Here is a 115343-nt window from a genome sequence, read left to right as displayed (position 1 = left end):
CATACTGCCGGTCGCAAGTTTTTTTATCCGCGCGCCCTATCGCGCAACTGACTTGTTGCGTTTGCATGGCCGTGTCTTTTTCTAATTGACCCCGTTACGTCACTGCCTCGCTTGCGAGGCCTGTCGCCGGGGTCTTCCATGTCCGTCATTTCGCCTCGTTCCGAAGCGGCTGCCCGTGGAGCGCGCATGCTGCGTACCGCATTGGGGGTCGCAATTGCCTGTCATCTCGACGATCCCTCCATTGCCGAGGTGATGCTCAATCCCGACGGACGGCTCTGGATCGACCGGATGGCAGGCGGCATGGAGGATACGGGCACCCGGATCAATGCCGCCGATGCTGAACGCATCATGCGTCTGGTTGCTCATCATGTCGGGGCAGAAGTCCATCCTGCCTGTCCCCGCGTTTCCGCCGAGCTACCGGGAACAGGGGAGCGGTTCGAAGGGCTGCTGCCACCTGTGGTCGCAGCACCCTGTTTTGCGATCCGACGTCCCGCCGTAGCGGTGTTTTCACTGGCTGACTATGTCGCGTCCGCAATCATGACCGCCACGCAGGCTGACATCCTGCGTGAGGCTGTCCGCCAGCGCCGGAACATCCTTGTCGTCGGGGGCACCTCATCCCGGTGGCGTCGGAACCCTGCATGCCGGATCGGCCATCGCCGCGCTGAGGCGGCTGGAACAGTTGATCCAGGAAGCCGTCGTCACGGTGCACCGCGCACGGTCGCCATCGTCAATGGCACGCTGGCGGCAGCCCTAGGGCTTGGCCTGCGGCTGTGGGTCGGCGGCGCTGTGCTCTGGCTGCTCGGTCAGCCCGCGCCCAATGGGCCGTCTACGACGGGGCAAATCATGTCGAGAACGTCCTGATTGCCGCCCGTGAACTGCAGCAGGTCAATCAGGAGGCCCAGAGCCTCCTCAACGAGGCCACGATGCTTGCCAACCAGGCGCGCAACCTTGCCAGCCTGCCGTATTCCACCCTTGCGCCGCTGGAGCAGTCCATCGCCCAGACCCAGCAGCTGCTCGGGCAACCGCCGCCTATCGCCCGACCGATCCGCAGATCGCCTGGTATCTGGCCCGTTTCATTACCGAAGTGCGGGGCATTCCCGCCGATCCGGTGGTACTGCGCCAGAACTGGCTGGATGCCTATGATTACGTCACCGATCGCGGCGCGCTGGCGCTCAACGATTACGCGCGCAGCAACGATCCTTTTGCCCTGGTCGGACGGCAGCAGGTCTCGGTCGAGATCGCCAGCGTCATCCGCGCCTCGGATGACAGCTTCCGGGTCGAATGGGTCGAACGTCGCTATGTCGACAGCGCCCTGTCCGCCACCGAACGCTGGAGCGCGATCCTGACGGTCGTGGTCCGATCGCCCGATAATGCCGAGCGGCTGAGGAAAAACCCGCTGGGCATCTACATCCATGCCCTCAACTGGTCACGGGAGCTGAACTGATGCGTGTCCTCTCGCTTGTCCCATTGCTGCTTGCCACCGGCCCGCTCTGCGCCTGCGCCACCTGGAAGCCGCCAGCGGTGCCCTATGACAACACACCCCGGCAGGCCGTGAAGCTACCTGATCCACCCAAACCGGTGCAGGTGGTGGCACTGCCCCAGCCGCTTCCCCTGCCGGGTCAGCTCAAACCGGTCCCGCGGGGCCGCCAACAATGCTGCGCGTGTGCAGCCGACCCGCTCGGGCTACCTGAACGCCATTCAGGTCTATCCGTTCTCCGATGGAGCGCTCTACCAGCTTTATGCCGCGCCCGGCGAGATCACGGATATCGCCCTCCAGCCCGACGAGAAGCTGGTGGGCACGGGGCCGGTAGCGGCAGGTGATACGGTGCGCTGGATTATTGGCGACACCACCAGCGGGACCGGGGCCGAACACCGCGTACATATCCTGCTCAAACCCACACGGCCGGATCTGATGACCAATCTGGTGATCAATACCGACCGGCGGACCTATCATCTGGAACTGCGTTCCGACGAGCGGACTTACATGGCATCGGTGTCGTGGGATTATCCGCAGGACCAGCTTCTGGCCCTGCGCCGGCAGGACGCGGATGCCGATGAACAGGCGGCTGTAGCCACAGGCGTCGATCTCGATGCCCTGAATTTCCGCTATCGGATTGAAGGAGCCAACGTGCCCTGGCGACCGCTCCGGGCCTATGATGACGGGCGACAGGTATTCATCGACTTCCCGAACGGGATCGCGCAGGGTGAAATGCCGCCGCTCTGGGTGATCGGACCGCAAGGGGACGGGCAACTGGTCAATTACCGCGTGCGCGGCACCCATATGGTCGTGGATCGCCTGTTTGCCGCAGCCCAGCTCAAACTCGGGGCCGGGAAACAACAGATGGTGCGGATCGTCCGCACGGATGGCGCGCGGCGGTCATGAGCGGGAACGACGACACGGCCAGCGAGGAACGGCCACCCGACACGGTCCGTCCGCCGTCCGAAATGCGGCTGCGATCGACACGGCCACCTGTCACAAGGCTGTCGCGACGGGTCCTGCTGTCTCTCGCCGCACTCGGCGCGACAGGCGTGGAGGGCGCGCTCTATTACGCGCTCCGGCCGTCAGGCCCTGTGAAACCGCCTGAACTCTACAATACCGGCAACCGGAACACGCCCGATGGCCTGGCAGGGCTACCCCGCGATTATTCGCAACTGCCCCATGCCACACCGCGTCTCGGGGCGCCGCTGCCGGGTGATCTGGGTGGTCCCATGCTCAGGGCCGGGGTTGCCGGACCAGTTATGGCGACACCAACCCGTGAGCATGATCCGCAGGCCCAGAAAATGGCGCAGGAACGCGATGCCGCGCGGCTCAGTCGGCTGTTTGCCCAGACCCAGACGGCGCATGAAGGACCGGCGACGACCGGCACGACGTCCACGTCGCAGGATGAGGCAGATAAGCCGGTGCCAGCAGAAACTGATGGCAAAGAGCAGTTTCTGAACGGTCCCGCAGACCGCCAGACGGTCAGTACCGATCGGATCGGGGCACCGGCAAGCCCCTTCACGTTGATGGCAGGGTCGATCATCCCGGCCGCCCTTGTCACCGGGATCCGTTCGGAACTGCCGGGCGACATAACCGCCCGTGTTACGGAGAACGTCTATGACAGCCGTACCGGTCATATCCTGCTTATCCCGCAGGGAAGCATCCTGTTCGGGGTCTATAATTCACAGGTCGGGTTCGGCCAGACCCGGATGCAGATGGTTTGGACCCGCCTTATCTTCCCCGATACCCGCGCCCTTACCCTGCAGCGCCTGCCCGGCATGGATGCCAGCGGCTATACCGGCCTGCACGACAGGGTGGATAATCACTGGGGACAGGTCTTCGAGGCAGCCATCCTCTCGACCATCCTCAGCATCGGCTCGGAAGCTGATATCAGCAGCGGGCAGGGGGGGATCGCCCAGGCACTGCGGATGGGGGCATCGCAAAGTTTCAATCAGGCCGGAGAGCAGATCGTGGCGCGCTCGCTCTCGATCAAGCCGACGGCGATCAACCGCCCCGGCCTGCCCATGCGTGTCATGGTCAAGAGTGACCTTGTGCTCAGACCCTATGGGGAGACAGGAGAATGACGAAGCTCAGGCTTGCGACGATCGAGGATGAAAAACCCGTAAGGCTGACGGTGGACCTGCCCGCGGCCCTTTACCGGGATCTGGTGGCTTATGCCGAAATCATGGCCCGTCAGGACAATCTGGCCGAGCCTTATCCGCCTGCACGACTGGTTGTGCCCATGCTGGCCCGGTTCATGCAGGCGGATCGGGGTTTCCGGCGTCTGCGGAACGGGCAGACGAGGGAAGGAGGCCGGTCCGGGACACCGTCTGCATGAACCGGACAAACCGACCCAGCAGGGCATTCTCGGCTTCGGCGCGCCAAGCTAGGTGCATGTCGAATTCAGCCTGAATGTCGGCAATATTGCGGAACGCGAGGCCCGGTGGCTGCAGGTCGCGAATGGCGGTACTGGACAGGGTAAGCCCGGCGCCAGCGCGGACCTGTGACAGCAGGGTAAGCATGCCGCCCCGATGCATCACGATGCGCGCCTGTGGTCCGAGCAGCCCGAGTTGGAAACGGGCACAGCGGTCATCCTGTGTCATGACCGGCACCAACAGGTGTTCCGCCCTCAGATCCGCCAAAAGCACCGTCTGGCGCTTCGTAAGACGATGGCGCTGGGGCATTACGGCGATGATATTTTCACGGTACAGCGCGAAGGACGCAAGGCTGGCAGTCAGTGCATCCGGGTGGAGAATCGCAACGTCGACGCCCCGGTTCAGCAACAGGGCCGTCACGCTTTCTTCCAGCGGCGCATATAACCCGATCCGTGTCCGGGGATGGGCTTCATTCCATAGCTGCAGCCATGTTTCGACCATCGGATGCAGCGGCGGGCAGGCGAGGCCAAGGCGGATTTCGCCTTCGAGGCTGTCCATGGAACCGCTCCCGAGCGCAAGGAGATGATGGGCTTCGACGATCATGCGGCGCGCATGTTGCAGGACGCGGCGTCCCGGGGCGGTAATCACCGTGCCGTTCACGCCGCGTTCGAACAGAGTCATCCCGAGCACGTCTTCGATCCGGGTGAGACGGCGGCTCAGCGCTGCAACGGAGGTGCCCAGTTCGGTCGCCGCGCGGCCAAGGCTGCGCGTCATGTCGAGTACCTGCAGGATATGCAGGTCGCGTATACTCAACGAATGGAGGCGTTTCATCGCGAAATCGTCCTGTCCATTAACCCCTATGAGAGCCTGAATCAGAAAGCGGTTTGATTGATTTTTCGCAGAACTCTGCGGATATGGGCAATCATCAACCACGCGTGGGATGAAGAGATTGTTGCCTCGACATCCTTCGTGAGGCGACGGCAGCGTCCGAGCCATGCAAAGCTGCGCTCCACGATCCAGCGCATTGGCCAGATACTTCTTCACTGTCTTGCGATCGAGCCCTGTCTGGCGCGCGATGGCGCTGATGCTGAGCCCCTGTCTTTTGAGTTCCTGGATCAAAACGACCTCCCTGAGTCCTATCACCTGCTCGCCCTTCCTTTGGCATCAGCAGGGATAAATGTGCCGCGTGATCGTCATGGGGGCATGCCCCCATGACGATCACGCACAGTCCTCAAACTGGGGAATTTTCAACCAGCACATTTGGGGAGATTACAACCAGCACTCACACTAATGCCCCCATGACCCCTGTAGAGACCAGAACGGCAAATGTTTTAAAAATTATTTCCAAAACCATAAAAGCCCTCAGATTTTTTAGCCGTAAGATAGAAAGTATTGTTATACAGTCAGGAAGGTTTTTTCCCTGTGCAGTTTCCTCCATCCGGCCAACCGGTGCTGGATGCCTGCGCTGTTGTGCCAGAAAACACGTCAAACCCTTTAATTCGCGCTTTAGAGGCAAGCATGGCAATGTAGTTCTGCACGCCCTGCTTCCAACTACTATCTTCAAGGAAAATCCGAATACGCTGTTTTTCTTCTTTATTTAACGCTTCGACCTTTAGCTCAGCGGAAAACTTTTTTAAAAGTTGCACAATATGCACGCCATATCGTGTTTCTATCAGACCATCATAGAATTCACCTTCTTGGACAGTTTGAAGGGCTTTCCTGAACTCTGGCAAAAGATCTTGCTCTTGCATTATGCCTAAATCCCCCCCTCTACTGGAGGAAGGACATTCTGAATAACGTGCTGCTACTTGTTCAAAATCTATGGCGTTATTTTTCAGGTGGTCCAGAAACTCTTGCGCTCTTTTTTGCGCTGTTTCCACTGAACCCGGCATAGATTTGTCTGCATATACCAAAATATGCCGCACATGCATGGCGGGACCAGCCTGCATATGGGCAATATTGGACGCACTCCAGCGCTCAAGCTCATCATCCGTTGGTGTTGGCACCTCGACCTCCCGCTCTAGCAAAGCCTGAATGAGCGCTTCATCGGTCAAACTGTCTCCGCTCTTAGTGTCGAGCTTTTTCCGGGCTTCATCAAGCAGGAGTGTTTTTACCACCAGCGCTCTTGCGGCATCATTCCGTTGCGCCTGAAGAGACGCTGTTTTGTGGTGCGGCATTTCTGCCTGAACATCCTCCAATGAAATGGCGGTGTCATTTACAAAAATTGTGTGACCGGTTTGATTGGGAGAACTCATCATGTTCAGGGCTCACGTCTCATCATTAGCGACATGGTGGTTTTGGCGGACAATCTGCCACCCCGGCCGAAAAACGTACCAGATAGGAGCAGAGATAACATGCACCAACCGGGTAAACGGCGTTAGCAGAAACAACGTCATGCCGGTTACCAGATGTAGCTTGTAAACCCACGGGATAGTGGTGAGCAGATTTGGCAGGCCTGACCGGAATGTCAGAACACCCCGGCACCATTCCCCTAATATTTCCATTGTGTGTCCGTCTGAATGCATCATGGAGTGTGGCAACCCAAGAATTCCGAGCCAGAGTTGCGCATAGACAAACAGAAGAATGAATAGGTCAGTTGGGCGGCTGGTGACCTTGACGCGCTTGTTAAAGACACGGCGGTAAATAAGCCCTGCGCCACCAACAGCAGCGAACACTGCAAACACACTTCCGGCACCGACAGCCAGCAACTGGTGGGCGTGAGCACTCAGGCCCAGCATCTCAGTCAGTTGGGGCGGGGTCAGAAGCCCCGCAGCATGGCCCATCATCAACCCCAGCACACCAACGTGGAAGCTATTACTGGCCCACTTCAGGGTTTTTCTTTCAAGGAACTCACTCGACTCAGCGCGCCATGAAAACTGGCTTCTATCGAACCGCGCCCAACACCCGATGACAAAGACCGACAAACATAGATACGGATAGATTTGGAACAGAAAGTACTCGACCCAGTTCATGCTCTTGCCTCCACATGATCCTTGCCTGAATAGCCAGTACACGCTGCGCTACATGCCGCAGGTGAGGAGGCATGATCGAACGTGACAGGTTTTTCTTCATACCGCATATCAAGGGTTGCGGGATCATCCATCACGGCTGTGTCTCTTAAATGCGCGTGCACAACTTCTTTGTCAGGAAGACGTGTGGATTCTTCCTGTAAAATTTGGAAAATACCAGAATATATAGACCGCCTTTCTTGAAGTCTTCTGTTCAGAACTGCAAGAATATCCACTATTTCTGTCAGAAGCTCCTGTGTTTTCTGAGGGTCACACACAGACGCATACTCTAGATAGGCGGGAAGAAAGTCTGGTAACTCGTTCCCCTGCAAATCCAGACCGGCAGAACGATATTCCTCTAACAGATCCACCATTGCCTGCCCGCGCATACGGGAATCCCCATGCACATGCTGGAAAAGGTAGAGCGATAAGGAGGGGGACATATCGAAAAGCTGCACATACTGGCTTTGCGCATCCAGAAGTGGTGTTTTTTCAAGAAAAATCCTGATTTCTTCGAAAGCTTTTTTCTGTTCTATAGAGAGATTGGAAAGCGAAATCAGCGTGCCTAATTCTACACTTTCCTGCTTTATAAGTTCATCAGGGTACCGAAGAAAAATAGCGCTTAACTGACAGAGGAATGACAGAGACTGAGACATTGTTATCCCCCTTTCACCGTATGACGACGAATTTCCGGTCTTACACCCTGCTGCCCCCATAGGCTGAAGCGGCTTTTCCCGGAGGTTGTGCTCTGGTTAAAATGAAAACCCGCGATGCCGCGCTGATGGTAAGGGTCTTCTGCATCTTCTTTATGCGCGGTTGGCACAACGAAGCGATCTTCATAATTCGCAATAGCCAGAAGACGGTACATGTCCTGAATTTGCTGCTCTGACAGCCCTGCCCCCTGCAAGAGAGAGGCGTCACGTACATTCTCAATCTGGAAACGGCGCATATAGGCCCGGAGCGCCAGCAGCCGGTTAAGAGCCGCTTTGACGGGCGCTTCATCCCCCGCAGTGAGCATATTAGCCAGATATTGGACCGGTATACGTAGGCTGTTGATATCTGGAATACCATTCAGGGTTTCCAGACTACCAGCAGAAGCTGCTTCCTGAATGGGCGACAAGGGCGGGATGTACCAAACCATAGGCAGGGTGCGGTATTCAGGATGGAGCGGAAAGGCGATTTTCCATTCCTTGATCATACGGTACACTGGCGAGCGTTGGGCCGCGTCAATCCATGCGTCAGGTATGCCGTCCCGACGTGCCTGCTCAACCACTGCCGGGTCGTGTGGGTCCAGAAAAAGGTCGAGCTGCTGCTCATACGCATCTTCAGGGTTTGTTGTAGCCGCAGCGGTTTCAATTTTGTCGGCATCATACAGCATGACGCCAAGATAGCGGATACGCCCCACACAGGTTTCAGAGCAGACGGTAGGCTGGCCACTTTCTATACGGGGGTAGCAGAACACACATTTTTCTGATTTTCCTGTGTGCCAATTGTAATAAATTTTCTTGTAAGGGCAACCGCTGACACACATGCGCCACCCACGACATTTTTCCTGATCAACCAGAACAATGCCGTCTTCTTCCCTTTTATAAATAGCACCTGATGGGCATGATGCAACACAAGTCGGGTTAAGGCAGTGTTCACACAGTCGCGGGAGAAACATCAGAAAGCTATTTTCGAACTTTCCATATATTTCTTTTTCTACATCACGGAAATTATAGTCTTTGGAACGATGTTTAAATTCTGTGCCCAGAGACTCTTCCCAGTTCGGGCCTCGTTCAATTTTATCCATGACCTGCCCGGTAATACGGGAATACGGCCGGACAGACGTAACAACCTGCTCGCTTTTTTCGTTCTGCAATGCAGCGTAATCAAAATCAAATGGTTCATAATAATCGTCAAGTTGGGGCAGGTTTGGGTTTGCAAAAATTTTCGAAAGAATACGCCATTTTCCACCAATTTTAGGGCGGAGTGACTCTCCCTTTCCCAACTGCCAGCCGCCATGCCACAGTTCCTGATTTTCCCACTGCTGCGGAAAACCGACACCGGGTTTACTTTCGACATTGTTAAACCATGCGTATTCAACACCGTCACGGTTGGTCCAGACCTGTTTGCACGTCACACTGCATGTATGACACCCGATGCATTTATCGAGATTAAGAACCTTACCTATCTGCGCACGTATCTTCACGGTTACTTACCTATAATGGAGGGAGAAGCAGGAAAATTACTCAAAATCATCTTCATCCCTTCCCTTTTTCGGTGGTGTCAAACCAGTTCACATCGTTCATTTTACGTAAGAAAATAAATTCATCACGATTAGACCCAACCGGCCCGTAATAATTGAATGACCATGAAAGATGTGCATACCCACCCACCATATGGGTGGGTTTCATGACAACACGCGTCACTGAATTATGAATACCGGCACGCTTGCCAGTAATTTCACTACCCGGCACATTGGCGGTGCGCTCGGCCGCATGGTACATAAACGCTGCACCAGACGGAATACGCTGGCTGACAACAGCACGCGCCACCAATGTCCCGTTACAGTTAAAAGCTTCTACCCAGTCATTATCGACAATCTTGAGCCGTGTTGCGTCATCCTCACTAATCCAGACAACCGGGCCACCACGACCAAGTGTCAACATAATCAGGTTTTCAGCATAGGTGCTGTGGATGCCCCACTTTTGGTGGGGGGTCAGGAAATTCAGCGGGATAACCGGGTTTCCGTTATCATGCGCAGCCCCTAAGGCCTCTGGCGTTGAGTGTGTTTCAATAGGTGGCTTGTATGTGGCAAAGGTTTCCCCAAAGTCACGGAGCCAAGGGTGATCCTGATAAAACTGAAGCCGACCCGTTAATGTACGCCATGGCACATATTCGTGCACATTCAGCCAGTTGGCGGTGTAGGCTTCCTGCGTTGACGACACACCGCTCCATATCGGCGAGTTTATAACCTGCCGAGGCTGTGTAATGATATCTGCAAATGTAATCCGGTCACCCTCTCTTCCGCCCAGACGGTGAGAAAGGTCTCGCCCGGTTTTGTCTGAAAGAGACTTCCAGCTTCTGGCTGAAACTGCACCATTTGTTTCAGGTGCCAGCATAAGTACCGTCTCAACGGCATCGGTATCCTGAAAAAGAGAAGACCTCTCCGGATATTTCACTGAGACTGAGGGATGTGTCTGCTTAAGTTCCTGTATCTCTGCTGTTGTATCCCACTGTAACCCGTGGTCTGCGTTCCCCTTCTTTTCCAAACCCGGACCTAACGTAATGTAGCGATCATAGACCTCATCATAACGTCTTGGCACAATAGCAATCTGGGGCATTGTCTTGCCCGGTACACCAGCTATCGGGTGCTCTGACCGCCAGATCTCGTCACCATAAGGCTGCGCCAGCTCGGCTGGTGTGTCTTTTTGCAAGGGTGACAGAACAACATCTGTTTCACTCTCCAACTGGCCTTTTGCCAACCGTTGGAACGTCTCAGCCAAACCACGGAAAATGCTCCAGTCCGTGCGGGCTTCCCATGCCGGGTCAACAGCAGCCTGCAGCGGATGAATAAACGTGTGCATGTCAGACGTATTCAGGTCTGATTTTTCATACCATGTTGCGGTTGGCAAAACGACATCGCTGAACATTGCTGTTGTGCTCATGCGGAAATCAATAGTTGTCAGAAGGTCCAGTTTTCCTTCTGGAGCCTTATCATGCCATTTTGCAAAATCCGGCCTCTGGTCACTATCCTCGTTCATGACATTGTTAGGCGCGCCCAACAGGTGCTTCATGAAATATTCATGTCCTTTGCCGCTGGCACCTAGCAAGTTTGACCGCCAGACAAACATGTTACGCGGCCAGTTCTCCGGTGCATCGGGGTCTTCACAAGCCAGCTTGATGGAACCGGATACAAGAGCGTCCTTCACATATGTTGCAGGATCCTGCCCACTTTGAGCGGCTTTTTGACCAAGCTGTAACGGATTGACCGCAAGTTGTGGCGCACTTGGCAGCCAGCCGCGTCGTTCAGCCTGAATGTTACAATCAAGCACGGTTTGAGGCCATTTTTCAGGCGAGGCCAGAGGTGAAAGCTGCTCCCTTGGTGTTAACTGCTCATAACGCCACTGGTCTGTATGTGCATAGAAGAAGCTTGTGCCGTTCATTCGGCGTGGCGGGCCGCCCCAGTCCCCCGCAAACGCGACTGGCCCCCACCCTGCGGATGGGCGTAGCTTTTCCTGCCCCACATAGTGAGAAGTGGTCCCCATTTTTCGGACAGGGCGATAAGCTATCATCTGGCCTGAACGTGCCGGTTCTGGCGAAAGGCCGGACAGTCACCGGACGATTGTGGAATTACGTGCGGGACGATCACCCCTTTGGAGGTACAGCGCCCCCAGCCGTCTGGTTCCGTTATTCCCGGGACCGCAAGGGCGAACATCCCACGGACCATCTCACCGGCTGGACCGGCATTCTGCAGTCAGATGCCTATGCGGGTTATAACACTCTGGCGAAACCGGGACGCCAACCCGCGCCGGTTGTCTCCGCCGGATGCTGGGCCCACGGACGCAGAGGGCTGTTCAAAATCGCCGAGAGGGACAAGGCGCCCCTCGCCATAGAGGCAGTAGGCAGGATCGACGCCATATTCCAAGCCGAGCGCACCATCAACGGTACGCCCCCAGAACATCGGCTGGCAGTCCGTCAAACAGACATAGCCCCTCTGGTCGACGATCTGTTCGACTGGATGCGGGAGTGTTGCCGGCGCATGTCGACCAAAAATCCCGTTGCCCACGCCATGAACTATTTTCTCAGACGTGCCGATACATTCACACGATTCCTCACTGACGGCCGGATCTGCCTCTCAAACAATGCAGCAGAACGCGCCCTGCGCGGCATTGCCCTGGGCAGAAAAGCCTGGCTGTTCGCCGGTTCCGATCGTGGCGGAGAACGCGCCGCCGCCATGTATTCCCTATCGTCTCGGCGCGCCTGAACGATGTGGAGGGATCGAAGAACCCTTGATTGATGTGCTTGGCCGGTAATTTCTGGGTTTTGGCGATTTGATTGACGGTTTTTGCGATGGCGTCCAGTCTGCGTTTTGAGCAGATTGGGAGTTGTCTCTCGCTGGATGGCTATGGGCTCGCGTTCAATCTTTCGAGGAAGAGAAGGCGGCGCATATTGTAGACGATATTGGCGAGCCCGATCCTCATGGTGGCTCGACTGATACCGACAGTCCGGACAAACAGCCCCGTCTGTGACTTCTGATCGGCAAAGACATGCTCGACACGCGAACGGATGACCGACTTTCCAGCATTTGATTTCTGGATATGCCGGGGCATAGGCTTGAGATGCGGCTTTTTGCGATGAACCTTGGAGACAAAGCCCTGCTTTTCCATGAAGTCTTCGTTGGCTTTTGAGCGATAGGCCGTGTCGGCCCAGACACTTGAGGCCGTATTGGTTTTATCCAGAAGCCCCTCTCTCAATCGCGCGCCATCACTGGCAGCGGCATGCGTTGTTTTCCATTTGCGGATGAACCGGTATTTCCGATCGATGGAAACATGCGATTTATAGCCAAAGAACGGGATGGCGAGATCGCTGGATGGCATGGTTCCATCATCCTGCCGCTTCGCCTTCGTGAACTTCAGTGTCCAGCGCGCATGACGATCCTTGTGCGACAGCTTTGCGGGTTTGTCCTGCCAGTCTTCAGGAATACGGCCTGCTCGCAGATCCGCTTTCTCTGCATTGGTGTTCCGCTGCTTCGGAGCCGCTACCAGCGTGGCATCCAGGATCTGGCCTGACATCGGCAAATACCCGGCGTTGCGCAGGGTCGCATCAAAGCGGTTGAACAGCCCATCGATCGCACCCGCCTGGGTCAGACGCTTTTGAAACAGCCAGACCGTTTTGGCATCCGGCACCCGATCTGAAAGTCCCAGCCCAAGGAAACGCATAAAGGAGAGGCGATCGTTGATCAGATATTCCGTCCGCTCATCAGACAAATTGTTGAGCGTCTGGATCACCAGGATCTTGAACATCAGCACAGGATCAAATGGCGGTCGTCCGCCCTTGCTTCCATCGGAATACGCCAGGGCCTTGTCCAGATCAGGACGGAACGCTTCAAAATCCACAGTCCGGGAAAACGCTTCGAGCTGATCGCCAAGCCCGCTCAACCGGGAAAGCCGCTCTTCAACATCAAAAAAACCAGGCTGCTTCATATCGCCATTCCCTCAATCAACGCAGAAGAAATAGAATCATACAGAAGACCTCAAAACCAGGGGGTTTTTAGAACCCTCCACGTCTTGATCGTGGTCGTTTTATGTGTGGCGTAGTTATCCAGCACGAGATGAACATCCAGGTCATCAGGCATCTCGGCATCGATACGTTTCAGGAAGTCGAGAAATCCCATGGTACGATGACGTTAGTAGCATTTGCCGATTACCGCATCTGTTGCGGTGTCGAGGGCTGCAAACAGCGACGTCGTGCCGTTCCGGAGATAGGTATGGGTACGTCGTTCCGGCACGCCCGGTACCATGGGCAGGACGGGCTGTTCGCGGTCCAGCGCCTGGATCTAGGATTTCTCGTCGACGCACAGCACGATCGCGCGGTTCGGTGGCGACATGTAAAGACCGACAATATCCCGAACCTTGTCGACGGATAGCGGGTCCGTCGACAGTTTGAAGGTTTCAGCCCGATGCGGCTATCTTCGACTGTTCGTCCGCAATTAGTCTACTGATTTGCCTCTATGCGACGCAGACGTTTTCATCGTCTACGTTGAGTGAGGACTTTAGCGGGACCTAGGAAACGCGACTACCGTGCGTTTTGGCTCAACAGGTGGAGGTGAGGGAACTAACGTTAGGCCCACAGCACTCAGTTTGACTGCCGCCTCTGGATATACTGCTAGTGCCAGGTTGAGTTGAGCGCAGAAGGTATCACGGAAATGGTCTAGGCGTTTTACTCCAGCGCCGAACTGGGCGTGAAGACCCTTCCAAGTGATTGGCGTGTCCTTCTGGAGGACATGCAGCCGATATGCAAGCCAGCAATATATATCTAAAGCCATCGAGTGTTTACTGATCGCTCGAATTGCGGATTCCTGGATAGGAACAGGATGTCGACGAAGCTGATCGTAGAATGTTTCACTTAGCTTCGTCCGCGCTAAAAGTTGTCCCCCGCTAGAGTCCTCGCCATCTTCCGTAAACAGTGCTTTGTCGACTATAAGTTGTTGTACTAATGCTGACTTTCCTGCTTGTTGGACCTCGAAAGTGAGACGACAGCGCGTGATGCGGAGTGCCTGCTCTCTTACGTCGGCTATCGTTTTGCCGCCAGGAGAGATGTTCATCTTCTTAAGCCAGTCGCGAAGCGACTTTCCGAGCTCAATTTCGCGACTCTGGGTTCTTAGAGCCTCGGTTTGTAGATATAGCAGTATAAGTCTGGCTCGACTTCCGTATGGGACACCAATCCATTGAAGTTCCCCATTCGGAAGTGTTCGTCGACCTGGTTCTACGAGAAGGGTAACTCTGTCGGTGCGAACCTGCCAAGGTGCAGAGTCGGGCTGTTTTTTATGTGGGAGCGGTGCTTGTGCCCAGCCGCTATACATGAAACCTAGTCCGGCATCTTCGTCCGTCAGATATGCGGCGGCCGCATCAACGACACGGCGGTCCATGTCCAGCTGGAGTACATGCTGTCGACCATGCTCCTGAAGCAAGTCATGCACTTCCGCCATCATGGCTCCCCTAGGCATATGTATGTTGGCTCGATTCTGCGTCCATGATGCACGGATTTGTTCAGAATGTCTCTGAGGACTGTAGCGGGATCTAATACTAGTTAAAGATAATTGTATTCTAATATTAGTTTGTCCCGTTAGTGTCCTCGGGATAACTTATGCGAATCGTGCTTGCTCCGTAAGCACGTGTCGCTAGAGTCCTCAGTTTTTCCGCTACAGTCCTCAGTCCCCTGTTGGTCACCTCGCAAAAGGGAGGTGTAGCGAATCGGTATCTCTGAAGGCATCAAGTTTCCCGTCAGAGTCCTCGATTTGCAGATAGCGCTAATTTGGCCCCCGTCAAAGTCCTCAAAACTGAGAAATTTTCAGGTTAGGAGGCTTCTAACAGCCCGATTTTCCTTGATGTTCGGCGGATGAACCTGTTTTTGGCGCACAAAACCCCGCTAGAGTCCTCACTTCGAGGACCGTTTTGCGATCTATTTCGGCTCCAGATTTCCGGCATATCTCAGAAATTAACCTTGCGCGTCGCATGTTCCCGCCAGAGTCCTCAGTTTTTGCCTCTGAAAGAAACTCCATGAGGACTCTGGCGGGAATGTAGCCTGGAACAGGTGTTCAGAACTTTCACTTGGTCGGGTGGCGCGCTGAGACGCTGGCTCCGTCGATGTACGTTTTACGGTCTGTCGGGATAATGTCGTGGCGTGGGCTATGCCCGCCAAAGTCCTCATCTGGATGTTGTGGTTACACTGGGGGCTGACGTCCGTGATCACGCGTGACATGGCCCTGTCTATTTCCGCAGACTCTGCGAATCGACCCTCTCGGATATCCCAACTGATCTACCCAGTGACGCCGTTGTGAGTCGCGGCAGGGAGATAATCAACAGGTCTTCATCAGGGGAAATACTAGTTTCCTGATAATCTGCTTTTCTGCTGTGTGTCCACTGGACGAATGCAGGTGAAAGCATGATCGCAATCAGGAAATTCCCCGATTTATTGCCGGGCTTTAGCTGGCGGGATATCGAGGTGAATGGCGTGCGGATCCGCACGGCTACCGGCGGAAACGGACCGCCGCTGCTCATGCTGCATGGTCATCCGCAGATGCATCTGACCTGGCACAAGGTGGCACCCGCACTGGCGAAACGTTTTACCATCGTGGCCCCAGATCTGCGGGGTTATGGCGATAGCGCCAAGCCTGAAGGTGGGGCGGATCACGCCAACTATTCCAAGCGGGTCATGGCGGCTGATCTGGTTGGCGTCATGCACCAGCTTGGATTTGAACGGTTCATGGTTGTCGGGCATGACCGGGGCGGACGGGTGGCGCACCGCATGGCGCTGGATGCACCGCAAGCGGTGGAAAAACTGGTGCTGATCGATATCGCACCGACAGCAACGATGTATGCCCGAACCAATATGGAATTCGCCCGACGCTATTTCAGGTGGTTTTTTCTGATCCAGCCTGCCCCCTTGCCTGAAAGGCTGATCAGTGGGGATCCAGACTTTTTTCTCGAAAGCCACATTGCAGGACAGATCAAGATACCAGGATCGGTCGATCCGCGTGTCATGGCCGAATATCGTCGATGCTACGCCGACCCGGCAATGCGTCATGCAGCAGGCATCGACCTCGTCCATGATGCAGCTGATGCAGACAAGCGGATTGAGGCCCCATTACAGGCTCTGTGGGGTGCACGCGGCACCGTGGGCCCGCTATATGATGTTGTCGAGACATGGCGCGAAAAAGCCGTGGACGTGCGGGGATACGTGATCGACTGTGGTCATAGTCCGCAGGAGGAAGCACCGGCAGAACTGCTGCATCGGCTTGATGCGTTTCTCTGACCTTCGCGAAACAGTTGGAGTAAAAGCTCGATTTTACCTCATTACAGTCAGTTATGCTTTGAAAAGCAGACCCGTTCAATCCAGATGACGCGTTTGGTGAAGATATCGATCGGCTGTGTGCGGATTCAGAGGTTACGGAGCGACCTCTGACCCGGATCAGCGGGAGGCGACCGCATGTTCCAGATAGAGACGCAGCACCGTAACGGCTTCCTTGTCCTGTGCCGGGCGGGGGACCGAATGATCCTGTGGCAGGGCAAAGATCGCCTTGACCAGATGCAGCAGCATCACGGCCCGTTCGTCATGTGGACCCGGAGAACCACCCAGCCGTGACAATAACTGGCTCATGCGCCCGATCAGCGCCTTGCGGAGCGTTCCTGTCCCATCTGGTAGGGTAATCCCGCTGTCGAGCAGGGAAAGGACGACTGAGCGTTCCGTTCGCAGACGCTGGATGATGTCCAGCAGTCCTTCTGCTGCATCACGTGGCGACAGCGGCGGATCGCGATCGACCAACTCATCCAAGGCATGTAGTAACCGCGCGCCGTAGCGTTCGAGCACTGCGGCGGCCAGCACGTCCTTGGTCGGAAAAAAACGGTAGAGCGAACCGATTGCCGTGCTGGCGCGGGCAGCGATCTCGGTCATTGTCGCCGCCTCGTATGACTTCTCGCCAAAGACCGTTGTTGCGGCCGTAAGGATCGCTTCAACGCGGTCGCGTCCGCGCTGCCGCTTGGGCGCGAGTGGTGATGAACGGGGCGGGCTTGACATAATGCGAGGGCACCCTCAACTTTCTTTTATGCGAGACAGTCCTCGCATAACCGATTTTCCAATGCCGGTCGATGTTTGACCCGACCATGTATCCAGATCCCAGAAGGCGCCGATCCGTGAACAGATTTGACCCGCGAACCACCGCCCTTGTCCTCATTGACCTGCAGAATGGCATTCTTGCCCTGCCAACCGCCCCGCGGCCATCGTCGCAGGTGCTGGAGAGCGGTAAATCGCTTGCTGCCCGCTTCCGGGATGAGAGTGCTACGGTCGTACTGGTTCGGGTCGCGTTTGCACTCGACTTTGCCGACGCGCCACCCGGTCTGGCCGACCAGCCCTTAAGCCCGCCGGAAGGCGGCCTGCCAGCGGACTGGGCGCACCTGGCTGACGGGCTGGTGGCACCCGGCGATATCGTCATCACCAAACATCAGTGGGGGGCATTTACAGGCACGGAACTGGACCTTCAGCTTCGCAGGCGGGGCATCCGGACGATCGTGCTGGGCGGTATTGCGACGAATTTCGGGGTTGAATCCACAGCACGGCATGGCTGGGAACTTGGCTATCACATCGTCATTGCCGAGGATCTCTGCACCAGCCTGTCAGCAGACCTTCATGATGTCTCCATCCGCTCGATCCTCCTGCGGATCGCACGCGTGCTGCCTTCCGATACAATCGTGTTTGGCGGTTAAGCGGTGAGGGTGGGGCCATCAGCGTGGCTGCTGACCGGGCGATGGGGCTTACTGGCGCTGCTTTCGCTGGTTTTCGGTATGCTTCTGGCCGTCTTACGCCTGCCGGCCGCGCCGCTGCTGGGACCACTGGGGGCGGCGGTCGTACTGGCCACACGGGGTAGTGCGGTCCGTATTCCCCGCTGGGCCTTTCTCGGCGCACAGGGCGTGGTCGGGGTCATGATCGCCAGCTATCTTTCAGCCTCGATCTTTCACGAAATGGCAGCCAGCTGGCCGGTCTTTGTTGCCGGTACGTTTTCTACCCTGTCTGCGGCAGCCCTTCTCGGCTGGCTGCTGACACGCTCGCGCCTGCTACCCGGCAATACCGCGATCTGGGGTTCATCACCCGGTGCGGCCACGGTCATGACCCTGATGGCGGAATCATACGGGGCGGATATGCGGCTCGTCGCCTTCATGCAATATCTGCGCGTGGCCTGCTGCGCCGTCATTGCGGCTGTTGTTGCGCGCGTAGCCGGAACGCCGTCCGCCCCGCTGGTCGTGGCACAGACCCTCTCATGGCAGGGGGCTTTACTGGCGCTGGTGATCGCACTGGCAGGGAGCGCCGTGGGAACCCGTCTGCGCGTGCCGGCCGGGGGACTGCTTGTGCCCATGGGGATCGGGATGGCCGCGAGGCTTGGTGCTCATCTGCCGATCGAACAGCCGCATTTTCTGCTGGTCGCGGCCTATGTCCTGGTCGGGTGGGGCATCGGCATGCGGTTTACGCCAGACGTGCTGGCTTATGCCGGACGTGTCTTTCCACGCGTGCTGGGTTCCATCCTCGCGCTGATTGCAGTGTGTGGCGGCTTTGCATTGATACTTGCCCGGCTGGCGCATGTGGATCTGCTGACGGCTTATCTTGCAACCAGCCCTGGTGGAGCTGATTCCGTCTCCATTATCGCCTCGACCACAAAAGTGGACATGCCTTTCGTCATTGCCATGCAGGTCGCCCGGTTTTTCTGTGTTCTGGTCACCGGGCCAGCTTTGGCGCGTTTTCTGTCCCGCAGATCGTCGGGAAAAGGACAGCGCGATGTGTCGCAAGAAATACACGGGAAATGGGCGAAAAGGAGGAGGGGCTTGCTGAAGACCAATGCGACAGATCCCGCTCTTGCAAACCCGCTCGCGCTGAGGCGTGACGACAATTTTGGTTGATGGCGGGAGCAGCGATTTGGCCATCAGGGTGTAGTCATTTACCCCGCTTGTCTGGCGCGCGGCATCTTCTTTCGCTGCATCCCCGTTTGACAGTCATATCCATTCCGATGATGTCATAGCTTCCTGTAGTCGCGTGGGCTGATGCCGGTTTCCCTGTGAAACATCTGTGCAAAATGGCTCGCACTCTCATAGCCGCTGGTCAGGGCAATCTCGATGATGGACCTGTTGGTCTGCGATAGAAGGTTTTTCGCATGTTCCACACGCCGTCGGATAAACCAGCGTGACGGGCTTTGCCCCATGGTGTTGTGAAATGACCGGCTGAAATGAAACCGGCTCATCCCGCACAACCCGGCCAGAAAATCGAGATCGAACGGTTCGGCGAGATGGGCGTCCATATGATCCAGCGCCTTGCGCAGCTTCCACGCTGGCAGTTGTGCGGGTCTGGGTGTGGGCGAAGGCTGTGTCTGGGCATAATGACGCAGAAGATGGACGGTCAGACTTTCCAGAAGTCCATTCACAAATAGCGAACTGGCCGAATGAGGTGTCTGGATCTCGGCTGTCAGACCTGTCATGACGCCAGAGATGAATGCATCCTGAACACCGGAAATGTCGCGCATGGAGAGCCGGGACGAATTAAGCCCCAACGATTGGGCAGCCCGGTTGACCAGAGTAAGGCCCAGATAAAGATGCAGGACTTCAAACGGACGGTCCGGATCGGCCTGCCAGCGCATGAGGTAAGGCGCATTGGTCTGTGTCAGGAAGAATGATCCGGATCCGACCTCACTTTTCGTCCATTCACCGGTCAGTTCTCGTTCCTCGATCTGCGCTTCTCCCGAGATGATCCAGACCAGCAAGGGCTCGGCCACGGCCGGGACCAGCACTTCATCCTCGTGTTGCGGCCGGCGGAATATCTGTGCCTCGGCCTCTTTCCATGCCCCTCCTTGGCTTTGCCCGATCTTCCGGCCCGGAATACGGTCCTCGAGGGCATAACAGGCGGCATGCAGCGAAGAACGATGCGGGTAAGGCATCCGGTTTCCCTTTCAGGCGTGCCGTGAATTGTCCAGCCCAACTCACAAAAACGCAAAATCACAATGGTTTTAGCAAGAGGACGACAGAAACCATCTGCCTTGGTCTTTACCTGTTTTCTCGTTCTTTTTTAAACGGAATAGGTGAAGATTATCATGAGTATCAGAGGTAAGGTCGCCCTTGTTACCGGAGCCTCCAGCGGGATAGGCGCTGCAACAGCACGCAAACTTGCAACAGAGGGGGCGATTGTCGGTCTGGCAGCACGGCGCAAGGACCGTCTGGACGCGCTGGCGACGGAAATCACCGGGGCAGGCGGCAAAGCCGTTGCCCTTCCAACCGACGTTACGGATCTGACGTCATGCAAGGCTGCAGCAGATGCGCTTATCACCCAGTTCGGCAGGATTGACGTGTTGGTCAACAATGCGGGCCTGATGCCCCTGTCCAACGTTGACAGCCTGAAAGTGGACGAATGGCAGCGTATGGTGGACGTAAACGTGTCCGGTGTCCTCAATGCAACGGCGGCGGTTCTTCCACAGATGATCGCACAGCATTCGGGCCATATCTTCAACATGTCCTCGATTGCGGGCCGGAAAGTCTTTACCGGCCTAGCCGTCTATTGCGCCACCAAGGCCGCCGTCGCGGCATTTTCCGATGGACTCAGGATGGAGATCGGGCCAAAGCACAATATCCGCGTCACCTGCATCCAACCGGGTGCCTTGAAGTCGGAACTGTACGAGCAGATTACGGATGCCACTTACCGCAGGCAGATGGATGACCTGGCGGCGTCCATGACCTATCTGGATGGCGAGGACATCGCTGATACAATCCTGTTTGCCCTGAACGCACCATCCCGCATGGATGTCGCAGAACTGTTCGTTCTGCCCACCGAACAGGGATGGTAAGGATCAGAATCATGAAAGAACTTCGGCGGGAGCAATTTCTTCAGGACATTAAAGTTCAAGGTCGGACAGCCCCGGATGATCGTCGGGGCGTCTTCCCGCAGGCCAATGGAACAGTCGGTCTCCGGCCTCTATCGGCAGGTCATTGATCGATGCGACCCGGCGGCGCATAAGCCCGGCGGTATCGAATTCCCACAGTTCATTGCCGTAAGACCGGAACCATCGACCCGCATCATCATGCCATTCATAGGCAAAACGGACAGCCATGCGGTTATTGCGGAAACCCCAGAGTTTCTTGATCAGGCGGTATTCGTGCTCTACGTTCCATTTGCGTGTCAGGAAGGCCACGATCTCATCGCGTCAGGCCATCGGACGATCCTGGGGCGGATTGACTACAAAGATCCATGCCATTTGCGATGCCCTGAGTAACCCGGTGGAGATTGACATCACATCGGGAAAGAATGCGGATACCAACCGGGCGGAACCGATGCTGGAAAACATGGACCCAGATGCCTTCCTTGTCGACAGGGCGCATGATGCAGACAGGTTGATCGACCGATCGACAGAGCGCGGGATTACCCCGGTCATACCGCCAAAACGCAATAGAACGATGCAGCGGGCAACCGCTTCGCTTCAATCATTATCCTTCTTGACTGACGACACGCCGTAGAAGGTATTTCGTCAACCTTCATCTGAATTCCGCGTCAAAAGCATGCTTGGTAGGCTCAGGACCCATTGATATGATTGCGGAAATCTGATTCAGCCTCTGTGAGGAGACTGAAGATGAGTGACCTGTATTGGTTGACGGAGGAGCAGATGGATCGTCTGCGGCCCTTTTTCCCGAAGAGCCATGGCAAACCTCGCGTTGATGATCGTCGTGTGTTGAGCGGGATCATTTTCGTGAACAGAAATGGTCTGCGCTGGCGTGATGCGCCCCGGGAATACGGTCCACACAAGACGCTCTACAACCGCTGGAAGCGCTGGAGCGCTATGGGGGTATTCATCCGCATGATGGAGGGACTGGCTACTGGCAAGGCAGAGTCTCAGACAATCATGATTGATGCGACCTATCTCAAGGCACATCGCACGGCTTCGAGCCTGCGGTTAAAAAAGGGGGCTCAGGCCGTTTGATCGGGCGGACCAAAGGCGGGATGAATACGAAGCTGCATGCTGTCACCGACCGGAACGGACGTCCGCTCGGTGACAGCAGGTCAGATCAGTGATTATACTGGTGCCGCTGCCCTTCTGGACAGTCTGCCACCAGCCGAATGGATGCTGGCAGACCGGGGCTATGACGCTGACTGGTTCAGAGAGGCCCTGGAGGAGAAAGGGATCAAACCCTGTATTCCTGGTCGAAAATCTCGTGCAAAACCGGTCAAATACGACAAACGGAAATACAAAAGACGCCACCGTATCGAGATCATGTTCGGCAGGCTCAAGGACTGGAGACGGGTCGCAACACGCTATGACAGATGCCCGACCGTCTTCTTCTCGGCAGTCTGCCTCGCCGCAACCGTCTTGTTCTGGCTATGAGTCCTGAGCCTAGTCACCTGGAACTGAAGTTCGGTTCATTGTTTTGTGACAAAAGCGTTTCACCGAGGCGAGGATCTGGTCGGCTGATTTGACCCACCGATACGGCCTTGGATTTTCGTTATGTGCGTCGATAAAAGTTATGATGTCGGCTTCGAGTGCAGTTGTTGACCGATGCACGCCGCGTTGGAGTTGCTTGCGCGTCAGTTCGGCGAACGTGCAGGAGCATTTTGCACAGGAGCAGCCCCATCTGCATCCATTGCCTGCCCTGTGCGCGCTCACTGTGCAGGATCATCGCGGCTGGTGGCGGGCAAGTCAGGTTCCAGACCGTCAAGAGATGGCTGTGAGGGCGGCGGCATACCGGGGCCAACCGGCATTTGCATTTCATCCGCTCGTGGGAGGCGTCTAATTGGCTCCTGATGGCCAAGTTCGTTCTGGTCTGGTTGCTCTGCGCTGGATGCGATCACGGTTGCGCTGAATAGGCTGTATCGCAGGCCGTCACGAGGGCCAGACCACACCACACGATCATTCAAAACATAAGCATTTGTTGAGCCAGAGCCACTAACACGACGGATTTCCAGCCATCGTTCGGTTGCCAGAAGTTTAGCGGCTTTTGCGATGGTATTCTGATGGACGCCGAGGAGAGTAGCCAACGTTGGTTGGCTAACCACTACAGCGTTATTTTCTCCTACTCGTGACGCCAAGAGCATTAAGAGGCGAGCTGCTGCCGGACTGCGAACGATTAAAGACCCCCATTCTTCAAGGGTCACACGAGGCACTTGAACCCATAAATTTGGAGAAGGTTTTCGATTGGTAGGTAGGTCTTTTTGCATGGCAATTTCAGTGTGGTTTTTTCACACTGTATTGTTTAAAATAAACATCAACAAGTGAAAAAACTACACTGCGTTGTAGAAAAACCATCCGAAAATGTGGCACCCCCCACACTCTAGGGATGTGGCACCCCCCACACTCTAGGGATGTGGCACCCCCCCCAATAAGTATTTGAAAAATAAAGAAAAAAAATTCGTCCCTTCTTATGATCTAAGGGAGGTCCGTTTTGCTGGGACGATCGGCATTGGGGCGATGCCCGAACGGACCTCTTTTTCCCTAAAAATTTAAGAATCCTGATGTCTGTTGAACGGGTGGGTATGTGGGTCGAGCGTGGAGCCTGTGGGCAGGCGGTGGGCAGGCCGAAGGGCTGTCCACGGGCTGTCCATGGGCGGAGCGCGGCCCGAAGGGCGATCCACATATCCACGCGCAGAACCTTCACGGTGGGAGTGTACGCGCGAGCAGGCGCGAACACGTCCGGACGCCTACGGCGGGCTACGCCGCTCCCGCTCTGCGCTCGCTCCGGACCTGAAAGGCCAGCAGAACCGGGCAAGAGAAAATTTGCTCAAGAAGCATGAAAAGCGAGGAGATGTGACGGACTGAGTTTCACCTAGAACGCCAGATAGGCCGGAGAGACGCTAGGAACGAGCCACACGCCGTTGTCGGCCTGATGGAATGGAATCCTATCTCGAAACATCAGACCGGCCTCTACGACCAAAATAACGGCCTTTCCGTGCCGCTCTCCGACACGCTGCGCCGTCTCCCGGTCAGCGTGTGAGTGCTGGTTGTAATCTCCCCAAATGTGCTGGTTGAAAATTCCCCAGTGGCTGGGTCAATTCCTGATGAAAAACCCGGGTCAGTTCTCAGTGAAAATCAACACTCCAGAGCTATGTTGTTTGTGCCATCATGATTTCGGTCATCAGCATGGGATGAAGATGTAGATTCCTCCATGCTATCAGAGATCGGCAGGCCGACCGTCTCGATTACGCGCGCTTCCTTCTCCTCCCTGGCGCGGTTTTCCCTTGATATGGTTAGAAGTTCGTTCAGTTTCTGGTGTATTCGGTCACATTCACGCGGTGCGTTGGTCCACCAATCTGTCGACCAAATTCTCAGGATTACCCAGCCTAGATGTTCCAGAACAGATTGTCTCAGGCGATCGCGGTCTCTTGCAGTGGCACTGCGATGATAGGTTGCGCCGTCGCATTCTATTCCTGCCAGAAAAATTGAAGGCTGATCCGGATCAACAACGCCAAGATCTATACGGAAGCTGGAAACTCCAACCTGCGGCACGATCTGCCACCCCTTATCGCGTAGTAATGACGCGACCTGATATTCAAACAGGCTATCAAAATCACCAACGGAGCCACGGTCTATTCCCGCCAGAGCAGTGGCGCCATGTTCTGCAAATGTCAAAAACTTGCGCAGATCGATTACACCTTGTGCACTTGTACGTTTGATATCGATACTGTCGGCCTTGAAAGACCCGAAAACGACCAGTGCATCACGTGCACGCGTTACAGCCACGTTCAGGCGCCTCTCCCCACCGTCACGATTGAGAGGACCAAAATTCATTGTCATATGGCCGACCTGATCGAGACCGTAGGTCAGCGAAAATAGCATGACATCACGTTCTTCGCCCTGCACATTTTCCAGATTTCGGATCAGAACGGGTTCAACGGTCTCATCACCAAAGAAATGCTCGATATCAGGGTTGCTTTCACGGGCATGATCCAAAAGATCCGTGATGAGCATCTGCTGTTCGCTGTTGAATGTGACTATACCAAGTGAACGGTTTGTTCCATCGCGCAGATAGGCCAACGCCGCGTTAACAACCGCCTGGGCTTCCACTGGATTAGTACGGGCAGCACCTCGCTGATAAACCCCGTCACGTACATAGCGGAATGAAACTGCGCGATCATGTGTGATCGGAGAGGGAAAGGTAACCAGTTGCCCACCATAATAGGCGTGGTTTGAAAAGGTAATCAGGCTTTCGTGCCGACTACGATAATGCCAGTTAAGCCAGACCGAAGGGATCCCCGCCCCCCGACATTCATCAAGAATGGATTCCAAATCACACGTTTCTGCATCCTGTGCATCATCGCTTTCACCTGAGCCGCGTGCAAAGAAATCCGTAGGAGGAAGTTGCTTGGGATCTCCCACCACAATGACCTGGCTACCGCGGCCGATAACGCCAATGGCATCCCATGTAGGGATCTGCGAGGCTTCGTCGAAAATGACCAGATCAAATGGCTGTGCGTCATGCGGAAGATATTGCGCGACGGAGAGCGGACTCATCATGAGGCATGGGGTCAGTTGACGTAAGGCATGAGGCATTCGTTCCGCAAGCTGACGAATAGGAAGGTGGCGCGCTTTTTTGGCGACTTCCCGTGTAACGACCTTATATTCGGCATCCTGTTCACGTGCGCTGGCGTCCGGAATATTTCCAGCCAGGCGTGCACGGGTCAGGTAGGAAGCCATTGTCATGAGTTGGCGATCAAGAGTGCGAAAACGCTCAATGCTTTTTTCGTGCGTTGCGGCAACGAACCCACGTAGAAGCGGGGATTGCTGTACTACACCTGCCAGCCACCAGCGGGCATAATTCGTTTCGAATATCGCAACGGTTTCGTTCGCTGGCACCATTCCCTGCTCAACGGCTTCAACCAGCGGCCGCAGTCCGAGTTCTTCGGCCCGCTGGCATGTCAGCTTCCAATTACACCAGTCCCGCAAATTACGTGATTTATCAATCCAGCCTTTCAGGCGCGTGCATAGGGTAGATAGCCAAGCAGGGTTATCGGTCTGGGCAATGGCATCAAGACCTGTCCCGCTCAATCGGGCCAGTTTCTGAATGTCACTTTCCAGCGTGACGAGAGCTGTCTGGAACTGGATGAGCACAAGCTGGACAGCGCCTCCGTCAACAAGCAGGTCGCGTCCTTCTCCAAACAGGGCCTTAAGGTGGGTTCGCGCTGCCAAAAGTACCGTGACATCAGATATACAAGAAGCAAGCGCGGCACGCGTTGCCTGTCCCCATGCATGACAACGGTCAATAGCTTCAAAATCTGTTTCCAGACCTTTCCATAAGACTGTTCCCACCGTTGCACCATGGGGAGCCGCATCAAGGCCGGTCCGGATCTGTTGAATTTCAATCAGACGTTTGAGTTCATCTTCACAGTCTTCTGGCAGTGAACTGCCAGTATGGGCTTCGAGTGCCTTACGAACGGCTTTCTGAGCCTTGTTTTTGGCTAGGAACTGGAAAACAGATTTCTCTTTAGCGTCATTCCATTTTTTTGACAGGTCATCAAGCTGCAGAGAAAAAACTGTTGATTGCCATTCACAGGCCAGTTCACCTTCAAGTGCCCCGTGCCTGTCAATATGAAGCCGCTCGGCATGAAGGGCATCACGCGTTTCATCCGCATTTTCAGAAAAGGCCCATGCTGCCGCCTCAGGCCTGGTGACCTGCTCGCACAATTTACGAAGATGCTGGAGAGTAGGCAGGGACAGGTCTGACGAAGAAAGACCTAGAGCCTTACGTGCTGCTTCCGCTGCTGCCATGAGATGTTCAGCTGCGGAAAGGACACTTCGTGTGGCGTCAAGGAAATCCTTTTCCCATTGCGGGCCCCATTCCGTTTGCCCTAATCCTGCCAGTTCAGGAATGCTGATGACGTCGCCAATACGTTCATGCACACTGGAAATGTCTTCCGCAGCCTTTTTCAAAGCGGCATATGCCGCTTCGTCATGTGCATCAGGCGTTGGCCATGACAAAGGAATCTCAATAATTTTTATGGCGTCGGCGCGCAGAACTGCACCTATGGCACGATAGGCGGTCCAGCCATTGCGCCACTGACGATGAAGATCATAAACATAAGCATTCAGTTCCGAACGAATATGATCGATCTGATCACGCGTTCTTTGCCAATCACCCTCATTGAACTGCTCAAGAATATTCTGGGCCGTCTGAAACTGTTCCAGAACTGCCATTTTATTGGCTTTAGGGGAAAACAGATCCAGACAGAATTCTGCAAGATGGATCTGCTTAAGCCGGTTACGGACAACTTCCAGTGCGGCACGTTTTTCTGCCACAAACAGCACGGTACGGCCCTGGGCCAGCGTGTTGGCAATAATGTTGGTGATGGTCTGGCTCTTGCCGGTACCCGGTGGCCCGATCAGAACAAAATTTTCCCCTCGGGCAGCACGGGCTACAGCACGTAGCTGGGATGAATCTGCCTCCATCGGGCAGATCAGGTTCGCTCGGGCAAGTGTATCATCAAGCTGTCCATCTGTATCTGCGAAGCCTGAATGAACTGGCGTATCGGGTAACGGTTCTGTTGTTCCGTCAAGAAGACGGCGTGCAACTTCATTGCTGCGCAGGCTGTCTCTTCGATCCTGCAGGTCCTTCCACATCAGGAATTTGGCAAATGAAAGAGTCGTCAGGGTCACAACATCCTGCACTTCCCAACCAGGGACTTTTCTTAAGCCGGCCCGAAAGATATCAATAATGCGACCGACATCCAGCCCGGCCTCATCTTCTGGCAGACTGTCTCCTTCCAGTTCCCGAAAATGCAGGTTGTAGTCATTACGCAGCATTTCCAGAAGGGTAAGGTTAACCCTGCCTTCATCGGCATGGGCACGCAGTTCAAACCCGGACCGAATGCTTCGTCGTTCAAGGACAACCGGCACGAGGATCAGCGGCGCCAGCCACTTTGTGTCTGCTGCCGTCCCGGATGTGTCCCGGGTCCAGGCCAGTGCGCCAATGGTCAGATACAGGATATTGGTGCCACCTTCCTGCTCGGCGGCTTTGGCGCGACGATATAACTCGGTTAATGTTGACTGAAGACCCTTTTCCGTACGTGATACGAGTAGTTCGTGACGTTTCAGGGCTTCCCTGGCATACGCAATAGCCGCATCTTCATGCTGACGATCATGATGCAGAATACCATCACGAGGATCATGTCCGTCCTGCATGACATTGGGCCAGGAACACAGGCGCAAAGCCTTACTTTTCCTGCCATTACGCATTCCAGCCAGGATATTTTCAAGCTCTGCTGGGTCAGGGCAATCAATATGAACGATCTGCTTTTCAGTTTTGGGTAGATTTAGCAATCTATTACGACCGGACATATCGAGAAGCCGCGTGCACCAACGACTGATACGGTCAGCCGGGGTTGCGGGAATCTGTTCTTCAATCTGCTCTGCTGTTTCTTCCCGCAGGGTAGGAGCCGCTTCAAAAACAGGTTGTGGGGCCTCTTGCTGATCAGAGTTTTCCTGTGTTGATGACGGTTGAGCCGCTTCAAAGGAAAGTGGAAGAATACGCCTCAGCCGAGCACGTCGGATGTCGATCACTTCTCGGAAAGTATCCTCCTGATCCTCGTCAGCATGACGAAGCTGCGCTTCCCCTTTCTCACATGCGGCTGCAAAGCCTGGTTTATGAGCATGCGTAACCAGCGTGGTTTCGAATACCTTGATATCGTCGAGTTTCAGACGGTTGCGCAGTGCCGGCAGGTCATTCATGATTGAAGTGACAGCATCTGTTTTTGAAAGCCACACGCCAGAAAAAGCATGTCCTTTTGTCAGAACAATAATAGGATCAAGCCCTGCTGCCTCTAGGCAGGCAGCAAACAGGACTGCAGTGTCGAGGCATGTACCAAGCCGTTCCTCCACAATCTGGGAAGGCAGGCGAACACGCTGACCTGTTTCCATAAAGGAAGCAGGAGGGCTGACATAGGCGATATCAAGCGCGCAAACGACACACCAGATAGCCTGGGCCTGTTCCCACACCCTGCCACGATTGCTCTGGTAACCTTCCAGTCCATGATCTTTTCCGGCCTGCCGCAGGATTTCAGACGCGCTACGCAGGATACGTGAAATCGCCGGATCATTCGGCAGGACAAAAGCAGCAAGAATATCAGGAATGCCCGATAGTCCGCCCCATTCATTTTTGGCTAGCACCCGAATTGTACGCGTTTCTTTTAGCAGTTTATTACCAGCATGCGTGACGGTAAAGCTGACATCCGCATTTGATGCCTCGTTCTGCTGTTGCAACCACGGACCATTAAGACGAACATCCTGCACCTTCAGGGCCCGATATTCGCCTGCGGTAATATGCTGAAGCCGCCATGTATACGGCTGGATAGCCTGTGGTTCCGCGGTCAGGCTGACTTCCAGTTCCGGCCAGCTTTCTGCGGTCTGATTATCAATTGCCAGTTCTAGTAAAAAGGGAACGCTATTCTCCCACAAAGCGGAATTTATGGAATCCTGTAGGGTAATGTTCAGCTGTAATTTAGGATCTTCAGCAATCGTTTCATCTGCGCCGTTCTGATTTATGGTATCAGGATTATCGATAAAATTTTCGGCCATGATTGACTGCTTTTCCTGCTAGAGAGCTGATTCCTGCCTTATTTTTACCTTTAATTTCGGCAACAGGAATATGGCAGATGGATAAAAAAACAGATAATTCTGGGAAATATATAAAATAAATATAAAAATTTCGTATTTATTTTATTCTATATAGTTATATATTATTATAGGAATAGAATTTTTAATATTTTATATAATATATATTATATAAAATACAAATTAATGGTTTCCTGTTTTATTCATGTCGTCGGTGCTGATTCAATCCCGGACGAGCAGGTGGTAGCCCTTCTTTGGGTTAGGATTTAGGTCGCTGTGCCTGGATAAGGTATCGCTGTTACACAGCACCCAATACGCCGATCGTGTTCTTCTACAAATCGGGGTCGGTCAATCGCATGCCCAGTTAAACTACGGGTAGTCCTGCCATAACCATCGCGTAGCGTTGTGGTCAGCGCGTTGATCCCCTATTGCCTCGATCCTTACCTGAATTAGCTTGGGAGAAGTAATGGAACCCACCCTTTCTGTTCTCTGGTGCAGCAGTGCTGGGGCGGAACCAGTAGCTGTCATTTTCTGTTTCGAGGAGGTGTGTCAGACATCCAAAGTGAAATCTAAGCTCCTGCGGTGGGGTCGGCCCGGCGGGCAACATCGTTCATGAACGCGCGTGCTCAATGTCCTTTTCCGTTATCAGGGTTCTGCCAAGAAAGTGGATCGTTCAGAACTTGCAAGTAAACGGGAAGAATATATTTGCTAGTCAACGAACGAGCCTGATTGGAATGGGTTTATTTGTGCAGTTACACGCGACACGATATAACACGTACAGCGCTCGACGACAGAGTTGGCTCACGTGCATTCAAATTTAACCGAGACTAGACATCCGTCATATGGCGTGTGGGGTCCATACGCCCGTGCAGGATGCGGATTACGTCGATAAAGCCATTCTCGTTTACCCGAAAAAAAAGCAGATGAGAGCCGACGAGCATCTTGAGATACCCTTCCCGAATATCGTCGGCAGTCCGTCCATGCCGTGTTCCGTCCGCAAGATCCTGACAGGCTCGCCCAATAGCTCGAACATAGTCATCGGCCTGAGTGGTTCCCCATCGTTGTGCTGAATAATCCCAGATTGCTGAAAGATCGGCTTGAGCTGCTGGCCTTAAAAGGAAACGCATCACCGGAACTGTTTAGCCTTCGCGGCGAGGAAATCTTCTATATCGAACGGCTCGGCTGCACCGGATTGCTCGCCGTCGATCAGGGCAGAGCGGAGAGTTTCAAGTCGTGTCTCCCGCTCTTCAAGAATCCGCAGACCAGCGCGTACGACGTCGCTCGCTGAGCCGTAGCGTCCACCTTTTACCTGCTGGTCTACGAAGTCTGCAAAATGGTCACCGAGTGAGATTGATGTGTTGCGTGCCATGGAGTCCTCCCCCTTGCGTCTAAACGATATACCAATCATTGGTACAATGCCAGCGTACGAACGAGGTAATGTATCGATGCATCCGTTTGTGATGGAGCGACAAAAAAGATGGAGAGGCGAGAGAGGCCATAGGTAAAAATAAGGATGTGTATAGGATGCAATTGGGAAGTGTATTTCCGCGTAAGCAAGGGGAAAGCAGCGTAGACGCAACACGTGCGAACGAAAGTAATCTCTAAAAAGTGATGGTGGTGGCGTAAAATTGGTGGCTCAGGCGCAGCGCAGACAATCGGGTCGTAGATTGGGACTAAAGGCTCATAACCTGAAGGCCGCAGGTTCAAATCCTGCCCCCGCAACCATGAATAAGTCCTTGATTAGACACGATAAACCCGCCCTAACACGGCGGTTTTTTGCGTCCTGAATTCCACTGCAGGAAACAAATGAAAAGGTGGCCTTGTCCCGAACGTGCCCTCAGTTTTAAGTTACGGAAACAGCTTTTGAATGCTCAAGGCGTCTAACAATTCAGGGCTATACGGACCCAGGGGAATCGCCTGAAATTGTCAGGTTGCCCGAGGCCAAACGTACGTGGCTTTGTCCTGCTGCCATGCCGATGGGTCGTTGAACGATCTTTCGCATGAACTACACGATGCCGCAGACTGGGCAAGGATTATGAGCATTATGCTCCAACACGCATAGGTCTTCATGTCATCTGACGTGCCCCCCCTTTTTGTATCCACTCAAAAGGAGAGTTCCCGTTTTTCATGGCTTGGAGTTGATGGAATAGCAAGGGTCTTGGGGGCATGCCCCCGAGACCCTTGTCTGGCGACCTGATCCGGTGTCCTGCCATTCAGTTGGGAATGTGGGCGTACCGTATTGTAGTCTTCCCGCCAGTCAGCCAGAATCTGGCGGGCGTGCGTCAGGGACGTGAACAGCGTTTCGTTGAGACATTCATCCCTGAGCCGGCCATTGAAGCTTTCGACAAACCCGTTCTGCTGCGGCTTCCCCGGGGCGATATAATGCCATTCGACCTGCATCCCGTCGGCCCATTTCAGAATGGCTTGGGATGTGAATTCCGTCCCGTTGTCGCTGACAATCATGAGGGGTTTGCCATATCGCTCCACCAGAGTTGTCAGTTCCCGCGCCACACGTCCGCCTGACAGCGATGTGTCGGCAACCAATGCCAGGTTCTCCCGGCTGAAATCGTCGATAACAGCCAGAATGCGGAACCGGCGGCCACAGATCAGGGCGTCGGACACAAAATCCAGGCTCCAACGCTGCCCAGGTTCCTGGGGGACGGTCATGGGAGAACGCGTTCCCAATGCTCGCTTTCGGCCTCCCCGATGACGGACTTTCAGCCCCTCCTCCTGATAGAGGCGGAACAGCTTCTTATGATTGGGTGTGAGGCCTTCCCGCGCCAGAAGATAGCTCAGGCGACGGTATCCAAAGCGGCGCCGCTGGCCCGCTAGTTCCCGCAGACGCTGGCGCAGGACGACATCGTCCGCCCTGGTCGAAATATAGCGCGCAACACGGCGGGCAAGACCGACAAGCGCACAGGCACGGCGTTCACTCAGGGCCAGAACACCGCGAATATGGTCGACCGCCTGCCGCTTGGCGACAGGCGTCACCACTTTTTTCCAACGATTTCCTTCAGCGCTGCATTATCCAGCATGGCATCCGCCAGAAGACGTTTCAGGCGGCTGTTTTCATCTTCCAGCGCCTTCAGCCGTTTGGCCTCGGACACTTCAAGACCACCATAGCGGGTCTTCCATTTGTAGAAAGTTGCGTCACTGATCCCGTGTTTCCGGCAAAGATCAGGGACCTTCAGCCCAGCCTCCTGTTTCTTCAGGATCCCTATGATCTGCTCTTCCGTAAAGCGACTGCGTTTCATCCGTCCGTATCCTTCTCGATCGGACTCTACTTTAAAATGGGCACATTTTCGGGGGGCGCGTCATTCAGGCTCAACTGTTGGAATGATACCAAGCAAAGCTTTACTGATGCGGTCGATTTCCGCATCGGTGCAGGCCAGTAAGGTGCGCAGTTCCCGTATCGTTTCTTTTTTGAATGAGAGTCCTCGGGTTTGCGGTTCCTCCTGAATGACTTCATCCAAAGTATATCCGAAAGTATCTGCATCCTATCCTAAAGAAATGGTTCCAAGTTCGCTTAGACGAGGAAACATATCATGAAGATCATATTTAGTTAAGTTGGACGGTATAGACATAATATGTCATCCCATTGTGTTCTTTTTTGTAATTGAAATTTTGATGCGCTATGCATTACTGCGCTTCCGACCTACATACTGAACGACGATAGTCCCTCTTACATAAGTATATATTTCAATCTGCGTTCTTCTTACTTTTAAGTTGAAAATAAAATGACGGGACGGTGCGCCTTCATAAACCGGTTCCGGAGATACACCTTGGTCGAATCAACATGCGTTTCTACATAAGTATTGGCGGATAACCTGCTTATCCGGCTCAGGTGTCTCCTTGTTCCTGCACCTCGGGATCATGTTCAAAGGCATGTAGGACGGCAGACCAGAATGCGCGTAGGCTGGGAAAACGACCCCAGTTGGGTGGTTCTTCAACATCAGCAGTGGGATCTATGCGGATCAAGGCCCAGGTAACATGGTCGATTTCCGCATCGGTGCAGGCCAGTAAAGTTTTTAATTCGGCGATCGTTTGCAGTTTGAACGGAAGGTCATGCGTTCGCGGTCCGCACTGGATTGCTTCCTCCAGCGTATCTCCAAACATATCGGCATCTTCGCCTAAAGAACTGGCGCCCAGGTCATCCAGACGCTTAAATATTTTACAAATACGAAAGTTATTTAAGTCTAACAGTCTGCACATAGTAAATCATCCCATTATGTTCTTTTTTAGTAATTGTAACCGTTATATATCGCGCAGCTTTGCGTACCCGATCGGTGTTCTCGACAACAATAGCCCCGCTGCCTGAAAGATGTCCTTCAACGTGAACTGAACTTCCATCTCTGGCGTCCATGAGCCATGCATCAATCTTATGGGAATGATCCCGCAGCACTGCGTGAATAGCACGTTCAGCCTCTTCCTTCGAGATGAAGAATGAAATGACCGGATGTCTCTCCTTTGTAAACCGGCGCTCGATATATGCCTCGGTCGGGTCAACGTGTTTCAGCAGCACATGCCCGCCTGCCTTGCGGTTATGGGCCGGCGCCTCATGATGGTTGAGGTCAAGCCGGTTCTGCCGATGCGGTGAGAGGAGGTTCTGGTTGGCGGGTGTCCGTGTGGGCTGGGCCATGCGTTGCACAGGCCGGTGGAAGTGCTCCGTCGTGATGTCGTCCTGCCTGAAGGCAAGGCGGTTTGCATCTGCCGTGGCAACACGCATGGCCCGCGTTGCCGCGAAATGCGCTGCCGCATGGAGTATGCCAGCGGGAATCATGGCATCCGCAGCCTGACCGGCCAGATCGGCAACAGCAGGGGGCGCATGGGCCTTCAGCATCATGGCATGCACCGCGCGTTCGGTCAGGGTGTGCGGTTCGGTGCCATTTTTCCATGCCTGCTGTCCGGCGGCCATCATGTCGGCGCCATGGGCCGCAAGCGCAATGCCGCCAACTTTGCTGAGCAACGGTTCAGGGGTAGCCATCAGGCCTGCGGCACCGGCCATTTCCGCAGCGCCCAAGCCCATCGTGGCCAGAGCTTCGGCCCTGTTGATACTTTCGTGGCCTGGCAGGTATCGCCTGACGACGCTGACGAGTTGATGTTCGCTCATGACGAATGTCAGGGCGGGATGCTGGTTGGTATTCGACATGATATGTCCTGAAATACAAGCACAAAAAAGCCCGCCGGTCAGGGCGGGCTTTACGTGTGTATGGATGATCTTACGGCTGCGTATATTGCAGTTTTTTTGGGGGGATCATAAATTTATGGGAGAGTTCGGATCAGTGAGTGTCACAATTCGAACTGTATTTAGTATAGCAGTAAAAACCTGCATACAGGGAGCAAAAAATACAAGTTGATCTGCTCCTTTAGCGTAGTCCGTTTTGGCAGAACCTTTAATAGTACACAGAAGTCCGCAATGAAAGCGACAGCGGACCAATTATATGGAACCGGTATGGTGTGGGTCCGTAGGGCGCCTTGCCGCCACCGGTTCTTTTCCGAGCCTGAGAGCATTGGTGACGACCGTGACGGATGACAGGGCCATGGCGGCGCCCGCGATCATGGGCGAGAGCAGCATGCCGAAAACCGGGTAGAGGGCGCCTGCCGCGACCGGGATGCCGATCCCGTTGAACAGGAACGAGAAGGCGAGGTTTTGCCGAATATTGCGCATGGTGGCATGCGCCAGCATCCGGGCGCGGACCAGGGCACCAAGGCTTCCGTGCGCCAGCGTGATCCCCGCACTCTCGATGGCGACGTCCGTTCCGGTGCCCATGGCGATGCCGACGGAGGCCGCCGCCAGGGCGGGTGCGTCGTTCACGCCGTCGCCTGTCATGGCCACACGCGCGCCGGATGCCTCCAGACGTCGGATGATGTCCGCCTTGTCCTGCGGCTTCAGCCCGGCATGGATTTCCGCGATATGGCCTGCGGCCTTCGCCACCGCTTTCGCGGTCGTCTCGTTATCGCCGGTCAGCATAACAATGCGCAGACCGTCGGCATGCAATGCCGCAAGGGCGGCCTGCGTATCCGCCCGTAGGGGATCGGCCACGGCTATCAGCCCCGCTAGTTTTCCGTCGATCGCCACGAACATCACGCCCGCGCCACCCTGCCGCCGTGCCGTGGCGGCAGCCTCCAGCGGTGTTGTGTCAGCACCGGCCTGTTTCAGCCGCTCGGCATTGCCAATCACCACCTGATGGCCGTCTACCGTGCCGCTGATACCAAGGCCGGGCTGCGAGGCGAAATCACTGACCGGCGCGGGATCGCCGTGACGATCCTTCAGCGCGCGCACCACGGCCTGGGCCAGAGGGTGCTGCGATTGTGCTTCGACCGAGGCAGCCAGGCGCAGTACGTCGGTCTCCTGCCAGCCTTCTGTCACGTCAAGGCCGATCAGCCGCGGGTGCCCTTCCGTCAGCGTGCCTGTCTTGTCCACCACCAGCGTGTCCACCTTGTCCAGCGCCTGCAATGCTTCGGCATTGCGGACCAGAACACCCTCGCGCGCTCCGCGTCCGGTGCCGACCATGATGGACATCGGCGTGGCCAGACCCAGCGCGCAGGGGCAGGCGATGATTAGGACCGATATGGCATTGAGCAGCGCATGGCCGAAGCGTGGCGCGGGGCCTGTGACATACCAGACAATGAAGGTCAGCACGGAAATAGCCAGCATCAGCGGCACAAACCAGCCCGATATCCGGTCAGCAACGGTCTGGATCGGCGCGCGGGAGCGCTGCGCGGCCGCGACCATCTTTACAATGCGGGCCAGCATGGTGTCGCTGCCTACGGCCTGTGCCTCGATTTCCAGGCTGCCAGTGCCGTTGATGGTGCCCCCCGTAACCGGGTCGCCGGGCTTTTTCGCCACGGGTGCAGGCTCACCGCTGATCATCGATTCATCAATGCTGGACGTGCCGGAGATCACCAACCCATCAACCGGAACGGACTCGCCTGGCCTGATGCGCAGCCGGTCGCCCTTCACGACGTCCTCGACCGCCACGTCGTTCTCGTGGCCGTCTGGACCGACGCGGTGCGCCTGCTTCGGCGTGAGATCGAGCAGGGCACGGATGGCGTTGCCGGTTGCGGCGCGGGCGCGCAGTTCCAGGATCTGGCCCAGCAGCACGAGCGCCACCACAACGCCCGCTGCTTCGTAATAGACCGGCAGCGTGCCGTCCATCTGCCGGAAGGTTGCAGGAAAGGCCGCTGGCGCGAGCGTGGCTGCGAGGCTGTAGCCGAACGCCGCGCCGGTACCGAACATGATCAGGGTGAACATATTGAAATGGCCGGTGCGCAGTGAGGCGAGGCCACGCTGGAAGAACGGCAGCCCGGCCCAGCCGACGATAGGCAGCGTGAGCGCCAACTGGATCCACGGTGAAAGGGCAGGTGGCACGAGATGCAGGCCGATATCGCCGCCCATGGCAATGGCCATGAGCGGGATGGCAAGGGCGGCGGCTACGATCAGGCGGTGCGTGAAGTCCTTCAGCTCCGGATTGTCATCATGCTGTCCGGTCGGTTCCTCCGGCTCCAGCGCCATGCCGCAAAGCGGGCAGCTTCCCGGATGGTCCTGCCGGATCTGCGGATGCATGGGGCAGGTCCAGATCGTGTGGCCTGCTGCTGGCGGCAAGGCGGCGGTCCGGGGCGTATGGCGGTCCTGATCATGGCAGGCCATATCGTGAACTGCCCGGTCGTGGCCCATTCCCTTCATTGGCACCATGGTATCGGGGCTGCTCATCGGCTGAAGTGTCATGCCGCATATCGGGCATTTCCCAGGATGCGCTTCCCTGATATCCGGATGCATTGGACAGGTCCAAACGGCGCCAGATGTGGACATATGCTGACCGTCCATCTGCTGTTTACCTGACATGCGATCTCTCCTGACGGACGCAACATAGCTGAGGAAGAAGGAAACGTCTGTGCCGGAGATTCGGCAACCGATGGTACAACGGCAATCGGGTCGGTGAATGAAGACGGGCTGAAGCTGTTATCCGACCGGTCGCGCACGGCATCCATCGCGTGACGCGCACTCGCTCTGTGCGATGCTTTTGAGGCCGCCCCGCATATTGTCCTGATCGAACTGGTGCACTCGTTGGCTCGCCATTTATTAAGTGCCCGATAGCCTACCTGACAGGGTTGCCGACGGATAACGCTGGCAATTCTGCCCCGTTTTGCCGCCGGAGGTCGGCTTACGGCCACGACATATCGGTCCTGGGCAGACGTCCTTCATCGTCAATGACGATCACGCGGGAAGGCAGGTCGCCTGACCACTTCCAGAAGATGAGATTTTGGTCGTTTTTCGTCGCTCCGGGGGCAAAGCTCGGAACGATGATGCCAGCTATTTTATTGGCGATGAGTGTCTTTGCCAGTTCCCATGATGGTGGCGTCTTGCCCTGGTCGGCAAGATCTTCCCAGGGACAGGCGAGGGCAGAGGAGGAGAATCCGAGATTATCAAGATTGGGCGGGTCGGTCAGATCGAGGACGGGTTCGCTATCGACGTCATAGGCACAGATGGTCAGGGGCTGGGGCTTGAACGGGAAGCCTTGCTGGGCCTCGAGCCAGGCAGTCTCCATCCGCAGTGATGTGTAAAGGGCAGGTGTGCCGACCGGGTTGAACCGTCCTCCATGCAATGCCGCACCGTCGCCGGATAAGGGTGTAAAGGACCAGCGGGGATTATGAGCCCGGAATACCCGTCCGGTAAACCTCACGCGTAACCGCCGGTTGCAATCCGATCGAGATAGCGCCGGACGGCGTCGGCGCGTCCTTCCCGGACGAGCGCCTCGGCAGTCTGATCACCGAAGGAAGGCAAGGGCTGTGACCGGTACCATGCGAAAGCCTGCTGGGCTGAGCCCGCCCATGGCCGGACGCGATTGAGGATCTCGACCATGTCGCGCAGCCTCGCCTGGGTGGCGGGGCGGCCGAGGCGGGCGCTTTTGGAGACGGCATCGCGGGACAGGCCCAAGGTGGCAGCCAGTTCGCCACGAGTGATATGCAGCATGCTACTCAGCCGTTCGGCCGCGATCAGTCCGGACGGATCGTAGGCATCGGAGAGAAACGTGGTCTCAGACATGACAGATTGCCTCACATATTGACCATAGAATGGGATTATATATGAGGCGGTCTGTCTATGACAAGGATTCCAATTGGACATGCCCATGCGCTTTGGCATGATTACTTTGTCACGCGGCGAGACGGGGTATCTCGCGGTCCACCAATCGCAAGTATCGTTGGTTGCCTTCCCCCGCAACCATACCGAACATACTCATATCTAACAAAAAATGCCGCCCTCAGAGGCGGCTTTTTTTGTGCCCGGAACACGCCGCAGGATGCACATAGGATGCAAATGGGAGTGAAACTCCAGCGTAGGTTGGGCTTGTAACGAGGATTTTCACGATGGCGTGAGGTTTATCGGCGGCCTTATTGATCAGTGGAAATTGCGCGATCTGACGACGATTGTAAATGCTGTTTCAAAATTCCCCACATGTGCTGTCGGAAAATTCCCCAGCACGGATATGGTGATCAGCCATTGAGGTGATCGATAGCTCCATGCTTTGGGGGCCTACCGCGGCGCTTTGGCGCTGCCGGTGGCATCAGATTGGCGTGGGCCCGTGTATGCTCGGGGATCAGATCGGCATGCTGGCGCAGGCGATAGCTGGCACCTTCGATGTGGACGACGACAGCATTGAAGATCAGGACTTCATGTGTATGGTGCTGGATCTCGACCACGCGACGGCGGGCAGTGTCAGGCACACTGTAATAATTGCCGGCCACCGCCACCATCCCCTCGCGGCTGATCCGCCGCTCGACGCTCAGAACAGCATCGTAGCGCAGGGCAGGCAATGGATGCAGATGGGGCTGCTCCTGTGCAAAATGCTCCTGCACGATCCGCCCGGTGGTGGCATGTGCCCGCGCGTTGGCGATATCCGCGCGCCAGACGTCGAACTGGGCGTTGAGGTCATCGAGATCATGGAAGCTGCGGCCAAGGAAGAAGTCCTGACGGATGTAGCGGAAGGGTCGCTCGACCTTGCCCTTGGTCTTGGCGCGATAGGGCTGGCAGGCTCTGGGGGCGCTGCCATAATGGGCCAGAAGCGCCACCAGCGAGGCATTGTAGGTCACCACGCCCGCATCATCCTCACCGATGACAGCGGTCTTCATGCGATCGTAGAGAATTTCCGTGCAGCAGCCCGCCATCGCCTCGAAGGCGGCGATGTGGCAACGCATCACTGTTTCCAGACCCTGGTTCGGGCAGAAACGTCCCCACAGCCAGCGACTGTGCCCCAGCACCATGCTGAACAACCAGACCTTGCGCACGATGCCTGGCTCGCCGGTGAAGACTGTCTGGAATTCCGCAAAATCGACCTGCGCCTGAACGCCGGCTCCGGTCTCGAAGCGCCGCTCATAAGGCCTGGGCAGCGGGGGGCGGATTTGCCGGAGATATTCCGTCAGCGATGAATAGGCACCGTCATATCCCATGTCGCGAATTTCACGATGCAGCCTGCGCGATGAAAGTCCGGGATAACTTGCCATCCGCTCCAACAGATAGGTTCGATAAGGTTCTGCTGCGCTGGCCACCGGTTTACGCGGTGCATAGGCTGGAGTCTCCAGCCCATTGGCCAGATACTTCTTCACTGTCTTGCGATCGAGCCCTGTCTGGCGCGCGATGGCGCTGATGCTGAGCCCCTGTCTTTTGAGTTCCTGGATCAAAACGACCTCCCTGAGTCCTATCACCTGCTCGCCCTTCCTTTGGCATCAGCAGGGATAAATGTGCCGCGTGATCGTCATGGGGGCATGCCCCCATGACGATCACGCACAGTCCTCAAACTGGGGAATTTTCAACCAGCACATTTGGGGAGATTACAACCAGCACTCACATGGAGGGCGTTCTTGACGAGATCATGGCCCTGCGACCGGAAAACCGGTCGTTCTGGAACTGACTGAACGAGAGCCGATGAGCGATCCCGTGTGCAAGGCTGGATGGGATGAAAACGGGGGTTCCTGCACACGGAGATGAATGATGGCGCGATCGTGCTGTTTACGCTGGACCTGAAGTGGCTGCAGTTGCGTCTACAGGTGAACTCGAAAGGGCGTGCCGAACGCGGCCGTGCCATGCTGTAGGCTGGCCTGGGAGATCTCGTGCGCGCGCCGCTCACGCAGATCATGACGCCGACGCAGGCGATGAAAGACCGGGGCCTACCCTTGCGACCGGGCCTTAGCGACCCGCCCGTGTGCGATACCTAGTTCGTCGCAACAAAGATAGCTGAACAGGACTGGACTCCCGAATTGGCACAAGTAATCGGCGTGGTCTGGAGGTGGCTATCTGACCACGGCTGCTTCGTCGCGACCTGCGCGGAATACGTGCGGAGCTTCCTCCTGGGCGCCGCACAGCAGCTTACAAACGGAGTTTAAACCGGATATTCGGCAGCAAAAAGCCGTAATGTTTTAGCCGCAACGATATTTTTTTGATTTGACTTTTTGTGGACTAGGCCACTAAATGACGGTGATCCTCCACCGGATCATGTTTTTATGCAACTTTGACCTTCATCGGTCACTCTTTTGGGAGGCTAATTTGGCCGCGCTACCGAATCAACACCGGTTGACTGCAGAGCAGTCAGCTATCGTTATACTTTATGTGATCGACCATTACCGTCGCGAAAAAGGAAAAGACATTACGCGCCTTCGTTTTTCAAAAGCGACAATGCGTAAACTGTGCATCCGGAGAAATTTACACGAAAGTTTCGCTGCAGAGGTGATCGTGGAACTCGCGGAATGGGGTTGGACAATGTTTCCTGCCGGTGATGATTTTGCCTTGATACAGACGTCAGTTCTCTCGAGTTGGCTGCGACTTGGAAGCAAGCGAGTTGCTGCGGAGCGAAAGCGCCTCCGATCTGGTGACTTCAAGGTTTTGCAGGAGATGCTGAAGAAAATTGACTTGCCTCCGCTGGAGGACGAAGACGACGATTAGTATGTGTAGGCAGGGGCGCTTTGTAGCGCTCCTGTTTTTCTACATCTAGATTTGCAGAGTGGCTGCTTTCGCTAAATAAGAAGGTAACCAGCAGTGACGAAGATGGGCGCAAAGTGGCTGTCACAACGCAGTTGAATGAACAGCAGGAAATATCGTCAGGGACATCCAAAGCGGTGGGACGGTTTACCCCGCTTACCTGTCTCTCTCGCGAATGGAGTGGCTCGCTGTAAGCGAAGAAGTTTGCCCACAGCGCGTCATATCGTTTTGCCACGGCGCGGCTTGACCACCGTATAGACCGAGGGTAGCACGAACAGCGTCATGCTGGTACCAACGATCATGCCAACGACGATCACCGTTCCCAATCCAAAGCGACTATTCGCGCCCGCACCGGTAGCGATGACCAGGGGCGCAAGACCTACGACCATTGCTGCTGTGGTCATGATGATCGGTCGGAAACGGATGGCGGCGGCCGTCTCGATTGCTGTCCTGCGGTCTACATTGTCACGATGAAGGATCTCGTTTGCGAACTCGACCATCAGGATGCCATGCTTACTGAGCAGTCCGATCAACGTAATGAGTCCGATTTCGGTATAGATATTTAAGGTCGTCACACCGAGGGCGAGTGGAATAAGGGCACCGAACACGGATAACGGCACACTGACTAGGATGAGGACTGGATCGGTGAAGCTGTTGTACTGAACCGACAGGACGAGATAGATGGCAATCAGTGCGAAAAGGAACGCAAAAATCAGTGCGTTTCCTTCCTGTACATGTAGCCGGGCGGGAACTCCGCTGCCTTTGCCTTCAGGAAGCTCACGGCGTCATTCATCGTCACACTGAGTAGCCCCTAATTTTCTAGACGCCTTGAGCATTCAAAATCTGCTGTTGTTCGAACTGCACGGGTGACAGCATCCCGTTCCTGACGTGCTTGCGCACCGGGTTATAGAACATTTCGATATAGTCAAACACGTCCTGCCGGGCTTCCTGGCGCGTTTTGTAAGTTCGACGCCGGATGCGCTCGCGCTTGAGCGATGAGAAAAAACTTTCCGCTACAGCATTGTCGTGGCAATTGCCGCGGCGGCTCATCGAGTGTTCCAGATTGTGAGCCCGTATGAAGGCAGTCCAGTCCATGCTGGTGAACTGACTGCCCTGATCGGAGTGGATCAGCACCCGGCTTTTGGGCTTTCGTCGCCAGATGGCCATATGGAGCGCCTGCAGTACCACATCCGAGGTCTGGCGGCTCTGCATCGACCAGCCCACCACACGACGCGAATAGAGGTCGAGCACGACAGCAAGGTAGGCAAATCCTTCCAGGGTGCGGATGTAGGTGATGTCTGTGACCCATACCCTGTCGGGCGCCTCGACATCAAACTGCCGGGCCAGCGTGTTGTCGATGACGAGGGATGGCCTGCCACTATGGCTACCTGGCCGTCGCCTGTAGCCAATCTGTGCCTTGATATCCGCCAGTTTTGTCAGCCGTGCCACGCGGTTCGGACAGCAGGTCTCGCCCTGATCGAGCAGATCATCGTGCAGCTTACGGTAGCCATAAACCCTGCCGCTGTCGTGCCAGGCCTGACGGATCAACGTGGTCTGTCGGGCGTCCTCGCGAGCCCGTTGGCTCAGCGGCTCCTTCCGCCAGGCATAATACCCACTGGGCTGCACGGCCAGACAGCGGCACCTTGCCCGAATTCCAAAATGATCGCGATGCTCGGCAATGAAGGCGTATCTCACTTTGCATCCCTGGCGAAATACGCGGCGACTTTTTTAGGATGTCGCGCTCCTCGGTTACCCGGGCCAGTTCGCGCTTCAGTTGCCGGATCTCGGCATCTTTGCCGGTATCGCCTGATGCCATCTTCGCGAATTGCCGCTTCCACGCATATAGCGAATGTGTACTGACCCCGAGCCGCTGCGAAACTTCCGCTACCGGATATCCCCGCTCGGTAATCTGCGCCACCGCATCACGCTCGAACTCATCACTGAAATTGGGCTTCCCCATCAACGCCTCCTGTCTTCATTTTTAGGAGCCTGGGCGTCCAGAAATCTAGGGGCTACTCAGTTCCGCTGGCACTTGCTGACACAGCGCGCCGTCATCTGGCTGGCTGGGGATATGATATAATCTGGCGGACCTATCCCATGGATCATACAATCATCGAGGCCGAAATCCGGGATCTGAACATCTGGCTGTCTGACGTGTTGAAGCCTACGACCCTCTGAGAAAGGACGCGTTCCATGATCGATCTTTTCTACTGGCCCACACCGAATGGCCACAAGATCACGCTGTTTCTGGAAGAAGCCGGGCTGGATTACACCATTCATCCTGTCGACATCAGCGCGGGAGATCAGTTCCGGCCGGAATTTCTGGCCATTTCTCCCAATAACCGCATGCCCGCGATCATTGACCGGGCCCCGAAAGATGGTGGTGAAGCCATCAGCGTTTTTGAATCGGGTGCGATCCTGCTCTATCTCGCGGAGAAGACGGGCCTGTTTCTGCCTGCGGATGTCCGGGGTCGCACGGCGGTCACCGAATGGCTGTTCTGGCAGGTCGGCGGACTGGGGCCGATGGCGGGACAGAACCATCATTTCGGACAGTATGCACCGGAGAAAATTCCTTATGCCATAACGCGCTATGTCAACGAGACCAACCGTCTGTATGGCGTGATGGACCGGCGTCTGGCGCGGGTGCCATTCCTCGGCGGTGCCAATTACAGCATTGCGGATATGGCCAGCTATCCATGGGTCGTGCCGTGGCAGCGCCAGCAGCAGAATCTTGAGGAGTTTCCGAACCTGAAGCGCTGGTTTGATACCATCGCCGCGCGCCCGGCAACGATACGGGCCTATGAGAAAGGGAAAGACCTGTCGGCGCGACCCAGCGTGACAGAGGAGGGAAAGAAAATCCTCTTCGGTCAGACAGCGCGCTCGGTCAAAGCTTAGCGGGGGCAGCGCTGTCGTTCAGGTGTCCTGTGACAGTCTCAATGCAGAACAGGCCTTTGATGCAGACGCCTGTTACGACAGGCCTGGAACTGCCACGAAACCGGGCAACGCACGAACCCGTTCGAACCAGCGTTGCAGGGCAGGGTAGGGTGTGAGGTCAATGCCGCCTTCAGGGGCAAGAGCGAGATAGGGAAACACGGCGCAATCCGCGATGGTCGGGTGTCCCAGTGCCAGCCAGTCATGAGTGGCAAGATGGGCGTCAATTCGAGGCAGAAGCCGATCTGTCCAGCGGAGCGCCGCTTCCATATCCAGCGGATATCCAAATTTGCGGATCAGTCGTGCCGTATTCGGCCCATTGCGAATTTCAGATGCTGCCACTGACAGCCATTCCATGATCAGAGCCTGCGAACGACCATCTTCCGGCCACCAGCTTCGTGTTTCCAGCTTTGCCGCCAGATAGACAAGAATGGCCTGGGAATCCCGGATGACAGTTGGTCCATCGATCAGCACCGGTACTTCCTGCCAGGGATTGAGGGCTGTGAAGGCAGCACTCTTCTGTTCGCCAGCGCTCAGGTCAATGGGGAGAAGCTCCAGCTCAATTCTGGTAAGAGCTGCGAACAGGCGCACCTTGTAGCAGTTTCCGGATAGTTCGAGATTATAGAGTTGCATCGTCTCGTAACCTTTTCCCATCTTCCTTGCCTCTGCACTCAGGCGAGTTTATAAAAGCTACCGACCGGTCGGGTGTAAAGACTAAAATGAAGACGACGCTGCGTAATATCGTGATGGAGGCCCGTGAGCTGTTTCGGGAGTACGGTTATGATGGTGCCTCCATGCAGGATCTCGCGTCTCGCGTCGGACTGAAAAAAGCCAGTCTTTACACGCGTTTTCCGAATAAGGCGGCGCTTGTCCCGGAAGTCCTCGCGCTCACTCTGGAAGAGACTGTCCAGGGTTTGCCGGACCCGAACGATGACTGGCAGCTCACCTGGCAAACTTTGATAGGTCGTATCGAAAAGACATTTGAAGAGCGCCAACGCTGTGTGGGGCTGCATCTGGCCTATGGCGTCACATCGGCCACGCCTGAAGCGCGGGCAGCGGTCTGCCAGTTTTTTACGGCCCTACGGGAGAAAATGACCCAGATATTGCGGGTCGGCGATATTTCCGACCCGGACACCGTTGCCGCAGACACACTGGCGCAGCTTGAGGGGGCCACGCTGTGGATCACTACGTCTGGAGATGTGATGCCGCTTCACCGGGCTGCGGAAAAGGCCCGCGAGATCGGTAACCCGCATCTGCCGCTTGGAAAGAGCATGTGACTTTGAAGTCTGGGTTTCCGCGGATGGCGAAACGTGGGACGGAAAGTCCGGATACGACTTCATGAGTGCTGCTCAACAATCCTGCGAATATTCCACAGCATGCGGCGGCGTAGTAACCCGCTGACGGGGTGGATCAGAAACCAGTACGGGGTAAAGCGTTGTCTGGCCTTGTCACTGAGGCAGAGGACACGTGTTTCGGTTATGAGGCGACACCTGCTTTTGCTAATGGGCGCGACAGTAAAGCCAAGAACCAGTTTGCAGAGATCTCCCTGCCGTACGGCCATGAAAGCGTCAGGAGAAGGAATGGAGCGAAGTCCATAATCGGCATGCCAGAAGGCTCCGACCAGAACCAATGGCCAAGTGGAACGCATGAACTGGACAATCAAGGACGCGACCTGTTGATTTTCACTGAGAACTGATGGGGTGGATGCCCGCTCCCGACGGCATCGCGCTGGGGAATTTTCCGACAGCACATGTGGGGAATTTTGAAACAGCATTTACAAGCGTCTATCCTCTGATTTATATCGATTTTTTTGCGTCACGTGATCGTGGGTAAACTACAAGGTCGTCTGTGATCTGGCCCCAATCGAGAATTTCGCCTGCCCAGACGTGGAAAGTCGGAGGGGCCGCGTTCGGGTTGTCCAGGCTCACTGTCATGACGTCGAGTTCGGCGGGAGAGTCATCCCGGCGATATGTCAGGGGCGACCCGCACCGACCGCAGAAACTACGGGTGACGCCAACGGAGGACGTGTAATCAATCGGTTCACCATGGGTATAGCGAAAGTCGGCGGAGCGGACGCCAATGAAGGGAAGGCAAGGTGCCGATGCCGTGCGCCGGCAGGTCTTGCAATGACAAATACCACTACTGAGCGGAGCCCCGTTAATGATGTAACGGATCATGCCGCAAAGACACCCACCCTCCATCTATCCCTCCTAGCGAAATAATTCCATGATCTCATTTTGTAACGTTTACAAAACAAACATTAATTAAATAAGAGTTATATAAAATATTTATAAATTGTCCTTTATATATTCATCCCGTGTGAGAATGAAAATTTGATCGTTTGTCGTTTTAGTGTGCGGCACATTTTCTGGACGCATTCCGATCTTCGTCGCAACATTGATAGATCCTTCATTTTCTATACGAATGTCGGCGATAATTTTATCCAAACCAGAAACTAAAAATGCGTATCGGAGAACTGCTGTTGCGGCTTCCGTCGCGTAACCTTTGCCCCATGCCTTTCTGACCAAGCGCCAACCAATTTCAATGTCTGGGCCGACACTGTTATGAGGGGCCAGCAGAATCCAGCCGAGAAACACATCGGGTTGTCCATGTTCAAATATCGACCAGTATCCGAGACCATTTCCGTAGTTTCTTTCGATCCGTTTGCGTACGAATGATATATGTTGATCGGGGTCGTCCCATGGACCCACCACGAATTTTGTGACTTCAGGATCACGATCCATTGCGACGCTCGCATTCAAATCGGATAGAGTTCTCGGCTTTATAACGAGACGTGCCGTCTGGAATATCGGAAGTTCTGCCATTCGGCTCCCACCTGCACGATGTTCGTATTTATCGTATTATGCATATGTCCCATAATTTTGTGAGCGTTAGATCGCAATTTGAAGTGAATGTTGGTATCGGCCACACCGTGCCCCCGCAACCACTTCCATCATAAATCTCTCATCATCGACGTCTGATCGCCATGGGGAATTTTCAACCAGCACATTTGGGGAGATTACAACCAGCACTCACACCTGATCGCGAACTGGAATGCATCGCCGATGTATGCCCAGCTGATTACCCGCGGCAAGGCCGATGCGCTGAAGCTCATGCCGATCGACGACCCGCATTACCACCCCGGCGCAGGCGCTGCCGAGGGCAATGGCCCGATGGAAGGCACGCCCTACGCCATCACCATCGCCCCGTTCTGGGACCCGTTCACGCGCATGCTGTGCCACAAGCCCCCTTATGGCATGATTACCGCGATTGACATGAAGCACGGCCAGAAAGTGCTGTGGCAGCACCCGCTGGGCACGGCGCGCGCCAACGGGCCGTGGGGCCTGCCGACCGGCCTGCCGTGGGAGATCGGCACGCCCAACAATGGCGGCGCGGTGGTTACGGCGGGCGGGCTGGTGTTCATCGGGGCCGCGACGGACAACCTGATCCGCGCGATTGACGAGCGCACCGGCAGGGTCCTGTGGTCCCATGTGCTGCCCGGCGGCGGGCAGGCCAACCCGATGACATATGAGGTCAACGGACGGCAGTATGTGGCGATCATGGCGGGCGGCCATCACTTCATGATGACGCCGGTCACGGACCAGCTGGTGGTCTTCGCCCTGCCACAGGCGGCACGATAGAGCCGTGCGTACTGTAAGAGACTGTTTAAAAACAAGTCATTGATAAAAAAATAATAAAATTTTTTGGATGCTGCCTTTTTTCAAAAAGGCGGCGTTCTTTGAAGCTTTTTGAAAAAAGCTTCACCAAAAACTTCTTTATGATTGCTGGATGTCTTCCGGCCTAACTTTTCAAACAGTCTCTGGCAGGCCGGGTTCAGGCTCCCTGCGGGCCGGACCCGGTCGCCCCGCTCTGCGCGGGCGGGATACAGCTGCATATCATCCGACGTCAGCGTTAATGATGCGCGGGATTACGCCGTTCTGCTGCTGGCGTTCGATCGCGCCGATCAGGACCGCGAGCGGATCGGCATCCTGCGCGTATCCGGCCAGCCGGATCTTGGTCATGTCGGAGATGACATCGGCCTGTGTCCCGAACACGAAATCGCCAAACCCCCAGCCAACGGCTTTGGCGTAATCGGGCTGGACCAGATCCCTTGCAATCGCGTCCCAGACCGGGGCGAGCGCGGGCATGTGCCCGGCCAGCGAGAACGGGATCGGCTCACCTGTGGTCAGGCCGAAATGCCGCGCCACACCTTCCCATATCCGGCGCCAGCGGAAGGGCGCGTGCACGTAATTGAAGGCCTGACCGGCAGCCGCACCGGATGTTGCCGCCCACAGGCTGGCGCGGGCCAGAGCGTGGGCATCCGTGACCTGTGCCAGGCACCTGTCATATGTTTTATAGGAACCGGGAAACCGGAACGCGGCCCCGTCAGCCGCACAGATGGCGGCATAGGCGCCGATGACGGTTGCGATGTTCATCGCATTGCCCGCGGCATCGCCCACGACCACATCAGGCCGCAGGATGGTCCATTCGGGGCCACTGGCTTCATGGCGGGCCTGCAATTCACGCTGCTGCGTAAAATAGAAATTCGGGCCGATCGGACGGGGGTTTTCATCTTCGTAAAACGGCGTCGAGACCGGGCCAAGATGCACGCCATACACCTTGGCGCCCTGATACAGGACAACCCGCCGCAGCGGTGCGCCAGCGTGCTGCAATCCATCAAGCAGGTTGCGCAGCATGGCCGCATTGCGCGTATCCTCCCCGGCCAGCCCGCCACCGGGACCATAGGCGGCATAGAACAGATGCGTGCAGTCCGCCGCTGCTTCCAGCGCCCCGCGCGTCTGCGCGGCATCGGTCAGGTCCGCGCGGATATCGCCATGGCTGCGCGACAGGCCACGGGCTTCCCAGCCGGGTGCGCGGGCCAGTTCCTCCAGCAGGGCCTTGCCAATGATGCCGTTCGCGCCCGCGACAAGTGCCTTGTAAACCAATTCCGTTCTCCTTGCTGCAAGACCGCCCTGCGCGGTACTGTCCCATGCCGGCGCAGCCCGTCATTGCCTTTAGAATGTCTGTGCCGTTGGCCGGATAATAATCTCGTTAACATCGACATCCGGCGTCTGGGAGATCGCATACAGGATAGCCTTGGCGACTGCGTCGGCACTGATCTCCGCCGTGGCATACATGGCCTCCACCGCGTCTTTCGCCGGGCCTGCGCTGATATGGGTGGGCAGTTCGGTCGCGACCGCACCCGGGGAGATGACCGTGCTGCGGATGTGCGGCCCGGCTTCCTGACGGAACCCTTCGGCAATCGCGCGCACGGCGAACTTGGTGCCGCAATAGACGGCAAAACCCGGCCCGACCTTGTGCCCGGCCACCGACGAGACCGTGATGACATGGCCCGAACCCTGCGCCTGCATGACCGGCAGGGCCGCGGCAATGCCGTACAGCACGCCCCTGATGTTGACGTCGATCATCTGGTCCCACTGATCGACCTTCAGGTCAGCCAGGGGGGCGACCAGCATGACGCCCGCATTGTTGACGAGAACATCCAGACGGCCGAATTCCCTGACAGCCCCGTCAACAAACGCCTGAACCTGTCCCCGTTGCTGAACATCCAGCTCAAGCGCAATGGCCCTGCCGCCCGCGCGTTCGATATCCGCCACGATGCTGGAAAGCCGGTCCATCCGGCGCGCCCCAAGCACGACGAAAGCGCCGGAGCGCGCCAGCCGCCGGGCCGTGGCCTCGCCAATCCCGCTGCTGGCCCCGGTAATGGCCACGACCCTGCCCTGAAGGGAATTGCTCATGAAACCTGTCCTTTATGGTATCTGGATGAAGGATTGAAATGTGCCGGTCCCGGCCCGCCCTTCACGGGCTGGCATCCGTCGAGAGGGCAATGTCTTTCTGTGCCTCGAGCTGTGCAAGCCGTCCTGCCAGTGCCGCATGCATCAGCCGGTAGGCGTCACTGCCAAGGGCCAGACGCCGGGGCGCGGGTGTGACATCCACACAGGCGATCATCTCGTGGACCATCTTTTCCGGATCGCCGATGGGCGTGTAGGAATCCCGGGCCAGAACCGCGCGGCGTGCGCTGAACGGGACCGCCTGATAGGCCGCGAGTGGCGCGGCCATGACCATGCTGCCCCGGCCGAACTGCGTTCTGGCTGCCCCCGGTTCGATCAGCGTCGCCTCGATCCCGAATGAGGCGACTTCCTGCACAAGGCTTTCGAAAAACCCCTCGATCGCCCATTTGCTGGCGTGATAAAGGCTGAGCCCCGGAAACGCGACCTGTCCGCCCATTGATGAAAGCTGGAGGATACGCCCGCCCCCCTGTGCGCGCAGATGCGGCAGGACCGCCCGGACCAGTTCGATCGATCCGATGACGTTCGTATCAAGCTGCTGCCGGATCTGGGCGCTCGAGACCTCCTCCACCGTGCCAAACAGCCCGTAGCCGGCATTGCTGACGATCACGTCAATCCGGCCAAGCTGCGCGAAGGCCCGGTCCACGACCTGACGGACCTGCTGCGTGTCGGTGACATCCAGCGCCGCCAGATGCAGGCGCCCCGGATACCGGGACTGAAGACCGTGGAGCCTGTCGGGCTGGCGCAAGGTGGCGACAACGGTATCGCCGCGTTCGAGAAGGCGCTCGGTCATAATACGGCCGAACCCCGAGGACGTTCCGGTAATAAGCCAGTTTCTGGACATCAAAATCCCTTCCCGATCCACGAAGCCCGGTGCGTTGCGGCCACTGGCAGGAAATCTGCCGCATCCCGATAGCTGGGTCTATGCACGGAAATGCGCATGAACTATTGAAAAAACACCATGAATAAAACGCCCAGCCTGCCGGAACTGACGGCCTTCCTTGCTGTTGCGCGGCACCAGAGCTTCCGCATTGCGGCAGACGAACTCGCCCTTTCGCCCTCAACGCTCAGCCACATGATCCGTGCCCTTGAGGAACGGCTGGAACTGCGGCTCTTTCACAGGACAACGCGCAGCGTCGCCCCGACAGAGGCAGGCGCGCAGCTTGTCGCGCAACTGGCCCCCATTCTTTCCAGCCTTGAGCAGACGCTTGCCACTGTCGGCATGCTGAAGGCACGCCCTTCGGGCACATTGCGGATCAATGCCTCCAGGCATGCCGCCCGCGCCCTGCTGCGCGACATCATGCCCTTCTTTGTGCACCGCTACCCTGATGTGCATGTTGACCTTGTGACCAATGGCCGGTTCATCGACATTGTGGCGGAAGGTTTTGACGCGGGCATCCGTCTGGCTCAAGCTGTGCCACAGGATATGATCGCCGTGCGATTTGGCGCTGATGGGCGCTTTGTCGCCGTTGCCTCGCCTGATTATCTTGCCACGCATGGCATCCCGCGCACGCCCGATGACCTGCTCCATCACGCCTGTATCCGCTTTCGCCTGCCCGGCGGGCGGCTCTACCGCTGGGAGTTCGCGCGTTACGGGCAGGATCATGTCATGGATGTCGCCGGTGCCCTGACGCTGGACGACATGGATCTGATGGTCGATGCAGCCAGCGCGGGGCAGGGCATCGCCTTTGTCTCCGAAGAGACGGCCCGGGAAGCCCTTGAAAAGGGACGGCTTGCGATCATTCTGGATGACTGGTCGCCGGCCTTTCCCGGTTATGCCCTCTATTATCCCGGACACCGGCTGGTCCCGCCCGCGTTACGGGCCTTTATAGACGTTGTGAAGGAATTGCAGGCGCGCCAGATCGGCACGCCATGACTGGTTTGTGGCCGTATCCTGTCGCCACCATCGCCATCTCATGCGTGCGCCGTATTATGCTCCGCGTTCCGCCCAGAACTGCAACAGTTCGCTCGCAACCCGGCGCGGTGCTTCCTCGGGCATGTAGTGACCGCAATTTTCGAACACGCCGCCCCGCACGTCCGTCGCAACGGATTTCATGGTTTCATACAGGACGGTGCCCGCCCCGTTATCCGCACCCAATGCCAGCACCGGAATGGACAGCGGGCGCGCGGCGCGCCGCCGGTTCGCGTTCAGGCCATCGGGGCTGAAGACATGCCGGTAATAGGAAAGCGCCGCCCGTGTTGCCCCCGGCGCCGCGTTGACCCGGACATATTCCTCAAGATCCGTCGGCGTGATGGTCCATGGGCGGGTTGCCTTGACCCTGAACAGCCATGTCAGGAATTCACGTTCACGCCCCTGCAGCAGGATTTCCGGCAGGTCATCAAGGCGGTTGAAGGCGAAATGCCATGTTTTCAGGTTGACCGCATCCGGCAGGACATCAACGGCCGGCACCTGCGTGATACCGGGCAGGGCCGCATCAAGGACCGCCAGCCGTCCGACATCCTGCGGCCAGTCCGCCGCATGGGCGTAGCTGATCCAGCTTCCGACGTCATGCCCCACCACATCAAGGGGACCATCCGCCGCAAGGCCCAGCGCCTGCACCAGCCCATGAATATCGGCGGCAACCGTCTGGAGGTCATACCCGCTGGCGGGACGGCCTGAATCGCCCATGCCTCGCGGATCGAGGGCGATGACCCGCCGCCCGGCCTGACGGAGCAGGTCCATGACATGCCGCCACGCGTACCAGCTCTGTGGCCAGCCCGGCACCAGCAGGACGGGTGGCCCGTCCCCGCCTGCCACATAGTGAAGATCCACCCCGCCCGTCCGGGCCGTTTCATGCCCGAACACGCTCCAGAACGCCCCCGGATCGAATGGCGGACAGGTATCGTCCGCCACTGTTGCGATGATCTGACCTGTCATGCCTGCATTTCCTTCACCGGGACATCGTGGAAAGGATAGTCGGTATAGCCATGCGCATCACCGCCATAAAATGTCGTGCGATCATAGGCATTGAGTGACCAGCCATGCCGCAGACGCGCCACGAGGTCCGGATTGGCGATGAATGCGCGCCCGAAGGCAACCAGGTCCGCAGTCCCCGACGCCAGCAGCCGGTCCGCACTGTCATGCGCAAACCCGCCAGCGGCAATGATCGTGCGCGAAAACAGGGGACGGAGTGCGGCGGCATCCACGGGGTTGTCCTCGGCATCCAGACCGAGACGGGGCTGGACGATATGCATATACCCTGCCCCCATCTCCTCCAGCATGCTTGCCACATAGCCAAAGGTCGCGTGACGGTCGCTGTCGGACATCGACCCGTACGAACCGCTGGGAGACAGCCTGACGCCCACGCGCGCCGGCCCCCAGACATCCATGGCCGCCTGTGTCACCTCACGCAGGAAACGGGCGCGGTTCACGATCGGGCCGCCATAATCGTCCGTCCGCCGGTTTGCGCCATCCTGCAGGAACTGGTCGGGCAGGTAACCGTTCGCGCCGTGGATTTCCACACCGTCGAACCCGGCCTTCAGGGCACGTTCAGCCGCCGCGCGATAGGCGGCCACCAGCACCGGAATCTCGTCACGCTCAAGGGCGCGGGGCGTATCGAAGGGCACGGTGCCCCGCAGGGTCCATGCCACGCCATCCGCCCGGATGGCCGAGGGCGCAAGCGGCGCACCACCGCCGGGCTGGAGAATGCGGGCCGACTGACGCCCCACATGCCACAACTGCTGGATCATGCGACCGCCTTTGGCATGCACGCCATCGGTAATACGCTTCCAGCCCGCGATCTGCGCATCGTCGTAAATACCGGCGGCCCGCTCGAAGCCGTAACCGGACAGGGCAACGGGAGAGGCTTCGGAGATCAGAAGCCCGCCGGGGGTCGCGCGCTGGGTATAGTATGTCAGCATCAGGTCATTGGGCAGGTTGCCGGGGCTTGCGCGCATGCGGGTCAGCGGGGCCATGACAACGCGGTGCTTCAGCAGCATGGAGCCGACGAATTTCGGGGTAAAAAGCAGATCGGTCATGAATCGGTCTTTCGTTTTGCGGATTGTATGGGCACTTCCCTGCCCTGAAATGAACGATAGACATGCCGATCCTGTGCTGGCAGACCCTGTATTGACCTAATGTTCATTCCATAAGGGAATAACCATGGACCGCCTTCAGGCCATGACCGTGTTCGTACGCGTTGTCGAAACCGGCTCCTTCACCGCCGCTGCCCGCCAGATGGGGATGGGCCAGCCTGCGGTGTCCAAGATCGTGGCCGGGCTTGAGCAGCAGTTGGGCACCCAGCTTCTCCTGCGCTCGACCCACGGCCTGACACCGACCGATACCGGCCAGCGCTATTTCGAACGGGTCGCCCGCGTTATCGCGGATGCGAACGAGGCCGATACGCTGGCGCGGAACAGTCTTGCCGATCTGAGCGGCCGGTTGCGCGTGGCGGCCCCCACGACATTTGGCCGCCTGCAGATCATTCCCCGGCTCGGGCGGTTCCTGTCGGCCCATCCGCGCCTTGAGGTGGATATCGAACTCGATGACCGGCGCGTCGATCTCGTGGCGGAAGGAATCGACGTGGCCCTGCGCGTGGGGCCACTGCATGAGAGTGCCGTGGTCGCGCGGCGTCTGGCGCGCGGGCGACGGTCCGTCATCGCCACGCCAGCCTACCTTGCCCGGGGGCCGACCCTGATATCCCCGAAAGACCTTACGCATCACCAGGCCATTCTGTACACACGCGGCGGCACACTCAGGCAGACCTTTCGCCGGGGAGAAGAAAGCGTTGATGTCACACTCGGCTCACGCCTGCGCCTGAGTGCGGCGGAAGGCGTGCGGGCGGCCGTGCTCGCGGATCTGGGGCTGACGGTATCCGCTGACTGGATGTTCCTGAGCGAACTGCGCACGCAGGCGGTCGTGCGCTGCCTGCGGGACTGGACGCTCCCGGCGGTCGATCTGTGGGCGCTCCTGCCCGCCGGGCGCCTGACCAGTGCGCGGGCGCGCGCGTTCATGGATTTCGTGACGGAGATCATCCAGCAGGTGGAGGCGGAACAGGGCGCGTTCGATTAATGCCGCTGACCTGTCTGGCTATACCGGCTGCATGGTCCACGGGGCCGTGCCATCGAACGCGCGCACCAGAAAGTCGATCATGGCACGTACCTTGGCAGGCGGCGTCCGGTCCGGGGCATATAACAGGTGAATATCGCCCAGTGCGGCGGGGGGCGCATCAAGCGTGAGAACCTCCAGCCGACCCGCGCGAACGGCATCGGCCACGATGAAGTCCGGCTCGTAAATGATCCCCAGTCCAGCGCTGGCGCAGGCGACCAGCGCATCACCATTATTCGCGCACAGGGGGCCACGCACGGGAACGCGCCGCTCCCGTGACCGCCCGTAAAACCACTCTCCCGGCTTGGCGATGCCGGAGAGCGAAAACCCCAGACAGTCATGTTCCGACAGGTCAGCCCAGGATCGGGGCCGACCGCGTCCTGTCAGGTAATCGGGGGCCGCGCAGACCAGCAGTTCGCACGCGGCCAGCCTGCGGGTGACAAGGCGGCTGTCCCTGAGGCGGCCGATGCGGATGGTCAGGTCCCATCCCTCCCCCGTCAGGTCCACAATCCTGTCATTCAGCCCCAGATCGACCGTGACTGCGGGATGCTGCGCGTGAAACGCCGGGATCAGCGGCGCGATATACCGCACCCCGAAAGACAGCGGGACATTGAAGCGCAGGACGCCGGACGCCTCGATACGCTGTGAGGCAATACGCGCCTCGACCTCCTCCAGTTCGGGAAGGAGGCGCTGGCACAGTTCCAGATAATGCTGGCCCGCCTCGGTCAGGCTGAGCCTGCGGGTGCTGCGATGGCACAGGCGCACGCCCAGGCGCCTTTCCAGCGCATCCAGATGCCTGCTGGCCATGCCGGGTGACAGGCCCAGCGCCCGGCCGGCGGCCGAAATGCTGCCCATCTGCATGGCACGGGAAAAAAGCTGCATGCCGGTAATGCGGTCGAGCATGTGATTGATGACTGTCCGTATAAACTGAATTGATTTCCTGCCTGATTATGTCCCGAAACGGCAGGAACTACGATAGCGCCCTGACAATGACACAAAACAGCAGGGGCGAAGGCATGCGACAGCGAACACAGGCACGGCATCACGCCGTTACGGGGCGGCGCAGCATTCTTGGTGCGGCCCTGCCGGCCGCCATGTGGGCATCATCGCTCTCCCCCGCATCGGCTGCGGGGGGATCAGCCGCCAGTGCGCGCGCAGGCGCGATCGACAATGTTCTGGATCAGGCTGTCCGTTCGGGCATGATTGTCGGGGCGGGCGTGATGGTCGCGGAACGCGGCAGGACCGTTTATCAGCGCGCGGTCGGCCTGGCCGATCGTGAGGCTGGCGTTGCGATGCGGACGGACACGCTCTTTCGCCTGGCCTCAATGACCAAGCCGGTCATCTGCGTTGCAGCACTTGCCCTGATGGAACGGGGCAGACTGTCACTGGACGCGCCTGTAACACGCTGGCTGCCCGATTTCCGCCCCGCCCTGCCGGACGGAAGGCGACCCGTCATCACCATCCGGCACCTGCTGACGCACACGGCGGGGCTTGGCTATGGCTTTCTGGAACCTGAAACCGGCCCCTACCATCGGGCAGGCGTGTCGGACGGGCTGGACCATTCCGCTCTCACGCTGGCAGAAAACATCGCCCGGATCGCATCGGTTCCCCTGCTCTTTGCCCCCGGAACGACATGGCATTATTCGCTCGCCATTGATGTTCTGGGCGGGGTCATCGAACGTGTGACTGGCAATGATCTGCCTGCGGCGGTCAGGAATCTCGTGACCGGCCCGCTTGGCCTGGACACCATGGCCTTCACGGTGCCTGAAGGCACGCCGGTCGCCATCCCGTATGGCGATGGCGGAGCGGCGGGGGCCGTGCGCATGACAGACCCGTTCAGCCTGAAATTCGGGCCGGGTCATGTGGTGTATTCGCCTTCCCGCGCCTTCGATCCGGTCGCGTGGCCATCCGGGGGCGTCGGCATGCTGGGCACGGCCGCCGATTATCTGCGCTTTGCCGAGGCCATCCGGACGGGAGGTGCCGGGATACTGAAGCCAGAAAGCGTCGCCGCCATGACGGGCAATGCCATAGGCGACCTCCCGGTCGGGGCGGCGGGTCCGGGTTTTGGCTGGGGGCTGGGCGTTGCGGTCCTGACAGACCCGGCAAAGGCGGGACTGCCGCTCTCACCCGGTTCATGGAACTGGTCGGGCCTTTATGGCACCGGCTTCTGGGTCGACCCGGCGCGTGAACTGAGTGTCGTGGCGCTGACCAATACGGCGGTTGCGGGAATGACCGGGCCGTTTCCGCTGGCGCTGCGCCGTGCGGTCCATGCGGCCTGAGCCTGCGACCATTCCTCATCCGACCGGAAACCATCATAAAACACATGGAAACAGAACCAGAGATGACACAAACTCAGACGCGCCGCTTTTTCATTACCGGCGTCAGCAGCGGTCTGGGCCGCGCACTGGCCGAGCAGGCCCTGGCTGACGGTCATGATGTCACAGGCACCGTCCGGACGGACAGGGCGCGGGAGACATTCGAGGCGCTTGGAGCACGTGCAACCGGCATTGTGCTCGACGTCACGGATTACGCCGCCATCAAACCCGCCATCGACCGGATTGAAGCCGATCAGGGACCGATCGACGTGCTTATCAACAACGCGGGTTACGGGCTGGAAGGCACGATTGAGGAGGCATCGCTGGACGAGATCCGACGGCAGTTCGAGGTCAATGTCTTTGGCGCCATCGCAATGATCCAGGCGGTCCTGCCGCATATGCGCGCGCGCAAGGCCGGTCATATCCTCAATGTGACCTCGATGGGCGGGATGATCACCATGCCGGGGCTGGGTCTTTACCATGGCAGCAAGTTCGCCCTCGAAGGCATTACCGAGGCCTTGGGCAAGGAGGTGGCCGGTTTGGGAATTCATGTCACAGCCGTGGAACCCGGTGCGTTCCGGACCGACTGGGCCGGGCGGTCCATGGTCAGGGCAGAACGTCATATTCCCGATTATCGCGCAGTCTTTGAGCAGCTACACGAACGCCGTGCCGAAAATGACGGGCCTCATCTGGGTGATCCGCAACGGGCCGCGCGGGCAATGCTGGAAATCCTGAAGGTCGCGGCGCCGCCTGCCCACCTGCTGCTGGGCAGTGACGCGGTGCGGCTTGTCGGCGATCAACTGGCACGCCTGCAGGCGGAATTCCAATGCTGGCGGACGCTGTCCTGTTCAACGGATGCGTGACCCCGATAAACGGACATAAAATTTTCCGGGTGTCGCCCTTCCGCAAAGGGCGACACCCGGATGCAAAGGCAGGCGGCTCCAGACACCGCCTGATGCAAGATCAGGGGGAAGCCGGTCGTGTGGGTGCCGCGATATGCAGCAGGTCCTCAAGACCGATGCGCCGTAGCAGTTCTGCCCGCATCCTGTCGGCTACACCGTTGACGATTTCCGCCCCGTCCTGTGCCGGATCGACATGCACCCGGAACGGGCGGCTACCGCGCGGTGCCTCCACAACCGCTTCGATCGCCCGGGCCACGCTCTGCGGGTCTGCATCGGCCGGCTCGAGGGCTGCCAGCCCTGCAAGCGCCTTTTGCTCCACGTCCTTGTATGGCCCATCCATATAGGCCCGCGCCACGGCCTGATCGGCCGGGGCACCGGCATCACGGAAATGGTTGGTGCCCTTGGTAAAGGCGCCCGGCACGATGATGGTCGTCTCGATCCCCCAGCGGGTCAGTTCACCGGCATAGGAAATGGCCAGCGCATCCATTGCCGCCTTTGCCGCGAAATAGGGGCCGAGGAAAGGCGGCGTGCCGCCCCGCGTGCTGGATGACGAGACCCACACGACCAGTCCCTGCCCCCTTTTGCGCATATGCGGCAGGGCCGCGCGATTGAGGCGCTGGGTGGACAGGACATTGACGTCATACAGCGCCGCCAGCTGCTCTGGCGTGAACGCTTCCGCCGGGCCAAAACACATATGGCCCGCATTATGGATCACGACGTCGATCTGGCCCTGTTCCGCGATGATCCGGTTGACCGCCGCCCCGACCTGTGTGTCCTGAAGCACATCGAGTTCGACGGTCCGCAGGTCAACTTTCCAGTCCGTTGCAAAGCGGGTCGCGTCCTCCACCGCCGTTTTTCCCCGGCCCGTGGGGTCCAGAATACCGGCATAGACACAGTGCCCGGCAGTGGCGAGCGCCCGTGCGGTCATGGCGCCAAACCCGCTCGACGCCCCGGTAATCAGGACAACCTGCCTGCCCATGCTGCTTTTTCCTTCCACGACCGCTGCCCTCAGACCATGCCACCATTGGCGCGCAGGGTCTGGCCATTGATCCACGCGCCATCCGGCCCCACAAGGAAGGCCACGGCCGCCGCGATGTCATCCGGCGTGCCCAGCCGTTCCAGCGGGTTCATCTTCGAGAGTTTTTCGATCAGTTCCGGGCTTTTGCCATCCAGGAACAGCGCGGTTCCGGTCGGCCCCGGTGCGACCGCGTTGACCGTGGTGTTCCGGCCACGCAGTTCCTTGGCCATGATGGCCGTCAGGGTCTCGACCGCCGCCTTTGTAGCGGCATAGACGCCGTAATTCTCGAATTTCAGCCCCACGACACTGGTCGAGAGATTGACGATGCGCCCGCCCTGCCGAAGCCGCTTCCCCGCCTCGCGCAGCGTGTTGAACGTGCCGCGGAAGTTGATGTCCACCTGTCGCGTAAAGGCGGCATCATCCACATCGGCAATCCGGCCCAGCGTCATGATCCCGGCATTGTTGACCAGCACATCGACCCCGCCGAAGGCCTTCTCCGCCGCATCGAACAGCGCGGTCACGGCCGCCGGGTCGGACACATCGGCCCTGACCGGCAGGGCCTCGCCGCCAATCTTACGGATCTGCCCTGCAAGTTCGTCCGCCTGCGCAGCGTTGCCCGCGTAATTGATGACAACCGCCAGACCGTCCTTCGCCAGTCGTGTGGCGATGGCGGCGCCAATCCCGCGTGATGCGCCCGTGACGATCGCGACTTTCCTGTCCTGTGTCATATCCATTTTCCTTCTGCCTGTGGTCATCTGGACCATGAAGGGAACCCTGCCCCTTTTCGGCCGCCGGATAATCCCGCATAATCCGGACAGGCCATTCGGAAAAAGGGAACAGTCCATGGACCGGCTGGACGTCATGCGCCTGTTCATGCGCATCGTGGACCGCGAGAGCTTTACCCAGGCGGCAGAGGACATGAACCTGCCGCGTTCGACCGCGACCGATGTCATCAAGGCGCTGGAAGCCCGGCTTGGCGTGCGCCTGCTGCACCGCACGACGCGCCAGGTCAGCCCTACACCGGAAGGCGAAACCTATTACCGCCGCTGCCGGCATATCGTGGCCGAGATCGAGGATGCCGAGGCGGCATTCGGCACTGTCCGGCCCAAAGGCACGTTGCGGATTGATGTGCATGGCACGCTCGCGCGCCATTTCCTGCTGCCGGCCCTGCCGGCATTCTTTGCCGCCTATCCGGATATCGAACTGCATATGAGCGAGGGCGACCGGCTGGTCGATCCCGTCCGTGAAGGCATGGACTGCGTGCTGCGGGTGGGCGAACTGAAAGACAGCGGGATGGTGGCCCGGCAACTGGGCATGCTGGAGGAAGTGACCCTTGCCGCCCCGGCCTATCTGGAAGCCCATGGCGTCCCGACCCACCCGGACGCGCTGGCGGAGGGCCACTTCATGGTCGGCTTCCAGTCCAGCCTGCGGGGGCGCATCCTGCCGCTGGAATTCGTCATTGACGGAAAGCAGCGTGATATGGTCCTGCCCCTCCACATGGCCGTCAACGCGGCGGAAAGCTATGTTTCAGCCGCGCGGGCGGGGCTGGGCATCATCCAGATCCCGCGCTATCACGCGACGCACGACCTCATGGCCGGAACACTGGTAGACATCCTGGCGGCGTTTCCGCCCACCTCATCCCCCGTCGCACTTCTGTACCCGCATAACCGGCAGATGTCGCCGCGTGTACGCCTTTTCATTGACTGGGTTGCGGAGATTTTCCATCGCACCCGTCCCTGATGCCGATCCGGACCGCCGGGAAATCCGTTTCCATCATGGGCACAGAACCCGGCGGAAAAGGAACCCGGCCTGCGCATCGCGCATGTCGCTCAGGCCAACCAGGGACCATGCGCGGGCGCGGACGGCAACCCGTGCCGTCAGCCCAGCGCCCCCCTGACGGGACGTGCGGGCGGGGGAGCAGGACGCCTTGCCTCCCCCTGATGGTTGATACGCCATGCGTTCATGGCCGGGACATGCCGGTTCAGAGCATGGCGCGCGCGACCGCAAGCACGGCATCGTCCGTAAAGCCGAATTTCCGCATCAGGTCCTGATAGGGCGCGGAAGCCCCGAAGGACTGCATGGCAATGATCCTGCCCTGCGCCCCCGCATAGCGCTCCCAGCCAATCCCGCTGCCGGCTTCGATCGTAATGCGCCGCGTCATTTCCGGTGGCAGGACGGACTCCCGGTAGGATTGGGGCTGTTCTTCAAACAGTTCCCAGCATGGCAGTGAGACGACACGCGTGGCCACGCCTTCGGCCCGGAGCTTTTCATGGGCATTGATGGCAAGGTGCAGTTCACCCCCCGTCGCGATCAGGATAAGCTGCGGGTCGGGCATGTCGGCAACCACATAGCCGCCCCTGCGCAGCCCGTCCGCCGCGCCGTAGCGCGAACGGTCAATCGTGGGCAGCGCCTGTCGGCTCAACGCGAATGCAACCGGGCGGGTGGAGGATTCCATGGCCACCTGCCATGCGACGGCCACTTCATTGGCATCCGCCGGCCGGATGGTCAGCAGGTTCGGGATGCCGCGTAGCTGGAGCAGATGCTCGACGGGCTGGTGGGTTGGACCGTCCTCGCCCATGCCGATGGAATCATGTGTCAGGATATAGATGACCGGCAGGCCCATCATGGCGGCCAGGCGGATGGGTGTTTTCATGTAATCCATGAAAACAAGGAAGGTGGCGGCGTACGGACGCAGGCGATAGGACGCCATGCCGTTGCAGATCGCGCCCATTGCATGCTCGCGGATGCCGAAATGGAAGTTCCGGCCGCTGTAATCACCCTGCCACGCGGGGGATTCAAACCAGCCTGTTCCCCCGAATGTCAGCGCGGATTTGTTCGACGGGGCAAGATCGCCCGAACCACCAAGCAGGAACGGCATGACCTGTGCAACGGCGTTCAGCACCTCGCCCGACGTCTCGCGCGTTGCCTTGCCAGCCGGATCGGGCGCGTAATCCGGGCACGCCGCCTTCATGATCCGCGCCATGTCCGCGCCACCGTGTTCCATGCGGTCAAGTTCGGCGGCAAGATCCGGCCAGGCCGCGCGATAGGAATCCATCATGGTGCGCCATGCCCCATGCGCCCGCGCGCCCTGCATGCCCGAGCGCATGTGCTCCAGCACGCCGTCCGGCACGAGGAACTGCGCATCCTCCGGCCAGCCATAGGCGCGTTTCGTCTCGCGCACCTCTTCCACGCCCAGCGGGGCACCATGCGCGGATGCCTTGCCCGCCTTGTGCGGCGCGCCATAGCCGATAACGCTGTGCGTGATGACAAAAGTGGGTCTTGTCAGGTCATCGCGCGCGGCGCGCAGGGTGGCGCGCAATGTCTCCAGATCATTTATATCGGCAACTTCCAGCACATCCCACCCGGCCGCGCGGAAACGCGCCGCCAGGTTTTCGGTGAAGGTGATGTCGACATTGCCCTCGATGGATATCCTGTTGCAGTCATACAGCCAGACAAGATGCCCCAGCTGCAGGTGCCCCGCCAGGGAGGCGGCCTCGGCGCTGATGCCTTCCATAAGGCAGCCTTCGCCGCAAAAGGCATAGATGTGATGGTCGAACACGTCATGGCCGGGCCGGTTGAAATACCTGCCCAGCCAGGCCCGTGCGATTGCCATGCCGACCGAAACCGCCAGCCCCTGCCCCAGCGGCCCGGTTGTCGTTTCCACCCCCGTCGTGACACCGTATTCGGGATGGCCCGGCGTGCGTGAGCCAAGCTGGCGGAACTGCCGCAGGTCATCAAGCGTTACGGCCGGGCGGTCGGTCACATGGCCACTGGCCGCCATCTCGCGCACGCCCGCCAGGAAAAGTGTTGCATAGAGCATGGACGAGGCATGGCCGACCGACAGTACAAAACGGTCACGATTGATCCACCCCGGCGCCGCCGGGTCGTATTTCAGGATATCGCGCCACAGCACGTAGGACGCGGGCGCCAGGCCCATCGGCGTACCCGGATGGCCGGAATTGGCTTTCTGGATGGCATCGATCGCCAGCGTACGGATGGTATTGATGGCCAGGAGGTCCATGCCGCCTGACGATGTATCCAGATGAGGCATGTGACTGACGGTATCCATTGGGCCGCGCTCCAGCTCTGTCTGATCCTGCGGCTCACAATGTCATGAAATACGGGGTAACTACTTGACCCACATCAACCTTCCTGTTCCCCGGTCATAAGGGCCGAACACGCTTTCTTGAGGTGGAAACCGGCGCCATGGGGGGCAGGCATGAAAACGGGCCGGCCGACCGTCATCGGAAGCGGACAGGGGCGCCTGCGGCTGGCGCCACGTATATTTATTAATGTGTCAGCCCAAACCCGACATAAGGTGTCCCGTTAAAAGGGACAGGAGGCAGGTTGGTCAGGAGATTCAAATCTTGATATCGCGCGCTTCAGCCATTTGGTACGCAGGTCCTGCGACGCGGACAGGCCTGCGCTTTTGTGCCGGGCGGACATCAGGCTTTGCCTGTCCTTGCCCGTTACATGTTCACACACACCCGCATGGGCTTCGTACAGTTCTGATATGATGCCGACCAGCGCGCTTCGGCTGTCCGCGCCAATTTTCTGGTTTATTTTCCTGAACTCGACCAGCATGACGGCATGGTCTTCAAGAAACAGCCCACTGAACGACGGTGACATCCGTGACATATGGGGGCGCACGATGGAAACATAATCGGCGGGCAGCATATCCCCCGCAAGTTCCATGGCAGAGCGCGATGCGATCAGGACATCCCGCAGGCCCTGTATGAGGGTATCCACTTTTCCGGGGTCCGATACGGTGGAAATCATGCGCGAACAGAGAAGGATCCCCTGGATGAGGATAAAAAAAATCTGATGCCCGACTTTCCATCGGTTGAGAATACGGGCGGGCGCGGCATCATTCCCCTGTGAATCCGGGGCCAGCGGGGATGCGGCACGCGCGTGGTGGAATGTATCGTGACCATGTAGGCCCGGATCGGGCCCATGGTGTAGCAGGACCCATTCCAGAACGGTACGGATACCGTGGATGATGGAGCGTGACTGTTCTGGATTATATGACCATTCAGCCTGTTTGACGGCCATGAAGGCCGACATGACAACAATGCATGAAGCGCCAAGCATATCAACGGAACTGACATCCATGTTAACGCGCGCAATGCCAAAATACCGGTCAAACATTGCATGGTCGGCTTTACGCTGGGTATCGGGAATCCTGTAGTCGTGCAGATCCAGTGCATATGGCCCGCAGGTCATGACGGGATCATGGGCCGGGAAGGCGTCTGTTCCACCGTCCCCGGCATGGCCCGACATCATGCCCGCGTACCTGAAAAGGCAGGGGCCGAATTCATGGTCAACCGATATGTCCGCCTGCAGAAGGTGCCTGGGCATGGGAAGGAAGATATGCTCGTACTTCATGGTTCCGGTCCTTTGTTTTATTGTTTTCATGCGCCATTGCATTTTCATGAAATAAAACGGCGCGACCTGACCTGTTCCGGCCTTATGCAATATGTAACCTGACCATCCGGATCAGGTTCTGGATGAACGGATCACGCATGATGTCGTAATGACCGACATCGAATATTTCTGTTACGGTTTTCCCTTTCAGCACCCGGTTCCAGCCATACGGGGCACGCCTCAGGATGGTGGTGCGGAAGTACAGGAGCGCACCGGTCAGGCGTGAGCGGGGCCGGCAGAACGCAATGACCGTACGGCCACCGAACGCGCGGGGTATCCAGTCGGTCTCTGCCCGGGCAAGGGCTACGGCCAGTTCACGATAGGCTTCAGGTATCCAGTCCGGCAGTTCCCGCTGCCGGTATCCGTTCCGGGCCTGCCGGTATCCTGACCGGATACATGTACAGGCCGCCTGCCTGTAACGACGCAGCCAGTCCCGGATATCCACGGCAATGTGCCGTGCGCGGGGATCAACCAGGATCAATGTAACCGCGCAGCCGCTGTTTTCCAGCGCGCAGGCCAGGTCGACCGCCGGAATCGCCCCTGCGGAATATCCCATCAGGACATAGGGACCGGCTGGCTGTATTTTCCGTATTTCGGTTACATAGGCGGATGTCAGTTCCCCAAGCACGGGCCGCCTGATCAGGTCGGCTTCCAGCGGGCCGGCCGCCAGTCCGTAAACCGGGCGTTCATCCCGAAAATATCGGGCGAAGGTCAGGAAACTGAGGGGCCTGCCAAAAATGTCGGGAAGGCAGAATATGGGAACGCCCCCCCCGCCCGCCTGAAGCGCCATGACATGGGCCGGGCGCCTGTCCTGGCGCTGCACGATCGGCGCGAGTGCTCCGGCATTGCGCCCGTGATACAGCAGCGCGGCCGGAACGGCATGGCCCAGCAGTTCCTCCAGCTGCGTGGCGGCCTGTTCCGCCAGCAGGGAGTCCCCGCCATGATCAAAAAAATCATCATGCTGGTTCAGCAGGGGTTGGCGAAGGATATCGCGGAACACGCCGACAATGACTTCTTCCACCGGGCGCAGGGCGGTATCGGAGCGTGCCATGTCCTGCGTTCCCACCACGTCCATCGCACCCAGTGCGATGCGATCGATCTTGCCCACCGGGGTCAGGGGCAGGCTGTCCAGCACCGTCAGGCGGGTCGGCAGCATGTAGGCGGGCAGCATCGTGCGCAGTGCCCGTCTTGCATCCGCCAGCGTCATGGGCCGGTCCGATACCACAAAGGCCGCGAGATGTTCGGTCTTGTGTTCATGCTCGATTGCAATGACCGCTGCCGAACGGATACCGGGAAGACGGGCCAGCGTGGATTCCACTTCGTCAAGCTCGATCCGGAACCCGCGGAATTTTACCAGCCGTCCACACCGGCCCACGAAAAGCAGGTTGCCATCATCCATTTGCCGCACGATATCGCCGGTACGGTACATCCTTTCGCCCGGCACGAATGGGTCCGGCACAAAACGTTCAGCCGTCAGGGCGGGCTGGTTCAGGTATTCAACGGCAAGTAACGGGCCACCTATGAACAGCTCCCCTGTTTCACCGGATGTGACCGCACGCCCGTTTTCATCCAGTATGTATAGCCTTGCCCCTGCTATGGACCGCCCGATGGGGGGATCAAGGTGAATATCGCGCGGCACATGGGCGATGGTGGCGCAGATGGTCGTTTCGGTCGGACCATAATGATTCCTGACCGCCCGCACGGATGAGCTGGCGTAAATTTCCCGCGCCAGTGCCGCTGTCAGCTTTTCACCCCCCACGCTGATGACGCGGACGGAATCCGGGATGCGGCGCGCCCGGGCCAGCAGGGCAAGGGCGGAGGGAACGCCATTCAGCCAGGTCGGGTTTTCAGCCGGGGAAAAAGGTTCAAGCAGGTCACGCTTCAGCAGGACGGTTCCGCCGGTACTCAGGGGCAGGAAGATTTCCAGCAGTGAGGGATCAAAGCAGACCGAGGTCGTTGCCGCGCCACATGCCAGGTCCCCTGGCAGGAACGTTTCCGCCAGGCTTTCGATCACCGCGCCCGCGGTATGACGCAGTACGACACCCTTCGGGCGGCCGGTTGAGCCGGATGTATAGAAAATACAGGCCAGATCAACGGTGTTGGCCCCTTCATCAAGGGGCGCCGTGCTCCATGCGCCAATCATCCCCGCCTCGATATCCAGGGCTAGGCGCGAGCCGGAAAATCCGGGCACATGCGGCAGGGCGGACTGCGTCACCACAAGGGCGGGCAGGCAGTCCGCAAGCATCATTTCGATGCGCCCGGCGGGATAGGCGGGGTCCAGCGGAACATAGGCCCCGCCCGCCTTCATGATGGCCAGGATGGTCACGACCAGTTCAGGCGAGCGCTCCAGGCATATGGCCACCAGTGTTCCCGCACATACGCCGCGACCGCGTAAATGCCGGGCCAGCTGATTGGAGCGTTCTTCCAGATCGCGGTAACACCACCTGTCCCCCTTATGGATGAGCGCCACGCCCTCGGGCCGGAGGCGGGCCTGACGAACAAACAGGTGATGGATGCGCCGTGTGGCCTGATGCCGGATGTCTTCATCAATGACCGCAAGGCTGGATGCTTTCTGGGACAGCATAGCGTACAAAACCCCATGGACGGATTCATGGCGGGATGCTTCGTTCCCGGCCTGATCTATGAAATATACATCAAGTCATTATTCATGATTTCATCATGTTTTACGGGGCCATTGGTAAATATGAACTGTATTCAGGGAAGCACCTGACTGCCGCCGGCATGGCGAGATGTCCATTGCCATTGGGGATGGGTGTGCCTGAATGATTTTCCTGTATTTTATAATAAAAGATAAAAACCGCTTCGCTTTGCGCGTAATCCATAAATAAAAAAATGCCGCTTTCACGGTAAAGGTCCGGTTTGCACGCATGTGGCGCATGGGCGCCCTCATGCGTGGCATCCCATCTTGTGAAAAAGAATGGCATGGTACGACTTCCTGTTCGAAAGCGGGCATGAATTTTCAAGAATGTGGCCACGTTACATGACGGGCGTCTGTAAAAACGTAGGCATGTCCGTTAAGTTTCAGGACAGGGTGCAATCATCGGGAAAATTTTCAATCGGTATCTTTGTACTCTATTTATGATATTAAGAATTATTATACATAATGTACAGGCAATAAAATATACGCGCGATAAAGTATCTTCCTGCTGGTATTCAGGTTGTTGCATCCATGGTGCAAGACCGGGCCATCCGCCAGGTCACGGGTGCGATACCCGCCGGTGCGCGCAGGCCCGCGCGGTGGCATGGATGCGGTGCCGCCCGGCCACCGACTGATCCGGATGTGCGTTGCGGTTCACATTCCGCATTCACCGTGATGGCGCAACCGGCATGATGGTCCGGTGCCCCCGCCTCAGCCCTTTGCGGATCGGGCGCGCAGCCGTTCCAGCCGCAGCCGCCCCCGGCTGTCCGTCAGGCGCCAGGCTGTCAGGCAGGCTGCGGATGTCGCGCCGATCAGGTTGCCACTGACGATCAGCGACATCAGCAGGATCTGGTATCTGGATGCCGCCAGCGGGTTCATGCCCGCCAGGATCTGCCCTGTCATGATGCCGGGCATGGTGATGATCCCGGCAGCCGCCATCTGGTTCAGCGTGGGCAGCAGGGCCGTCCGGATTGCCTGACGGATCATGCCATTCATGGCCTGCGCCCGGGTTGCCCCCAGAATGATCCGCGCCTCGATCGCCAGGCGTTCACGCATGATGGTGGACAGGAGCGTGTTCATCGACAGGCTGGTTGCATTCATGACATTGCCCAGCAGCAGGCCGGTCAGCGGAACCGCCGTACGGGCCACATACCACGGATGGGGCTGGAGCGCGGTCAGCAGCCCGACCAGTGCCACGACAACCGTCCCGGCCACCGTGGCGATGCCCGCAATCCCGAAATGCCAGCCCGGCGCAAGGCGGACCTGCTGGCGCGACCCGGCTTCCCAGGTGGCGGCGGCGAACATGAATGCCAGCAGCCCGACGGTCAGCCACACGGACGCATGGCCAAACACGAACAGAAGCACGCTGCCAACCAGGGCAAGCTGTACCGCCATGCGCACGGCACAGACCAGCAGCGTCCGCTGCACCCCCAGCGACAGCAGGAACGACAGGGCTGCGCCGGCGGCAATCAGGGCAACGGCAAGCAGCATGTCCCCTGTCGTCAGCACGATGGGGCTCATGGCGCGATTTCTTCCATGTGTCCCTGCGCCATCTGGAACCGCCCTGCGGCCATGCGCCCAGCCTGCTGCATGTCGTGGGAAACCAGGACAATGGCCGTACCCTGTTCCCGTACCGCGTGCAGGACGGCCTCAACCCTGTCCGTCGTGGCGGCGTCCAGTGCGGAACAGGGTTCATCCAGCAGCAGGGCACGGGGGTGCAGCAGCAGTGACCGGATCAGCGCCAGCCGCTGGCGTTCGCCCGTGGACAGGCGTGACAGTGGCCTGTGCAGGCAGTCCGCCCGAAGGCCCAGCCGCCCGACCAGATCGCGTACCGTATCCGTATCCGCCATATGGTCCAGTACGGCATCGGACCACCACGCGGGTTCCGCCGGGACATACTGCACCAGACGGCGCCACTGCGGCGCGGGCATGGCCGGACAGGCCAGCCCGTCAATCCGCGCCACGCCTTCATGCGGGTCAAGATCCGCGATCATGCGCAGCAGCACCGTTTTCCCGCTTCCCGATGGCCCGGTAACCGCCACGCATCCGCCCCTCGGGACCACGAAGGTAAACGGGCCGCCATGGGCACAGCGCAATGCCTGCACCGCCAGCCCCGATGTCCCGGCCATGGGGGGATAGGTCGCGTCACTCATTTGCCCTCCTGAACGGCTGGTCCTGCCTGTTCGCGCGCAGGCACCGGCCACATCGCCATCCGGGCACAGGACTTTTCCATATATCTTCATTTTTCGACATATGGAAACATCAGAACCCCCGCCGCCCCGTCCCAGATGTCACCACCCGGGGGGAAGGTACGATCGGGCCGCAACCCGTGCCCTGTTACGGGCGGATTGCCGCAGCGTGGGAACCCGCCCCTGCATCACCCGGCACCGCCATGGTTCCGGACCGACCCGGATTGGCGGGCGGGCATTGCCGGTTGGTAGTGGCGTTGCGATCAATGGCGCATTCAGTAGGGTGGAGGATAGGCTGGCTGCCCCGGGTAGACCGGTACGGCCGGATAGGCTGGTGCCGGGTAGGCAGGCGCCACCGGAACGGCGGGCACCGCCCCGGCCGTGGCGGCGACCACGCCCGCGATCAGTCCGGTTGCCGCCACCACCAGCAGGTACTGCCCCCCGGACTGCATCCAGTAACAGCCGGATGGGGGCGCCCACAGACCACGGTAGCGGCGCCAGTCCTGGACCCGCCACCGCTGCTCCCGCCAACGGGAATAATACTCCCCTTTCCGCCAGTCCCGCATGTGGCCATGGCCGCGTTCCCCGCCATGATGACCCTGTTCCCCGCGCGCCCATGGCGGGTCGGCGGATGCCGCCGTGCTGGCCGTGATCAGGCAGGCCGACAGGATGGCGGCCGGAAATCGTCTTGTCATGTTGCCTCCATAATCATGCACATAAGGAACGCAGGCCCTCATGGCTTTTGTGTGAACGTGGGAAACCCTGCGGCATGGACCATGCAATGGCCAGGATTGACATGGCCTAATATATCCATAATCAAGGATATATGGATACGGAATCGGCCCTTGCCGCGCTCAGCGCCCTGTCACAGTCCACGCGGCTGGCAATCTTCCGCCTGCTGGTGCGCCATGAACCCGACGGGCTGCCTGCCGGTGATGTCGCGCGGCATCTTGACGTTCCGCAGAACACCATTTCCGCCCATCTTGCCACCCTGACCCGCGCCGGCCTGCTGGCGTCACAACGCCGTGGCCGCCTGATTGTCTATCGCGCCAGCCTGGCCCGGCTGCGGGACCTGATGCTCTTTCTTGTCAGGGATTGCTGCGCGGGCAGTCCCGAACTCTGCGCGCCCCTTGTCGCACATCTGGGTTCCTGCTGTCCGGGCGGGGAGACAGGCGCCGGATAGGCCCGTACGGCGCCAGGGCGGGAAGCGCGCCCCGCCCGTTCCCCTGCGTGCGGCACACGCCCCTGCCCCCATTCCTGACACGACCGAAGGACCAGACGGACCCATGTCCAGACCCGAAATGCCCGCCCTGCACCTGGGGTATCTCGAAGCGATCGATCCCGCACGGCTGGACGCATTGCCACGTTCTGACCATCCGCCCCGTATCCTGCTGCTATACGGTTCGTTGCGGCCCCGCTCCTTCAGCCGCCTGCTGGTGCTGGAGGCGGAACGCATCCTGAAAATGCTGGGGGCCGAGACGCGGGTATTCGACCCGACCGGCCTGCCGGTGGCGGATTCCGTGCCCGCCACGCATCCGAAGGTGCAGGAACTGCGGGACCTGTCGATCTGGTCCGAAGGCCAGGTCTGGTGCAGCCCCGAACGGCATGGCAACATGACGGCGGTATTCAAGAACCAGATCGACTGGCTTCCCTTATCGCAGGGGGCGATCCGCCCGACACAGGGGCGTACGCTGGCGGTCATGCAGGTCTCGGGCGGCTCGCAGAGTTTCAATTCCGTCAATGCCCTGCGCGTTCTGGGCCGGTGGATGCGGATGTTCACCATACCCAACCAGTCCAGCGTGCCGATGGCCTATACGCAGTTTGGCGACGATGACCGGATGAAGCCCTCACCACTCTATGACCGGATGGTGGATGTCATGGAGGAACTGATGAAGTTCACATGGCTTCTGCGTGACAGGGCCAGCTACCTTGTGGATCGTTACAGCGAGCGGCGCCCGGCACATGACCCCTCTCAGGCACCGTGAAGCGGAAGGGGCGGTGGGGCCGGTCCTCCCGCCCCTGCGATCTGGATTAATAAATCCCAATCTTCATGCAATCATCTTGTCGCTTTATCGGCGCGCTTGTAAAAAACAAAAAGAAATACTTTGTTGCAAGCGTAGCGTTATGGAATGTCCCCCATTGAAAAGCGCCATAAACAGTAACATCCCTCCGGCCATGCAGTACAGGCCGGGCCCGCATGGCGGGCACCGGCGCATGGCAGTGTACCTGCGTGCCCGCACCCGGCCGGTGCGCGGGTACGCGCCGCATTCCGGTTGCGCCCTGTAACCCGCGCCCTTTCCCTGCCCTTGCGGGATAACCGGGGCCGCCTGCCCGAAGAATGATGGCCCGCCCTGCCAGATCCGCCCCGCCATCTGCCTGCGGCGCGATACCGGCCGCCACGGATGTCATTCCCGCTTACGCGATCGATACCACTACGAAAGGGGTCCCCCCCATGTCACCCTTCCCGTCAAGCGGCGTCCTGCGCGGGCGCATGGTCTGTGGAAATGGACCGGCCGGCATCCGCCCCGATCAGGGCCACACCCCGGGAAAGCAGGCTCCCGCACGATGACCGACATGTGCAGGGTGCTGATGGTCTTTCCGCTCTTTAACGCAAACTCGTTCTGGAATTATACGGAAGCCTGCGATCTGACTGGCGCGCGCTATCCGGCTGCCCCGCTTGGCCTGATTACCGTGGCGGCCCTGCTGCCAGAAAACTGGGAAATCAGGCTGGTCAACCGCAATACCGAAACACTGGATGATGCCGATCTCGCCTGGGCCGATATCGTGATGACCGGCGGGATGCTGCCGCAACGCAATGATACCCTGCATATTATCGAAACATGCCGCGCCCGTGGCAGGCCGGTTGTGGTTGGCGGCCCCGATGTCACATCCAGCCCGTCCCTCTACAGCACCGCGGATTTTCAGGTACTGGGCGAGGCCGAAGGCATCATGGATGATTTCATCGCCGCCTGGCGCGGCGGGGCCAGGCGGGGCGTGTTTGAAGCACCGATGGGCAAGACGGATGTCACGAAAAGTCCCCTGCCCCGCTTCGACCTGCTGAAGCTGGACCAGTACCTGCATGTCGGTATCCAGTTTTCACGCGGATGCCCGTTCAGTTGCGAGTTCTGCGACATCATCGAACTGTATGGCCGGGTGCCCCGCACCAAGACCAATGCACAGGTCATGGCCGAACTCGATGCCCTGTACGCGCTGGGATATCGCGGGCATGTGGATTTTGTGGATGACAACCTGATCGGCAACAAGAAGGCACTGAAAAAATTCCTGCCCGACCTGAAACGCTGGCAGGAGGAGAAGAAATTTCCCTTCGAATTCTCGACCGAGGCATCGATCAACCTCGCCGATGATCCCGACCTGCTGCGCAGCCTGTCACAGACCAATTTCTTCGCCATATTCGTGGGTATCGAAAGCCCGGATACAGACTCCCTCGTGCTCATGCAGAAAAAGCAGAATACACGGCGCAGCCTGCAACAGAGCATCGAGACGATCCACCGGGCCGGGATTTTCGTCAATGCCGGTTTCATCGTGGGATTTGACAGCGAAAAGGGCAGCGTGGCCAAAGGCATGATCGACTGTATCGAGGACACGCCGATCCCGGTCTGCATGGTCGGCCTGCTCTATGCCCTGCCCACGACCCAGCTGACGCGTCGCCTGCTGGCCGAAGGCCGGCTTTTTTCCGGCAGTGAACAGACCCGGTCGGGGGACCAGTGCACCGCCGGGCTGAATTTCGAGACAAGGCGGCCACGCCGTGACGTACTGGACGACTACAGGACGGTTCTCGGGGCGATCTATGACCCGGCCGCCTATTTCGGTCGGGTGCGCCGGCTGGGCCGGCTGCTTGGGCGCACGCGCGCCCACCGGATGGTAAAGGGGGACCTGCGCGGTTTTGTCCGGCTTCTCCTGCGCATTCATCGCGCGGGGCCGGGTACGGCCGGGCAGTTCTGGAGGATGTTGCTGGATTGCGCCCTGCATAACCCGAAGGCGCTGCCTTACGTAGTCATGATCAGCGCGCTCTACCTGCATCTTGGCCCATTTTCACGACAGGTTATCGGTGAGATTGACCGGGAGATCAGGGACGTGGACCAGGGGCGCTGGCAGGTGCCCCCTGTCATGCGTCCGGTCAGGGCGGAACCCGTGCCGGTCTGAACCCTGTCAAGGATGGATGAGGGAGTGTACGCAATGTACAATAAAAACTCTGGCATGTATTCCGCATTAAGACGCATTTCATATAAATTCCGGCACAATGAAGCCGTACACCTTATGAAAATATATTTTGAATTAATGAAAAGGATAATGCAATGAACAGTTTATTTTAAATTCTACTTCATGATGCTATATTGTTCAGATGAGGTATGCTGGATATGACAATCATTATCATGCATGGTTGCTTATGGTTGTTTTCCTGGCAGTGCTCTCCCCTGCATATGCCCAGACGGTACCCGTCAGCGTGCCAAGCGCAGGTGTGACGCCACGGCAGAGCGTTCCTGATCATATTGACCCGCGCACCCGTCTGTCCGGTGACTGGGGGGGCATGCGGAACTGGCTGCTGGCGCAGGGAATTGACATCCGTATATCGGACACCGACGAGTTATGGGCCAACCCCGTGGGGGGCGCGCAGGCATCGGAGAACTACATAGGCTCCACGGCGGTTGAAATGGTGACGGACCTGCACGCCCTGACCGGCCTGGCGCTGGGAACATTCGACATCAGCGCCATGGAAATCCGCGGGCGCCCGTTCAGTAATGCGCCCCTGTATGTTTTCAACCAGACATCGAATATCGAGGCCGATGATAACGGGCGGCTGTATGAACTGTGGTACAGCCAGAAGTTCCTGCGGGAACGGCTGGCGCTACGGATCGGCAAGCTGGATCTCGGGCATGATTTCATGGTCAGCAGTGTCGGGCTGACCTTCCTCAATGCGTCCTTTTCCTGGCCCATCATGCCCGATAATGACCTGTATGACCAGGGGCCGGTCTCCCCCGTGACCACGCCCGCGATACGGTTACGCTATACCCTGTCCCCACGATGGAATTTCCTGTTCGCGGCGGCCGATGACAATCCTGTTGGCGGCCCCTTCATCAACGTGAGGGACCCGTGGAACCAGAACCGCGACCCGGGCGGCACGCGGTTCAGTTTCAGCACCGGCGCGCTTTTCTTTGGCGAAGTCCAGTACCGCAGGGACATATCCGGCAGACAGGGCACATACAAACTTGGCGGTTACTTTGACACCGGGCGTTTTCCCGATCAGTCCGACTTTGCGAAAAGCCATAAAACCAACTGGGCCGTCTACGGCATCGTGGACCAGACGCTCCGGCATTTCGGACGGATAACGACGCTGGATGCCTTCATCCGCGGGAACTGGACGGCAGATACCGACCGCAACCAGATCGTGTATGCCGTGGATGGGGGGATTGCCCTTAGCGCACCGTTTCACCGCCGTGGCGACGTACTGGGGCTTGGGGCGGGACTGGGCGCGGCCAGTCCCTGCCTTGCCGCGGCGGACCGGCGGTCCGGCCTGCCCGCGCAGGGTAACGAGTATCACCTGGAACTGACCTATCAGGCCCAGGTCACGCCATGGTTCATGCTCCAGCCCGACATCCAGGGCATCGTGTCACCCAGCGGGGGCGTGCTTGATGACAGGGGGCGGCGCGTGCATGACGAAGCCATCTTCGGATTGCACGGTAGCGTGACATTCTGACCACCCTGCCTGCCTGCGGGCCTGCGTGGAAAGATGCGGCCGGCCCGGCGCATTGCCCGGACAGCTAGAAATTCACATTGGTATGCAGTCCGAATACGGCTTCATTACCAATGCGGCGCATCGGGCGGGACGGGTTGCCCAGACCGCCCGAGGGATCCAGCACGTACTGGAAATCGGGCTGCAGGACCATCCATGGCGTGACCTGGGCCTGATAGGTCAGTTCAAAATGGTTTTCATTTCCCTGCACCAGCGCCCCGCGCGCGCGGTCATAGGCGCGTACGCCCGACGTGGCACGGCCGATGCCCCAGCCCAGGCCAAGTGTATCGTTTGTCCTGCCCGCAAAGGGCGCCTTCAGGTTCAGCCCGGCATCAATGGCAAAGCTTATGATATTGCGGTCCCCGCTATTCCCGGTTGCCCGAACGAATACTCCCAGTGCGCGCGCCCCTTCGGGTGACGGGCGCCAGATTAGCTGGTCGACTATCCCGTAGATCAGCCAGTTCCCCCGGTCCCAGCGTGGCGTGCCGCCATATGCGCCAAGGGACTGCCCCTGCATGTTATACCGATAGTCCGGGAAGCGGGCGGTGTCGTAATATCCCCCAAGTTTATAGACACCCGGCAGCCCCGCATGGCGGACCGCACCCGGGCGGTCACCGGACCGGGGGTTGAGGGCGTACTGGATCTCGGTGATCAGAAGGGCGCCGGTTCCCATGTTGAACTGCGTGCCGCTGCCATCGTTCATCGTCTGGCTTGTGGGGTCCGCCGGGTTTGAGGTCACGCCAAAGACGTTGCTGTCCCGGTTGCCTGACGGATTGTCATCGGAAGCCGCGAACATGACGGTATAGTTTCCGCCGGGCCGATAGCGCAGCCGGATTGCGGGCGCGGCAAGGGGCCATGAGGGACCACCGGCATAAAGATTGGCCGAAGGACCCATGGGCCACCCGAAACTGGCATTGAGATACTGGGATGCGTAGTCACTGATCAGGAATTCCGTATCAAGATCCTGCTGGCCGATCTTGATGTCCAGTGTGTCCTTCAGGAAAGACTGCTGGTACCACAGTTCGAACAGACGGGTTGACCGATCGGCCTCAAACCCGCTGATGGGGTTGAAATCGGCCAGATGGTCCTGGGTAATGGCGCGCCCGCGGATCTGCAGGGCACTGACATTGAACGTCCCGCCCACAAGCCCCATGAGTTTTTCCAGATCCGCCGTCAGGTCGGGCATGGTAACGCCAATATAGGACGCGCCCGTGCCCGCTCCCCTGCCGTCGCCACTGGTGCTGGCGATCCCGCCCGTGGCATTGCCCCACAGTTCATTGACATCCTGAATGCCCAGCGTCATGCCGTAACGCGCCAGCCACGGGCGCAGTCCCCCCATGTCGCCCAGCAGGCTGCCACCAGCGGCGGACGGGGTATCCTGGCTCTCGCTGGCAGGGATTTCATCCGCCTGCCATACATCACGCGCGGCAACTGGAATGGTCTGGGCATGGCCCGGAACGGACATGAAACCGCCAAGGCCCCAGACAAGAATTCCCCCGCAGGCGCGCCAGGGCAGTCCGGTACCGGAAACAGCCGGAATCCTGCATGATGTCAGCCTGCGCGGTCGCAAATGATTCTCATATTATTATCGTAAAAAACGGGTCCTAATCCGGGAAGATATTATACACCTGTTTTTCTTTTCACAACATGATGTTTTTATTAAAAATTAAATATAAAAAACATGGTAAAAATTGTATTTTTATACTGATTTATTTTTTACTGATTCATGAAACGAAAATACTGATTGCCACAGCAGCTTATCCCGCCTGTCGTAGTGCCAGACAGACCGGGTATCCGTATATGGAACGACCGCATTCACGTCCGTTGCGGCCTGCGGGCAATCCCGTATCCGGCTGAAGGCGGCCACCACCGTCCGGTCATAACCGTCCACCCGGTGTTCAGGTTCACGTCATGTTTGCGTGTTAGGCCATGAAACGCATCAGCACGATGGCATGAACAGGGTCGTACGGCGGGAGGCCGGACACATAAAATGAAGTCGATAGTGCGTTACGGGCTGGCTGTCCTCATGATGACCGGCATATCTGGCTGCGCGGCCCATGCCGAAACGGACACGGACGGGATCTGCCAGACGGTGGAACAGGGTATCCGCCTGCATGTGGATGGTCTGTATGGCGGGTATCCACATTCCGTCCTGCGCGATGCGGTACTGGAAAGCGTGACCTGCCCGTCGGGCGATGCCGAACTGCGCGCGTTCCATGCCATTGCCATGCCGCCACCCCATATGCGCGTTGCCGTTACCCGCCCCACGGGACAGGGGCAGCAGGGGTCGCTGTCCGTCATGCTGTTTTCGCAGGGGCATTTCGTCATTGGCGAACGGATGTCCCTGTCCCCCTTCTCGCGCACACAGTCCCCCTTTTCGGTCAAGGCGGACATCAATCTTGCAACCGCCCGCCTGTGGAGCGACCTGGCGAACCGGATGGCGCAGGGAAAACCCGTCATTCCGTGACGGTGCAGGGGCGGCCGGGCACGCCCCGCACGCCGCGTTCATCAGGCCACGGCACCGCGCGCCTGCCGGTCCTGACGCCGCGCCGGCACCGTTCCTTTTTCCGCCCCGCGCACATAACCGGCCGGCCGCACGGGGGCGATCCCTGCCCGTTCAGGTTCGCGTCATGTTTAGATGCCATGATTGCCCCGATGAAATACAGAGCCAGCCTTCCCCCCACACGTTATGACGTGCCGACGGTCATCTTCCACTGGGGGTGCGCGGCCATTATCGTGCTGCAGTTCGCAACCGCGAATTCATGGGGCCTGTTCCACAACCCGCTCCACCATCAGCTGGTGGTCGCCCATCTGACCGCGGGCATGGTGCTGAGCGTTCTGTTTCCCGCGCGCCTGCTGTGGCGGCTGGGCTGGGGGCGGCATATCCGCGCCGCCGACCGCTGGCTTGATGCCGTGCTGGCGCGCGGCGTGGAATACAGCCTGTATGCGCTGGTCATGCTGGAAATCGTGCTGGGATACATGTGGCGGTGGGGCAATGGACAGGCCATGAGTTTCCTGTCCCTTCAGTTCATGCCGCCTTTCGGCAGGTTCTCGGCATCAGCCATCAGCCTGCTGCACGGACTGCACCAGTGGAATGGCTGGCTGATCATCGTGCTTGCCACGGGTCACGGGCTGGCGGCGTGTTTTCATTACTTCGTTCTCCGGGATGATGTTTTCCAGAGAATGCTGGTTACAGGGAATGCATCTGATGAATATGGAAAGTAGTACACCGTCACGCCCCGTGGAAATCCATGCGACATCCCGGCTGGGCTGGCTGCGGGCGGCTGTGCTGGGGGCGAATGACGGTATCCTGTCCACTTCCAGCCTGATCATTGGCGTTGCCAGCGCCCATGCGACACGGGGCAGCATCCTGCTGGCCGGAATTTCCAGTCTGGTTGCCGGGGCCATGTCCATGGCGGCGGGGGAATATGTATCCGTCAGTTCGCAGGCGGATTCAGAAAAGGCCGACCTTGCCCGCGAAAAAAAGGAACTTGGTACAAGCTGGGACGCCGAAGTCAGCGAACTGGCCGGGATATACCGCCAGCGTGGCCTGGACGACATCCTTGCGCGCAAGGTTGCCCTCCAGCTCATGAAACATGATGCACTGGGTGCCCATGCCCGTGATGAACTGGGTATTTCCGAAGCAACGGCGGCGCGTCCGGTGCAGGCTGCGTTTGCATCGGCCGGTGCGTTCTCGTCCGGTGCCATATTACCCGTCCTGGCGGCCATGCTGTCACCGGCTGGCGTGGTGTCATGGGCTGTCTGCGCCGTATCCCTGATCGGCCTGGCGGTGCTGGGCGTGGTGGGGGCACGCGCCGGGGGGGCTGCGCCATTGCGTCCGGCCGTGCGGGTCATCTTCTGGGGCATCATGGCCATGGCGGTCACGGCGGCGATTGGCCGGATATTCGGGGTGCAGACGTGATGCGTTGAATATTTTCACATATGGGAAGAATGAACAGGTACCATGAATGTAATTCTTGTAATCATGCTGGTGAAAGCTGTCGTTTCATTATTATGCATACGGCTTGTCTTCCGCCTGCATCATGACAGACATTACATGAAATCCCACGGGAACGGACCCGCGGGATAATGCCATTCCCGCAATGGGCGGTTGGCAGCGGGCGGGTCGGGACTGTTTGCGGTGCGGGTGCCCCGGGGGTTACGCGCCCATGACATAACCGCTGCCCCTGACGGTATGGATCAGGGACTGGCCGCTCTGGCCCAGTTTTTCCCGCAGGCGGCAGACATGCGTTTCGACAATGTTTGTCCGGACCGGGAAATCCATATGCCAGACATCCTTCAGCAGCATCTGCCGCGACAGCACCGTACCGGCATTCCGCATGAAATATTCCAGAAGTTTCAGTTCCTGTGGTTGCAGGAAAACCTTTTCCCCGTTCCGTGTCACCGCAAGCGTCAGCAGGTTGAGTTCCACATCGGCCACGGTCATGACTGTCGCATGCCGGACTGGGGAGGCGTGACGGAGCAGTACCTGCACGCGCGCGACAAGTTCGCGTAGCGCAAACGGCTTGACCATGTAGTCATCGGCGCCGTGCCGCAAGCCGGCAACGCGGCTTGGTACGCCGTCCATCGTTGTCAGGAACAGGACCGGCGTCGTAATGGCGTGGGAGCGCATGCGCATGAGAATTGCCAGACCATCCAGGCCGGGCAGCATCCGGTCCAGGATGATGATATCCCATGGCTGCGACAGGGCCTGGCGCGATCCGTCATTGCCGTCTGCGACGCAGACCACATCAATCCCGTTTTCCCGCAGTCCCTGCCGCACGTAATCCGTGGTTGCAGGGTCATCTTCAACCAAAAGCAGGCGGGGGCGTGTTACCGGCGTCATGATGCAGGCCAATCAACTGGTTTGGCATCCCGGACGGGACTGGTTTGCCCATCAAGGGTATCAGGATCATGATGACATGACACCCATCCATGAGGCCGGACAGGCGATGATTGGCACTTTTTAATGTATCGGTTCCATCATCCACAATGCGTGCCGGGGCATCCAGACAGGGCGCCATGCCATTTCCATTATCGGCAGGCGTGTAAATATGGCGCCTGCCCTGTAATATGGAAGCGGATGCGCCCTGCCCGCATGTATCGGGAAAGCATTGCGTGGCAACGGTTTCCAGCAGGGCCATACGGGAGCGGGGGTTAATGCGCGGGGGGCATTCGGGTAAGCTTCGGGCCGGGGCGCGGGAAATGCCGCTACGGAATGGATGGACCCAATGATGTTCTGGCACAGGATGTCCGGACGCCGGAATATGGCGACACGACGCATTATTGCCAGTACGTCGTTTCGTATCGTCACGCTGTTCGCCAGTCTTTTCATACTGGGCGGCATGGTCATGACCGTGATGTCGGGCCTGTACAGCCAGTCGACCATGCGCCAGCAGATCCGCCGGGAGGTGGAGAACGAGGGCCATGAGACATTCGCGGATGCCGGCGTTGCGGATGTCCGGCATCTCATGCCCGTCGTGCAGGGGCTGATCGCGCATGAACCCGGTTTCCATTATCTGCTTCAGGACCCCGCACAGGCCATTGTCGTGGGCAACATGCTGCATCTGCGGCCGGTACCCGGCGAACGCTGGCTGGCGTGGTCCCATCGCCTGCCACAGGAGGCAAACCGGGATATCGTTTATGGAATAGGCTATCTTCTGGATGACGGAGGCTATTACTTCGTTGGCATGGATGCCTCCCCCCTGACGCATCTGCAGCATGCGTTATGGACAACGATCCTGTGGGAAATCGCGGGATTTGGCCTGATCGGGATGGCGGGCGGCCTTTTCCTGAGCAGCCTGATCCTGAAATGGATCGAGACCATAAGCCGGACGGCACGCAGCATCATGCACGGTGACATGTCGCGCCGCATCCCGCTGCGGGGCACGGATGATGAACTTGACCATCTTTCGGAAAGCCTCAATGCAATGCTCGATCGGAACGAATTCCTGATTGCCAGCCTGAAACAGGTTTCCAATGACATCGCGCACGACATGCGCCGCCCCCTGGCGCGCCTGCGCCAGAATCTTGAACGCGCCATCGGGACCAGTGCGCCTTCGGATACCATGCACGAGCAGGTCGCGTCCGCCATCGGGGATCTGGACGCGGCGCTGGAAATATTTTCCTCGCTGCTCAAGCTGGCGCAGCTTGAGTCGGGTGCGTGGAACAACGAGATGGAACCGCTTGACCCCGCCCGGCTCCTGGAATCGGTTCTTGAACCCTACCGCTCCGTCATGGAAGACCACGGGCAGGATCTGGCAACCGACATCATGCCCGCCTGCCCCGCCATTACGGGGCATCCCGTCCTTCTGCGACAGGCCTTTTCCAACCTGATCGAGAACGCCATCCGTCACACACCGCGCCACACCACCATTACGGCCCGCGTCACGGCATCCGGTACCGGTATCCACATAGAGATAGCCGATAACGGCCCCGGCATCCCGGCCGGGGCGATGCTGCGGGTATTCGACCGCTTCGTCCGCCTTGATACAAGCCGCACGCATGACGGGAACGGGCTTGGGCTGAGCATGGTGAAAGCCATCGTGCGGCTTCACGCGGGCACGATCGTCCTGTCCGATAACAGCCCCGGCCTGAAATGCGTCATCCACCTGCCCACGGGGCATCGGTAAGCCCGCGCGGGCAGGTACCCGCCCCCCGCAGGTGGCCCGTTACGGATGCGGCGGAAAGATTGGGGCATTGTAAGCTGACATCGGCGTGAGCTTTCGCCAGATATCGATGACGCCCTGCGTATTCCCGCGCCGTGGCCGCCTGCGATGGTCCCGGCGTGCAGGGACCCGGAACGGGATATTCGACCAATGCTGCCCTGGCTCCTGATTCTGGCCGCATCGACCGCTGCTTTCGGCCTGAGTGCCGTATCAGGTGTGAGTGCTGGTTGTAATCTCCCCAAATGTGCTGGTTGAAAATTCCCCAACTGGGGAATTTTCAACCAGCACATTTGGGGAGATTACAACCAGCACTCACACCGAGCGCACCGCCCGAGGCGTTGACCGAGAAGCCCTTCTCGCCCCCCACCCCGTAGACCGGGATCGCAAAACTGAACCCGCCACTTTAGCCCCGTCGGCGCTTGGCCCGGAGCTGGCGGGCGAGAGCGTCGAGCGCCTGCCCGGCATCATGATGCAGTTCGCAGACCTGTCGGCCGGCCATCCCGATCCGCCCCCACTGCCGCACCAAGGCGGTGCCGCCGAACAGGTCGGGCTGCAGCGACAGATGGTAGAAGCGCCAGCAGTTGACGGCCGGGTCCACGCGCACCAGCGCCGCCGTTTCGGGAAACAGCGAGAGCTGGCAAGCCGGCCGGACAGGGGCCTTCGGGATGCGTTTGGGCATGATATCCTGAAAAGTGTAACACATGTCACCCGCCCCGGACAGGAAAACCGCCGCTGACGCGGGGCAGGCTGCCGGTTTCAGGCCCGGCCTGTCACACTATTACCCATAGTGTATCCTTTCATAAGCCTTACGGCTTATGAAGAGGAGTACAACATCATAGTGTAACTCTTACCTGACTGTGACGAGAGAGTCTCACGCATGTTTACCTCCCCCTTACAGGGACAAGGTGACCGCCACAGCAGGAGCAAGCCCGCCTGGTGTTGAGACGACCGATCGGCCCGGCAACGAATTCCAAATAACGCAATTAACTCGCCTGACACACCAGTATAACCAGAGAAAAGGGCGGCATCATGGAAGCCCCAACTTCAAACGGGTTTCGGCCTTGGCGATCTCCCACAGGAAACCGATACCGACACTTGCCACCCCTTTGGCGCGTTCCTTTGTCTTACGCCAGATTTCCGGGTCCCGCACCGTATCGAGGAATTCATGTCCTTCCCACGTCAAGCCAGCCACCAGCGGCATGCGCATATCGTCTTTTGCCTGAAGAAAACCGGCATCCGCCAAAAGCTTCATGGTGTAGGCAAACCGTTCATACGAACACTCTGACACCCCCAACTCGCCTGGTTCATTGAACTGGTACCAACCGGTGCCATTGAGATCGTCATTCCGCTCAATGCTGAGCAGAATATCCCGCACCAGTTCCATGTCCCGTCTCATGCGTGTCCTCTTCCCCCGCCAAAGCCAAAATTGCTGTGATTCAGCGACATTATACCTCGTCGTCCACCTTCTGCGCTTGCAATGTCATTGCCTGCACGAGCAAATGCTCGGCGTCTCTGACGGAATTGGCCTCAGCCTCAATATCACCGATTTTCAGCCGAACCTTCCGACCGGAGCGGGCTTGCAGCCACGCGCAAAACGCGCCAGCCACCGCAGAAAAAGCAGCAGGCGCCACATAGCGGATGAGATATTCCCCCAGCGCGTAATCGAAACCCTGCGCCGAATGCGGGGACAGGATTGTCCTGTTATAATCTACTTCCACGTCATTCAAGGCATGGTCGAGATCAGTCAATTCGTTTTGGTATCCGGTATCTGGTTTCGGTGGATCGTCCCAACTCGGCACCAATTCGATTCTGATACCAACGCGCTCTTCGCCCCACAGCATGTGCAATCCTTCCCCTGAACTGGGTCTAGTACACCTTCTACCCCTGATAAATGCCATTATCAGAGGTAGCGATGCGCGACGGCTTTCTACGTCAAACCTGCCTATCAAAGAAATGGTCCATACACTACAAAGAGGACACTTCCGGTAGAGCTGCTCCTTCTTTCGCATCAAACGCCCAAACACGAAATTCCTGACAGTCCCACTCCTCAGCATCCTCACAGGACCACAGGGAACCGCCCACATCATCAGTTCTCAGTGAAAATCAACGATCATCTCTTTAATTCCCCTCGAACATACCATTGGTATCCTTTTTCTTGTCTTTGTGAGGCTCAACCCATTCAAGCTGCTCGACCGGACTGCCCTTTTTATGAGGATAATAAACAATCATTGTTTTTTTAATTTCATCTGTTGTGTCTATAATAATTGTGACATGCACATAGTGATCGTTTAAGTCTCCATATCTGGGTTTGAATGTCTTTTCTTCACGAGACCCATAAGTCTCATACATACTGAAAGAATAGTATCCCATGTTCATTTCCAGATACCATTTTCCTGGAGCAACATTATCAAATTCAAACTGACAGAAACGCTGCAAGGGAGCCTTCTTCATATAAGACTGTGCCAGCTTTGAGGGTGTATCCGTAAAATGCCATCCAGACGTCTCGATTTTCCACCACTGATCAAAATAGCTGCTTTGCGGGTATAGGGTAGCATAGGTTGCCCCCCCGCTATCGCAGCGTTTTTCCTTACCATATCTGTTAATTGTATAGCCGCGTACAATCAGTTTTGACGATGAAGGGATTTTTGACCAGGCGACTTCATTCACATCGAATTGCTTTGGCAAACGTGGGCCGCCACATGCAGTAAGAGCCAAAAAACTTAACAAATATATTTTCTTCATAACTTATACCTGACAATAGAGGTGAATAGCCCCCAGATTTCTGGACGCCTTGAGCATTCAAAACCTGCTGTTGTTCGAACTGCACGGTAAGCGGCCGTTTGAGGCCGCTTACCGTGGCTGTAATCATGCTGCTCGATGTCCTGCGACGTGCTCGCCGCAACCGAACCCAGCGTGATCCCCTGCCCCGCCTGAACCGGTTGCCAGAAAGAGTATCAGGAAAAGGAGTGAGGGATTTCCTCGTCAGGCCCGCCTACCAGAGAGACGGTCCGTGTCGCCACGAAGGCGGATAATTCCAGCGATGCTGCAGGGTAACTGACGTTGTCTGTTCAGGCAGGGTCCTGATCTCCTTGACGGCAATATTCTTGCTACCGATCTCTGTAACCGCGTACCAAACGCCGATAGGCAGGTTAGAGAATGTAAACCGTCCATCCGCTCCACATGTGACATGCCGAACGAAGGGTGCAACATCAGCAGAAGCAACTTTGGGCCCGGTCATCACACCGTAACGGAACATATTATCCACAACAGGATCAGACGCTGGACTTTGCGGCAGCAGTTGCACATCATGCCCGGCGCATGTCAGTTCGTGCCCCTTACCAACAGCGTACTGAGTGAGTCCACCGTGACCGTTGGGCACGCTCTGATGGGAAAAAACGCGCATGGATGCAGAACCCGTCACCGTTGCCGTGCCCTCTTTTGTAGACCATGACATATCCTGCGCGCTTCCAAGGCTTCGTAGGGAGTCAGGAGATGGCTGGCAACCTACCAGAAAAAAAATAATTACCGACGAATATTTTCTCATTTCCAAATAATAAATCCCGGTTATATTTTATTATATAATTATTCATGAATATAAATCATGCGCCATTTCGGTAAGAACTTACTTATAATGTGAAAATTTCCCTTTCATGTGTTGCGGTAACATTTTTCCCTAGGAAGTGGTTTTTTCATTCCTTGTTCGTTATGTCAGACGGGGAGCGTTTCGTCTTTTGGGCTATCTTCGCGATCCGCACAGGTTCTTAAAGTCATAATTGATAATTTTATTTTTATATTATGTATTTTTAAAAATTTAAAAATTACCACCATAACGGATGTCCAGTTAAGTTATCATATTTTTCTTTTATTATTTTGTCGCTGTCCCTATCTCGACCAATAACGAAAGATGCAGAAAATATACCCTTACTAATGAAAATCGGCTTATCTTTATTATATTTTTTATAAAAACTAAATCCATTATTAATGGCCACGTTAAATCCGATAAAAAATCTCTCAAATAACGTGTATAATGTTTCTGACCGTGGGTCCAATTCGGTTTTTTCAATGTCTCCATTTGGGAAAGAACTCCAATCAATTTCTTCGCTTTTTTTTATTTTAAATATCGTTTCAATTATATCGAATTCCTCTCTAAGTTCCGGGATTTTGGTCAAGGGTACGTACCGCCTATATAAATTATCCAATACTAGAATAAATCCATGGTCACGGTATTCATCAGCAACAAAAAAATTAATACATCTGAAGAATAACTCCAGATCAGATGGGAATCCAAGCTCTTTCACAACAGATCCCCCATGTACATATGTCTTTTCCATAATCACCTCTTATTCGATAAAGAATATATCGTCGTAATCTATTATACCATTGCTTTTACGCACAATTCCAGAAATTATTTTATCTTTTAATTATTCAGATACAACCTGACCACGGGTTTCTATATACACTGTTTGTTTAGTCCCAGGAGGCAGATGAACACGTCTTTGCAACGCCTGCTTCACTATAAAGCGGATAACGCGCGATGGTCTGCTGAGATCATAATTTTTAGCTTCATAGCTAATATTAGTAGTCTCATCGACGTACTCAGGCCTAACGCTTCCTTTCGTCCCATACGTTACTTTTTTCCATCTTTATAACTTGCCTGCTTGTTTTCTTTTTCGCCAGCTCGATCGTAGACGTGTTGCTCTGTTTCTTTCCATGTCGGTCTCTCGCTCATTTCATTGAGCAAAGTCGTCACGCCTGTTGCAGAAACACCAACTCCTAGTGCCTTCTGTGCAGCAAGGATAGCCGCTTCAGCGTTTGCTGCCACCAGATCTGAAGCTATAGAAGAACCGGCAAGTGCAACGCTGGCAGCCCCATCCTCAGGCAACGATGTTATTGCCGCTCCGAGAAGGACAAGTGCGCTGCCTGCCAGTTCGACCTGCTGGGATGCACTCATGCGGGGAAAAGCTCGCAGCCCTCCTGCAGGATCATGAGCGAACGAGTAAATATTATCTGCGAGATGAGGATCTGCCGTGATCTGCCAGTGTTCATCATTGTTGGCGTCTACGGTCAGAGCCGCAGTCTGTGAAACCATATGACGCTGTTCTTTCGAAGGAGCCGAACCATTACCTAGCTGCACCTTCGCAGATTGAATTGTATCCGGTTGCGCTGGCTGCTCAGATCCCATCCGCCGCGCATGACTGACCATGCGATCCGCAGACCCGGTATCGCCAGAAGCCGGTGTCGTACCAAGATCGGTGCTTCCATTGTTAGGTCCGGCTTTATCTTTGATAGACTGTTCTGATGAACTGGCTGCATCGCTACGCGCATCGTCCGAAACAGTTGCGCCATGTTCCTTACTGCCAGCAGTGGCCATGTCATGACCCTGCTTGGCCGTCCATGCCGCCTCCTGGGCTACTGTCTCGGCCTCATTGGCGAGCGCCAGGACATTGCTTTCCTTGCTGGCGTCAAAATCGTTGGCGATGGCCTGGTTGGCGGTGGACGGATCACGCGAGAGACTGCCGGACGTAGCGCCTGCCTTCACCGTAATGTTCGAACCGATCGCCGACTGGCTTTCCGTCTCATGGGAACCGGCTACCGCCGCCGCCGAAGCCATGGGAATGCCGTTATCCGCAAACCCGGCACTATCGGTATCTCCCCCGCCCTGCATCGTGCTGTAGGAGAAACTGGCCGACGCCCCGGCGTAATCGGAGACATTCTTCTCCCCACTGGCCGTAAGGCTGCCTGTCGTAAGACTGTTGAGCGCCGATGCCGCCGTGCTCTCGATCACCCCGGCGTCAAGGCTGGTATTGCCCGCAACGGCGATGTTCACGCCACCATTGCCAGCATGGATCCCCGATAGCCCGCTGGCTTCCGTCGAGGCGTAGGTATCACCGAGCGCGCCGCCCGAGGCGTTGACCGAGAAGCCCTTCTCGCCCCCCACCCCGTAGACCGGGATCGCGAAACTGAACCCGCCACTTTCCTGGTTGCTGGAATAGCTCGCCGTGTCCTGCGCCGAGGTGATGTCCAGGCTGCCCGTCGTCACGTCCACGGATCCACCCGAGACCTTTGCCCCGTCCAGCGTGGTCGCGCCGCCCGCATTGTTGACGGTCACGTTATCCGTGCCCGTCACCGTGGTATCAACCTGCGTGGCGCTCCGCGCATCGCTCCGGGCATGGGAGCCACCGACCTGGCCCGTAACACTGACCCCAAAGCCGCCATCCGAACTCAGCGATGCCGTCGCCCCGATAAAGGCGGACTCCGAAGACTGGCTGGACGTGGTATGCGTGGTGTCCTGCCCGGACTGCAGCGTCACCGTTCCCGGCGCGTTCAGGGTGACCGTCTGCCCGGAAAGCTGCGACGCCGTGGCAATGATGTCACCGGCATTGCTGTCGGCGTTACCACGCCCGGCCCCCGTCGCCGTGACCGTCAGGGCATCCCCGGCGGCGGCCGTCGATCCCTGCACCGTCGTCGTGGTGGAACTTTCGGCCTGCCGGTCATGCGAGAACCCGACCTCGGCGCTCACACCGACCAGTTCAACCTCACCGCTCGCTGCATCCTTGCTCAGCGCCTGCGCGACAGACATGCCAGCCTGCGCGCCACTGATCCCGGCCGACGCCGCATCCAGCGTACGGTTCGCCGTATCCGTGTCGCTCGCAGCCTGCGCCGCACCCAGCGCCATGTCCGCGACCTGCCCGACCACGGAATTGTCCGACAGGCCGGATTTCAGGCCGATAAAGCTGGAATCGCTGGTCTGGGAGTCCGTCGCGACATTATTGAGGGCATTGAACGAGACCGACGATCCTGAAACACTCAGGTCCTTCGCCGCCTCAAGCCCGGACGCATTGATCGTGACCGGACCACCCGCCGCAACGGTTACGTCTCCGCCCGTTGACCCGATTTCGCTGGGGGTCCGGGTCCACGTCGTGCTGCTGTCATTGGCGGTCTGGCTCGATTTGCCAAAGCCAATCTCGAACCCGGCGCCGCTGGTGCCCACGAACGGGCCGCTTTTCTCCTGGCTGTAGGCAGACTGCGCCGTATCCTTCAGGGCGTTTTCGGTGAACGTTCCACCCGCCTGGAGCGTGACATTGCCGCCACCTGCGACAGTGCCCGCCACGGACATATCCCCGCCCGAGACCATGGTGACATTGTCATTGGCCGCCACCGTGCTGCCGACCTGGTCGGTGGAGCTCTCGCTCGAGGTCGTGGTGGTCCTGTTCAGGAAGCCGTGCTCGACCGTGCGGGTATAGGAGGACTGGCTGTCGGTGACCGCGTTGAGGTTCACGTTGCCCGTCGCCATCAGCGTAGCCGACTTCCCGGCCGCGACCGTGGCGCCCGCCAGGGTGAGATCGCCGCCGAGGGCGGCTGCCGTCAGGTTCCCGCCCGTGCTGATCGACGCCCCGAAATTCTCCGTCTCGGCCGCGCGGTGGCTGTAATCATGCTGCTCGATGTCCTGCGACGCGCTCGCCGCAACCGAACCCAGCGTGATCCCCTGCCCTGCCACAAGCGTGGTATCGCCCAGCGCGCTAAGCGACCCGCCATCAAACGTGATGTCCTTCGCCGCATAGATCTGCGCATCGCCCCCCGAGGTGATGGTACCCTGCGCGCCCAGCGACTGCGCCTTCCCGCCATCGACCATGAAGGTATTGAGCTGGTCCTCGTTGACGACCAAGCCGTTCAGCGCCGCCCGAAATGAACGAGATCATCGTCGACATGGTCGGATCGCTGCTACGGCGAAAGCCCGGCAGATGCATGGTGTTCGACGTAACGACAAGATCGGCCGTAGCCCGTAGTTAGGGCCTGTTAGATCTTGAAATTCTTCCCATATTGTAAGGATGGAAGAAGGAGACGGAACCGGCACTTTTACGGACGAGACATGGGCGATCTGGGAACCTTTGATTGAGGCGGTTCGCCCAAAGGGGAAGACGCCGCCCCATGATCTGCGGCGCACGCTAGCAGCGATTTTCTGGCGTCATGAGAATGGCACGAAATGGCGGAGCATCCCCGCTGAACTGGGGCCATGGTGGCGAGCGGCGCAGCTTTTCATCCGCTGGGCGAAGCTGGGTGTGTGGGAACGCCTGCTCGCACTGGTTCAGGAACAACAGGGGCTTGCTCTCGGAATGATTTTTCTGGATAGCACAAACATCAGGGTTCACCACAAGGCGGCAGGAGCCCAAAAAAGGGGGCCTCTCGCCACGAGCGAGATCATCGTGAAGCGCTTGGCCGCTCTCGCGGCGGCTATGGCACGAAAGTCTGCGTGATCGCGGACGGACACGGAAAAGCTATCGGTTTTGCGCTGGCGCCGGGGCAGGCCCATGAACTGCCCCTGGCACCAGCCATGCTCGATAGCCTCACCGCCATTCCCTTGTGGGTCGTGGCGGACAAGGGCTATGCGTCGGACGTCTTCCGTGAACGGATATGGGACATGGGAGCCCGGCCCGCCATTCCTGCAAAACGACGCGATGCGCCGGTCGCCTGCCCAAAATGGGCTTATCGGTGCCGGCATCTCGTTGAGAACCTCTGGGCTCGCCTCAAGGAGTGGCGCGCTGTCGCAACCAGATACGAAAAAACAGCAACGTCCTTCCTCGCGGTCATCCATATCGCTGCCGCTGCAGACTGGATCAAGCCCTAACAGGCCCTAGACCAACAACGAGTAAGTAAAAATCTATACTACAAAACAATTAGATATAAAAATTTCTATTTTGTGTGACATAATCAATAATGTCAGAATCTTATTGGAACAAATCCATGTTTATCAAATCCAACATGATTTATATCCAATATATTAACTAATCTTTTATTAAAAGTATTATTTATTTGAGAATTTCCACATGCTTCTAGGAAGTCCCTTCCTTTGTCTGACAAGTACAATTGGTAACTAGACCATATCGCAAATCCATCTATATTGTTTGGTGTATTTTGCGACATTTGTGCAAAAATATAATTTATTTCTTCCTGTGTTGGATCACCATCCGGATAATCAATACCCATAAATCCTATTTTTATTACTCTGTAAGCAAAATCCAGAGCCTCCTGACACCATGTCCTTTCGTATTCAATACCGGAATTTCTCCACGTTCTTATTATTTCCGGCTCCCAAAAATAAAAAAGAGTATAAACATCATCTTTACACAACTCAAGAAAATTCTTGTAATATACAATTAATTCCATGTCTCAGTCCTTTGGAAATTTGAATTTCAGATTCCCACCTTTTATATTTCTAATACTATCTGTATTTATTTCAACCGTCGCCATATCTTTTTTTGTACGAAAACTTGCCGCCCCTGCAGGTCGGTACGTGACAGCCATTCCATCCGCAAATATCGCTGCCCATCCTCCCGTTTGATTCTTAACTGTCAATGGTCGGAATCTTGACGGCACTTGACCGCCGAAAGCCTGCCTAGCAAAAGTTTCTGCCGTAGTATTAGGGTCGCTGCTGCTCGGCATGATCTGCGCATTACCGGTGCCTCGTTCACCTATGAATGTTCCATCTTGATTTACAAGATAAGATAGATGAGAACTATACAAATCATTTAAGGCAGTCTGTATCTTTACGCGATCTGATACGCTCTTATTTGTGTCCGGATCAATAATATCCGTAATTGTGGCCGAATGTTGCGATACAGTTGTGTGTCCCGTATGCACTCCGTTTATTTCTGGTATTTCTTTTTTATTGTTGACAAAAACAAAATATTCGCCAGTTTCCCGTTGACGAAATATTACATTCCCTTTGTCATCACGGACTGGGGCGCCGGCTCCTCCAACGAGATCGTAATCTTCCCCGTTATATTCGCTATATACATGATGAATAACTTTTGGGTTATCGATCGAAGATGTCCCGACATAACCTGTCGGCAGATCCTTTTGCTCAACGGTTTTCTCATTCTCATGAGCTTCATTGTACTGCTGAATAGCTGAAGCATATCCCGCCCCACTGAGGGCGTTGACCGTCGTATCGCCACCGGAAGCCGCGCCGGCTGCTGCTCCCGCGCCGGCCCCAATGACGTTGCTCAGCACATTCTCGATCACACGCTGGCCGTCTGCATCATCCGTCATGGATCGGGCTACGGATTCAGCCCACTGGCGCGTGGCTATCGTGGCAACGTCACCCGCCGCCGTGCTGGCAGCCACAGAGCCGATATTTCCTCCAGCAAGGCCCGCTATCAGCGCATTGCCCGCCGTCTCGATGCCGATGCGTCCCCAGGCATTTGAAACGTCCTTCGTTCCAAACCCGGCAACATGAGCGTCATCCAGCGCATCCGAAACCATTTGTAAATGCTGTTTCAAAATTCCCCACATGTGCTGTCGGAAAATTCCCCAGCACGCCATATCGTGACTGATACCTGCGGCTTCCTGATCTTTCTCCTCGTTCATGCCGCTGACATCCAGGACCGTGATGGGGCGGTTGATGTTCTGGCGGCAATACGCAGGCGCTTTCCCTGGCTGCGTCACATCTTCGCTGATGGCGGCTATGCTGGCGACAAATTGCGATCCGCGCTCGCCTCCATGGGAAAATGGACGATCGAAATCATCAGGCGGTCCGATACGGTGAAAGGCTTTCAGATCCTGCCGCGCCGCTGGGTGGTTGAACGGACATTCGCCTGGCTGGGACGGTGCAGGCGGCTCGCCAAAGATTGGGAAAAGTCCATTGCTTCCTCAACCGCATGGACATTGATCGCCTCGATCCGCATGCTCACACGACGGACAGCAAGGCATTGTCAAGCTTGAAAAACTTTCGGATCGGGCTCTCAGGGACAGACCCGCGATAACCAGGATCTGGGCGCCGATTGCAACCCGGCGCGGCCCGAAATGATCAACAAGCGCACCGGCCAGCACACGCAGCAGGGCACCGGCCAGCACCGGGGTTGCAACCAGAAGCCCCTTCTGGCCGGCATTCAGGTGCAGGTCATGGGCAATCGAAATTCCCAGCGGCCCAAGAAGGACCCACACCATGAACGAGACATCGAAGTAAAGGAACGCCGCCAGAAGAGTACGCGGGTTTCCAGCCTTGAGGAATCCTTTGTCCACGTCATCGCATCCAGTCTCCATCCAGCAGCATGACGGAGACGCCTTTTTCAGGCACGGTGGCCATCGTTGGCCGTCCGGGTGTCGTCGTGACCGATTGCGCCATTTTCCCCTCATTCACCGCCATTGATGAACGAGTCTGTAAGGAAACCTGCGCTGTTTTCCATTTGCACACGGAATAATGCGATGTCAAAACATTTTTCGACGGCCGCCCATCCGCGCCACGGCCGGGGGCAGGCATGGCCTGCCCCGCCCCTGCCAGTTGGCCGCGTGCCCGCACTGCCGGAAAAAAAGGCGGCCTACCAGACCAGTCGCCTGCCGCCACAGAACAGTGTCTGCCCGTCATGACGGGCAACGGCAATCAGGGTCTGGTCCATTTTTTCAGCCGCACGGAAGGCACGATAGGTCGGGGCCGAAATCGCAACCACGACGGCAATGCCCGCCCGTATCGTCTTGAGCGCCATTTCAAACGAATACCGGCTTGTCAGCAGGCAGAATCCCCCATGCAGGGCATCCGCATCCGGATGGCAGGCGCGCGCACCGATCAGCTTGTCCAGCGCATTATGCCGTCCCACATCTTCGCGGATCATGTGGATATTACCGTTCCTGTCCGCCCACGCTGCCGCGTGGACCATGCGCGTCGCGGCATTGAGCGTCTGCCACCCGCGCAGTTCATGTAATGCCCCGCGTATTGCTACCACCGACAGGCGGGGACCGTCCGGCAGCGGTGTCGCGGCCACGGCATCGTATGCCGGTACCGTCTCGCTTCCGCATATGCCACAGCTGGAATGACCAGTCCGCATGCGGACATCACGGCGCATGAGACGCGTCAATGCCGCACCCTTTATGGAAATATCAAGCGACAGCCCATCCTGCGTCTCCGCGACATCCACGGACCGGATATCCGCAACCGAAGCCACGATCCGTTCGGTCATGCAGTATCCATAGGCAAAATCTTTCAGGTCCGCCGGCGTCATCATCATCGTGCCATACGGGAAAATGCCGTTGAACAGGAGACTGACCGGAACCTCCTCGGCCACATTCAGGCTGAATGGCTCATCCGGGCGGGACAGGGTGCTGACATCCAATGGAAGGAAAAGGGCAGACATTACGGCGGCCTCGGGTCATCTGGGGCAGTGTATCAATACTCACGGGATGTGGCAGGAAGCCCGTTACGTCACACCGTTCACGTAACGCCCATTTTTCCATATCGGGATATGCCGCCTGATTTCATCACGGATGTAACGGCATGCACCGGGGCTGCCGTCCCGCGTATTGCATGCGCGCGCCACAGCATCCTGAAGCCGCGCGCAATACCGCAACTCGATATTCAGCATCCTGCTTCCTGTCCATAACGCGCAAGGCGCCTTAGTACCCGGTCCCGCTCATCAGGCGAATTGACGTTTTCCAGCGCGCCGGTTCCCGGCGGGGCAAGAAAGCGCACCGGTGAACTGGCGAGCATCTGCCGCAGCCGGATTTTCCTGCAGGCCGCATGTTCCTGCAGGCTTGCCAGCATCGCGGGTTCCCATATCGTGCAGAGCGGCTCTGGCAGTCCGTCGCCTTCACTCAGATAGGCCGTGGCATCCATATCCGCATTGCGTTCATCAACAAGGGTTGCAAGCGTCCTGTCATCCAGCATGGGCAGGTCACAGGCCACGACCAGCCAGGCCACATCCGGATACGCCGCATGGGCCGACAGCACGCCGAGCATTGGCCCGCCGTCCAGTTTTTCCCCCATTCCCTTCCGGTCCACGATACAGGGATAGGACGCCCGGAGCGGGTCGTGCCCCTGATCGGGTCGTATCGAGACGAAACAGCGCCTGACATGGCGCCCCAGCAGGTCAAAAGCACGGGCAAGCTGCGGCCGGCCACCATAGGGCAGCGCCGCCTTGTCCTGCCCCATGCGGCGGCTCGCGCCCCCCGCCAGGACCAGCCCATACAGCAATGCCGTCATGGTTCGCGCCCCCCCAGGCCATGGGGACCGTACATGAAGCCCATATCATCCCCCGACATCATGCATTTCGATTTTTTTTTTCCGCCGGTATGCTGCCCCCCCCCCCCGCGCGACATTGATGCATGATGGCGCGCATGTTCCTTAATATAGCGGTCCGTCCTGTGGCGCCATATCCGTGGCGGGAAGGCACGCAACTGCCGGTCACCCTCGCCATCGTCAGCACCACCGCGCATAACGGCGCGCGGGCCGGTTCCTGTCGTGGCAGAAAGACGGGTACGGAGCTTCCCGCCCGATAACGGGCGGGAAGGCGGCATGGGACCGACCGTCTGCCGTCATCATCATCCATGGCCCCTGCCCTGTCAGCCGGCAATGCGGATTGGGGGGGCTGCCGCAACACTTTCCACGACTTTTACCGGGATGGATTTGGCAGCAGGCGTTCCACTGATCTCGTCAAAGTAATCCAGCGGCAGCAACGGATTCAGTTCCGGGTAGTATCCGGCTATGGCACCGCGCGGCATGGGGTAGTCAAGCACGTTCAGCCCATCGACATAGCGCCTGACCCCGTCATCGCTATAGGTTTCAAGGCCAATCACCGCACCATTCGTCAGGCCCCGTTCTGCCATGTCATCCCTGTTCATGAACACGACAAGACGGGTGTTGTACACCCCGCGATAGCGGTCGCTGTTGCTGTAGATGGTCGTATTATACTGGTCATGTGAACGAATGGTCGCAAGACGCAGCATGGCCGTGTCCTTGACCGGCACGTTGACCTCCAGTCCCGGCAGCACGAGGAAATTCGCCTTGCCGTTGGGTGTCTTCCACACACGCCGCCGGGGTGGAATGTCGAGATGGAAGCCATGCGGACTCTTGATCCTTTCAGAAAAGTCCGCATAGATTTCAGGATAGACCTCGGCAATCCTGTCCCGGATCAGGGTGTAATCAACCATATAATCCGCCCACGGCGTGCGGGAGTCAGGCAGCGTTGCCATGGCCATGCGGCAGACAATTTCCGTTTCCGGCCGCACATGTTCGGTTACGGGTTCGAATACCCCCCGCGAAGCCGTCACGTTTGACATCGCATCCTCAATGGTCACGAACTGCTCACCGGCTTCCGTACGGATGATTTCCGAACGGGCAACAACCGGCAGGATGAGCGCGTCCCTGCCATGCACCAGATGCCCCCGGTTCAGCTTTGTCGCCACGCCAACCGTCAGGTTGAGGTTCCGCATGGCGGCATAGGAACGATCCGTATCGGGCACGGCGCGGATGAAATTGCCCCCCATGCCGAAGAACACCCTGGCGGTGCCCGCTTCCATGGCCTCGACCGCTTCCAGCACATGGTGCCCGTGTTCGCGCGGTGGTTCAAACCCGAAAACGTCCCGCACCCGGTCCAGATAGGCCTGGGTCGGTTTTTCATCAATGCCAACCGTGCGGTCACCCTGCACGTTGGAATGACCACGGATCGGCGCGATACCGGCACCGGGCTTGCCGAAATTGCCGCGCAGGAAAAGCAGGTTGGCGACCTGCTGGATCAGGCGTGACCCTTCCTGATGCTGCGTCAGCCCCATGCCGTAACAGATGATCGTGGCGTTGGATTTCATGTAGATATCCGCAATCCTGCGGATCTGTTCCTCGGTTATGCCCGAGATGCGGGTGATGTCCGCCCAGCTACAGCCCATGACATCATCACGCAGGGCTTCCATGCCCGCCGTATGGTCGTTGATGAAGTCAAGGTCCAGCACCTTTTCGCCGCGTGCCTCGGCCTCAAAAAGCGCCTTCATCATGCCCTTGAAGATGGCCAGGTCGCCACCGATGCGCACATGCACGAATTCGCTGGAAATGGGGGTCGAACCGAACGTGCCCATCTGCAGCACGTCCTGCGGTTCCGTAAAGCGGATCAGCGCGCGCTCGGGCATCGGGTTGATCAGCACGATCGGCACGCCGCGCTTGCGGGCTTCGACCAGGTTGGTCATCATGCGCGGCGAATTGGTGCCGGTATTCTGCCCCACCACGAATATCGCCTCGGCATGTTCGAAATCGCCCATGACGATCGTGCCCTTGCCAATGCCGATGGCAGGCGGCAGGCCACGGCTGGTCGGCTCGTGGCACATGTTCGAGCAGTCGGGAAAATTGTTGGTGCCGAATTCACGCACGAATATCGAATAAAGGAACGCGGTCTCGTTCGCCGTGCGGCCGGATGTATAGAACTCGGCCTGATGCGGGCTGTCGAGGGCGCGCAGGTGCTGGCCGATCAGGGCAAATGCATCATCCCATGCCACGGGCACGTAGCGGTCACTTTCAGCATCGTAGCGCATCGGCTCGGTCAGGCGGCCCTGCATTTCCAGCCAGTAATCGCTTTTCTGCATCAGTTCGGTGACAGTGTATTTTTCAAAGAACTCCCGCGTCACGCGTGCCTTCGTTGCTTCATGCGCCAGTGCCTTGGCCCCGTTTTCACAGAATTCCAGCGTCTTGCGATGGTCGGGATCGGGGAAGGCACAGCTTGGGCATTTGAAACCGCCCGGCTGGTTCATGGCCAGCAGCCCGCGTGATCCCTTGACCAGCACGCTCTGTTCCATCAGCACCTTCGCGGTCGCGCCAGCAGCCCCCCACCCGCCAGCTGGATGATGATAGGGTTTGTATTCGGGCGTTTTGTCGTTGCTCATGATCTCGACCCTCTTGGCTTTATTCAGTTGGGCAGGCGGAGGCGGGCAGGCGATACGGCTGCGGAACCGGGGGAAGCTCCCGCATCATGCAGCAGCCCCGCATGCTGTTGCACAAGACCGAACTCCCGCATCGCTGGCACAAAATTTTCATTTTCATGCTTCGAGCGGGCCAGCTTCACCAGGGCAAATCGCTGGAGCGGCAGTAGCGCGGCCCATTGCCTCGGCGTGGGTGGGGCTATGCCATCAGCCTGTGCCTGGGTTCTGACCGCGTCGGGCATCTGGTCTTCCTCCTGCCAGGCTTCCAGCCCACGGGTCGCAAGCTGGCGCAGGGGCTCGTCACTGCGAGCCGCGATCAGGTGGGCTACCAGTGCGCGATAGGTAGCCTGTTCGGGCACGGTTTCGCACGGCAGGTCGGCCAGCTGGCCCCTTTCTTCGCGCGTAAACCGGCTCCACTGCCGCAGGCTCAGCTTTATGCCGACAATATCAAGCTTCTGGCGGGCGATCATCGGAATGCAGCGCAGGGAGCCAGCAAAGTCACGTTCAAAGTCAAAAAGCATGGGACCAGATCCCTTATTGGCGGGAGGGGAATGTCGGGCGGTCATACCGCCCGTTTTACCTGGGAATGATCAGGTGAAGCAGGGACGCCGCCCCGAAAAATACGAGGGTGCTCAACGACCAGATCGCAACGAACCATGCGACCCGAACCCCGGCGCGGGGTGGCGCGTCATCTCCGTTCCCCCGGACAATATCAGTGATACCCATCGGTTTCCGTCACCTTTCCGCGAAAGACGTGATAGGAATAGATCGTGTAGGTCAGGATGACCGGCAGCAGGATGGCGGTGCCGATCAGCTGGAAGAACTGGCTGGACGGCGGGGATGACACATCCCACAGCGTCAGGCCCGGCGGCACGGCATAGGGCCACACCGTAATCCCCAGTCCGGACAGACACAGGAAGAACCAGCCCAGCGCGCACAGGAACGGCCCCTTTGAATGCCCCCTGCGCAGCCCCATGACGAACAGCGCGCCGAGTACCACCGTAAGAACCGGCACGGGTGCCACGAACAGGATGTTCGGCCAGTCGGTCCAGCGCCGCAGGTAAGGGGCATGCAGCAGCGGCGTCCACAGGCTGACCGCGACAATGCCGATGAACAGGCCCACGGCCAGCCGGGCAGCCCAGCGGCGGCATGATGCCTCCAGCACGCCAGTGGTGCGCCAGATCAGCCACGTTGCGCCGAGCAGGGCATAACCACACATGACGGACAGGCCACACAGGATGCTGAACGGTGTCAGCCAGTCAAATGGCCCCCCCGCAAAAGCCCCATCGACAACCCTGATGCCCTGCACCACGCCACCCAGTATCGTGCCCTGACAGAAGGTGGCCATGGCGGAACCGGCCATAAAACCGGCATTCCACAGCCCTTCCCGTCCCGTCCCGCGCGTCATGACACGGAATTCGAACGCCACGCCACGAAAGATCAGCGCGAGCAGCATCAGCACGATTGGCAGGTAGAAGGCCGGCAGCAGGGTGGCGTAGGCACCGGGAAAAACCCCGTAAAGCACGGCACCCCCCAGCACCATCCAGGTCTCGTTCCCATCCCATACGGGGGCGATGGTGTTGACCATCACATCCCGGCGGTCCGGATGGCGTTCGAGTGCGAACAGCATGCCGATGCCAAGGTCAAAGCCATCAAGGACGACATAGATCGAAATGGCGGCCACCAGAATGACGGCCCATATGATGGGGAGCCAGTATGCGAAGTCCATCATGCCTCAGGCTCCTTTGCCAGTAGAGGGATCAATCACGCCCGGATGCATGCTGGTGGCCAGAATCCCGGATGCGTGGGAGGGCGGGGTCTCATGCTCGCCCTCCTGCGGCGCACGGCCCAGCATGCGGACCAGAATGCCCATCCCGGAACCGAACACGAGCACGTAGACCACCACGAACGCCGTCATCGAAAACGCCATGGAGGACAGGGCAACCGGCGATACGCTGTCAGACGTGCGCAGCAGGCCATAGACGGTCCAGGGCTGGCGCCCCACTTCGGTCGTGACCCAGCCGCACAGCAGGGCAAGGAAGCCCGCGGGCGCCATGCAGAGTGCGACACGATGAAAAACCGGGTTGGTGAACAGGGTGCTGTTTCGCCGCAGCCACAGGGACCACAGCCCCACCAGCATCATCAGCATGCCAAGTGCGACCATGATGCGGAAAGAGAAGAAGATGACCGGTGAAGGCGGCCGCTGGTCACGGGGAAAGTCCTTCATGCCCGGCACCCTGCCGTTCAGGCTGTGCGTCAGGATCAGCGATCCGGCCAGCGGCAGTTTGATGGCATAATCCGTATGTTCGGTCTTCATGTTGGGAATACCGAACAGCAGTTCGGGCGCATGATCTTCCGAGACCCAGTCCCCTTCCATCGCAGCAATCTTGACCGGCTGGTATTTGAGCGTGTTCAGGCCATGCGCGTCACCTGCAAGGATCTGGAGCGGGGCCACGATGGCCGCCATCCACATGGCCATGGAGAACATGACCCGCACCGGCTCGCTGGAGATCTTTCCTGCCTTGCGGGCTTTCAGCATATGCCACGCCCCCGTGGCCCCCACGATGAAGGCCACCGACAGGAAGGCCGCCAGTCCCATATGCACCAGACGGAACGGGAAGGACGGGTTGAAGATGATCGCCAGCCAGTCAGCGGGCATGAACCGGCCCGTGGCGGGGTCGATGGTATAACCACGCGGTGTCTGCATCCATGAATTGGAGGACAGTATCCATGTCATGGAAATCAGGGTGCCGACCGACACGCAGCATGTGGCCGCAAAATGCAACCCACGTCCCACCCTGTTCATGCCAAACAGCATGACGCCAAGGAAGCCTGCTTCCAGAAAGAAGGCGGTCATGACCTCATAGGACAGGAGCACGCCCGTAATCGGCCCGGCCTTTTTGGAAAAGATCGACCAGTTCGTGCCGAATTCGTACGACATGACCAGCCCCGAGACGACCCCCATGCCAAAGACAATCGAGAAGACCTTGATCCAGTATCGGTACAGATCAAGGAATACCGGGCGCCCGGTCCTGAGCCACAACCCTTCCAGCACAGCCAGATAGGCCGCCAGACCGATTGAAAAGGCCGGAAAGATGATATGGACGCCTACGGTAAAGGCGAACTGGAAGCGCGCCAGAAGAAGCGCCGGGTCATGTGCGTACTGCATCGATACTTTCCAAAACTTATGCTCAACAAGCAAAACCGTAAATGACTTCCTGGCATAGTGGTTCCGTAGCAATGCACCGCCCTGAAAGACGGATGCATGCCCGGATGTCTCGGGAACCGTGGTAGATCAGCCAGACGCATGATGTCCAAGACAGATTACACATAATATCATAAACGGTGTTTATGATAAAGAAATCGTCAGGCCATGTCTGGTTATGGATGAATATAGATGATCAGGAGACATCAATAATCAATCCCGGAATATTTGGCGGGTACCTGCCGCTTTCAGCCATGAGCCTGCCCGCCCGGCCGGTCCCGTCATTCACCCGGCCATAAGCTCACTTTTCTGCCAAGACCTGCCCAGCGGCCAGAGGCGATACGCAGCACGGCACATGGGTCCGACACCGGGCTTCGAAGCAGCCCGCCTCCATCCAGCTACAGGATTGCTGGCAGACCGCCGGCCATGGCGGTAAAGCGCATCCCGTAGCGGATCACGTAACGCAATCCATTGAACAGTGCGCGCAATGCGTGGTGCCATTGTTCCGCATCCTCGCGCATCAGGATCAGATACGGAACAACCAGAGACCATTCTTCGTCTGATACATCAGAGGGATACGGTTCGCGTGCAGGCGTCATCCCTGATTACTGCACCAGTCAGGCACCGAGGCAGATAACACCCTCTGGCATGTTATGGCGCAGACAGGCGGGGAAGAATGGATGCTCCCCGACCGGAGGCTCAGCCAAACCCGAGTAATGGACGAAAGGACGAACCGATGGGCAGACGGGAGATGGTGACCGGCATATGGGTGACGGCCCAGTCCCGATTGACCACCATTGAGTGTCTGACCGAAAATGAGTTGAGTGATTTCAGTGGATTATGATTCATGGGTGGCTGGGTCAATTCCTGATGAAAAACCCGGGTCAGTTCTCAGTGAAAATCAACACGCGACCGTCAAACGCTTCCATTGCGACAGTTATGATCAGTTGAAGACGCACCTCAATGACTTCATGGCTTCCTATAATTTCGGGCGAAGGCTCAAGGATACTCAATGGTCGCAGGCCCTATGAATACATCTGCAGGATCTGGACGGCAGAACCAGAAAGATTCATCATCAATCCACCCCGTCAAACCCTGGGACTAAACGCTTCTCGGCAATGAAGACTTTGGGAGCGTCTTCCTCCTGAAGCAGTTCTGGTTCAGCGATGTCGGCTCTCTGTTCGGGTGTCAGGGAAACAGCGACAGCCTTTCCCGTGGCATCGACGATGACGTGGATCTTCGTTGTCGGCCTGCCAGCAGGACCGGCCGAGGGCTTGATTGGCGTCCTGTTTTTTTCGGGCTCCCGCACTATAGTGTTGTGTCCGGACAATCGTGCTGTTGATCATCATGTATTCGTTGTCGTGATCGACGGTCATTCATTGATAACCGCCCTAAGATGGTTGAGTATTAGTAGAATTCTGGCATAGTGTCGGCATGGTGATTGCATCGACGAAGACGCCACAAACGAAGCCGATGCGGGCAGGCGGGAAGGCGACCGAGGCAGGCATGGCCTTTCAGGCCGCTGTGGCTACGTGGTTTGCGGTCCACATACTGGCGCGGATACCGGTCGGTGGTCGCTTCAACGTCAACAATCAGGCACTTCCCGTCACGATCCGGCTCGAGACCGGCACCGGCCTCGATGACATCGAAGTGACGCAATCCGACGGCGGCGCGCTACACGTCCAGAACAAGACTTCCGCCACGCTCGCAACCGGCGAGCAAGCACCTCTGACGAAGACCGGGGCCCAGTTAGCTGAATGGATAGCAGATGCGAAGGCTGCAGGAGGTGCGCCAGATCCGACCTCCAATGCCGCAGTGCTCGCCGTAAGGTCGGACGCTGCCCGCACGCTCGACGACCTAGAAGCTGGATGTCGAGCGTTTGATCTTGGCGGAGACTGGGCTGTCACTAAAGGCGGGCGGAACGGCGCGCAACGCAGGGCACTCGACGCGTTAGAGACCATCGTCACGAAGGCGTGGACTGCCGTGCGCAAGGTCGCGCCCACTGCCGACGACCTCACCGACATGGCGCGCACCTTCCACGTTGCAAGATTCTCGATGGACGAGGGCGATACCGACTGGCGCGAGGCCTCGACGCTTCTCGGCCGTCACCTCTACGGCAGTGATGCCGCCGGCGAGGCGCCGTTGCGCGACCTACGCGGTATCATGCGCGAACTCATAGGAAACGGAGCGCCTGCCAATCGCGACGGCCTGCTACGGGCACTCCGGCGGCGTGGCCACATAGATGTCGGCGCGCCGCGCTATGACGAGGACATCGGTCGGCTGCGTTCGGTGACGGCGGCGGAACTGGACCGGCTCGCCGTCCACGGGGAACTCCCCCTCGCCGGCGGCATTACGATCACACGCGAAAGCGACGCGCCGATGGTGACGGCGATCAAGGGCGGTTCCCTTCTCGTTGTGGGGGAGCCGGGCGCCGGTAAGACCGGTACACTCGTGCATGCGGCGAAGTCGCTCATCGCCGAGGGGGCCCTCGTGATCTTCCTCTCGGTTGATCGCTTTCCGGGCGTTGCGATCGCCGCAGACCTCAATTCGGAATTGCGCCTCGGCCACGACCTCGTCGAGATACTGTCAGCCATGCCGGGGTCGCAACCACGGTACCTGATCATCGACGCTTTGGACGCAGCGCGTGGCGGGTTGTCGGAGGGCGTGTTCACGACCCTGATCGAACGGACCATGACTGAGCTTGCTGAGGATTGGACGGTAGTCGCGTCGATCCGAACGTTCGACCTTCGTAATGGCCGTCGGTACCGCGCCGCTTTCGCGGGCACCCCGGCCAACGACGCGCATGCCGACGCAACTCTCGGCACCATCCGGCACTTCTCCGTCTCTCGCCTCACTGACGGGGAGGTCGCCGCGGCCGGTACCGCATCCGCGGAGCTCACGGAGCTCCTAGCTTCCGCATCCGAAGCGCTCGCCGAGCTACTGCGTAACGTGTTCAACCTGTCCCTTGCCGCCGAACTGCTCGCCGATGGCGCGGATCCGGCCGGGTTCGCCGGGATCGCGACCCAATCGGGGCTCATCGACACCTACGAGGACCGCCGCATGCCGACGACCGGCATGACGCAGGCCGCGGCCGAAGCCGTGACGGCCATGGTGGCAAGCCGCAGACTCGCCGTTCGCAAGGTTGACGTCCGGCATGTCGACGTCGATCAGATCATCCAAGCTGGCGTGCTTGCTGCCACAGGTGATTTGGTGAGTTTCTCCCACCACGTCCTGTTCGATCACGTCGCTGGCCGGTTCTATCTGGCGTGGCACGATCCGGATCGACTGATCGCCCAGCTTGATGGCGACACATCCACCGCCCTTCAGCTTGCGCCGGCGCTCCGGTTCGCAATCGAGCGGATTTGGAGCATCGATGCGCCGGGACGGCCCCAGAGCTGGAAACTGGTTTGCGACATATTCTCGGCGACCAAAGTTGATCCGGTGCTTGGCAACGTCGCGCTGCGCACCCTCTCGAACAACGTGACCGAAGTCGGGGACCTCGCCGGTCTCATCGACCGCGTGGCGGCGACGCCCAATGACTCGTCGCTCGCGAGCTTAGTGAACCGCCTCAGTCGGTTTGTATCGATGGAGATCGAGGCGACGCGCAGCGTTACGCCTGAATGCGCGATCGCTTGGACCACCCTGTCCGAAAAGCTCATGCGAACCGACCGGCTCCCGCTCATCGATCCCGCCCGGGTGCTCATGCACGCCCTGTTCGAGCACGGTGACTTCACCGATGCCGTCCTGCTCGGCATCTTCGGACGCGCAGCGCGGGCGATGCTTGGATTCGCCTGGTCGCACTCGCCGCCGCTCCAGGCGATCAGCGTCAGTGCGATCAGGTTCGTTGGGAAAAGCTTCGCCTCCGACATCGCCGCATCACGCGCGTTGCTCGAGCGCGTCTTGCGTGATCCGCACTTTTCGCAGCATGCCGACCGCGAAGCCCCTTGGCTAACCGAGCAGATCATGCCGATTGCGGCGGCGGAGCCGACCTTCGCGGCCGAGGTGTATCGTAGCATCTACGGCCAGATGATCACGGATACCGCTACATCCGCCCTCGGCGGAGCGCTGAGCCGCATTATGCCGCTGTCGTCGAACCGGCGGCAAGACTATGAGCATTCGCGTTGGCATCTGGGGAAATCGCTCGGCGACTTCCTCGCGATATCGCCCGAGCATGGCACTCGCGCGGTCATTGACGCCGTCATCGGCAAAGGCAAGATAGAAGGCTATAGCGAACCCGATGAACCCGTGGTCATCGACCTCGGCTCGGAAAAGATCGAATTCCGCGGCCGTGATCTCGAATTCAATGCCTGGGACGAGGAGGATGAGGATGCGTCGGGACGCGAGGACGATCTTCTCGCGAACTTCGTTAAGTTCCTGCGCGGAAGCAACGTCAACGAGTTCTCGAAGAGCGTTGCCGCAGCATCCCGAGACTACGCGACGGCCTCCGTTTGGACCCGGATCCTCGGCGTCGCGAGCGAACGCGTCGGAGAGATAGGTGACCTGATCTGGCCAGTGATGGTGAAGCCCGACCTGCTCGAAAACATCGACACTCTTCGCGACGCCGTGCGTTTCGTTGCAGCCGCCTGGCCGTCGCGAACGTCGGAAGAGAGGAAATACTTCGAGACTATGGCAGTGGATGACACCCGGCATCTGGATGAAGAACGAAAGAAGAGGTGGCACCGCATTCTGGCCCGGCTGCTCGCGCTGATCCCCGAGGAAGAACTCGTCCTCACAGCTACCCGCGACCTACGACGCAAAATGGAAAAGGATGGGGGGCTGGAGGAGAACCGGCCGAACATAAATTTCTCTAGCTCGTGGGACAACCACGAAAACTGGGAGATGGAGCAGTTGCGTCGGGATGGCGTCAACATGGAATCCGGCCCCAACCGGATGGTCTTCGATGCTTCGAACGCTCTGAACGTCAAATACAAGGCTACGCCGGCCGAAAGCGAGCCTGTCGCACTCGCGGCGCTGTGGTCGGATGCGATGGCGATGACGGCCTTGGTCGATGACAATCCCGCACTCCACGACCAGGTCGACCGCTCAGCCTGGGGCTACATCGCGCACGCCGTCGAGCGCGTCGCCTCAAGCCCGAATTATGTTCCCGGCGCCGACGGCCTGCCCGATCTAGACGCGCTGTTCGCGGTGCTCGGTCGGCTGTCGTCTAGCCAGTATCCCGAAACTCGTGAGACCGAGGGATGAGCATTAGCTGGGGAAACCTGTCGGTGAGAGTATACGCAGCGGAAGCATGGGTCTCCTTGGCGTCACGGTTCGCCGAGGAGCGGCCGGAGATCGTTGACCGGATCAATGAGATCCTGCAGGACGAGGAACCCGCTGTTCGGCTACAAGCCGCGCGGAACCTACAGGTCATCTGCAAGGCGGCCCCCGACCAGATGTGGTCGATTGGCGAGTGCATCGCCGCCAGCGAGACCGACGAGGAGGTCCTTACCGCATACCTCGCGCACGCGCTGAGGCGGTTCAGCCATGCCGAGCCGGAACGCTGCGAACGCATCCTAATCCTGGCGAAGGAGCGGCTTAGCGAATTCTCCGACAAGGGCGGTTCTGGGGGCCGTCTTCAGAAATGTCTCGGCGGATGGGCCGCCCAACTGCACGCTAAGCAAGGTCGGCCGATCGCCCGCGTTTGGCTCGGGGAATGGGCGACAGACCCTCAGCGCTTCCAGGATGCACTGAACGCATACACGTCCTGCCTCCGAGGCGCATTCTTCAGCCGCTACGCAGCCGATTCCGAGCAGGGCAATCGGGGAGGCATGTGCGACCGGGCGCAGGAAGGACTCAAAACAATTCTGGTGCCAGCATTGGCGGTGTCGGCCACGGAACGCGCAATCCTGATGTCGGCGGCCACGCACGAAGAAAAGGTGGCCGCCGGCAAGCGCTACGGTGCAGCCGAGCACGTCATCAACCACGCTATGAACCAACTCTATTTCGGAGCAGGCGCGCAGAACGATGATAAGGAGGAAGGAGTAAGCAACCCCGACACGAAGTCGCGCTTCTTGGCAGACTATGCGGAGATTCTCGGACTTTTCCAGCAGTCCCGAGAGCCCAGAACCCTCCATCACCTTATCAAGCTGTACGATCACCTGATCCCCGGCAACCCGGTCGCCGTATTCTCCGCGATTCACTCGCTCCTAACCGGGGTGGGCGCTGAGGAGGGATATCATTTCGAAAGTCTCGGCAATAGCGCTGTCGTCAAGGTCGCGAAGAGGTATATCGCAGACTATCGGGGGGTATTCGAAGATACCAAGCGGCCTGCGATGCTCGTCGATATCCTGCAACTGTTCTCAGAGATCGGATGGCCCGACGCCCTGCGGCTACTATACGATCTGCCAGATATCCTCCGCTGATAATTAGCGGGGAAAGGAAAATGTGAGTGGTTGAGTTGGCTGCTTTAAATATCGCTCTCCGGACAGTTACATATCCGGTATGAAGGTGTCTTGCTGATTGACCGCTTTCGCTCCTGAACTGCCTGTGTGCTCAGTAATATGGAACCAGACAGGCAGCAGTCGCCTCATGTTGGTCATTCATGCTGCGACATTGCTTGCCACATAGCAGACGCCCTGTCACCGACTGGGACTTGCTTACGGATTTTCAATTTTTAAGCACCAGTTATGAGAAAGGAAGATCCGTTCACCGGTTTCGTCCCTGCAAAATCAAGCACGAGGCTCAGCTGCCCTTATATCGTTGACGCTTCGAAAAGTCCGTTATTGAGCAGGGAGGTTGCCGTCCTGTGAGCCTTGAGGTGCGTTACATTGATCATCAGACACTTGGAACGGCCTGGCTGCTCCGTCAGGACGACGAAGATTCTGCCAAAGACACCACGGCGGCTCCGCCGGATAAAACGATTATATAAAGTCTTGTGCGGACCATAGACTTTCGGGGCATCTTTTCACTGAAGACCGTTACGGATCACGTAAACAATCCAGCTCAGAACACGACGGTCATCTACACGCGGAACCCCATGTGCCAGTGGGAAAAATAGCTTGATCCTCTCCATGTGACGTCCAGACAGCAAAACACATCAGTCACAGACTTACCCTCCATCGCAGGCCTGTGAATCACAATAATTTTTCCATATTAATAAATTAATAGGTTCAAATATTAACATATAATATATAATTTAATTCGATTACCCAACAAAATAAAAATATAAAATGAATAAAAGTTATGTGTTATATGTATATGTTAAAATGTATCATTTTTGTTTACTGTGTTCCCACATTCCATCCGTAACAATGGGAGAGTTAGAATGAGTTCAGATATTTACGTTTCGCCACTACTTGTTGGACTTGCAACTCCGCGTACTCACATACCTGATATTGGCGGCTATTATTCTGACGAATTAGATGTATGGGTGGAAGATGGTCCAATGGGCGTGTCACCAATAGTGCAGCGTGCTCAACGATTGACTGAAATCGTTACAAAAACCGCAGCGGCACCGGAAACTGATGATCAAGGCAATAATTTGGTTGAACTGGTGACGAAGACCGAATCGTTTACTGAAAAAGACGATTGTGTAGATTCTTTAGTGTGATGGTGACCTATGAAGTTGGATCCTTTTATACTTATTGTTACAAATAAAAGGGATATTACTGTTGATTTTGTGGTGCTCGAAATTCAAAAACGTGGTCTGCGTTATTTTAGATTGAATACGGAGGATATTACAAAATACAAAATACGCATGGAGGATGGAGATCCTAGAAATCTTATCCTTTTTTCAGAAGAAACATGTATTTCGATATCTCAGATAACATCGGCCTATTATCGGAGGCCAGCTTTTCCTCTCCCGAGTCTGAGTGCATCTCCAGCGGAATCTGCCTACATTAAAAGTGAATGGTCAGCACTTTTGAGAACAATATGGAATGCACTTGGTGGACGTTGGCTTAATTGTCCTTTTGCAATTCAACAGGCTGAAGATAAACCGAGACAATTAGCTGCAGCAAGAGATGCTAATTTTAAAGTTCCCAGAACGCTCATAACAAATGACTTTGAAGAGGCGAAATCATTTTCGAAAAACGCAACACTCGTAGCGAAAACACTTCGACATGCACTCTTAGACGATGGGAATGGACTGGGGAAAGTTATTTTTACAAATAGAATTCAAATTAACGAATCAATGCGCCTTGCCTTTTCTGCAGCCCCTATTATTTTTCAAGATGAAATTATTAAGAAATCTGACATCCGTGTAACTGTTGTTAATGATGATGTGATATCGGTCCAGATTCATTCACAGGAACATTCCGACACAAGAACAGATTGGCGAAAGGGGGCGAGGGTTGATTTGAATTATTCTATCTTTGACCTGCCAGATCATATTGAAACTCAATGCGTTAAGATTGTTCAAAGTTTAGGTTTGCGATTTGCTGCTATCGATTTATCTTAGTGTCTGACCGAAAATGAGTTGAGTGATTTCAGTGGATTATGATTCATGGGTTTGCGATAACCTGATGAGATCAAGATGGCCTGGACTGAAATCACCCGCGCGCAGTATCGCCGGGACGACCTGGAGTATGCAAGCGACCTTCGCGATGCGGAGTGGGCGCTGATTGCGCCTTTGATTGCCGATCTGATCCCCGAGCATACACGGGCCCACGCCAATCTGATGCCACCGGCAGCGCCAAAGCGCCGCGGTAGGCCCCCAAAGCATGGAGCTATCGATCACCTCAATGGCTGATCACCATATCCGTGCTGGGGAATTTTCCGACAGCACATGTGGGGAATTTTGAAACAGCATTTACAAAGGGTCGATCGTGACGGCGTCGAGTCTGTGAGTTTTGACGCTAATGGCTTGTCGCAGCTAGCCAAATTTCCGCCTGTCGATCTTGTCGTGATCGTGGACAACCTCATGGATAACGCACGTAAACACGGGGCACGCCAAATGAAATTGAAGGCGAGGCGTAATCGTCGTGGAAGAATTGAAATCGAAGTCTCGGACGATGGTCGCGGCATGGACGAAGACAGGGTTGATCCGACGAAGTTGTTCGATAAGGGTTACTCTTCGACCGATGGAGGTACTGGCCTTGGACTTTTCCATGTTCGTCAGGTCCTACATAAAATGGGTGGAGACATCGCGTTGGATTCTAATCGCGAGCGGGGCCGAGTCGATTTCATTATTACCCTGCCCGGAGAGGAGAAATGAGCCTGTATCTTGGTGTGTGCTGGATCGAAGATCAGGCTAGCGACGCGGAAGTCGATAGAATCAAAGATGCAGTCCGGAGTGCTGGCTTCGAACCATTCATCAAGAGAATCGAAACACCTAACGAGATCCGGGAGTTCGCGCAACGTCAAGACCACTATCAGGATTTCGACCTGATCCTATTGGATTTGAACCTTGGCGATGGATTGCGGGGAGATAAGCTTGCGTCGCAGGTTCGGGACGCCTTTAGATCAACAACGATCCTATTCTATAGCGCGGAAGATGAAAGCAAGCTCCGCGCGCGCATCGCCGAGCAGTCTGTCGAGGGCGTCTACTGTGTCCATCGCGATCGATTGGCCAGTCGGGTGGAAGAGTTAGTTGGTCACCTCTCACCGTCTCTTAATCGACTGTCGTCCATGCGTGGCTTGGCCGCCCGGGTTGTCGCAGAATGTGACCAAGACTTTCGTGCGATTTTGGCGAAGCTGGGTGCGGATGGCGCTGATACTGAAATCGCCGAGAGCCTCCGCAGACGTGTTGTGGAAGCGGCGGATGCTCAAATTGAAAAGGTCAAGGAGTTGGGAACCTTGCAAGAACTACTCGACAGTCACTATGTCCATAGCGCTGCGCTTTTCAATGAAGTTAAGGATATTGCTTTCCAGCGAGGTGACGACGAGCTGCTTACAATTATGCGTAAGATGAAGAGATACTTCCCCAGTCAGGTTATTTTGCGGCGAAACATGCTGGCTCATGCGTTAGTGTCTGACCGAAAATGAGTTGAGTGATTTCAGTGGATTATGATTCATGGGTACCGGGGCGAACCCCGGCATCCATCGTCTTGGCAGCGCATGTCAGATTACAGCGACATTGCGGCCGGCCGGACGATAGATCTCTTTGCGCGACAGCAGAGCCCAGACGATCCGGGCCAGTTTGTTGGCAAGTGCGACGGTTGCAAGACGTGTTGGGCGACGCTCCAGAAGCTTGCAAAGCCATGCCCCTGCGGCGCCTGTCCATTTCTGCGCGCGGAAGGACATGGATGTCGCCCCCAGAACGAGCAGCTTCCTTATTTCCCGGTTGCCCGTTTTCGTAATCCTGCCCAGCCGGACCTTTCCGCCGGACGAGTGCTGGCGCGGCACAAGTCCAAGCCAGGCCGCGAAGTGCCGCGCACTTTCGAAAGTGTCGATATCCGTGACAGATGCCACGATCAAGGACGCGGTCATCGGGCCGATGCCGGGTATTGTCAAAAGACGACGGGCATCTTCGTCCTGCCTGGCGTGCGCCTGGATTCGCCTTTCCAGGCATCCGATGCTTTCACTCAACTTTCCATATTGTTCGAAGAGCAAAATGACGGTCTGCTTCATGACGTCGGGCAAACCGGGTGATGTCTCGATTTTCGCCAGAAGATCGGGCAGGCGACTGTTTCCCAACGGCACGATCAAGCCGAATTCCGCTGCGAGCGCGCGCAACGCATTGACCAGCATCGTCTGCTGTTTGACCAATAGTGTGCGCGTTGAGTGTAACGAGAGCAGACTTTGCTGTTCTTCGTTTTTGATCGGGACGAAGCGCGTGTCGGGATGGAGTGCCGCAAGACAGATGGCTGCGGCGTCAACAGCGTCGTTTTTCTTGCCACGTTTGACGAACGGCTTGACCATGTCCGGCGGAATAAGTTTCACGTCATGACCCGCATCGCGGATGACGCGCGCCCAATGATGCGATGTGCCGCAAGCTTCGAGCACGACCTGACACCGCTCGAGTTTCCCGAAGAATGAGGCAACCTCGCTGCGCCCGAGCTTTCGCTTGAGAAGACATTTTCCGTTTGCATCTGTGCCGTGCGCCTGAAAAACGGACTTGGCGATATCCAGGCCGATCATGGTAATTTTCATCCGGGCGGTCTCCTCTGAATGGTCATTCCGACCCCAGCATGGCACATTGATGCCGCATGGGGGCCGTCCACCCCATCTTGAACTGGCGCGGGATCACCTCCAGCGTCTCGGTGACGCTCTCCCCCAGTTTGCTCAGACGATCGCTGCCACAGCACGGACACTGTGTCGGTGCGGGGATGACGACCCGCTCGCGCGGCAGATCGGCACGCAGGGGCTGGCGCCCCCGGTTGCTCCTGGGTGCTGTCGCACGGACGGCGGGATCCGCCGCATTTTCGGGCGCGTCCTCGGCGAGCGTCGTCTCCAGTTCTTCCAGTTCGAGTTCGAGCTGGGCCAGCAGGCGGCGCCCCCGCTCCGACGAGGCGCCGAAACGGTCCTGGCGCATCCGCGCGATAAGATGTTTGAGATGGGCAATCTGCGCTTCGGCGCTGGCCGCGCGCGCTTCTGCATCAATGGCCCGGATTTCGGCAGTAGACGCCCGGAGTTCGGCGACCTGGGCACGCGCCTCGGCAGCGGCAAGTGCTGCGCGCAAGGCGATGATGTCGTCCGTGTCTCCCGTCATGAAGGCAGTTGATCACATGGGCGCTCAAAAGGGTACCAGTATATACTGGCCTGACGCAGTTTTTATTATCCCGCCAGTTCAGGTCTCCATGTTTTCTGAGGATTGCGCCAATCCACACCCTCCAGCAGACAAGTCAATTGTGACGGGGAGAGATGGATCGCTCCGTCCTTTGCCGAAGGCCACAGGAAATGCCCGCGCTCGATCCGCTTCGCATATAAGGAAAGGCCGATCCCATCGTGCCAGATCAGTTTCACCAGGTCGCCGCGTCGGCCCCTCACATGAGGAGTTTCACGTCAATGGCCACTTTCACTGCGAGATCATTTTTTCTTCTCCGTGTTTTGGATCCATGGTCTGAGCCTGTTTAACGACTACCGGCGCGATGCCGCACCTGTAGAACCTCACATCCGGTCGCCGCTCGCGCGCGGCAGCACCACTATCCCGCATTCGGGGCAAAGGCTCAGGAGAACGGGACCATTCTGAAAGGTCGGCATTGCAAGCCATGGGGCCGATCGGTCCGTTCACCTGGATCCACAGGACTGATCAGGTCCTGGGGATGGGGTTTATGTCTGTGGTGTTTCCATCAGCGGGACGCCGGATGCGCGCCATCGATAACGACACCACTCGTGACATATTTCCAGAGCGCAACAAGAAGCTTGCGGGCCAGGGCAACGATCGCCGTTTTGCGGCTCCGGTTACTTCTTGCGCCCACGTGTTCATGGAACCACTGCGCCAGCGCGGTGTCAGGCTGGTAGCGGAGCCACAGCCAGGCAAGCTGGATCATGGCCGTGCGCAGGCGCGGATTACCGGATTTCGAGACGCCTTGTTCACGGTCGATCGATCCGCTTTTCCACGGCGAAGGCGCCAGACCGGCATAAGCCGCGACCTGCCGCCTGTTGTCGAAATGCCGGAACAGTCCTTCCTGCGTCAGAACGGTGGCAAACTCGGCGCCAATCCCTCTGAGACCCTGCAACAGGACAACTGGCGAACATTGATTGTTGTCATTCACTTTTGCCAATTCGTCCCGTTCGCTCTCAACCATTTTAATCTGTTCCATGAGAAGTTCGATGCGGTCCAGTTCTCGTCCGATCTGCGCCTTGAGATGCTTCGGCAAGGGATGACCATCGCCCGTTCGCAACTCGTCGAGACAGGCACGCCGATCCCGTCGCAGCGGCCGGTAACCTCGAATGCCCTGGCTCAGCAGCAGGCCCTGGACGCGGTTGATATGCCGCGTGCGCTCGCCCACCAGAACCTTACGCTCCCGACTGAGACGTCGGCGGTCTTCCTCTTCCCGTGATGGAGGGCGGACCATTGAGCAGACCCGTGCCTCTCCGCGTTTGAACGCCAGCAGCGTACGGACCAGCATCTCCCCGTCGATACGATCCGTCTTTGCACGCCGGTGCTTGCGGGGAACTGCGATCGACGCCGCATCGACGACATGGCTCTCGATCCAGTCCTCCTGCTTCAAGGCTCTATCGATCCAGAATCCATCCAATCCGGCTTCCTGAATCACCACAAGCGGAAAAAGTCTTCCTTCCCGAGCGCGGGCCTTGTCACGAAGACTAGTGAAACAGCCGAACAGGCCCGCAATATCGCCACCTTGAACCGAGTGGCGCGACATCTTCTCGCTTCCGGGTGAGAGCGATGTGACCAGCCAACTCGATTTTCCAAGTTCCAGTGAAACGAAGATCGCGCCAAGATCAACGCGGATAGCGACCTCTCAGGACCACAGGGAGCCGTCCACACCATCAGTTCTCAGTGAAAATCAACACCGATGTATCAGATCGCCTTCGAGACCGGGCTGTTCGCGACGCTCGTTCCTTGGCTGATACTCAATCACCGGGGCCTGAGCATCCTGATCCACCCGAATACGCGTTCTCCGCGCCGGGATCACATCAGCGACGGACTCTGGCTCGGGCAGCGTCGCGCCTTGCTGCCGAAGCGGCTACCGGAAGACTCGCCGAAGGCGGACGACGCAGGGGCTCCGAATACTGAACCGGCGGGTACGGCGCTGATCTGACGCCAGCCCAAAGCCAGGAGCGTGGCGGCGTTCTATTGGTTGCTTTGGTTGTCATGGTTTCCTATATTGCCATCACGAAGAGGACTCTGCCAGGAGGCGACAGGATGCCCACGACACCCGGTTCGGAAACACGCACCCGCGTTGCGGGAAGCCATACGAGAACCCGACTTCTCGGCGTGGGCAGCATCGTGACGGTGCCGGCCGGCCTGGAACTGGCTGCACGCAAGACAGCTCGAACGCGCGGACGTGCCAGCGCGAAGCCACAGGTGCTGGAATACGAGGTTCGGCCGCAAGCCGGTCGCTCTCCCTCCCGCGAGACCGCAACAGATGCCTATGCGGTCGGCCCATGGGGACTTGCCCTGTTACGCGGGAAACAGATCAGGGACGACGATCTTCGCCGTGCCGGTGGCGCCTATACGCTCGATCAGGTCAGGGAACTGCTCAGAGTCACCCGCCAGGCCATCGAGAAGAAAGTCCGCGAACAG

At 57.9% G+C, this 115343-nt stretch carries 99 protein-coding genes and 18 pseudogenes (1 of these 117 cut by a window edge); 45 read left to right on the top strand and 72 right to left on the bottom strand.

From position 1 onward, the window contains the following. Positions 1 to 138 precede the first annotated feature (138 nt). The 6 genes and pseudogenes from GWK63_RS16210 to GWK63_RS16185 all read left to right on the top strand — a co-directional run. Positions 139 to 715, top strand: a pseudogene (locus GWK63_RS16210) (hypothetical protein); the annotation flags it as partial. 55 nt (positions 716 to 770) lie between these two features. Continuing rightward, a pseudogene (locus GWK63_RS17335) lies at positions 771 to 1022 on the top strand (P-type conjugative transfer protein TrbJ); the annotation flags it as partial. Continuing rightward, a pseudogene (gene trbF, locus GWK63_RS16200) lies at positions 1013 to 1444 on the top strand (conjugal transfer protein TrbF); the annotation flags it as partial. The pseudogenes GWK63_RS17335 and trbF, both read left to right, overlap by 10 nt. Continuing rightward, positions 1444 to 2383: pseudogene (gene trbG / locus GWK63_RS16195) on the top strand (P-type conjugative transfer protein TrbG). The pseudogenes trbF and trbG, both read left to right, overlap by 1 nt. After that, on the top strand, positions 2380 to 3564 hold the full coding sequence (locus GWK63_RS16190) for a TrbI/VirB10 family protein (protein ID WP_112209752.1): 1185 nt from the start codon (positions 2380 to 2382) through the stop codon (positions 3562 to 3564). The pseudogene trbG and the gene GWK63_RS16190 overlap by 4 nt, the downstream one beginning before the upstream one ends. After that, the gene (locus tag GWK63_RS16185; protein WP_083824458.1) at positions 3561 to 3818 is read left to right on the top strand and encodes a DUF2274 domain-containing protein; all 258 of its coding nucleotides are present in this window, start codon (positions 3561 to 3563) and stop codon (positions 3816 to 3818) included. Before GWK63_RS16190 ends, GWK63_RS16185 begins: the two co-directional genes overlap by 4 nt. Here GWK63_RS16185 and GWK63_RS16180 read toward each other — a convergent pair. From GWK63_RS16180 to GWK63_RS16145, 8 genes and pseudogenes are all read right to left on the bottom strand, one after another. Continuing rightward, on the bottom strand, positions 3736 to 4629 hold the full coding sequence (locus tag GWK63_RS16180; protein WP_240919172.1) for a LysR family transcriptional regulator: 894 nt from the start codon (positions 4627 to 4629) through the stop codon (positions 3736 to 3738). The two genes, GWK63_RS16185 and GWK63_RS16180, sit on opposite strands and share 83 nt — an antisense overlap. Before the next feature lie 98 nt (positions 4630 to 4727). Then, positions 4728 to 4889: pseudogene (locus GWK63_RS16175) on the bottom strand (transposase); the annotation flags it as partial. Next, positions 4861 to 4998 (bottom strand): annotated as a pseudogene (locus GWK63_RS16170) (helix-turn-helix domain-containing protein); the annotation flags it as partial. The pseudogenes GWK63_RS16170 and GWK63_RS16175, both read right to left, overlap by 29 nt. A 260-nt stretch (positions 4999 to 5258) precedes the next feature. After that, positions 5259 to 6113, bottom strand: coding sequence for a peptidylprolyl isomerase (locus GWK63_RS16165; RefSeq protein WP_034927381.1), 855 nt, complete (start codon positions 6111 to 6113; stop codon positions 5259 to 5261). A gap of 9 nt (positions 6114 to 6122) precedes the next feature. Next, on the bottom strand, positions 6123 to 6827 hold the full coding sequence (gene narI, locus GWK63_RS16160) for a respiratory nitrate reductase subunit gamma (RefSeq protein ID WP_034927377.1): 705 nt from the start codon (positions 6825 to 6827) through the stop codon (positions 6123 to 6125). After that, on the bottom strand, positions 6824 to 7519 hold the full coding sequence (gene narJ, locus GWK63_RS16155) for a nitrate reductase molybdenum cofactor assembly chaperone (RefSeq protein WP_007396165.1): 696 nt from the start codon (positions 7517 to 7519) through the stop codon (positions 6824 to 6826). Before narJ ends, narI begins: the two co-directional genes overlap by 4 nt. A 2-nt stretch (positions 7520 to 7521) precedes the next feature. Continuing rightward, positions 7522 to 9054, bottom strand: coding sequence for a nitrate reductase subunit beta (narH, locus tag GWK63_RS16150; RefSeq protein WP_035366585.1), 1533 nt, complete (start codon positions 9052 to 9054; stop codon positions 7522 to 7524). 52 nt (positions 9055 to 9106) lie between these two features. Beyond that, on the bottom strand, positions 9107 to 11011 hold the full coding sequence (locus GWK63_RS16145; protein WP_338034126.1) for a molybdopterin-dependent oxidoreductase: 1905 nt from the start codon (positions 11009 to 11011) through the stop codon (positions 9107 to 9109). A 140-nt stretch (positions 11012 to 11151) separates the two neighbouring features. Here GWK63_RS16145 and tnpC point away from each other — a divergent pair. Continuing rightward, a pseudogene (gene tnpC / locus GWK63_RS16140) lies at positions 11152 to 11843 on the top strand (IS66 family transposase); the annotation flags it as partial. Between the two features lie 128 nt (positions 11844 to 11971). Here the strand turns inward: tnpC and GWK63_RS16135 are convergent. The 3 genes and pseudogenes from GWK63_RS16135 to GWK63_RS16125 form a co-directional block, all read right to left on the bottom strand. Continuing rightward, complete coding sequence (locus GWK63_RS16135) at positions 11972 to 13051, bottom strand: IS5 family transposase (RefSeq protein ID WP_166498173.1); 1080 nt, start codon at positions 13049 to 13051, stop codon at positions 11972 to 11974. Between the two features lie 77 nt (positions 13052 to 13128). After that, positions 13129 to 13533 (bottom strand): annotated as a pseudogene (locus GWK63_RS16130) (IS630 family transposase); the annotation flags it as partial. An 87-nt stretch (positions 13534 to 13620) separates the two neighbouring features. Beyond that, complete coding sequence (locus tag GWK63_RS16125) at positions 13621 to 14559, bottom strand: replication protein RepA (protein WP_082084927.1); 939 nt, start codon at positions 14557 to 14559, stop codon at positions 13621 to 13623. Between the two features lie 953 nt (positions 14560 to 15512). Between GWK63_RS16125 and GWK63_RS16120 the strand changes: the two genes are divergently transcribed. Beyond that, positions 15513 to 16382, top strand: a complete 870-nt coding sequence (locus tag GWK63_RS16120; protein WP_034928747.1) for an alpha/beta fold hydrolase — start codon at positions 15513 to 15515, stop codon at positions 16380 to 16382. A gap of 156 nt (positions 16383 to 16538) precedes the next feature. Here GWK63_RS16120 and GWK63_RS16115 read toward each other — a convergent pair whose 3' ends face one another. Then, complete coding sequence (locus GWK63_RS16115; RefSeq protein WP_240471339.1) at positions 16539 to 17021, bottom strand: TetR/AcrR family transcriptional regulator; 483 nt, start codon at positions 17019 to 17021, stop codon at positions 16539 to 16541. 239 nt (positions 17022 to 17260) lie between these two features. Between GWK63_RS16115 and GWK63_RS16110 the strand changes: the two genes are divergently transcribed. Together GWK63_RS16110 and GWK63_RS16105 are read left to right on the top strand one after the other, a co-directional pair. After that, positions 17261 to 17830, top strand: a complete 570-nt coding sequence (locus tag GWK63_RS16110; RefSeq protein ID WP_007400706.1) for a hydrolase — start codon at positions 17261 to 17263, stop codon at positions 17828 to 17830. Positions 17831 to 17833: 3 nt separating this feature from the next. Next, complete coding sequence (locus tag GWK63_RS16105) at positions 17834 to 19015, top strand: AbrB family transcriptional regulator (protein ID WP_223846585.1); 1182 nt, start codon at positions 17834 to 17836, stop codon at positions 19013 to 19015. A gap of 113 nt (positions 19016 to 19128) precedes the next feature. On the opposite strand, the gene GWK63_RS16100 is transcribed toward GWK63_RS16105, so the two are convergent. Beyond that, the gene (locus GWK63_RS16100; protein WP_007400708.1) at positions 19129 to 20043 is read right to left on the bottom strand and encodes a helix-turn-helix domain-containing protein; all 915 of its coding nucleotides are present in this window, start codon (positions 20041 to 20043) and stop codon (positions 19129 to 19131) included. A 141-nt stretch (positions 20044 to 20184) separates the two neighbouring features. Here GWK63_RS16100 and GWK63_RS16095 point away from each other — a divergent pair, with 141 nt between their 5' ends. Continuing rightward, positions 20185 to 20943, top strand: a complete 759-nt coding sequence (locus GWK63_RS16095) for an SDR family oxidoreductase (RefSeq protein ID WP_007400709.1) — start codon at positions 20185 to 20187, stop codon at positions 20941 to 20943. 48 nt (positions 20944 to 20991) lie between these two features. Here the strand turns inward: GWK63_RS16095 and GWK63_RS16090 are convergent. After that, positions 20992 to 21300 (bottom strand): annotated as a pseudogene (locus tag GWK63_RS16090) (DUF1348 family protein); the annotation flags it as partial. Between GWK63_RS16090 and GWK63_RS17580 the strand changes: the two are divergent. Next, complete coding sequence (locus GWK63_RS17580; RefSeq protein ID WP_082084931.1) at positions 21206 to 21610, top strand: transposase; 405 nt, start codon at positions 21206 to 21208, stop codon at positions 21608 to 21610. The pseudogene GWK63_RS16090 and the gene GWK63_RS17580 sit on opposite strands and share 95 nt — an antisense overlap. Positions 21611 to 21723: 113 nt before the next feature. Continuing rightward, positions 21724 to 22473: pseudogene (locus GWK63_RS16080) on the top strand (IS5 family transposase). A gap of 9 nt (positions 22474 to 22482) precedes the next feature. Here GWK63_RS16080 and GWK63_RS16075 read toward each other — a convergent pair. The 6 genes and pseudogenes from GWK63_RS16075 to GWK63_RS16055 all read right to left on the bottom strand — a co-directional run. Next, positions 22483 to 22686: pseudogene (locus tag GWK63_RS16075) on the bottom strand (IS630 family transposase); the annotation flags it as partial. A gap of 62 nt (positions 22687 to 22748) precedes the next feature. Continuing rightward, positions 22749 to 23180 carry a helix-turn-helix domain-containing protein gene (locus tag GWK63_RS16070; protein ID WP_240919171.1) on the bottom strand — a complete coding sequence of 144 codons (432 nt, stop codon included), beginning with the start codon at positions 23178 to 23180 and terminating at the stop codon, positions 22749 to 22751. Between the two features lie 728 nt (positions 23181 to 23908). Then, positions 23909 to 24016, bottom strand: a complete 108-nt coding sequence (locus GWK63_RS17485) for a hypothetical protein (RefSeq protein ID WP_338034125.1) — start codon at positions 24014 to 24016, stop codon at positions 23909 to 23911. A gap of 155 nt (positions 24017 to 24171) precedes the next feature. Next, positions 24172 to 29649, bottom strand: a complete 5478-nt coding sequence (locus tag GWK63_RS16065; RefSeq protein ID WP_112209739.1) for a DUF4011 domain-containing protein — start codon at positions 29647 to 29649, stop codon at positions 24172 to 24174. An 863-nt stretch (positions 29650 to 30512) separates the two neighbouring features. Then, entirely contained in the window at positions 30513 to 30812 is a 300-nt protein-coding gene (locus GWK63_RS17575) for a type II toxin-antitoxin system RelE/ParE family toxin (RefSeq protein ID WP_083824409.1), read from the bottom strand. Next, positions 30812 to 31054: a type II toxin-antitoxin system ParD family antitoxin gene (locus GWK63_RS16055; protein ID WP_039998678.1), complete on the bottom strand. Its 243-nt coding sequence runs from the start codon at positions 31052 to 31054 to the stop codon at positions 30812 to 30814. The genes GWK63_RS17575 and GWK63_RS16055 overlap by 1 nt, the downstream gene beginning before the upstream one ends. Positions 31055 to 31538: 484 nt before the next feature. Between GWK63_RS16055 and GWK63_RS16050 the strand changes: the two are divergent. Further along, positions 31539 to 31764 (top strand): annotated as a pseudogene (locus GWK63_RS16050) (IS5/IS1182 family transposase); the annotation flags it as partial. A gap of 24 nt (positions 31765 to 31788) precedes the next feature. Here GWK63_RS16050 and GWK63_RS16045 read toward each other — a convergent pair. From GWK63_RS16045 to istA, 8 genes are all read right to left on the bottom strand, one after another. Beyond that, positions 31789 to 32939 (bottom strand): IS3 family transposase gene (locus GWK63_RS16045; RefSeq protein ID WP_085948976.1). Its coding sequence is split into 2 segments (ribosomal slippage): positions 31789 to 32681 and positions 32681 to 32939, totalling 1152 coding nucleotides; the frame shifts between segments, so codons are not numbered across the junction. Between the two features lie 60 nt (positions 32940 to 32999). Beyond that, positions 33000 to 33158, bottom strand: a complete 159-nt coding sequence (locus GWK63_RS16040; RefSeq protein ID WP_156953886.1) for a hypothetical protein — start codon at positions 33156 to 33158, stop codon at positions 33000 to 33002. A gap of 367 nt (positions 33159 to 33525) precedes the next feature. Next, positions 33526 to 33897: a hypothetical protein gene (locus GWK63_RS16035; protein WP_172459683.1), complete on the bottom strand. Its 372-nt coding sequence runs from the start codon at positions 33895 to 33897 to the stop codon at positions 33526 to 33528. Further along, on the bottom strand, positions 33872 to 34834 hold the full coding sequence (locus GWK63_RS16030; protein ID WP_007397948.1) for an RNase A-like domain-containing protein: 963 nt from the start codon (positions 34832 to 34834) through the stop codon (positions 33872 to 33874). Before GWK63_RS16030 ends, GWK63_RS16035 begins: the two co-directional genes overlap by 26 nt. A gap of 288 nt (positions 34835 to 35122) precedes the next feature. Continuing rightward, positions 35123 to 37513 (bottom strand): copper-transporting P-type ATPase, encoded by a 2391-nt coding sequence (locus GWK63_RS16020; protein ID WP_007397949.1) that lies wholly within the window; start codon positions 37511 to 37513, stop codon positions 35123 to 35125. A 337-nt stretch (positions 37514 to 37850) separates the two neighbouring features. Further along, positions 37851 to 38369: an RES family NAD+ phosphorylase gene (locus GWK63_RS16015; protein ID WP_083824413.1), complete on the bottom strand. Its 519-nt coding sequence runs from the start codon at positions 38367 to 38369 to the stop codon at positions 37851 to 37853. Next, positions 38366 to 38731, bottom strand: a complete 366-nt coding sequence (locus GWK63_RS16010; RefSeq protein WP_007397951.1) for an antitoxin Xre/MbcA/ParS toxin-binding domain-containing protein — start codon at positions 38729 to 38731, stop codon at positions 38366 to 38368. Before GWK63_RS16010 ends, GWK63_RS16015 begins: the two co-directional genes overlap by 4 nt. Positions 38732 to 39180: 449 nt before the next feature. Next, a complete protein-coding gene (gene istA, locus GWK63_RS16005; RefSeq protein WP_408885786.1) occupies positions 39181 to 40365 on the bottom strand; it encodes an IS21 family transposase in 1185 nt (394 codons plus the stop codon). Positions 40366 to 41152: 787 nt separating this feature from the next. On the opposite strand from istA, the gene GWK63_RS15995 reads away from it, so the two are divergent. Beyond that, the gene (locus tag GWK63_RS15995; RefSeq protein ID WP_139064302.1) at positions 41153 to 41623 is read left to right on the top strand and encodes a hypothetical protein; all 471 of its coding nucleotides are present in this window, start codon (positions 41153 to 41155) and stop codon (positions 41621 to 41623) included. A gap of 254 nt (positions 41624 to 41877) precedes the next feature. Here the strand turns inward: GWK63_RS15995 and GWK63_RS15990 are convergent, their stop codons facing one another. Both GWK63_RS15990 and GWK63_RS15985 read right to left on the bottom strand, forming a co-directional pair. Further along, positions 41878 to 42330, bottom strand: coding sequence for an efflux RND transporter permease subunit (locus GWK63_RS15990; RefSeq protein WP_276308890.1), 453 nt, complete (start codon positions 42328 to 42330; stop codon positions 41878 to 41880). Positions 42331 to 42478: 148 nt separating this feature from the next. After that, positions 42479 to 43619, bottom strand: a protein-coding gene (locus tag GWK63_RS15985; protein WP_085948992.1) for an IS3 family transposase whose coding sequence is annotated in 2 segments (ribosomal slippage) — positions 42479 to 43379 and positions 43378 to 43619 — 1143 coding nt in all. Because the reading frame shifts where the segments join, the coding sequence is not laid out codon by codon here. A 233-nt stretch (positions 43620 to 43852) separates the two neighbouring features. On the opposite strand from GWK63_RS15985, the gene GWK63_RS15980 reads away from it, so the two are divergent. After that, complete coding sequence (locus GWK63_RS15980; protein WP_007399369.1) at positions 43853 to 44554, top strand: glutathione binding-like protein; 702 nt, start codon at positions 43853 to 43855, stop codon at positions 44552 to 44554. Positions 44555 to 44626: 72 nt separating this feature from the next. Here the strand turns inward: GWK63_RS15980 and GWK63_RS15975 are convergent, their stop codons facing one another. Further along, complete coding sequence (locus GWK63_RS15975) at positions 44627 to 45223, bottom strand: glutathione S-transferase family protein (RefSeq protein WP_039999458.1); 597 nt, start codon at positions 45221 to 45223, stop codon at positions 44627 to 44629. Between the two features lie 86 nt (positions 45224 to 45309). Here GWK63_RS15975 and GWK63_RS15970 point away from each other — a divergent pair, with 86 nt between their 5' ends. Then, positions 45310 to 45867: a TetR/AcrR family transcriptional regulator gene (locus tag GWK63_RS15970; RefSeq protein ID WP_039999417.1), complete on the top strand. Its 558-nt coding sequence runs from the start codon at positions 45310 to 45312 to the stop codon at positions 45865 to 45867. Between the two features lie 158 nt (positions 45868 to 46025). Further along, positions 46026 to 46286: a hypothetical protein gene (locus GWK63_RS15965; RefSeq protein ID WP_166498172.1), complete on the top strand. Its 261-nt coding sequence runs from the start codon at positions 46026 to 46028 to the stop codon at positions 46284 to 46286. Positions 46287 to 46386: 100 nt separating this feature from the next. Here GWK63_RS15965 and GWK63_RS17570 read toward each other — a convergent pair whose 3' ends face one another. Next, on the bottom strand, positions 46387 to 46767 hold the full coding sequence (locus tag GWK63_RS17570) for a GFA family protein (protein WP_206068411.1): 381 nt from the start codon (positions 46765 to 46767) through the stop codon (positions 46387 to 46389). Positions 46768 to 46878: 111 nt separating this feature from the next. Next, positions 46879 to 47415: a GNAT family N-acetyltransferase gene (locus GWK63_RS15955; protein WP_112209678.1), complete on the bottom strand. Its 537-nt coding sequence runs from the start codon at positions 47413 to 47415 to the stop codon at positions 46879 to 46881. A gap of 207 nt (positions 47416 to 47622) precedes the next feature. Between GWK63_RS15955 and GWK63_RS15950 the strand changes: the two are divergent. Then, positions 47623 to 48231, top strand: a pseudogene (locus tag GWK63_RS15950) (membrane-bound PQQ-dependent dehydrogenase, glucose/quinate/shikimate family); the annotation flags it as partial. 255 nt (positions 48232 to 48486) lie between these two features. Here the strand turns inward: GWK63_RS15950 and GWK63_RS15945 are convergent. From GWK63_RS15945 to GWK63_RS15935, 3 genes are all read right to left on the bottom strand, one after another. After that, the gene (locus tag GWK63_RS15945) at positions 48487 to 49536 is read right to left on the bottom strand and encodes an NAD-dependent epimerase/dehydratase family protein (RefSeq protein WP_007398558.1); all 1050 of its coding nucleotides are present in this window, start codon (positions 49534 to 49536) and stop codon (positions 48487 to 48489) included. Positions 49537 to 49605: 69 nt separating this feature from the next. Beyond that, entirely contained in the window at positions 49606 to 50349 is a 744-nt protein-coding gene (locus tag GWK63_RS15940) for an SDR family oxidoreductase (RefSeq protein ID WP_007398557.1), read from the bottom strand. Positions 50350 to 50410: 61 nt separating this feature from the next. Further along, entirely contained in the window at positions 50411 to 51193 is a 783-nt protein-coding gene (locus GWK63_RS15935) for an SDR family oxidoreductase (RefSeq protein ID WP_237701088.1), read from the bottom strand. Positions 51194 to 51361: 168 nt separating this feature from the next. Between GWK63_RS15935 and GWK63_RS15930 the strand changes: the two genes are divergently transcribed. Continuing rightward, positions 51362 to 52276: a LysR family transcriptional regulator gene (locus GWK63_RS15930; protein ID WP_007398555.1), complete on the top strand. Its 915-nt coding sequence runs from the start codon at positions 51362 to 51364 to the stop codon at positions 52274 to 52276. 54 nt (positions 52277 to 52330) lie between these two features. Here the strand turns inward: GWK63_RS15930 and GWK63_RS15925 are convergent, their stop codons facing one another. Continuing rightward, positions 52331 to 53278 carry an alpha/beta fold hydrolase gene (locus GWK63_RS15925; protein ID WP_007398554.1) on the bottom strand — a complete coding sequence of 316 codons (948 nt, stop codon included), beginning with the start codon at positions 53276 to 53278 and terminating at the stop codon, positions 52331 to 52333. Continuing rightward, positions 53275 to 54378: an alkene reductase gene (locus GWK63_RS15920; RefSeq protein WP_007398553.1), complete on the bottom strand. Its 1104-nt coding sequence runs from the start codon at positions 54376 to 54378 to the stop codon at positions 53275 to 53277. Before GWK63_RS15920 ends, GWK63_RS15925 begins: the two co-directional genes overlap by 4 nt. A gap of 124 nt (positions 54379 to 54502) precedes the next feature. Between GWK63_RS15920 and GWK63_RS15915 the strand changes: the two genes are divergently transcribed. Continuing rightward, complete coding sequence (locus GWK63_RS15915; RefSeq protein ID WP_007398552.1) at positions 54503 to 55411, top strand: LysR family transcriptional regulator; 909 nt, start codon at positions 54503 to 54505, stop codon at positions 55409 to 55411. An 18-nt stretch (positions 55412 to 55429) separates the two neighbouring features. On the opposite strand, the gene GWK63_RS15910 is transcribed toward GWK63_RS15915, so the two are convergent. After that, positions 55430 to 56350 (bottom strand): LysR family transcriptional regulator, encoded by a 921-nt coding sequence (locus GWK63_RS15910; protein WP_007398551.1) that lies wholly within the window; start codon positions 56348 to 56350, stop codon positions 55430 to 55432. Positions 56351 to 56463: 113 nt separating this feature from the next. On the opposite strand from GWK63_RS15910, the gene GWK63_RS15905 reads away from it, so the two are divergent. Both GWK63_RS15905 and GWK63_RS15900 read left to right on the top strand, forming a co-directional pair. Beyond that, positions 56464 to 57726, top strand: coding sequence for a serine hydrolase domain-containing protein (locus GWK63_RS15905; protein ID WP_223846582.1), 1263 nt, complete (start codon positions 56464 to 56466; stop codon positions 57724 to 57726). 62 nt (positions 57727 to 57788) lie between these two features. After that, complete coding sequence (locus GWK63_RS15900) at positions 57789 to 58625, top strand: oxidoreductase (RefSeq protein ID WP_039998940.1); 837 nt, start codon at positions 57789 to 57791, stop codon at positions 58623 to 58625. Positions 58626 to 58725: 100 nt separating this feature from the next. Here the strand turns inward: GWK63_RS15900 and GWK63_RS15895 are convergent, their stop codons facing one another. Further along, the gene (locus GWK63_RS15895; protein WP_039998938.1) at positions 58726 to 59643 is read right to left on the bottom strand and encodes an SDR family oxidoreductase; all 918 of its coding nucleotides are present in this window, start codon (positions 59641 to 59643) and stop codon (positions 58726 to 58728) included. Between the two features lie 29 nt (positions 59644 to 59672). Then, positions 59673 to 60410 carry an SDR family oxidoreductase gene (locus GWK63_RS15890; protein ID WP_039998988.1) on the bottom strand — a complete coding sequence of 246 codons (738 nt, stop codon included), beginning with the start codon at positions 60408 to 60410 and terminating at the stop codon, positions 59673 to 59675. 115 nt (positions 60411 to 60525) lie between these two features. On the opposite strand from GWK63_RS15890, the gene GWK63_RS15885 reads away from it, so the two are divergent. Beyond that, on the top strand, positions 60526 to 61422 hold the full coding sequence (locus tag GWK63_RS15885; RefSeq protein ID WP_039998986.1) for a LysR family transcriptional regulator: 897 nt from the start codon (positions 60526 to 60528) through the stop codon (positions 61420 to 61422). 241 nt (positions 61423 to 61663) lie between these two features. Here the strand turns inward: GWK63_RS15885 and tkt are convergent, their stop codons facing one another. Next, complete coding sequence (tkt, locus tag GWK63_RS15880) at positions 61664 to 63751, bottom strand: transketolase (protein WP_007398544.1); 2088 nt, start codon at positions 63749 to 63751, stop codon at positions 61664 to 61666. Between the two features lie 257 nt (positions 63752 to 64008). Beyond that, positions 64009 to 64431, bottom strand: coding sequence for a hypothetical protein (locus GWK63_RS15875; protein WP_146221284.1), 423 nt, complete (start codon positions 64429 to 64431; stop codon positions 64009 to 64011). A 402-nt stretch (positions 64432 to 64833) separates the two neighbouring features. Between GWK63_RS15875 and GWK63_RS15870 the strand changes: the two genes are divergently transcribed. Further along, entirely contained in the window at positions 64834 to 65169 is a 336-nt protein-coding gene (locus GWK63_RS15870; RefSeq protein ID WP_146750206.1) for a hypothetical protein, read from the top strand. Here GWK63_RS15870 and GWK63_RS15865 read toward each other — a convergent pair. The 5 genes from GWK63_RS15865 to GWK63_RS15845 form a co-directional block, all read right to left on the bottom strand. Beyond that, positions 65150 to 67690: an amino acid adenylation domain-containing protein gene (locus GWK63_RS15865; RefSeq protein ID WP_050800670.1), complete on the bottom strand. Its 2541-nt coding sequence runs from the start codon at positions 67688 to 67690 to the stop codon at positions 65150 to 65152. The genes GWK63_RS15870 and GWK63_RS15865 overlap by 20 nt on opposite strands. 100 nt (positions 67691 to 67790) lie before the next feature. Beyond that, positions 67791 to 68051, bottom strand: a complete 261-nt coding sequence (locus GWK63_RS15860) for a hypothetical protein (RefSeq protein WP_039998935.1) — start codon at positions 68049 to 68051, stop codon at positions 67791 to 67793. Between the two features lie 425 nt (positions 68052 to 68476). Then, positions 68477 to 69286 carry an ABC transporter permease gene (locus tag GWK63_RS15855; protein WP_007398536.1) on the bottom strand — a complete coding sequence of 270 codons (810 nt, stop codon included), beginning with the start codon at positions 69284 to 69286 and terminating at the stop codon, positions 68477 to 68479. Then, positions 69283 to 69918 (bottom strand): ABC transporter ATP-binding protein, encoded by a 636-nt coding sequence (locus tag GWK63_RS15850; protein ID WP_007398535.1) that lies wholly within the window; start codon positions 69916 to 69918, stop codon positions 69283 to 69285. The genes GWK63_RS15855 and GWK63_RS15850 overlap by 4 nt, the downstream gene beginning before the upstream one ends. A 311-nt stretch (positions 69919 to 70229) precedes the next feature. Continuing rightward, positions 70230 to 70649 carry an RcnB family protein gene (locus GWK63_RS15845; RefSeq protein WP_223846581.1) on the bottom strand — a complete coding sequence of 140 codons (420 nt, stop codon included), beginning with the start codon at positions 70647 to 70649 and terminating at the stop codon, positions 70230 to 70232. A 131-nt stretch (positions 70650 to 70780) separates the two neighbouring features. Between GWK63_RS15845 and GWK63_RS15840 the strand changes: the two genes are divergently transcribed. The 4 genes from GWK63_RS15840 to GWK63_RS15825 all read left to right on the top strand — a co-directional run bounded on the left by GWK63_RS15840 (position 70781) and on the right by GWK63_RS15825 (position 75670). Further along, complete coding sequence (locus GWK63_RS15840; protein ID WP_007398532.1) at positions 70781 to 71137, top strand: ArsR/SmtB family transcription factor; 357 nt, start codon at positions 70781 to 70783, stop codon at positions 71135 to 71137. A 103-nt stretch (positions 71138 to 71240) separates the two neighbouring features. Then, a complete protein-coding gene (gene arsH, locus GWK63_RS15835) occupies positions 71241 to 71939 on the top strand; it encodes an arsenical resistance protein ArsH (protein WP_007398531.1) in 699 nt (232 codons plus the stop codon). Between the two features lie 580 nt (positions 71940 to 72519). Next, the gene (locus tag GWK63_RS15830; RefSeq protein WP_112209957.1) at positions 72520 to 74118 is read left to right on the top strand and encodes a B12-binding domain-containing radical SAM protein; all 1599 of its coding nucleotides are present in this window, start codon (positions 72520 to 72522) and stop codon (positions 74116 to 74118) included. 244 nt (positions 74119 to 74362) lie between these two features. Next, on the top strand, positions 74363 to 75670 hold the full coding sequence (locus tag GWK63_RS15825; protein ID WP_099963224.1) for a carbohydrate porin: 1308 nt from the start codon (positions 74363 to 74365) through the stop codon (positions 75668 to 75670). A gap of 64 nt (positions 75671 to 75734) precedes the next feature. Here GWK63_RS15825 and GWK63_RS15820 read toward each other — a convergent pair whose 3' ends face one another. Next, positions 75735 to 77171, bottom strand: a complete 1437-nt coding sequence (locus GWK63_RS15820; RefSeq protein ID WP_007398526.1) for a carbohydrate porin — start codon at positions 77169 to 77171, stop codon at positions 75735 to 75737. Positions 77172 to 77696: 525 nt separating this feature from the next. Here GWK63_RS15820 and GWK63_RS15815 point away from each other — a divergent pair. From GWK63_RS15815 to GWK63_RS15805, 3 genes are all read left to right on the top strand, one after another. Continuing rightward, positions 77697 to 78173: a hypothetical protein gene (locus tag GWK63_RS15815; protein ID WP_034932743.1), complete on the top strand. Its 477-nt coding sequence runs from the start codon at positions 77697 to 77699 to the stop codon at positions 78171 to 78173. Positions 78174 to 78361: 188 nt separating this feature from the next. Beyond that, a complete protein-coding gene (locus tag GWK63_RS15810) occupies positions 78362 to 78931 on the top strand; it encodes a cytochrome b (protein ID WP_223846579.1) in 570 nt (189 codons plus the stop codon). Continuing rightward, positions 78921 to 79628, top strand: a complete 708-nt coding sequence (locus GWK63_RS15805) for a VIT1/CCC1 transporter family protein (protein ID WP_039998930.1) — start codon at positions 78921 to 78923, stop codon at positions 79626 to 79628. Before GWK63_RS15810 ends, GWK63_RS15805 begins: the two co-directional genes overlap by 11 nt. Positions 79629 to 79865: 237 nt before the next feature. On the opposite strand, the gene GWK63_RS15800 is transcribed toward GWK63_RS15805, so the two are convergent. Beyond that, on the bottom strand, positions 79866 to 80552 hold the full coding sequence (locus tag GWK63_RS15800; protein ID WP_039998928.1) for a response regulator transcription factor: 687 nt from the start codon (positions 80550 to 80552) through the stop codon (positions 79866 to 79868). Positions 80553 to 80937: 385 nt separating this feature from the next. On the opposite strand from GWK63_RS15800, the gene GWK63_RS15795 reads away from it, so the two are divergent. Next, a complete protein-coding gene (locus GWK63_RS15795; RefSeq protein ID WP_099963225.1) occupies positions 80938 to 82338 on the top strand; it encodes a sensor histidine kinase in 1401 nt (466 codons plus the stop codon). A 439-nt stretch (positions 82339 to 82777) separates the two neighbouring features. Here GWK63_RS15795 and GWK63_RS15790 read toward each other — a convergent pair whose 3' ends face one another. The 6 genes from GWK63_RS15790 to GWK63_RS15765 form a co-directional block, all read right to left on the bottom strand. After that, a complete protein-coding gene (locus GWK63_RS15790; protein WP_172459676.1) occupies positions 82778 to 83077 on the bottom strand; it encodes a WGR domain-containing protein in 300 nt (99 codons plus the stop codon). 324 nt (positions 83078 to 83401) lie between these two features. Continuing rightward, positions 83402 to 83770, bottom strand: coding sequence for a DUF2513 domain-containing protein (locus GWK63_RS15785; RefSeq protein WP_039998676.1), 369 nt, complete (start codon positions 83768 to 83770; stop codon positions 83402 to 83404). 49 nt (positions 83771 to 83819) lie between these two features. Further along, entirely contained in the window at positions 83820 to 84215 is a 396-nt protein-coding gene (locus GWK63_RS15780) for a hypothetical protein (RefSeq protein ID WP_050800604.1), read from the bottom strand. Between the two features lie 277 nt (positions 84216 to 84492). Beyond that, positions 84493 to 85116 (bottom strand): hypothetical protein, encoded by a 624-nt coding sequence (locus tag GWK63_RS15775; RefSeq protein WP_139064278.1) that lies wholly within the window; start codon positions 85114 to 85116, stop codon positions 84493 to 84495. 1076 nt (positions 85117 to 86192) lie between these two features. Further along, complete coding sequence (locus tag GWK63_RS15770) at positions 86193 to 86705, bottom strand: hypothetical protein (RefSeq protein ID WP_139064277.1); 513 nt, start codon at positions 86703 to 86705, stop codon at positions 86193 to 86195. Between the two features lie 296 nt (positions 86706 to 87001). After that, positions 87002 to 90040 carry a hemagglutinin repeat-containing protein gene (locus GWK63_RS15765; RefSeq protein WP_007397825.1) on the bottom strand — a complete coding sequence of 1013 codons (3039 nt, stop codon included), beginning with the start codon at positions 90038 to 90040 and terminating at the stop codon, positions 87002 to 87004. 163 nt (positions 90041 to 90203) lie between these two features. Here GWK63_RS15765 and GWK63_RS15760 point away from each other — a divergent pair. After that, a protein-coding gene (locus GWK63_RS15760; protein WP_206068409.1) for an IS5 family transposase occupies positions 90204 to 91000 on the top strand; the annotation gives its coding sequence in 2 pieces (ribosomal slippage) (positions 90204 to 90543 and positions 90543 to 91000; 798 coding nt in all). A gap of 92 nt (positions 91001 to 91092) precedes the next feature. Here the strand turns inward: GWK63_RS15760 and GWK63_RS15755 are convergent. Both GWK63_RS15755 and GWK63_RS15750 read right to left on the bottom strand, forming a co-directional pair. Beyond that, complete coding sequence (locus tag GWK63_RS15755) at positions 91093 to 91539, bottom strand: hypothetical protein (RefSeq protein WP_139064276.1); 447 nt, start codon at positions 91537 to 91539, stop codon at positions 91093 to 91095. A 3-nt stretch (positions 91540 to 91542) separates the two neighbouring features. Further along, positions 91543 to 92742, bottom strand: a complete 1200-nt coding sequence (locus GWK63_RS15750; protein ID WP_166498076.1) for a hypothetical protein — start codon at positions 92740 to 92742, stop codon at positions 91543 to 91545. Here GWK63_RS15750 and GWK63_RS15745 point away from each other — a divergent pair. Next, a pseudogene (locus GWK63_RS15745) lies at positions 92692 to 93096 on the top strand (IS5 family transposase); the annotation flags it as partial. The gene GWK63_RS15750 and the pseudogene GWK63_RS15745 overlap by 51 nt on opposite strands. A gap of 21 nt (positions 93097 to 93117) precedes the next feature. Here the strand turns inward: GWK63_RS15745 and GWK63_RS15740 are convergent. The 9 genes and pseudogenes from GWK63_RS15740 to GWK63_RS15695 form a co-directional block, all read right to left on the bottom strand. Further along, a pseudogene (locus tag GWK63_RS15740) lies at positions 93118 to 93417 on the bottom strand (MFS transporter); the annotation flags it as partial. A 275-nt stretch (positions 93418 to 93692) separates the two neighbouring features. Next, positions 93693 to 94502: a formate dehydrogenase accessory sulfurtransferase FdhD gene (gene fdhD, locus GWK63_RS15730; RefSeq protein WP_034931838.1), complete on the bottom strand. Its 810-nt coding sequence runs from the start codon at positions 94500 to 94502 to the stop codon at positions 93693 to 93695. Positions 94503 to 94723: 221 nt separating this feature from the next. Beyond that, positions 94724 to 95347 carry an NTP transferase domain-containing protein gene (locus GWK63_RS15725; protein ID WP_034931836.1) on the bottom strand — a complete coding sequence of 208 codons (624 nt, stop codon included), beginning with the start codon at positions 95345 to 95347 and terminating at the stop codon, positions 94724 to 94726. Positions 95348 to 95706: 359 nt separating this feature from the next. Continuing rightward, positions 95707 to 98010, bottom strand: coding sequence for an FdhF/YdeP family oxidoreductase (locus tag GWK63_RS15720; RefSeq protein WP_112209703.1), 2304 nt, complete (start codon positions 98008 to 98010; stop codon positions 95707 to 95709). A gap of 23 nt (positions 98011 to 98033) precedes the next feature. After that, positions 98034 to 98567: a nitrate reductase associated protein gene (locus GWK63_RS15715; RefSeq protein WP_007399397.1), complete on the bottom strand. Its 534-nt coding sequence runs from the start codon at positions 98565 to 98567 to the stop codon at positions 98034 to 98036. 55 nt (positions 98568 to 98622) lie between these two features. After that, positions 98623 to 98772, bottom strand: a complete 150-nt coding sequence (locus GWK63_RS17330) for a hypothetical protein (protein WP_007399396.1) — start codon at positions 98770 to 98772, stop codon at positions 98623 to 98625. Further along, positions 98759 to 99778: a cytochrome d ubiquinol oxidase subunit II gene (gene cydB / locus GWK63_RS15705; RefSeq protein WP_007399395.1), complete on the bottom strand. Its 1020-nt coding sequence runs from the start codon at positions 99776 to 99778 to the stop codon at positions 98759 to 98761. The genes GWK63_RS17330 and cydB overlap by 14 nt, the downstream gene beginning before the upstream one ends. A 3-nt stretch (positions 99779 to 99781) precedes the next feature. Then, positions 99782 to 101215, bottom strand: coding sequence for a cytochrome ubiquinol oxidase subunit I (locus tag GWK63_RS15700; protein WP_039999480.1), 1434 nt, complete (start codon positions 101213 to 101215; stop codon positions 99782 to 99784). 434 nt (positions 101216 to 101649) lie between these two features. Next, the gene (locus GWK63_RS15695; protein ID WP_007399392.1) at positions 101650 to 101850 is read right to left on the bottom strand and encodes a transposase; all 201 of its coding nucleotides are present in this window, start codon (positions 101848 to 101850) and stop codon (positions 101650 to 101652) included. A 309-nt stretch (positions 101851 to 102159) separates the two neighbouring features. Between GWK63_RS15695 and GWK63_RS17325 the strand changes: the two are divergent. From GWK63_RS17325 to GWK63_RS15680, 3 genes and pseudogenes are all read left to right on the top strand, one after another. Continuing rightward, positions 102160 to 102373 (top strand): annotated as a pseudogene (locus GWK63_RS17325) (IS481 family transposase); the annotation flags it as partial. A gap of 312 nt (positions 102374 to 102685) precedes the next feature. Continuing rightward, complete coding sequence (locus tag GWK63_RS15685; RefSeq protein WP_007399376.1) at positions 102686 to 106453, top strand: ATP-binding protein; 3768 nt, start codon at positions 102686 to 102688, stop codon at positions 106451 to 106453. A 56-nt stretch (positions 106454 to 106509) separates the two neighbouring features. Then, the gene (locus GWK63_RS15680; protein WP_007399377.1) at positions 106510 to 107613 is read left to right on the top strand and encodes a hypothetical protein; all 1104 of its coding nucleotides are present in this window, start codon (positions 106510 to 106512) and stop codon (positions 107611 to 107613) included. 365 nt (positions 107614 to 107978) lie between these two features. Here the strand turns inward: GWK63_RS15680 and GWK63_RS17315 are convergent. After that, a pseudogene (locus GWK63_RS17315) lies at positions 107979 to 108263 on the bottom strand (transposase); the annotation flags it as partial. Between the two features lie 252 nt (positions 108264 to 108515). Between GWK63_RS17315 and GWK63_RS15675 the strand changes: the two are divergent. The 5 genes and pseudogenes from GWK63_RS15675 to GWK63_RS15655 all read left to right on the top strand — a co-directional run bounded on the left by GWK63_RS15675 (position 108516) and on the right by GWK63_RS15655 (position 111175). Further along, positions 108516 to 108800, top strand: coding sequence for a hypothetical protein (locus tag GWK63_RS15675; protein ID WP_139064303.1), 285 nt, complete (start codon positions 108516 to 108518; stop codon positions 108798 to 108800). A 9-nt stretch (positions 108801 to 108809) separates the two neighbouring features. Continuing rightward, positions 108810 to 109649, top strand: a complete 840-nt coding sequence (locus GWK63_RS15670; protein WP_166498171.1) for an ATP-grasp domain-containing protein — start codon at positions 108810 to 108812, stop codon at positions 109647 to 109649. Positions 109650 to 109724: 75 nt separating this feature from the next. Beyond that, a pseudogene (locus tag GWK63_RS17095) lies at positions 109725 to 109832 on the top strand (IS5/IS1182 family transposase); the annotation flags it as partial. 144 nt (positions 109833 to 109976) lie between these two features. After that, positions 109977 to 110405 (top strand): ATP-binding protein, encoded by a 429-nt coding sequence (locus tag GWK63_RS15660; protein ID WP_112209698.1) that lies wholly within the window; start codon positions 109977 to 109979, stop codon positions 110403 to 110405. Then, positions 110402 to 111175, top strand: coding sequence for a response regulator (locus GWK63_RS15655; RefSeq protein WP_039998567.1), 774 nt, complete (start codon positions 110402 to 110404; stop codon positions 111173 to 111175). Before GWK63_RS15660 ends, GWK63_RS15655 begins: the two co-directional genes overlap by 4 nt. Positions 111176 to 111250: 75 nt before the next feature. On the opposite strand, the gene GWK63_RS15650 is transcribed toward GWK63_RS15655, so the two are convergent. The 4 genes from GWK63_RS15650 to GWK63_RS15635 all read right to left on the bottom strand — a co-directional run bounded on the left by GWK63_RS15650 (position 111251) and on the right by GWK63_RS15635 (position 114549). After that, the gene (locus tag GWK63_RS15650; protein ID WP_039998313.1) at positions 111251 to 112282 is read right to left on the bottom strand and encodes an IS110 family RNA-guided transposase; all 1032 of its coding nucleotides are present in this window, start codon (positions 112280 to 112282) and stop codon (positions 111251 to 111253) included. A gap of 22 nt (positions 112283 to 112304) precedes the next feature. Next, positions 112305 to 112841, bottom strand: coding sequence for an IS66 family transposase (locus GWK63_RS15645; RefSeq protein WP_007400695.1), 537 nt, complete (start codon positions 112839 to 112841; stop codon positions 112305 to 112307). A 65-nt stretch (positions 112842 to 112906) separates the two neighbouring features. Beyond that, positions 112907 to 113095, bottom strand: coding sequence for an IS66 family insertion sequence element accessory protein TnpB (gene tnpB, locus GWK63_RS17565; RefSeq protein WP_202795790.1), 189 nt, complete (start codon positions 113093 to 113095; stop codon positions 112907 to 112909). A 326-nt stretch (positions 113096 to 113421) separates the two neighbouring features. Continuing rightward, a complete protein-coding gene (locus GWK63_RS15635) occupies positions 113422 to 114549 on the bottom strand; it encodes an IS110 family RNA-guided transposase (RefSeq protein WP_034928124.1) in 1128 nt (375 codons plus the stop codon). A gap of 63 nt (positions 114550 to 114612) precedes the next feature. Here GWK63_RS15635 and GWK63_RS15630 point away from each other — a divergent pair, with 63 nt between their 5' ends. Further along, positions 114613 to 114858 carry a DOPA 4,5-dioxygenase family protein gene (locus tag GWK63_RS15630; RefSeq protein WP_370543935.1) on the top strand — a complete coding sequence of 82 codons (246 nt, stop codon included), beginning with the start codon at positions 114613 to 114615 and terminating at the stop codon, positions 114856 to 114858. Between the two features lie 104 nt (positions 114859 to 114962). After that, positions 114963 to 115343 carry the 5' portion of a hypothetical protein gene (locus GWK63_RS15625; RefSeq protein ID WP_019086936.1) on the top strand. The gene runs 252 nt beyond the window's last position, so 381 of the gene's 633 nt are visible here — the first part of the coding sequence; the start codon lies at positions 114963 to 114965; its stop codon lies off the right edge, out of view.

This window comes from Komagataeibacter rhaeticus (assembly GCF_011611525.1).
Classification (GTDB): Bacteria; Pseudomonadota; Alphaproteobacteria; order Acetobacterales; family Acetobacteraceae; genus Komagataeibacter; species Komagataeibacter rhaeticus.
The sequence above is the reverse complement of the archived record's forward strand: the minus strand, read 5'-3'. Positions and strand labels throughout refer to the sequence as shown.

Bases quoted from the DNA above. Each gene is read 5' to 3' on its own strand.
- GWK63_RS16190 (WP_112209752.1), top strand. From the start codon at position 2,380: ATGAGCGGGAACGACGACACGGCCAGCGAGGAACGGCCACCCGACACG.
- GWK63_RS16185 (WP_083824458.1), top strand. From the start codon at position 3,561: ATGACGAAGCTCAGGCTTGCGACGATCGAGGATGAAAAACCCGTAAGG.
- GWK63_RS16180 (WP_240919172.1), bottom strand. From the start codon at position 4,629: ATGACGCGCAGCCTTGGCCGCGCGGCGACCGAACTGGGCACCTCCGTT.
- GWK63_RS16165 (WP_034927381.1), bottom strand. From the start codon at position 6,113: ATGATGAGTTCTCCCAATCAAACCGGTCACACAATTTTTGTAAATGAC.
- narI (WP_034927377.1), bottom strand. From the start codon at position 6,827: ATGAACTGGGTCGAGTACTTTCTGTTCCAAATCTATCCGTATCTATGT.
- narJ (WP_007396165.1), bottom strand. From the start codon at position 7,519: ATGTCTCAGTCTCTGTCATTCCTCTGTCAGTTAAGCGCTATTTTTCTT.
- GWK63_RS16145 (WP_338034126.1), bottom strand. From the start codon at position 11,011: ATGAACGGCACAAGCTTCTTCTATGCACATACAGACCAGTGGCGTTAT.
- GWK63_RS16135 (WP_166498173.1), bottom strand. From the start codon at position 13,051: ATGAAGCAGCCTGGTTTTTTTGATGTTGAAGAGCGGCTTTCCCGGTTG.
- GWK63_RS16125 (WP_082084927.1), bottom strand. From the start codon at position 14,559: ATGATGGCGGAAGTGCATGACTTGCTTCAGGAGCATGGTCGACAGCAT.
- GWK63_RS16120 (WP_034928747.1), top strand. From the start codon at position 15,513: ATGATCGCAATCAGGAAATTCCCCGATTTATTGCCGGGCTTTAGCTGG.
- GWK63_RS16115 (WP_240471339.1), bottom strand. From the start codon at position 17,021: ATGACCGAGATCGCTGCCCGCGCCAGCACGGCAATCGGTTCGCTCTAC.
- GWK63_RS16100 (WP_007400708.1), bottom strand. From the start codon at position 20,043: ATGCCTTACCCGCATCGTTCTTCGCTGCATGCCGCCTGTTATGCCCTC.
- GWK63_RS17580 (WP_082084931.1), top strand. From the start codon at position 21,206: ATGCGGTTATTGCGGAAACCCCAGAGTTTCTTGATCAGGCGGTATTCG.
- GWK63_RS16070 (WP_240919171.1), bottom strand. From the start codon at position 23,180: ATGCTCTTGGCGTCACGAGTAGGAGAAAATAACGCTGTAGTGGTTAGC.
- GWK63_RS16065 (WP_112209739.1), bottom strand. From the start codon at position 29,649: ATGGCCGAAAATTTTATCGATAATCCTGATACCATAAATCAGAACGGC.
- GWK63_RS17575 (WP_083824409.1), bottom strand. From the start codon at position 30,812: ATGCGTTTCCTTTTAAGGCCAGCAGCTCAAGCCGATCTTTCAGCAATC.
- GWK63_RS16055 (WP_039998678.1), bottom strand. From the start codon at position 31,054: ATGGCACGCAACACATCAATCTCACTCGGTGACCATTTTGCAGACTTC.
- GWK63_RS16035 (WP_172459683.1), bottom strand. From the start codon at position 33,897: ATGTGCAGACTGTTAGACTTAAATAACTTTCGTATTTGTAAAATATTT.
- GWK63_RS16030 (WP_007397948.1), bottom strand. From the start codon at position 34,834: ATGTCGAATACCAACCAGCATCCCGCCCTGACATTCGTCATGAGCGAA.
- GWK63_RS16020 (WP_007397949.1), bottom strand. From the start codon at position 37,513: ATGGACGGTCAGCATATGTCCACATCTGGCGCCGTTTGGACCTGTCCA.
- GWK63_RS16010 (WP_007397951.1), bottom strand. From the start codon at position 38,731: ATGTCTGAGACCACGTTTCTCTCCGATGCCTACGATCCGTCCGGACTG.
- GWK63_RS15995 (WP_139064302.1), top strand. From the start codon at position 41,153: ATGACGGTGATCCTCCACCGGATCATGTTTTTATGCAACTTTGACCTT.
- GWK63_RS15980 (WP_007399369.1), top strand. From the start codon at position 43,853: ATGATCGATCTTTTCTACTGGCCCACACCGAATGGCCACAAGATCACG.
- GWK63_RS15975 (WP_039999458.1), bottom strand. From the start codon at position 45,223: ATGCAACTCTATAATCTCGAACTATCCGGAAACTGCTACAAGGTGCGC.
- GWK63_RS15970 (WP_039999417.1), top strand. From the start codon at position 45,310: ATGAAGACGACGCTGCGTAATATCGTGATGGAGGCCCGTGAGCTGTTT.
- GWK63_RS17570 (WP_206068411.1), bottom strand. From the start codon at position 46,767: ATGATCCGTTACATCATTAACGGGGCTCCGCTCAGTAGTGGTATTTGT.
- GWK63_RS15955 (WP_112209678.1), bottom strand. From the start codon at position 47,415: ATGGCAGAACTTCCGATATTCCAGACGGCACGTCTCGTTATAAAGCCG.
- GWK63_RS15940 (WP_007398557.1), bottom strand. From the start codon at position 50,349: ATGAGCAATTCCCTTCAGGGCAGGGTCGTGGCCATTACCGGGGCCAGC.
- GWK63_RS15935 (WP_237701088.1), bottom strand. From the start codon at position 51,193: ATGACCGAGCGCCTTCTCGAACGCGGCGATACCGTTGTCGCCACCTTG.
- GWK63_RS15930 (WP_007398555.1), top strand. From the start codon at position 51,362: ATGAATAAAACGCCCAGCCTGCCGGAACTGACGGCCTTCCTTGCTGTT.
- GWK63_RS15925 (WP_007398554.1), bottom strand. From the start codon at position 53,278: ATGACAGGTCAGATCATCGCAACAGTGGCGGACGATACCTGTCCGCCA.
- GWK63_RS15920 (WP_007398553.1), bottom strand. From the start codon at position 54,378: ATGACCGATCTGCTTTTTACCCCGAAATTCGTCGGCTCCATGCTGCTG.
- GWK63_RS15915 (WP_007398552.1), top strand. From the start codon at position 54,503: ATGGACCGCCTTCAGGCCATGACCGTGTTCGTACGCGTTGTCGAAACC.
- GWK63_RS15910 (WP_007398551.1), bottom strand. From the start codon at position 56,350: ATGCTCGACCGCATTACCGGCATGCAGCTTTTTTCCCGTGCCATGCAG.
- GWK63_RS15905 (WP_223846582.1), top strand. From the start codon at position 56,464: ATGCGACAGCGAACACAGGCACGGCATCACGCCGTTACGGGGCGGCGC.
- GWK63_RS15900 (WP_039998940.1), top strand. From the start codon at position 57,789: ATGACACAAACTCAGACGCGCCGCTTTTTCATTACCGGCGTCAGCAGC.
- GWK63_RS15895 (WP_039998938.1), bottom strand. From the start codon at position 59,643: ATGGGCAGGCAGGTTGTCCTGATTACCGGGGCGTCGAGCGGGTTTGGC.
- GWK63_RS15890 (WP_039998988.1), bottom strand. From the start codon at position 60,410: ATGACACAGGACAGGAAAGTCGCGATCGTCACGGGCGCATCACGCGGG.
- GWK63_RS15885 (WP_039998986.1), top strand. From the start codon at position 60,526: ATGGACCGGCTGGACGTCATGCGCCTGTTCATGCGCATCGTGGACCGC.
- tkt (WP_007398544.1), bottom strand. From the start codon at position 63,751: ATGGATACCGTCAGTCACATGCCTCATCTGGATACATCGTCAGGCGGC.
- GWK63_RS15870 (WP_146750206.1), top strand. From the start codon at position 64,834: ATGGTCGGCTTTACGCTGGGTATCGGGAATCCTGTAGTCGTGCAGATC.
- GWK63_RS15865 (WP_050800670.1), bottom strand. From the start codon at position 67,690: ATGCTGTCCCAGAAAGCATCCAGCCTTGCGGTCATTGATGAAGACATC.
- GWK63_RS15860 (WP_039998935.1), bottom strand. From the start codon at position 68,051: ATGCCATTCTTTTTCACAAGATGGGATGCCACGCATGAGGGCGCCCAT.
- GWK63_RS15855 (WP_007398536.1), bottom strand. From the start codon at position 69,286: ATGAGCCCCATCGTGCTGACGACAGGGGACATGCTGCTTGCCGTTGCC.
- GWK63_RS15850 (WP_007398535.1), bottom strand. From the start codon at position 69,918: ATGAGTGACGCGACCTATCCCCCCATGGCCGGGACATCGGGGCTGGCG.
- GWK63_RS15845 (WP_223846581.1), bottom strand. From the start codon at position 70,649: ATGACAAGACGATTTCCGGCCGCCATCCTGTCGGCCTGCCTGATCACG.
- GWK63_RS15840 (WP_007398532.1), top strand. From the start codon at position 70,781: ATGGATACGGAATCGGCCCTTGCCGCGCTCAGCGCCCTGTCACAGTCC.
- arsH (WP_007398531.1), top strand. From the start codon at position 71,241: ATGTCCAGACCCGAAATGCCCGCCCTGCACCTGGGGTATCTCGAAGCG.
- GWK63_RS15830 (WP_112209957.1), top strand. From the start codon at position 72,520: ATGACCGACATGTGCAGGGTGCTGATGGTCTTTCCGCTCTTTAACGCA.
- GWK63_RS15825 (WP_099963224.1), top strand. From the start codon at position 74,363: ATGGTTGTTTTCCTGGCAGTGCTCTCCCCTGCATATGCCCAGACGGTA.
- GWK63_RS15820 (WP_007398526.1), bottom strand. From the start codon at position 77,171: ATGTCCGTTCCGGGCCATGCCCAGACCATTCCAGTTGCCGCGCGTGAT.
- GWK63_RS15815 (WP_034932743.1), top strand. From the start codon at position 77,697: ATGAAGTCGATAGTGCGTTACGGGCTGGCTGTCCTCATGATGACCGGC.
- GWK63_RS15810 (WP_223846579.1), top strand. From the start codon at position 78,362: ATGAAATACAGAGCCAGCCTTCCCCCCACACGTTATGACGTGCCGACG.
- GWK63_RS15805 (WP_039998930.1), top strand. From the start codon at position 78,921: ATGGAAAGTAGTACACCGTCACGCCCCGTGGAAATCCATGCGACATCC.
- GWK63_RS15800 (WP_039998928.1), bottom strand. From the start codon at position 80,552: ATGACGCCGGTAACACGCCCCCGCCTGCTTTTGGTTGAAGATGACCCT.
- GWK63_RS15795 (WP_099963225.1), top strand. From the start codon at position 80,938: ATGATGTTCTGGCACAGGATGTCCGGACGCCGGAATATGGCGACACGA.
- GWK63_RS15790 (WP_172459676.1), bottom strand. From the start codon at position 83,077: ATGTGTTACACTTTTCAGGATATCATGCCCAAACGCATCCCGAAGGCC.
- GWK63_RS15785 (WP_039998676.1), bottom strand. From the start codon at position 83,770: ATGAGACGGGACATGGAACTGGTGCGGGATATTCTGCTCAGCATTGAG.
- GWK63_RS15780 (WP_050800604.1), bottom strand. From the start codon at position 84,215: ATGCTGTGGGGCGAAGAGCGCGTTGGTATCAGAATCGAATTGGTGCCG.
- GWK63_RS15775 (WP_139064278.1), bottom strand. From the start codon at position 85,116: ATGAAGAAAATATATTTGTTAAGTTTTTTGGCTCTTACTGCATGTGGC.
- GWK63_RS15770 (WP_139064277.1), bottom strand. From the start codon at position 86,705: ATGGAAAAGACATATGTACATGGGGGATCTGTTGTGAAAGAGCTTGGA.
- GWK63_RS15755 (WP_139064276.1), bottom strand. From the start codon at position 91,539: ATGGAATTAATTGTATATTACAAGAATTTTCTTGAGTTGTGTAAAGAT.
- GWK63_RS15750 (WP_166498076.1), bottom strand. From the start codon at position 92,742: ATGAACGAGGAGAAAGATCAGGAAGCCGCAGGTATCAGTCACGATATG.
- fdhD (WP_034931838.1), bottom strand. From the start codon at position 94,502: ATGTCTGCCCTTTTCCTTCCATTGGATGTCAGCACCCTGTCCCGCCCG.
- GWK63_RS15725 (WP_034931836.1), bottom strand. From the start codon at position 95,347: ATGACGGCATTGCTGTATGGGCTGGTCCTGGCGGGGGGCGCGAGCCGC.
- GWK63_RS15720 (WP_112209703.1), bottom strand. From the start codon at position 98,010: ATGAGCAACGACAAAACGCCCGAATACAAACCCTATCATCATCCAGCT.
- GWK63_RS15715 (WP_007399397.1), bottom strand. From the start codon at position 98,567: ATGCTTTTTGACTTTGAACGTGACTTTGCTGGCTCCCTGCGCTGCATT.
- GWK63_RS17330 (WP_007399396.1), bottom strand. From the start codon at position 98,772: ATGGGTATCACTGATATTGTCCGGGGGAACGGAGATGACGCGCCACCC.
- cydB (WP_007399395.1), bottom strand. From the start codon at position 99,778: ATGATGGACTTCGCATACTGGCTCCCCATCATATGGGCCGTCATTCTG.
- GWK63_RS15700 (WP_039999480.1), bottom strand. From the start codon at position 101,215: ATGCAGTACGCACATGACCCGGCGCTTCTTCTGGCGCGCTTCCAGTTC.
- GWK63_RS15695 (WP_007399392.1), bottom strand. From the start codon at position 101,850: ATGACGCCTGCACGCGAACCGTATCCCTCTGATGTATCAGACGAAGAA.
- GWK63_RS15685 (WP_007399376.1), top strand. From the start codon at position 102,686: ATGGTGATTGCATCGACGAAGACGCCACAAACGAAGCCGATGCGGGCA.
- GWK63_RS15675 (WP_139064303.1), top strand. From the start codon at position 108,516: ATGAGTTCAGATATTTACGTTTCGCCACTACTTGTTGGACTTGCAACT.
- GWK63_RS15670 (WP_166498171.1), top strand. From the start codon at position 108,810: ATGAAGTTGGATCCTTTTATACTTATTGTTACAAATAAAAGGGATATT.
- GWK63_RS15660 (WP_112209698.1), top strand. From the start codon at position 109,977: ATGTGGGGAATTTTGAAACAGCATTTACAAAGGGTCGATCGTGACGGC.
- GWK63_RS15655 (WP_039998567.1), top strand. From the start codon at position 110,402: ATGAGCCTGTATCTTGGTGTGTGCTGGATCGAAGATCAGGCTAGCGAC.
- GWK63_RS15650 (WP_039998313.1), bottom strand. From the start codon at position 112,282: ATGAAAATTACCATGATCGGCCTGGATATCGCCAAGTCCGTTTTTCAG.
- GWK63_RS15645 (WP_007400695.1), bottom strand. From the start codon at position 112,841: ATGACGGGAGACACGGACGACATCATCGCCTTGCGCGCAGCACTTGCC.
- GWK63_RS15630 (WP_370543935.1), top strand. From the start codon at position 114,613: ATGTATCAGATCGCCTTCGAGACCGGGCTGTTCGCGACGCTCGTTCCT.